The sequence below is a fragment of the Sphingopyxis sp. DBS4 genome, assembly GCF_024628865.1.
Classification (GTDB): Bacteria; Pseudomonadota; Alphaproteobacteria; order Sphingomonadales; family Sphingomonadaceae; genus Sphingopyxis.
This window is the reverse complement of record NZ_CP102384.1, coordinates 2,959,008-3,069,293: the sequence shown is the minus strand read 5'-3', so window position 1 is coordinate 3,069,293 and position 110,286 is coordinate 2,959,008. Positions and strand designations below refer to the sequence as shown.

Below are 110,286 nucleotides of genomic sequence, written 5' to 3'. Positions count from 1 at the left end.
CAGCATCGACGGCGAACCCGTCGAGGGGCAGGTCGCCTTCGATCCCAAATGGCTGCGCGATCTCGGCGCCGATCCGCGCGCGCTCAGCATCATTCGGGTCGAGGGCGATTCGATGGCGCCGACGCTGAACGATGGCGACGATATATTGGTCGACGGCGGCGATGCCGCGGCGCGGCTGCGTGACGGCATCTATGTCCTGCGCATGGACGATGTGCTGATGGTGAAGCGCGTCGCGCGTGCGCCGGGGCCGGGACGGATTTCGGTGATCAGCGACAACCCGCAATATCGGAGCTGGGACGATCTGCCGATGACGGCGGTGCGGCTGGTCGGCCGGGTCGTGTGGACGGGGCGGCGGGTGCGCTGATCAGGGCACACATGAGAGAGTCGTCATTGCTTCGCTTCGCTCGCAATGACGAATGGGCATTAGATCTGTTCGGCCATCACCGCTTCGATCTCATGGTCGAGCACCTCGGCGCGCTGGCATTGATTTTCCTGGCCGCTGCGGCACTTCTCCGCCGCCTTGTCGCGCTGGCGCGTCAGCTTGCCCAGCCTTTCCTCGCGCGCGCGCATCGCGCGGCCGCGGTTGCGGTCGGCTTCGTCCTGGCTCGTCGTCGACCAGTCGGCGACTTGCCCGACGGCCTTGACCGGCGCGGTGACGACCGACTTGACGGTGCTCACGCAACCCGCGAGCGCAGGGGCGGCCAGCGCCGCGATGATCAGGGCCCGCATATTCTTCTCCTCACCGGTACCGTCTTGTCGCATAGGCGCGCCCGGCTGAACAGAATATTGCGATGGAAGGAGGCGGCGGTCGGGACGGCCGATCGCATGGCTGCTATCCGATGAATCCCGCCACGGGACATATGGTTTACAAAGACTTGCCGACCCTTTCGGCTGTGCTAGGGTCCGTGCGCGCCGGCGGCGTCATGCCCGCCGGGCGGCAGGAGGGTCCTATGACGAACATGCAAAAGGGTCTGGCCGAGTTCATCGGCACATTCTGGCTCGTCTTCGGCGGTTGCGGCAGCGCGGTTCTCGCGGCCGGTTTTCCCGACCTTGGTATCGGCTTTCTCGGCGTCGCGCTGGCCTTCGGCTTGACGGTGCTCACCATGGCCTATGCGATCGGCCATATTTCGGGCTGCCACCTCAATCCGGCGGTGACGGTCGGCTTGTGGGCGGGCGGGCGTTTCGCGGCGCGCGACATTCCGCTCTATGTCGTCGCGCAGGTGCTGGGCGCGATCGTCGCGGCCTTTCTGCTTTACTATGTCGCGCAGGGCAGCCCGACCTACGACATCGCGAAGGGGCTGGCGGCGAACGGCTTCGGCGACGGGTCGCCCGGCCATTACGACGTCTGGTCGGCGCTGATCATCGAGATGGTGCTGACCGCCTTCTTCGTGTGGATCATCATGGGATCGACCGACGGGCGCGCGCCCGCGGGCTTCGCGCCGATCGCGATCGGCCTCGCGCTGACCTTGATCCACCTCATCTCGATCCCGGTCACCAACACCTCGGTCAACCCGGCGCGCAGCACTGGTCCGGCGCTCGTCGTCGGCGGGCTCGCGTTCCAGCAGCTCTGGCTCTTCTGGGTGGCGCCGCTGATCGGCGGGGCCGCCGGTGGCTGGCTCTACAAGACGCTGGGCGCCGACAGCTTTCCCAAGCCCAATATCGAGGGCGAATAAGGGGGCGGACCGGCGGAGCGTCGCTCCGCCGGTTCTATTTCAGAAGGTCGATCGCGAAGGCGCGGACCTCGTCCGCCATGTCGGGCCGTTCGAGCGCGACCGCCAGATTGGCCTGAATATAGCCGGCTTTGGATCCGCAGTCGTAGCGCGCGCCGTCGAAGGTCACCGCGTGGAACGGCTGGCGGCCGATCATCGCCGCCATCGCGTCGGTGAGCTGGATCTCGCCGCCCGCACCCTTTTCCTGATGTTCGAGCACGCGCATCACCTCCGGCTGGAGGATGTAACGGCCCGAGATGATCAGGTTCGATGGCGCTTGGTCGACGGGCGGCTTTTCGACGAGGCCGGTGACCTCGGTCAGCGCGCCGTCGGCCTTGCCCGGCGCAATGACGCCATAGCTGGACACCTGCTCGTGCGGCACCTCGAGCACCGAAATCAGATTGCCGCCCACTTCGGCATAGGCATCCACCATCTGTTTCATGCAACCCGGCGAACCGTGCATGAACTCGTCGGGGAGGAAGATGGCGAAGGGCTCGTCGCCGACGATGTCGCGCGCGCACCATATGGCATGGCCGAGCCCCATCGGTTCCTGCTGGCGGACATAGGCGCAATTGCCGGGGCCGAGCCGCGTCGGGGCGAGCACCGACAGATCCTTGCCGCGTTCCGACATCGTCTTTTCGAGCTCGAAGGCGATGTCGAAATGATCCTCGATCGCGCTCTTGCCGCGCCCGGTGACGAAGATCATCTGCTCTATCCCCGCCTCGCGCGCTTCGTCGACGGCATATTGGATCAGCGGCCGGTCGACCACCGGCAGCATCTCCTTCGGGATCGCCTTGGTGGCGGGAAGGAAGCGGGTGCCGAGGCCGGCGACGGGAAAGACGGCTTTGCGGATCGGTTTCATGCGCGCGGGCTTAGCGGGCTTTTATGAACAGGAAAAGAAGCGCCGCCGGTTATTCGGCGGGCGAAACGATCAGCACGACGCGGCGATTGTCCTGCCGGCCCTCGGGCGTGGCGTTGGACGAAAGCGGGATCGTCTCGCCGCGGCCGATGATCTGATCGGCGGTGAAGCGCATGCCGTTCGCCTGCAGCGGCGCCGCGACGCTTTGCGCGCGCGCTTCCGACAGGGCCTGGTTGTAGGCAGCGGCGCCGGTCGAATCGGTGTGGCCTTCGATGCGCGCCGTCGGGATGCCGACCGCGACGAGGTGGCGCGCGAGTTCGCCCAGCCGCTCGACCTGCTCGGACTTCAGGGCGCTCTCGTTGACGCCGAAAAGCAGCCGTTCGTTGATGGTGAGCATCCAGTCGTCGCCGGTTTCGACAAAGCCTTCGGCCTGGAGCGCGGCGACCTGTTCGGGACTGAACCCCCTGGCTGGCGGTGGCACGCTCTGGCACGCCGCGAGCAGCGCCAGAAGCGGGATCAGGAAAAGCTGCCGGAGCGAAAGGGGCAGGGGGTGGGTCACGATATCTCTCCGCTTCAAGTGGGGCGCTTGACGAGCTTGTCGGCGTACATGGCGGCGTCGGCAGCGGTCAGCAGGGTTCGCGCGTCGGTACCGTCGTCGGGATAGACGGCCGCGCCGATGCTGATGCTTAGCCGATAGTGCTGGTCGCCGGGCAGCGCGATCGGCTGCGACGCGCCGGTGCGGATGCGATCGGCGAGTTCGCCGGGATCGATCGCGTCGTCGAGCGGGTCGATGATGACGATGAATTCGTCGCCGCCGATCCGTGCCGCGAAATCCTCCTTGCGCAGCGTGTCCTTGATCCGCTCCGACAATGCGACCAGCACCGCGTCGCCTGCCGCGTGACCGTGATTGTCGTTCGCCGCCTTGAAATTGTCGGCATCGATGAACAGCAGCGCGAAACGCTGGTTCTTTGACTGGGCGGTGTGGATGCGCTGCCGCAACTGTTCGTCGAAGGCCGCGCGATTGGGCATCGCGGTCAGCATGTCGTGCGAGGCGCGGTGCGCGAGCAGCGCCTTCTCGCTTTCCATCGTGCCCTGCCAGCCCTGCAATTCGTCGAGCAGCGCATTGATATCCCCGCCCAGCCGGTCGAGCTCGACGATCCCCAGCGACTGGACGCGTTTGTCGAAGCGACGGTGGAGGCGGACATCGTGGGCCACGGTGGCGATCTCGCCCAGCGGCTTCACCAGTTCATATTCGAAACGGCGCGCGAGGATGATCGTGCCCAATGCGGTGACGAGCAGGCAGCCGAGGCCGGCGAGCGCGCCGATGCGGACATAGTCGATCAGTGTCGAGCTGTCGCCCCAGACCTCGATGTGTCCGATCACCGATCCGTTGCGCTGAACCGTGGCCGCGAAGGGGCGCGGAAAAAAAAGACGGGTCAGGAGCGGCGCCGGGTCGCCGAGCGGCGACGTCCATTGGTAGAGCGGGCGCCCGCGATCGTCGAGAAGCCGGAGCCGCGCGATGCCGGGAAGCCGCATCAGCGGTTCGAGCCCCTCGCGCGCCGCCTGCGGATCGTTGAACACCAGCGCGGGTTCGGCGCCATAGGCGCCGAGTTGGGCTGCGAGTTCGATATTGTGGTCGGCATAGCTGCGCAGCGTCGTGATCCCGGCCAGCAGGATCGTGATTCCCGACAAGGCGACGGCGAAGAGGGTGATGCCGAAATGAAAGCGCGACAGCAGCTTTTGCAGCGTCGTTCGCGCGCCTTCGCGTTCGGGCGGGCGGGCGGTCATCGGGCCGTTCCGTCGTCGCTGCCGATTTTCAGCACGCGCGGATCGATGCGTAGCGGACCGCGGCCGATGGCGTCGAGATTGACCGAAAAGCTGATCTTCGACGTGCGGCCGCTCAGGCAGAACATGGCGCCGAAGCTGCAATCCGGGTCGTCGTCGGTGATCGTCAGCACCGGACGGCCGCGCACCCAGCCGATCAGCCGCTGGCGGTCGGCAATAGGCATATGACCGAGAAAGATGATGTCGCAGCCGCCGCTGGTCGCCCCTGCTGCCGTGGTGCGGCGCACCGTGACCGCCTGCCCGCCCGGAACGATGGGCGCGATGCGGCCTGTGAGGCGCGGCGCACCGACGAGGCACAGGTCACGCGGTGCGGGGGACGCCGCCGCCGGCCAGCGCGCATAGCTGATGATGCCGCCGAGAATGCGGTTGACACCGTTGGTAATGCCTTCGGCGCTGTTTTCGACGATCGTCTGGCTGGCGGCCTGAACCGCCATCTGCGGTGTCGTGAGCGACGATCCGATCAGAAGAAGCGAAACCAGCACCGTGAAGCGACCCCCAAGCGCGCGCAGGCATCCTGCCCCGGCGCGGGGGTGTCCGCTAGTCTAAAGTGCCGCAAAGTCAAGGAAAAGTGACGTCATGCGGCCATATTGCAACAGTCGGTGCGATCCTGCGCACCGCCCGCGCCGTCAGTTCGCGCGCACGCGCTCGGCAAAGCCTTTGCGCAATTTGGCGAGCTTGGGGGGAATCGACGCGATACAATAGGGATTGCGCTGGCCTTCGCCTTCCCAATAGGCCTGATGATAATCCTCGGCAGGATACCATGTCGACGCAGGCTCGATCGTCGTGACGATAGGAGCGGGCCGATCGGCGGCAGCGCGCGCGATACCGTCGCGCGCCGCGGCTTCCTGCGCTTCGTCCAGCGGGAAGATCGCGCTGCGATACTGGGTGCCGATGTCGTTGCCCTGGCGATTGAGCTGCGTCGGGTCGTGCGTCGCGAAGAAGACGTCGAGCAGGTCGCCATAGGAAATCACCGCAGGGTTGTAGCTGATGCGGATCGCCTCGGCATGGCCGGTGTCGCCGCCGCACACCTGCTTGTAGGTCGGGTTGGCGAGGGTGCCGCCGATATAGCCGCTTTCGACGCCCGCGACGCCGTCGAGCGACTGGAACACGGCTTCGGTGCACCAGAAACAGCCGCCGGCCAGAATTGCGGTGTCACTCGTCATGGCATGCTCCTTTGTCGGGGAAGGGGAATGCCGTTTAAATAGGGTGGCGGCGGCCCTATTCCAAGGGCGGTGGGTCGGCGATCAACGGCGGATCGAGCGGCCGTCCGGCAGCACGCGCGGCATCGATCGCTTGCACTTCGGCCTCGATCGACGCGACCCGGTCGCGCCAGCGCGGATGGGTGCCGGCCTGAAACAGGGGGCGTCCGGCGCGCTGGCCGAAGCGGGTCCAGAAACGGATCGCCGCATGCGGATCATAGCCCGCGCCCGCGAGCAGCCACGCCGACAGCCGATCGGCCTCGACCTCGGTCTGCTTGAACAGCCGGGCGCTGCGCCCGAACTGTTTGCCGAGCCCGCGATCGACCCCCGCGGCATCGAGGCGCGCGCGGTGACGGAGGATATTGTGCGCGAGCTCGTGCGCGACCGCGGCGGCGAGTTCATCGTCGTTGGTCGCGAATTGGACCAGGCCGCCGCTGATCACGATCAGTCGGCCATCGGCGGCGCCCTCGGGCCGGTCGCGGGCATCGACCCGGAAATCGCTCGCGCAGCCGGTGACGGGGGCGACTGCGGTCTTCGTGCCCGCCGCGCCCGAAATCTCCACCATGCCGCGCGGCGGCAGCGCTGCAAGCAGCGTCTCGACCGCGGCGATGCGCGCGAAGGGGTCGGCGCTTTCGCCCGCCGGAACGGCGATGCCGTTGATTGTCAGCACCGGCGCGCCAACGTGCAGTCCGGCGCGATCGCCGGGCGATCCCGGCGCGATCGCCGCGATATAGGGCGCGTCGACATCGGCCGCACGATAGGCGGCGAGCGCTTCGGCACGGTGCGCTTCGTCGTAGAGGCGCGGGTCGCCCCAGATCCATCCGAACTGCGGCTGCACCGCGGGGCACCAGGCGGCATTCGCGGTGGTCAGGCGAAAGCCGATGGCCGCGACGCGCGCTTCGAGCGCAGCAAGCTCGGCATAAGGCGACGGTTGGGCGCCCGCCGCGCGCAGCGGCGTCGCCAGCAGGAAGCCGAGCAGGATCGGGACGACGAGAGGCAGCGACCGCATCGCCGCAGCTTACCAAGCGCCGCCTGACGCGGCCATGAATTTCGACGGTATCTTCACCGTCGCCCCTCTTGCCTATCGCCCGGCAAGCGCCGATAGGGCGGCCATGTCGCACCCCCACCCCCGCCCCGCAATACTCGCTCGCTGGCTCTGGATCGTGGCCTTGCTCGTGATCGCGATCGTCGCGGTCGGCGGCATCACCCGCCTCACCGAATCGGGCCTGTCGATCACCGAATGGAAGCCGGTGTCGGGAGTGCTGCCGCCGCTCAGCGATGCCGCATGGCAGGCCGAGTTCGAGAAATACAAGCAGATCCCGGAATATCAGGAGATCAATCTCGGCATGTCGCTCGCGGCGTTCAAGGGCATCTTCTTCTGGGAATGGCTGCACCGCATTCTCGGCCGGCTCGTCGGTTTCGCGCTGCTCGTGCCGCTGGCCTATTATGGCTGGCGGCGCGCTATCCCCGCGGGCTACGGCTGGCGGCTCGCCGGGCTGGTGGCGCTCGTCGGGCTGCAGGGCGCGATCGGCTGGTGGATGGTCGCCTCGGGCCTCGTCGACCGCACCGACGTCAGCCATTTCCGGCTCGCGACCCATCTGCTGACCGCGCTGTTCCTGCTCGTCGCGCTCGTCTGGACGGCGCGCGACTTCGCGCTGATGGCGCGCGATCCGGCGGCGCCCCGAGCGCGGCTGACCGGGACGGCGATCCTGCTGTTCGCGATCCTTTTCTTCCAGTTGCTGCTTGGTGCGTGGGTCGCGGGACTCAACGCCGGCTATGTCGCGAGCACCTGGCCGTCGATGAACGGCCGCTTCGTGCCCGACGGGATCGACTGGTCGCGCGGCGCCTGGTTCGCCTTCACCAACGATCCCTTCCTGATCCATTTCCTCCATCGCTGGTGGTCGTGGGTCGCGGCCGCCACGCTGCTGTGGCTGGCGTGGACGCTCGCGCGGCGCGGGGCGCGGATCGAGCCGAAGCTCCTGCTCCTCGTCGTCGCGGCGCAGATGACGCTCGGTATCCTGACGGTGGTGACCGGCGTGTCGATGGAGATCGCGGCGCTACACCAGGTGACGGGCGCGATCCTCGTCGCGGTGACGGCGGCATCGCTGCACCGGCTGGGCCGTCCGGCGGCATGATCGGCCCGGCGCTGCTGCTGCTGGCGGCGCAGCCTCTGCCTCCCGCGCCGTCGCCGGCGGCGACCCCTGTGGCCGCGCCCGCGTTGTTCGCTCCGCCGATCGATCGGCCGATGGTCTATCGCGTCACCACGCGGCGGCTGGCGCGCGACGGTTCGATGGCAAGCTATACGCTCGTCTATGACCTCCAATGGAGCCGGGTAGGGCGCGGCGTGCAACTGGTGGCGACGCTGCGCGCGATCGAATCCGACGCGGCGCCTGACGTCGCGCGGGCGGTGACCGGGATGCTGCGCCCGCTCGTCGATCAGCCGATCACCTATCTGATCGCGCCCGATGGCAGCCGTATCACCCTCGTTGATCCCGATGCGCTCTGGCCGCGGGTGCTCGGCCGGGTGCAGGACATGGGCGCGGCCGCCACGCGGAGCGAAGCGAATCAGATGGCGGGCCTGCTGGCGGCGTTGCCGCCGGCCGAGCGCGAAAAGCTCGCGACGGCGGATGTTCGTGCCCTCGTCGCAGCGGCGAATCCGGCGATCGAGGATGGCGCGGCCGTCACGCAGCAGGGCAACGTGCGCACGGCGACGAAATTCGAAAAGGCCGTGATCGAGGTAGGAGCGGGCGCGAAGCGGCCGATCGAAACCGACGTGGCGTGGACGATCGACACCGCGACCGGGCTCGTCACGAGCGAACGCCGCCGCACCTGGATCGCCGCCGCGGAGCCCGGCGAACGCAGGCTGGTCGAGGAGCGCATCCGGGCGCTCGATACGGACGATCGGCGATAGGGTATCTTGATACCCGTCAGCAAAGCCGCTGCAGAGTTGACTTTTCGTGCTTTCGGCGGCATTGGCCCGCTCCGAAGCGCCGCTTCGTTCCTTCGGGACAGGCGGCGTCATTATTTCGGGGCGGCTCGCGCTCCGGTCCATATCTGTCAAGGAGCGTGCCATGAAGGCGCTGACCAAGACGACCCAGTCGGCGAACGCCGGGACGGTCGAGAAGAAATGGGTGCTGATCGACGCCGACGGTCTCGTCGTGGGCCGCGTCGCGTCGATCATCGCCAACATCCTGCGCGGCAAGCACAAGCCGAGCTTCACCCCGCACGTCGATTGCGGTGACAATGTCATCGTCATCAATGCGGAGAAGGTGGCGTTCACCGGCAACAAGATGGCCGACAAGCGCTATTACAAGCACACCGGCTATGCCGGCGGCATCAAGGAAACCAGCCCGCAGAAGGTGCTCGAAGGCCGCTTCCCCGAGCGCGTGCTCGAAAAGGCCGTCGAGCGGATGATCCCGCGCGGCCCGCTCGGCCGCCAGCAGATGCGCAACCTGCGCATCTTCGCCGGTGCCGAGCATCCGCATGAAGGGCAGAGCCCCGAAGTGATCGACGTCGCGTCGATGAACCGCAAGAACAAGGTGGGTGCATAATGGCCGACGAACAGACCATGACCGATCTCAAGGATCTCGCCGGCGCGGTTGAAGGCGCCACCGTCGCCCCCGCAACGCCGACCGCGCCGCTGCGTGAGAAGATCGTCGACAAGCAGGGCCGCGCCTATGCGACCGGCCGCCGCAAGGACGCCGTCGCCCGCGTGTGGGTCAAGCCCGGCACGGGCAAGATCACGGTCAACGGCCGCGACCAGGAAGTCTATTTCGCGCGCCCGACGCTGCGCCTCGTCATCAACCAGCCGTTCGGCCTGACCGAGCGCGTCGGTCAGTATGACGTCGTCGCGACCGTCAAGGGTGGCGGCCTGTCGGGTCAGGCGGGGGCCGTGCTGCACGGTATCGCGCAGGCGCTGACCCGCTTCGAACCCGCGCTGCGCAGCCCGGTCAAGGCGGCCGGCTTCCTGACCCGCGACAGCCGCGCGGTCGAGCGCAAGAAGTACGGCAAGGCGAAGGCCCGCCGCAGCTTCCAGTTCTCGAAGCGCTAAAATTTCCTCCGCTTCGGTGGAAAGAAAGGGGCGGTCCGCGTGCGGGCCGCCCTTTTTCGCGGGCGTCGCTCGAAAAACGGTCCGTCGCAAAAGGGTGGGCGGAGCGTCGCCGGACATTGTGTAATTTTTTCGCGCGGTTAAGCTGACCCCCTGTCGCCGACTCCCCGACCCGGACGAGGCGCCGTCACACTACGGGGGTAGTATATGAATAAATTTGATTTCTCGCGGCGCGTGCGCCGCGGAACCCTGCTCGCATCGGTTTGCGCGGCGGGCCTGATGCAAGTCGTGCCGGCGCTGGCCGCCGACGGCTATGGACCGATCGATCCGTCCGCCGTCGAACGCGCCGCGCAGAGTGATGTGCCGATCGCGAACTTCCTGCCCGACGTCGCGCCCGATCCCCAGATCGTCATTTCCAATCCGGGCACGCCGGGCACCGCACTCGATCCCGACGACGTCACCGGCATCGGGCAGATGATCATCGACCAGCAGAACGGCTTTATCGGCCTGTGCACCGGCACGCTGATCAATCCGCGGACCGTGCTGTTCGCCGCGCACTGCGTCAACGATGATCCGGCGAACGCTTATGGTGCGGCGAATGGCGGCAAGCCGATCGCCTTCGGTTTTTCCAGCAACAACAATGCGCCCGGCAACAGCGCGTTCGGCCATTGGCTGAACGGTTATCAGACCAATACCGACGACGCGCTCTATAACGTCAATTATGTCGCCTATAGTCCCCTGTCGACCGAGCCCGATTCCGGCGGATATCTGTATGGCGACGTCGCGACGGCGTCGCTCGATACGCCGGCGGGGGCGATCCCGACCTGGGCGCTGCTGTTTTCACCGCTGCCCGACCCCGGCACGATCGGTGCCGATGGAACGGGCTATCATGTCCAGATTCAGGGCTATGGCAACAACGGGTCGGCGGCGACGGGGTCGACCGGCGGCATCGACTATCGCCGCCGCATCGCCAACAATATCGTCGGCGCGCTCGCGTCGCTCGACGATTTCGAACTCTTTCAATTCTATGGCCTGAAGACGTCGGACGGTTATACCGAAGGCCTGCCGCAAAATCTCTATTGGATCGATTTCGACGATCCGGCGCGCGGCACCCCGGCCGAAGGTCCATTCGATTTCAATGCATGGCGCGACAATGCGGTCGAAAATGAAGGCATAACCGCGAGCGGCGATTCGGGCGGCCCGCTGATCCTCGATCAGGAATTTTCCAATCCGCTGGTGATCGGCGTGCTGTCGGGCGGCTATACCGCCTTCTTCGACGGCCAGCCGCCGAACGGCTATGGCACCGCCAGCTTCTATCAGCCGCTCTATCTCTATTGGGACTGGATCGCGGCGAACAACCCCTATCATTATGTGTCGGCCAAGGCAGGCGATGGCGCGTGGGAAGATTCGACGCACTGGGTCACGAACCTTGATCCCAACTATTATGTCCTGACCGGGGGGCAGCCGACCAACGGCATCCCCACCGAACCCGGCGCGGGCAATAGCGACCAGCCGGGCTTTGGCCAGGCCTGCTTCGAATCGGGCGGCTTCTCCGACTGCTATGACGTGTCGACGGGCGAGGAATATGTCGACCAGCGACCGATCGGCGGCGAGGATAATGATCCGGTGACGCTGACCAATGTCGCGGCATCGCCGGGCGGCGCGACCAACGGCAAGGCGGTCGTGAAATTCTCGCTCGACGGCGTCGATGGCAGCAGCAGCCCGGCGGCGGCCGGTGGCGCGAATGGCGGTTCGGCCGACAATAGTGCTGCCGTGGCGGCAGAGGCTTTGCCGACCCCAACGCTGCTCAGCGGTCTTCCCGGCGCGAGCGATTTCGTGCCGGACAATGATGACGGCGACGCACCCAATTCGGTTGCTCCGCGCTATTTCGACGTGACGCTGTCGGCAACGGGCACGACGACGCTGAGCAGCGACGTGACGATCGACCGTTTCACGCTGCAGAACCAGGATGCGAGCCTGGTGATCAATTCGGGCGCCTCGCTGACCAGCCTGATCAACGTCAGCCAGTTCGGCGGTTTCATGACCGTCAATGGCACCTTGTCGACGCTGGGCGACTATATCATCGTGACGGGTGGCCTGACGGGCAATGGGACGATCAACACGCCCTTCTTCACCAGCGCGGCGGGCGCCATCGCGCCCGGCACCACCACCACGACGGGAACGCTGACCTTCAACGGCAATGTCATCCTGGGTGCGGGCAACGGCTATTTCGTCAACCTCGGCGCCAATGGCGTGTCCGACCGGATCGTCGTCAACGCGACCGAGAGCACCGACGGCATCGCCGCGCTCGATGGCGCGGTGCTGTTCAGCCCGGCGGACGGATATGTGGTCCGCGACGGCGACACATACACGATCCTGACCGCCGAGGGCGGCATCGACGGCACCTTCTCGGCCTCCCAGTCGATTAGCGCGATTCTGTCGCCGGTCTTCACGTACACCGCCAATTCGGTTGAGGTGGAGATCGAGGCCGGGCTTTATGCCGATGTCGTGACCGCGAACTCGCCGGTGCAGGGTGCCTATGCTCAACTGCTTGACCAGTCGCGCGGCAACGCCGTTCTGGCAGGTGTCTATGGCGCGCTCGACCTGCAGGATGCGGCGACGATCCAGGCGACGCTCGACAGCTGGGCGCCGCGCACCGAAACGCTGCGCAGCTCGCTCGCGACGGTGGCGGCCGACAATATGTCGCGCTTCTATCGTGATCGCCTCGCCAGCATCAATGCGGGCGACATGGGCGGCCGGTTGGCGATGATCGGCCGGCCGGTGCAACTCGCGGCGCTCAACATGAACGCGATGGGCGCCGATCAGGTCCGCACCGACGCCGGAGGCGAAGTGACGGTGCAGGAAGGCCGTCTGCCCGAGACGGTCAGCGGCTTTCTGGCCGGCGGCTATCTCGACGGCGACAGCCGTCCGATGGCGACCGCGATGCCCTTGGGTGGCCGCGACCAGTTCGACGGCTTTTATATCGCCGGCGGCCTGGAAACCGCGCTCAACGACAGCAGCGTGATCGGCCTGTCGCTGAGTTACACCGACATCGACGGCAATGCCGCGGTGGCGGGACAGACCGCGAGCGGCACGCTGATTCAGGGCACGCTCTATGGCAAGACCCAGCTTGGCGGCGGGGTCGAGCTCGCGACGCAGCTCAGCGCGGGCGCCTTCGATTCGAAGACGAAGCGGATCGCCGACCTGGTCGGCACGCCCTTCACCCTGACCGGAGCCGACAGCTCGCTTGTCTTCACCGGCGAGGTCACGCTGGGCAAGGATTTCGATCTCGGCGCGGTCGAGTTCGGCCCGCGCGCGGGTCTGCGCGCAAGCCATATCGGCTTCTCCGACATCAAGGAGAATGGCGGCGGTCCGGCGCTGCACATCGACCGCAGTTCGTTCAACAGCGTCCAGGCCCGCGCTGGCCTCGCGCTGTCGGGCAAGCCCGGCGCGAGCTTCAAGCCGCACCTGCGCGCCGACTATGTCCATGAATTCATGGATGCGCCGGCGTCGTTCGGCGCGACCTTCGTAGGCGGCCCCGGGCCGAACGCGATTTTCGGACTGGCCGGCGGCGACAAGGACTGGTTCGAGCTTGGCGGCGGGCTGACGGTCTCGACTGGCAATATCGACCTTTCGGTCGGTGCCGAGACGACCATCGCGCGCAAGGATGTCTCGTACCAGAGCTATCGCGGCACGGTGACCTTCCACTTCTGATCGAAAGGGGAAGGAAGAAGGGGGCGGTCCGGCGACGGGCCGCCCTTTTTCGCGTCAGACGAACGGATCATGAGCCCATTGCAGCAGCGCCTGGCGCTGGCGCGGGCGGCAGAAAATATCACCGGGCTCGCAATTGGCGCGAATCTGCCCGGCATGGCGTGCAAAGCCGCGCCAGCGCCCGATCTGGATCGGGTCGATCTCGGGCAGCCGCCGGCCCAGGAAATAGCGGCAATACCATTGGAACCAGCCGCGCGGGTCGGGCCCATATATCCAGCCCTTTTCGCGCCAGACCGATAGAGGCTGGCGGCTCCTTATCCCGAAATAGTTGAGCTGCTCGTCGGCGATATCGGCGATTTTCGCATTCTCGAACCAGCGCGCGGGCAGTTCGCCGATGCAATCGTTACAATATTTGCCTTCGAAAACCCCCATTTCGAGCATTTCGCGCGGGGTGAACCGGGGTTCGAAAGCGGGATCGAAATCCTCGCCCGCCGGCGCGGTCAGGTGATAGCTGTAGTTCGACTGCATCTTGTCGTCGACATGGACCGTGAGGCCGCAGGTCCGGCTCATATCAGGTCCAGACTCCCCAGCATCAGCGCCTGTCGCGCGGGGCGTTCGGCCATCACCGCGAACATTTCGTCTCCGCGCGTGGTGCGCTCGACGCTCATCGACGCGAAGACCGCCATGAAATAGCCGCTGAGGGCGCCGACGCGATAATCGTCCCACAGCCCCGCCTCGTCGGGGGCGATGCCATGCCGGCGCAGCGCCGCGAGCCACTGGTCGAAGGCGGGGCGGTCGGCGGCGGCGCGCTCGGCGGGGTCGGCGATGCTGGTGCCGATCAGATAGGCGAGATCGCTCGCGCCGCTGCCGCGCCCCAGCGTCTGCCAGTCGACGAGCCAGCAGCGCGCGCCGCCCGGCGCGAACAGGATATTGTCGATCCGGAGGTCGCCGTGGACGATCGTCCGCGCCGCGCTCTGGCGCGCGAGATAGGCATCGATCTGTTCGACGATCCCCGCGCCGAGGTCGAGCACTTCGGGCGCGAGGCGCTCGGCGTAGCGCTCGCGAAACCCGGTATAGAATTGCGGGAAGAGCGCGCGGATCACGTCGCTATTGTCGCGCGCGAGCCACGGCAGCGTATCGAGCCGCGGATCGTTCCAGAGCAGCGCGTGCAGCCCGGCGGCGGCGTCGATGCACGGCGCGAGGCCGTCGAGCCCCAGCCCGGTGAGCTGATCGCCCTGCCGCGCGGGGGCGAGGTCGGCGAGGAGCAGCACGAAATCGACATCGTCGCCCGCAATCTCGGCATGGTAACAGTGCGGCGCCGCGACCCCGCTCCCCGCCGCGAGTTCGCGATACCAGCTTACCTCCTTGACATAGGTGCCGGTGAGCTTGGCGATGTTGCGGCTTGCCTCGTCGTGGCTCGGACATTTGGCGACGACGGTGGCGGGCGCGTCGATGCCGTGCACCCAGTCGAGCGTCAGGCGGAAGCTGTCGCACATCTGGCCGGTGCCGACCTTGGCGACGCTGAAGCCGCGGAGCGCGTCGGCGCTCTGTCCCAGTCTTTCCGCCAGCCAGCCCGGGCTCATCGCCTCCGGCGTCGTCGGAAAGCTCATGCGGCGGGGTCCATCAGGCCGGTGAGGCCGGTGGGCGCGTGCGGTCCGACGAACAATTGTTCGAGTACCCCCGCGCCGCGATGCGTGTTGCCGCCGTCGCTGAGTTCAGCGGCGACGAGCGCCTGGATATGCATCGCGAGCGGATTGCCCCAGCCGCGTTCGGATTCGGAAAGCCTGTCGTGGGCAACGGCAAGCTCGGCGCCATGGTCGAGGCCGTGGCCCCAGACCGGGTGCGTATAGCCGAGCCCGCTCATCGCGAAGACCGGGCCGGTCGGGGTCAGCGTCAGCGATCGGCCGCTGCCGAGGTCGGCGGTCATGCGTGCGATTCGCCGCGATCCCGGTTGCCAGTCGGCGGCGAAGGTCGCGGCGTCGAAATGCTGTTCGGTGCCGCCATCGCCGACGATCACCGCGCGGCGGTTCCATGGAATCCCCGCGCCGTCATCGTTGCTGTGGAAGAAGAGCGAGCGATCGCCGAAATTGCACGGCGTCCAGAGCCAGAAGAACTGGTTGAAATTGCCTTCGGGCGGTGGTTGCGGTTCGCCGGCGCCGACCGGGCGGACGCCCCAGCTCCGGTCGCGGGTGCCGGTCCATGCGCTATCGACCGCGATTCGCGCGCCATCGACCGCCAGCCAGCCCGACCAGCGGCCATTCTGGGTCAGCCGCGTATAGTCCATGAACAGGCGGGTGCCGTTGCGGCGGATGAAGCGCGGCTCCTCGATCGGGAAATGGCGGCCGGTGAAGGTGAGTTCGGCGGTCAGCGGCCCGTCGTTCGGCGCGATGCGCAGCGTCATCATCTCCAGCGGTGCGTCGATGTGGATCGCAATCGGGCCGACCGACAGGTCGAGCCGCTCGCCGCCCGAGCGGCGGCTGGCGCGCAGATTGTGCTGCACGCCATCGACGATGACGCAGAAACTTGCGTCGACGATGCCGAGCTGCGGATAGAATCCCATCGCCGCGGCGAAGAAAATCGCGCCATCCGGGCTATAGCCGTTGAAAAAATAGCGGTCGTAGAAGTTGCGATCGGTGCCCGCGAACGCGATCGGCTCGCTGGTCTGATGCACCGGAAAATCATCGCCTTTTGTCAGCATCGTTCCTCATCCCGTTTTTTCTTGCAACCTAACGGGAAGCAGCGCCGCGTCAATGCACCGGCGGATCGACCGGTGGCACCGCGCCGACGGGGGCGACCGGCTCGCCGGGCTCGCGCGGCGGCAGCGCGTCGGGCGGGACATCGTCGATCTGCATCGCGGGGGTCGGGACATGCGCGAGGTTGCGGACGCGCACGTCGATCCGGTCGTCCGCAATCATGAGCTCGTTGAAGCTTGGCGGGGTCGACCGGATGCGCTTTGACAGAGTGCCCGCGCCGATCATGCGGATCGGGCCGGCCGGGGTCTGCTTCACGAGGTCGAAGGCGTCGTGGACGTGGCCGGTAAGCACCGCGGCGACCCCGCGCGCGGCGAGCGCGGTCAGCGCCGCCTCGCCGCCGCGGGTCAGAGCGCGGCCTTTCGTTCCCGCTTCGACGAGCGGATGATGCGCGGTGACGAGGGCCGCGGTCGCCCTGGGCAAGGCGTCGATCGCGGCGAGCGTCCTCGCCAGCGCCGCACGGGTCACCCAGCCTTTCGACCAGTCGAGCCGTGCCTGCGCGCGCGCGGTGGTCTTGAGCGGCACGACCGCGACCTCGGCCAGGTCGAGCTCGCGCTCGACAAGCCGCTCGATCCGGCGAATCCGCGCATAGGGGCGAAAGAAGCGCGCGAAGGGGTTGAAATAGGGCAGGTCGTGGTTGCCGACCTCGACCGTCACCGGCGCACCCAGCGCGCCGATCCAGTCGCAGGCAGCAGCGAATTCATGCGATCGCGCGCGCATCGTCAGGTCGCCGGTGATCAGCACCGCCGCCGGCGCCTCGCGGCGCACGCAATCGGCGAACCAGCCGAGCGCGGCGGGATCCTCCAGCCCGAAATGCAGGTCGCTGGCGTGGAACAGCCGGATCATGCCGTCGCGACGAAATCGACCGCGCTCATCCCCAGCGCGAAGCGCGCGGGCGACAGCGTCTCGGCGAGTTCGCCGTCATATTCGAGGCTGATCGGCGCGTCGCTTTCGAGGATGATCGTCTCCGCGCGCGCGACCTCCTCGCTCGGCCCGTCGCGGAAATCGCCGCCTAGCCAGGCGAGGCCGTGGCGGAGCACGTCCATGCTGCCTTCGGTCAATATGCCGTCGGCGCGAAGGCCGGTCTCGGTGGGGGTCAGAATGATCGCGGGATAGGTCTTGTCCTGCCCCGCGATGCGGACCCCCGGCGCATTCAGCATCGTCTCCAGCGCGTCGGGCGCGGCGCGGCTGGCCTCGACGATTCCGTCCTGCCGCATCGTTTCGCGCACCTCGGCCCAGCGCGTCGCGGGCCCCGCGACGATGGTGATGAAGGCGGTGCCGCTCTCCGACCGGACGATGGGGACTGGCCGCCGCCGCACCCTGCCGCCGAGCGCGTCGGCTAGGATCTCGGGCGCGGGCCGGTCGCCGTGCAGCGCCTTGGAGAGCAGGTTCAGCGTCCCGCCGGGCAGCGGCAGGATCGCGCCGTCCCAGCCCGCGGCCTTCGTCGCGGCGGCGTTGATCGTGCCGTCGCCGGTCCACACGAGCAGCAGGTCGATGCCCTTTGCGCGGAGAGCCGCGGTGTCGGGAATCTCCTCGTCGGGCAAGGCGAAGGTCGCGGCGATTGGTTTGCCCGCCGCCCGGCAGACCTCTTCGATGGCCTCGCGGATCGCGGGATCGTGGCTGCCGCTCTCGCTGTTGCAGATCAGGGCGGGGCGGGAAAATGCGCTGGTCATGGGCCTTTCTACGCATCAGGCGGGAAAAGGTCCCCAACTCCGTCATCCCGGCGAAGGCCGGGATCTCGCCGTTGCGTTTATCCGACAGGGTGAGATCCCGGCCTTCGCCGGGATGACGGTGCTTATGGCATCTCTCCATCTTGTTCCCCGCCCTCCACCCCTGTAGGGCGCGGGCCTGCGGGGCGCGAAGTCAAGGGACGGCGTTTGATCAAATTCCTCATCGTGGCGGTGCTCCTGCTGCTTTTCTTCGGTGGCGGCGCGAAGGCGGTGGTCGCGGGCGGCGCGAAATCGCTCGACATGGCCGACAAGCTGCTCGGCTCGGGCGGCGGCGCGCGGCTGCTGCTCGCGGGGCAAGTCTATGGCAACGGCCCGCGGCAGACGCTCGACATCTGGGCGCCCGACCATGCGCAGCAGGGCGACCGGCTGCCGGTGATCGTCTTCTTCTATGGCGGCGGCTGGAACAGCGGCGAGCGCGCGAGCTATGGCTTCGTCGGCCGCGCGCTCGCGCAGAAGGGTTTCGTCGTCGTCATTCCCGACTATCGCCTGACGCCCAAGGCGCATTGGCCCGATTTCCTGGAAGACAGCGCCGCGGCGGTCGCCTGGACGCATCGCTATATCGATGGCCTTGCGGGCGATCCCGACCGCATCGCGCTGATGGGCCATTCGGCGGGCGCCTATAACGCGGTGATGCTCGCGCTCGATCCGACCTGGCTGCGCGCGGCGAAGAGCGATCCGGCGATCCTGCGCGGCGTCGCGGGGCTGGCCGGTCCCTATGATTTCCTGCCGATGGAAAAGGGCGGACTTGCCGAAAAGGCGATGGGCAAGGTGAAGCCGGCGGAGAAGACGCAGCCCATCGCCTATGCGCGCGGCGATGCCCCGCCCCTGTGGCTGGCGAGCGGCGACGAAGATGCGACGGTGCGCCCGCGCAACAGCCAGAACCTCGCCGCCGCGATCGAGAAGGCGGGCGGTTCGGCGACGCTGCGCCTCTATCCCGGCATCGGGCACACCGGCATCGTCATGGCGCTGTCGGCGCCCTTCCGTTCGCGCGGGCCGGTGCTCGACGAGGCGAGCGACTTCCTGCGCGGCGTGACCGGCCGCCGCGTCGAGGCGGCGCGATGAGTGCGCTTATCCCGGCGATCGTCATGGCCGGGAGCCGTCCCGGACCAGACCCGCTGCTTTCGGGCACCGGCGTATCGACCAAGGCGCTGCTCCCGATCGCCGGCACGCCGATGCTCGTCCATGTCGTGCGCGCGCTCCGCGCCGCGCCGGGTGTCGGGCCGATCACCGTGCTGGCGCAGAACAGCACCGAACTGGCCGCCGAGCCGGGGCTGGCAGGTCTCGCCGACCTCCATTTCGCGGATTCGGGGCAGGGGATCAGCGCTTCGCTCGCCGCCGCGCTTCCCGAGGGGGACGCGCCGGTGCTGGTGACGACCGCCGACAATGTCCTGCTCACCCCCGCGATGATCGCCGAATTTCTGGCGGGCGCCGAGGACAGCGATGTCGCGGTCGCGATGGTCGAGCGGCGGGTGCTGCTCGCGCGCTATCCCGAATCGAAGCGGACGTGGCTCAAGTTCCGCGGCGGCTGGTGGTCGGGCGCGAACCTGTTCCGCCTGCGCGGGCGCCGGGTGCTGCCTTTGCTCGATTTCTGGGGGCGGATCGAGCGCGACCGCAAGAAGGGGCTGAAGATCATCGCGGCGTTCGGGCCGTGGCTGCTGATGGGGGCGCTGCTGCGGCTGTTCACCATCCACCAGGGCATCGCGCGCGCGGGCTTGCGCTTCGGGCTCAAAGCGAAGGTCGTGCCGATGTCCGAGGGTGAGGCCTGCATCGACGCCGACAAGCCCGCCGACATCGTGCTGATCGAGAAAATCATGGCGGCCCACCGTCAATAACCAAAGCTGCGTGCACCCGCGCAGGCGGGTGCCCATCACCGATCGGCGCTATTTCGAACCGGCGGGATATGGGTCCCCGCCTTCGCGGGGACGCACGGAAAAAAAACTAGGACGTAGCCGCCAGCGCCCTGTCCACTGCCGCGATCGCCAGCGCCAGTTCTTCCTTATAGGGAATCGTCGCGTCGATATCGACGATCGGCGCGCCTTGGAACGCCAGCAGCGGCACCGTCTCGACCTTGCGCGTGATCAGCGCGCGATCATGGTCGGGTTTGCGCGCCATCACCGTGTCGACGTCGACGTGCAGCCGGATGACGAGCGTCGGGACATAGGCCGCCATGTCGGCATAGAGCGCGCGCTCCTCGGCCTGCATCACGGCAAGGCGTGGGTTCGTCGCGCGCCCGGCGAGGATCGGGCCGTCGTGAAGCCCCGGCACCTCGATCTGCGGGTAACGGTCGGTGACGATCGTCACGCCCGCGCGGCGGCGCTCCAGAAGCTGCTCGAACTTCGCGCGGCGTTTCTTCGACTTGTTCAGCGCGTAGCGCGCCGCGAGCCTGCCGGGGATCGGCTCACCCGGCTCGCGCAGCTTGTCGGCGATGCCGTCGAGGAAGCGGTGGAGCGGCGGGCCGACGATCGGCCAGCGCCCGATGCGCCGTCCCTGTTCGCCCGAGCCGAGGCCGAGATAGCCGCTCTCGGCCGTGCGCGTCTTTTGCACATGCGCGAGCAGGTCGGCCGACAGGGTCGACTTGCCCGACCCGTCGCTGCCGACGACTGCGATTAGAGGAGCTAATCGCTCCTCGGGCGCGATCAGGGGAGCGAGATCGCCCCCCATTTGGTCAGCTCAGTTCCTTGAAGAAGCCGATCATCTTCAGCCCGCCGATGAAGAAGCGGACGACGACGAGCGCGCCGAAGGCATAGACCCAGTTCCACTGGGCCGGGGTCAGCGCGTCGAAGTTGAAGTCCATTCGCGCGAACCAGGTCAGGAACACCGTCGTCGCGAGCAGGAACAGCTTGTTCTGCTCGCGCCAGATCATCCGCTTCCACCAAAAGGGATATTTGGGCTTCACCCAGCCGGTGAGGCGGGGAAGCAGCGCGGGGACGTCCTTCGCCCATTCGGCGTGCGCCGCGCCGAATTTTTCGCGGAGGAATTCTTCCTCATAGATCGAGATGCGCTCGTAGATCAGAATGCCAAGCAGAAAGACGATCGCCCCGAACACCCAGCTTCCCGACAGCATCGCGAGGCCGGTGAAATTGAGGATGCGCCCGACATAAAGCGGGTTTCGGACCAGGCTGTATGGGCCGGTGGTGTTGAGCTCGCTCGCTTCGGCGGCGACCTTGGCGCGGCCCGAGGTGCCGAGCGCGGCCCAGCCGCTGGTGAAGACGCGGACGATCGCGCCCGCGCTGGCGACGCCGAGCGACAGCCAGAACCAGGCGCAGTCGCCGGCCGCGCTGTTGAACGGACCCCAATCCTTGCTGCACCAGGCGATCAGCACCGAGATTGCGATGGTGATGTAGATATAGGTGCCGCGAATGAAGAAGAGGCGCTTGCCGCTGCGGGCGAGTTCTTGCTGGTACATCGAGTTCCGCCTGTTGGCCGCGCAAGGTCAAACCCTTCGCGGCGAAAAATCAGTCGCCCCCTCTAGCAAATTTTGCGGCCAAAATAAGACCTCATCCCTATTCCAGCTTTCCAACCCCCGTTTGCCCTGAGCTTGTCGAAGGGCTGTTCTTTCTTTTGGGCGTCGTTGAAGGAGGGACGGTGCTTCGACAGGCTCAGCACGAACGGGTTTGGGGAGGCGAGGCGGTTTTCAGATCAGCCGCAGCTTCCGCGCCGTCTTCCCCAGCGAGGCCCGGTCGGCGTGGGGCAGCGCGAAGCGCAGCGACGACCAGATCGCGCCCGCCGCGATGACGGTGATCAGCGGCAGCGCCGCCGCGTCGGGCAGGCGGCTGACGAGCAGGGCGAGCGCCCCCGCCGCGAGCGTGACCAGCAGGCCGCGAAGCGCGACCTTCGGGAAGCGCTGGTCGAAGGGATGCAGCCGCTCGCCCATCGCCAGTTGCACCATCGGAATGCCCGCCATCACGACCAGCCCGATCGACATCGCCAGCGTGACCCCGGTCAGCGCGTCGAGATGGCCGAGGATCAGCCAGCCCGACGCGAGCGCGACGACGACGCCCAGGATCGCGGCGGTGAGCTGGTGACGGAAGGCCGCGACGACCTGAAGCACCGGCTGCGAGATGCCGAGCACCGCCTCGAGTGCGCGCGCGAAAAGCAGGATGATCACCGCGCCCTGCGCGACATGCGCCTGATGGCCGAACAGCCCGAGCAGCGACGAACTCCCCGCCGCGAGCACCGCCGCAAGGGGGAGGGCGATGGCGGAGATCAGCCGCGTCGCATAGGCGTAGATGTCGGCGACCTGCGCCCGGTCCTCGCGCTCGGCGCTCGCCGCGAGCGGCGCCATCACATAGACGAAGGCGATGCGGACGAGCTGGACGACGCTCGACAGCTTGCGCGCGATCGTGAACAGCCCCGCCGCCGCGGCGCCCGCCGCGCCGGGCAGCAACAGGTTGAGGATCAGCGCCGGCGCGTCGCCGAACAGGCGCGCGATGATGTTCGACGGCAGGATCGACAGGCCCGCCCAGAAAGTGTTGCGCTCGACCTCGCCGCCGCGCCCGCCGCGAAGGAGGTCGGCGAAATTATAATAACGGGCGAGCAGGCGGACGCAGAGGATGGCGGTGATGCCGAGCGAGCAGAGATGCGCGATGAACAGTCCCTTGAGCCCGAGCCCGCCCGCGAAGAACAGCCCCGCGAACACCAGCCGCATGATCTGTTCCCAGACGATCCGCAGGCGGATCTCGGCGCCGAACACCATCCGCGCGCGCATCGCAGAGGTCGAAATCTCGACGAAGGCCCAGAGCGGCAGCGCCCAGACGAACAGGCGGATCGCGGGCACGACGAGCGGCCGGTCGTGATCGGCGACGTTGAGGAAAGGGGCGAGCTCGGCGGCGAAAACCGCGATCAGCGCGGCGACGATCAGGCAGGGGCCGACCCCGAACAGCATCGCGGTGCGCAGCGCGCCGGCGGCCTCGGCGTCGCTCGCCGACTGCGGCACGGTGCGCTGCATCGCGCTCGTCATCCCCATGTCGAAGATATTCTCGAGCAGGTTCACCGTCGCCCACAGCACCGCATAGAGGCCGTAACCCGCGAGCCCGAACATCAGAACATAGAGCGGCTGCGCGACGATCTCGACCACCGCGCCCAGCCGCGCGAGCACGGTCGTGCCGAGTCCCTTCGCGACGCTGCGGCTGGTGACGGCGGGTTGGGCGGTCTCTTCGCTCATCGCTCGCGCCCCTAGCGGCAAGCGCGCCGGCCCGCCAGCGGCTTTCGCGTCTCACCCTCTTGCCGACTCCGCCAATCGGGTCTAGTCGGGCCCCGATTGCATATAGGGGAACCTGCGACATGGCCGAATTCCGCCTGCCCAAGAACAGCCGCATCCAAAAGGGCGGCACGGTCCACAAGGCCGAGGGGGCGACGAACGTCAAGACGTTCAAGGTCTATCGCTATAGCCCCGACAGCGGCCAGAACCCGCATTTCGACACGTTCGAGATCGATCTCGACACATGCGGTCCGATGGTGCTCGACGCGCTGATCAAGATGAAGGGCGAGCAGGACAGCACGCTGACCTTCCGCCGTTCGTGCCGCGAGGGCATCTGCGGCAGCTGTTCGATGAACATGAACGGCAAGAACGGCCTCGCCTGCACCACCGCGATCGAGGATCTGAAGGGTGATATCCAGATCACCCCGCTGCCGCACATGGAAGTCATCAAGGATCTGGTTCCCGACTTCACGCATTTCTACGCCCAATATGCGTCGATCGAGCCGTGGCTGAAGACCAAGACGACGACGCCGAGCGGCAAGGAGCGCCTCCAGTCGCCCGAGGAACGCGAAAAGCTCGACGGCCTCTATGAGTGCATCCTCTGCGCCTGCTGCTCGACGAGCTGCCCCAGCTATTGGTGGAACAGCGACAAGTTCCTCGGCCCGGCGATCCTGCTCCAGGCCTATCGCTGGCTCGCCGACAGCCGCGACGAATATACCGGCGAACGGCTCGACGAACTGGAAGACCCCTTCCGCCTCTATCGCTGCCACACGATCATGAACTGCGCCAATGCCTGCCCCAAGGGCCTCAGCCCGGCGCGCGCGATTGCCGAGATCAAGAAGCTCGAGGCCGAGCGTCAGGTCTGATGCCGCGCTGGCTGCCAGCGCTGGTCGCGCTGGGGCTGGCCGGCTGCGCCGCAAAACCCGCTGTCGAAACCGTTCCGCCGCCGCGCACCTACGCGCATGGCATCGGCGGTGCGACCTTCCTGATCGGCGGAGCTTTCCCGCCCGGCCGCTCGCCTGATGGTAACAGCCTGATCCTCTACGGGCCCGAGGGCGCCTTCGTGATCGACACGGGGCGGCACTCCGAGCATCTGACGGCGATCAGGCAGGGACTGAGCGGGATCGGCATGTCGCCTGTCGCGATCGTCAACACGCACTGGCATCTCGACCATGTCAGCGGCAATCCGGCGCTCAAGGCCGCGTTTCCGGATATCAAGGTCTATGGCACATCGGCGATCGACGGCGCGCTGACCGGCTTCCTCGCCAAAAGCGCCGAATCCTCGCGCAAGGCGCTCGCCGACGGCGCGGTCCCTGCGAGCGCGCTCGCCGATGTCGAGGGCGATCTCGCCACGATCGGGCGCGGCGCCGAACTGCGGCCCGATATCATCGTCGATGAATCCCGCGATATGACCATCGCAGGGCGGCCGCTGTCGCTGCGGGTCGCGCGCAACGCCGTGACCGAACGCGACCTCTGGATCTATGACGCGGCGGAAAAGCGCGCGATCGTCGGCGACCTCGTGACGGTTCCGGTTCCGTTTCTCGATACCGCCTGCCCCGAAGGCTGGCTGAAGGCGCTCGACGGCGTCGCGGCTTCGGGTGCCGAGCAGGTCGTTCCGGGCCACGGTCCGATCATGCCGATCGCCGATTTCGCTATCTGGCATCGCGCCTTTTCCGACTTTATCGCTTGCGCGCGGGGCACGAGCGCGCTTGAGGGCTGTTCGACCGGCTGGCTGACGGGTGCCGCGAAGTGGATCGCGGGCGACACGGCGCGCGCGAAGGCGATGGCCGACTATTATGGCGAGCTGGTACGCTCGGGGAAACTGGACGGATATTGCACGGCATGAATGACGGGATCGAGGAGCCGAAGCGGCGCGAGAATTTCAGCGCCGAGGAACTGACGGACGGCTGGATAAGCTGGAATCTCAAGGACAAGGACCGCTTCAACGCGTTCATCGAGCCGCTGTCGGTGCGCAGCGAAAGCCCGACCGGGGACGGCCGCCCTTGCGCCCGGGTGCGGATGCACCCCGAACGCCGGCACAGCAATCTCGGCGACAATGTCCATGGCGCGGTCAGTCTGGCGCTCGTCGACGTCGCGCTGTTCGCGGCGTCGCATCAGTTCGGATCGCTCGAGGCGGGGCATTCGGTGACGCTCGACCTTTCGACCCAGTTCGTCGGCGCGGGGCGCGTCGGCGAGCCGCTCGACGCTATCGTCGAGCTGGTGCGCGAGACCGGCCGGCTGATCTTCCTGCGCGGACTGGTCGTGCAGGGCGAGGGAGACGAGCATATCGTGCTGACATTCGCCGGGACGATCCGCAAGGCGAGCCGGAAATGACCGATGTTCTCGCGGCCTATGACGCGCTCGTCGCGGGCGGTGAGCTCCGGCCCGACCCCGAGCAACGCGCCGCTGCGGAGCGATTGAACCATTTGCAGGAGGAACTTGAGGCTTCGCCGCCGCGCGGCAGCCTGCTCTGGCGCATCGCGGGCCGCAAGCCGGAGGCGCCGCGCGGCGTCTACCTCTGGGGCGCGGTCGGGCGCGGCAAGTCGATGCTGATGGACCTTTTCTACGACCAGCTCCGCATTCAGCGGAAGCGGCGCGTCCATTTCCACGCCTTCATGCAGGAGGTTCACGCGCGGATGCGCGAGGTGCGCAAGACCGAGAGCGGCGACCCGATCCCGCAGGTCGCCGCGGCGCTGGTCGAGAATATCCGCTGCCTCGCCTTCGACGAGATGGTCGTCAACAACAGCGCCGACGCGATGATCCTCTCGCGCCTGTTCACCGCGCTGATCGACCGCGGCGTCACCGTCGTCGCGACGTCGAACCGGCCGCCATCCGACCTCTACAAGGATGGGCTCAACCGCGAGCATTTCCTGCCCTTCATCGCGCTCGTCGAGGCGAAGCTCGATGTGATGAGCCTCAACGGCCCGACCGATTACCGCCGCCATCGGCTCGGCGACGGCAAGCGCTGGTTCGTCCCCGCCGACGATGCGGCGAGCGCAGCGCTGTCGGCCGCCTTCTTCCGCCTCACCGATTATCCGCCCGAGGACCGCGCGCATGTCCCGACGCTCGATCTCGACGTCGGCGGCGGGCGCCTCCTGCATGTTCCCAAGGCGCTCAAGGGCGTTGCGGTCTTTTCGTTCAAGCGCCTGTGCGGCGAAGCGCGCGGGGCGGCGGATTATCTGGCGGTCGCGCGTCATTTTCACGCCGTGATCCTCGTCGGCATCCCGCGCATGGGGCCTGAGAACCGCAACGAGGCGGCGCGCTTCGTGACGCTGATCGACGCGCTCTACGAATATAAGGTCAAGCTGCTCGCGAGCGCGGCCGCCGAGCCCGACGCGCTTTATGTGGCGGGCGACGGCGCCTTCGAGTTCGAGCGCACCGCGAGCCGCCTCTCTGAAATGCAGTCCGACGATTATCTGGCGCTCGGCCACGGCCAGGACGATGCCGACGCATGATCTTCGCGTCACAATAGACTTGCATATAGAGGGGCGGAGCCCCCCGCTCCCGCTTTATTGTTATTGCGAACCATTTGCAAAAAAAGGCGGAATTTCGTCCTTTTGGCGGTTGTTTCCTTAGGGGAATCGGCGTAGGGGCGTCGCCAGTCTTGGGACCGGAGCGGGGCGTCAGGCCCGTGCCCCCGCGGTCCGTGAACCTTTGCCGGGCTTGCCAGGAAGGGAGTGCCGCGCGCCATGGGACGCAAGAAGATCGCATTGATCGGAGCCGGGAATATCGGCGGAACGCTGGCGCTGCTCGCCGCGCAGAAGGAACTCGGCGATGTCGTCCTGTTCGACGTCGTGGAAGGCGTGCCGCAGGGCAAGGCGCTCGACCTGTCGCAGGTGGGCCCGATCGCGGGCTTCGACGCGAAGATCACCGGCACCAACGATTATAAGGACATCGCGGGCGCCGACGTCATCATCGTCACCGCCGGCGTCGCCCGCAAGCCGGGCATGAGCCGCGACGATCTGCTCGGCATCAACCTCAAGGTCATGAAGGCAGTGGGCGAAGGCATCAAGGCGAACGCTCCCGACGCTTTCGTCATCTGCATCACCAACCCGCTCGATGCGATGGTCTGGGCTCTCCGTGAGTTCTCGGGCCTCCCGCACAACAAGGTCGTCGGCATGGCCGGCGTGCTCGATTCGGCGCGCTTCAGCCACTTCATCGCCGACGAGTTCGCCGTCTCGGTCAAGGATGTGAACACCTTCGTGCTCGGCGGCCACGGCGACACGATGGTCCCCGTCGTCCGCTACTCGACGATCAACGGCATCCCCGTTCCCGACCTCGTCAAGATGGGCCTGTCGACGCAAGAGAAGATCGACGCGATCGTCAAGCGCACCCGCGGCGGCGGCGGCGAGATCGTCGCGCTCCTCGGCACCGGATCGGCCTTCTACGCCCCGGCCGCGAGCGGCATTGCGATGGCCGAAGCCTATCTCGGCGACCAGAAGCGCATCCTGCCCTGCGCCGCCTATGTCGACGGCGAATATGGCGTCGACGGCCTGTACGTCGGCGTGCCGGTGCAGATCGGCGCGGGCGGCGTCGAGAAGATCGTCGAGATCGAACTCGACGGCGCCGACAAGGCGGGCCTGCAGGTCTCGGTCGATGCGGTCAAGGAACTGCTGGAGGCGTGCAAGAATCTGGATTCGTCGCTGGCGTGATGTTGTCGGCGGCCTTTCTCTTTTTGGCGGCGACGCAGCTCGATCAACCGTCAGGTCTTGCCGATTTTTTCTGGCAGGCTTGTACGGAGGGGCAGGTGAGTCTGCCTTCTGATTGGAAGGCCGTTGATCCCCAGGAAATGCCTCGGCAAGTGAAGGATCGATACGACTATTCTTCGGACCTGAAGGCCTATGCCCCGGCGTCCGGCGAGCGATCCTATCTTGTCTTCGCCGAATATGCGCAGCCTGTGGGCGGTGTGGTTCGGCGGTGCGGCGTTTTTTCGCGCCGCTGGAATGCGTCGACCGCGTTTCGCGGTGTTTCTGCGCACGCCAATGGCGGTTCGATATCGCCACCGCCTGGAACTTTCGTCGCGTCGAGTATGCCCTTTTATTCGGACGGCTTTGAAATCAGAATTGAAGACGTGGCTTCGATGGGGATGGCGGAAGTTGTAACGTTCGATGCTTCAACCGCCAAGCAGTTGATGGCGCAGCAGCAGGCCGAATCGCGGAAAGCAGGGAAAAAGCCATGAGTTTGAAGCTGCGCCGCTATCATGCGGCTTCGACTATCCCGTTCATATGGTTTTGATCGAAGATTGAGAGTGCCCGTCCAATTCGTGGGCCGACATGGAGTTTATTGAATATGTCCATCCTGATCGACAAGAATACCAAGGTCATCACCCAGGGGATGACCGGTGCTACCGGCACCTTCCACACCGAGCAGGCGCTTGCCTACGGCACCAAGATGGTCGGCGGCGTGACGCCGGGCAAGGGCGGCACGACGCATATCGGCCTGCCGAACTTCAACACGGTCGAGGAAGCCAAGGCCGCGACCGGCGCGACCGCGAGCTGCATCTATGTCCCGCCGCCGTTCGCCGCCGACTCGATCCTAGAGGCGATCGATGCCGAGATGGAACTGATCGTCTGCATCACCGAAGGCATTCCGGTGCTCGACATGGTCAAGGTGAAGCGCGCCCTGTCGGGTTCGAAGTCGCGCCTGATCGGCCCGAACTGCCCCGGCGTGCTGACCCCCGACGAATGCAAGATCGGCATCATGCCGGGTTCGATCTTTAAGAAGGGCAGCGTCGGCGTCGTCTCGCGCTCCGGCACGCTGACCTATGAGGCGGTGTTCCAGACCTCGAACGTCGGCCTTGGCCAGACGACCGCGGTCGGCATCGGCGGCGACCCCGTGAACGGGACGAACTTCATCGACGTCCTCGAACTCTTCCTCGCCGACGAAGCGACCAAGTCGATCATCATGATCGGCGAAATCGGCGGCGACGCCGAGGAACAGGCGGCGCAGTTCCTGATCGACGAGGCCAAGCGCGGCCGCAAGAAGCCGATGGCCGGCTTCATCGCGGGCCGCACCGCTCCTCCGGGCCGCCGCATGGGCCACGCCGGCGCGATCGTGTCGGGCGGCAAGGGCGACGCCGAAAGCAAGATCGCGGCGATGGAGGCAGCGGGCATCGCGGTGTCGGCAAGCCCGTCGGAGCTGGGCACGACGCTCGCCGAGGTGCTCAAGGAACGCGTCTGATCGAACGGCCCGCCGGCATCCTTCGCCGGCGGGCTTTCGTTCCTATATGAAGAATACCCATTCCTTCCTCCCCGTGGAAAAGCAGATGAACCTCGAACGACAAAGCTTCGACATCGACGAACCGCAGGCCGGCCCGAGCTGGGCGCCGAAGAACTGGCCGCCGATCGACAGCGACGACCTGACCGCCGCGCTCGATCCGCAGCAGATGCAGGTCGCGGTGAAGGCGGCCGCCGCCAAGGCCGGCGTGCCGCTGTCGAATGCCGAGGTCGAGCGCGCGGCCGACGATTCGATCCGCGCGATGATGCTGATCCGCACCTATCGCGTCCGCGGCCACCTCGCCGCCAAGCTCGATCCGCTTGGGCTCAGCACGCGCGAACTTCCCGGTGACCTGACCCCCGAATATCACGGCTTCACCGGCGCGGCGCTCGACCGGCCGATCTGGCTCGGCGGCACGCTCGGCCTCGAAAAGGCGACGGTGCGTGAGATCGTGGCGATCCTTCAGGCCAATTATTGCGGCGCGGTCGGCCTCGAATATATGCACATCGCCGACATCGTCGAGCGCCAGTTCCTGCAGGAGCGGATGGAAGGCGCCGACAAGATCATCGAATTTTCGGTCGAGGGCAAACGCGCTATCCTGAACAAGGTGATCGAGGCCGAGGAGTGGGAGAAATTCCTCGCGCGCAAATATGTCGGCACCAAGCGTTTCGGCCTCGACGGCGGCGAATCGATGATCCCGGCGATGGAATCGATCATCAAATATGGCGGCCAATATGGCGTGAAGGAAATCATCTACGGCATGGCGCATCGCGGGCGCCTCAACATGCTCGCGAACGTCATGGCAAAGCCGTACAAGGTGATCTTCCACGAATTTTCGGGCGGCAGCGCCAACCCCGACGACGTCGGCGGCTCGGGCGACGTCAAATATCACCTCGGCACCTCGACCGACCGCGAGTTCGACGGCATCGCGGTCCATATGTCGCTCGTCCCTAACCCCTCGCACCTCGAGGCGGTCGATCCGGTTGTGCTCGGCAAGGCGCGTGCGCAGCAGGTGGTGCGCGACGACCTCGGCAAGCATGAGCAGGTGCTGCCCGTGCTGATCCACGGCGATGCGGCGTTCGCGGGGCAGGGGATCGTCTGGGAATGTCTCGGCTTCTCGGGGATTCGCGGCTACAATACCGGCGGCTGCATCCATTTCATCGTCAACAACCAGATCGGCTTTACGACCAGCCCGCAATTCGCGCGCTCGTCGCCCTATCCGTCGGACGTCGCGAAGGGCGTGATGGCGCCGATCCTGCACGTCAACGGCGACGACCCTGAAGCGGTGACCTTTGCCTGCAAGCTGGCGATCGATTTCCGCCAGCGCTTCAAGCGCGATGTCGTGATCGACATGTGGTGCTATCGCCGCTTCGGCCACAACGAAGGCGACGAGCCCTCGTTCACCCAGCCGCTGATGTACGCGCGCATCCGCCAGCATCCGCCGGTGTCGCAGCTTTGCGCCACGAAGCTGGAGGGTGAGGGCGTGATCGACGCCGGCTGGGCCGACAAGCACCGCGCCGAGTTCGTCGCTCACCTCGAAGAGGAATTCGAGGGTGCGAAAAGCTACAAGCCGAACAAGGCCGACTGGTTCGCCGGCCGCTGGTCGGGCCTTTATGCGCCGACCGATCCCGAAGGCGCACGCCGCAACATCGCGACGGGCGTTTCGGAAAAGCTGTTCGACGCGATCGGCCGCACGCTGACCACGATCCCCGTCGACCTGGAGGTTCACAAGACGCTGCGCCGCGTCATCGACGCGCGCGCCGCGATGTTCGCCGACAAGAGTGATGGCGAAGTGTTCGACTGGGCGACCGCCGAACAACTCGCTTTCGGGACTTTGCTCAGCGAAGGCTATCAGGTGCGCCTGTCGGGCCAGGATTCGGGCCGCGGTACGTTCAGCCAGCGCCACGCCGTCTGGGTCGACCAGAAGGACGAGCATAAATATGTGCCGCTGACGACCGTCCCGCATGGCCGTTTCGAGGTGCTCGACAGCCCGCTTAGCGAATATGGCGTGCTCGGCTTCGAATATGGCTATGCGATGGCCGATCCGAAGAGCCTCGTGCTGTGGGAAGCGCAGTTTGGCGATTTCGCCAACGGCGCGCAGATCATGATCGACCAGTTCATCGCCGCGGGCGAGGCGAAGTGGCTGCGTGCCAACGGCCTCGTGCTGCTCCTCCCGCACGGCTATGAAGGGCAGGGCCCCGAGCATAGCTCGGCACGCCTCGAACGCTTCCTGCAGCTTTGCGCGGGCGACAATATCCAGGTGTGCAATATTTCGACCCCGTCGAACTATTTCCACGTCCTGCGCCGCCAGATGCTGCGTTCGTTCCGCAAGCCGCTGATCATCATGACGCCCAAGTCGCTGCTCCGCCACAAGCTGGCGGTATCGCAGCGCTCGGACTTCATCGGCGACGCGCATTTCCGCCGTATCATGTCGGATCGCACCCCCCCCGAGGACGCCAAGATCAAGCGCGTCGTCCTCTGTTCGGGCAAGGTCGGCTATGATCTGATGGAAGCGCGCGACGCGGCGGGACTGACCGACACGACCGTGGTCCGCATCGAGCAGATCTATCCCTTCCCCGGCGAGGCGCTGGCCGTCCGCCTGAAGCGGATGAAGAATCTCGAGGAAGTGGTGTGGGCGCAGGAGGAACCGCGCAACAACGGCGCCTGGTTCTTCGTCGAGCCGCTGATCGAGGAGTCGCTGAAGGAGGCGGGGCACAAGGGAATGCGCGCGCGCTATGCTGGCCGCGCCGCCGCCGCGTCGCCCGCGACCGGCCTGATGAGCCGCCACCAGACCGAACAGGCGGCGCTCGTCGCCGACGCGCTCGGCCTGTCGGTCCGCGCCGAAATCCGCCGGACGAAGAATAAGGCTTAGGATTATAAGGGTGTGCCCCTGCGAAGGCAGGGGCCCATCTCCCACCGTTTGATGATGGGCCCCTGCCTTCGCAGGGGCACGGAAAGAGAAAAAGCGATGAGCACCGAAGTCAAAGTCCCCACGCTGGGCGAAAGCGTCACCGAAGCGACGATCGGCGAATGGCTGAAACAGCCGGGCGACCCCGTCGCGGTCGACGAGCCGATCGCCAGCCTCGAAACTGACAAGGTCGCGGTCGAAGTGCCGTCGCCGGTTGCCGGAGTGATGGGCCAGCAGGTCGTCGCGGTCGGCGAAACGGTCAATGTCGGCGCGGTGATCGCGACGATCGAAGCGGGTGACGGAAAAAGCGCGGCGCCCGCGCCCGCCGCCAAGGAAGCCGCCGCTCCGGCCCCCGCCGCCGCGACCGCTCCGGCGCCGGCCGAGGAGAGCGGCGACGGCGTCCCGACGCTGTCGCCTGCGGTGCGCCGCCTCGTGCTCGAGCATGGCGTCGATCCGACCAAGATCAAGGGCAGCGGCAAGGACGGCCGCCTGACCAAGGAAGATGTGCTCGCCGCCGCCAATGCCGCGCCCGAAGTCGCGCCGGCACCCGCGGCGGCGCCCACTCCAGCCCCCGCCGCGAGCGGAACGCCGGGCCGCCGCGAAGAACGCGTCAAGATGACGCGGATGCGCCAGACGATCGCCAAGCGGCTGAAGTCGGCGCAGGACACCGCGGCGATGCTCACCACCTTCAACGACTGCGACATGTCGGCGGTGATCGCGACGCGCGACAAATATCGCGAGAGCTTCGAGAAGAAGCATGGCGTCCGCCTCGGCTTCATGAGCTTCTTCACCAAGGCGGTCGCGCTCGCTGCGCACGACATTCCGGCGGTCAACGCGCGGATCGACGGCGACGAGATTGTCTATCACGACTATCTCGACGTCTCGGTCGCGGTCAGCGCGCCCAACGGGCTCGTCGTGCCGATCGTCCGCAACGCCGACAGCCTGTCCTTCGCCGACATCGAGAAAGCGATCGCGGACCTCGGCAAGCGCGCCAAGGACGGCACGCTGACGATGGACGACATGACCGGCGGCACCTTCACCATCTCGAACGGCGGCGTGTTCGGCGGCCTGATGTCGACCCCGATCATCAACCCGCCGCAGTCGGCGGTGCTCGGCCTCCACCGCATTGAGGACCGCCCGGTCGTGCGGAACGGCGAGATCGTCATCCGTCCGATGATGTATCTTGCGCTCAGCTACGATCACCGGCTGGTCGACGGCCGGGAGGCGGTGACCTTCCTCAAGACGATCAAGGAAGCGATCGAGGATCCGGCGCGGCTGCTGATCGATCTGTGAGATTCTCCCCGACCCCGTGAGGGGCGAAAGGACTGAAAAATGGCTGATTACGACTACGACGTCCTTGTCATCGGTGCCGGCCCCGGCGGTTATGTCGCGGCGATCCGCGCGGCGCAGTTGGGCCTGAAGACCGCGTGCGCCGAGGGGCGCGAGACGCTGGGCGGCACCTGCCTCAACGTCGGCTGCATCCCGTCGAAGGCGATGCTCCATGCGTCCGAATATTATGAGGCCGCGGCCGGCGGCGCGATGGCGGCGATGGGCATCAAGGTGAAGCCCGAACTCGACCTCGGCGCCATGCACGGCCAGCGCAAGGACGCGGTCAAGGGCCTGACCGGCGGCATCGAATTCCTGTTCAAGAAGAACAAGATCGACTGGTTGAAGGGCTATGCCCAGTTCACGTCCAGCGACACCGTTGACGTGGCGGGCAAGAGCGTGCGCGCGAAGAACATCATCATCGCCACCGGATCGTCGGTGACGCCGCTTCCGGGTGTCGAGGTCGATAACGCCAAGGGCGTGATCGTCGATTCGACCGGCGCGCTCGAACTTGCCAAGGTGCCCGGCCATATGGTCGTGATCGGCGGCGGCGTGATCGGGCTCGAACTCGGCAGCGTGTGGCGCCGCCTCGGCGCCAAGGTCACCTGCGTCGAGTTTCTTGACCAGATCCTCCCTGGCATGGATGGCGACGTCCGCAAGGAAGCGAACAAGATCTTCAAGAAGCAGGGTATCGAGTTCAAGCTCAAGACCAAGGTCACGGGGGCCGAAGTGAAAGGCAAGAAGGCGGTGCTGACGCTCGAACCCGCGGCGGGCGGCGAGGCCGAGACGCTGGAGGCCGACGTCGTGCTGGTGTCGATCGGGCGGCGTCCGAACACCGACGGGCTCGCGCTCGACAAAGCGGGGCTTGCGGTCAACAAGCGCGGTCAGATCGAGACCGACCATGATTTCCGCACCAGCGTTCCCGGCATCTGGGCGATCGGCGACGTCATCCCCGGCCCGATGCTCGCGCACAAGGCCGAGGACGAAGGCATCGCCTGCGCCGAGAATATTGCGGGTCAGACCGGCATCGTGAACCACGATGTCATTCCGTCGGTCGTCTACACCTGGCCCGAGATCGCCGGCGTCGGCCTGACCGAGGAAGCCGCGAAGGAGCGCGGTGAGGTCAAGGTCGGCAAATTCCCGATGCTCGCGAACAGCCGCGCCAAGACCAACCACGAGCCCGACGGCTTCGTGAAGGTGATCGCCGATGCCAAGACCGACCGCGTGCTCGGCGTCTGGATCATCGCCAGCGTCGCGGGCACGATGATCGCGCAGGCGGCGCAGGCGATGGAATTCGGCGCGACGTCCGAAGACATCGCCTACACCTGCCACGCCCACCCGACGCATAGCGAAGCGATCAAGGAAGCGGCGATGGCGGTGACGGGCAAACCGATCCACATCTGATCCTCGTCGTCATTGCGAGCGCAGCGAAGCAATCCAGGGTAGCGTAAGCCTCTCTGGATTGCTTCGCTGCGCTCGCAATGACGTGGCTCGTGGCGGCGAGGATGGTATAGGAACGCATGGACACCCAAACCCTCATCCGCCTGCTCGACCTCGCGGGCATCGGCGTCTTCGCGCTGTCGGGCGCGCTGATGGCGGTGCGGCTGCGTCAGACCTTGGTCACCGCCTGCTTTTTCGCGCTGGTGACGGGCGTTGGTGGCGGCAGCGTGCGCGACCTGCTGATCGGTGCGCCGGTCTTCTGGGTGCAGGACGGCGCGATCGCTGCGGTGTGCATCGCGATCGCGCTCACCGTCTGGGCGACGCCCGAACGCTGGTGGCAGGGGCATCTGCTCGAATGGGCCGATGCGGTGGGGCTCGCCGCCTATGCGGTGTTCGGCACCGCGAAAGCGCTTGCCTGGGGCGTGCCGCCGGTGCCGGCGCTGATGATGGGGGTGATCACCGGCTGCGTCGGCGGCACGATCCGCGACATATTGGCGGGGGTGCCGTCGATCATCATGCGGCCCGAAATCTACGTCACCGCGGCGGCGCTCGCGTCGGGGCTCTATCTCGTCCTGCTGTGGCTTGGCCTCGGGACGGCGGTGGCGGCGATCGCGGGCGCCGGCGCCGGATTCATGCTGCGCGGCGCGGCAATTCGCTGGTCATTGGCGCTTCCGGCCTATAAGGGGCCCCGCGAATCGCGGTAAACAGCGGCCTAATCGAGGCGCAACGCCGACTTAACATCGATCCGCTAAGGATGCGGGCGCGCGGAGAGGCGCGCCGTGGGGACCATTTCCATCTTGATGACATTGCTGATCTCGTTCGGCGCCGGGGTCGAGGCGCCCGATTGCGCGAGTGCGTGCGGCGATCCGGCGGCGACTGGCCGCTGGATCGTCGGGCTGTCGCTGATCATCGTCCTGTTGCCGCTGATCGCATGGACCGTGGCGCGCCTTTTGAGGCGCCGCCATAGCGTCGGGCGCGCGCGCCGCTTGCTCCGCCGTCTCGCCTGACTTTCCGTCCCGGCTTGACCCCACCGCGCTTCGCGGCATGGTGGAGGGAAAGGAATGGGAGACGGCATGACCACGGCACAAGCGACGGCGAACGGCATCGACATCACCTATGAGGACAAGGGGCCGAAGGATGCGCCGCCGATCCTGCTGGTGATGGGGCTGGGGGGACAACTCACCCTCTGGCCCGACGAGTTCGTCGACGCGCTCGTCGCGCACGGCTTTCGCGTCATCCGCTACGACAATCGCGACGTCGGCCTGTCGACGCGCTTTGACGCCGCGGGCGTTCCCAACCTCAAATGGATGTTCGTCAAGGCGGCGCTGCGGCTGCCGGTGCGCAGCGCCTATACGCTCGCCGACATGGCGGCTGACGGCATGGCGCTGCTCGACCATCTCGGCATTGCGCGCGCGCATATCGTCGGTGCGTCGATGGGCGGGATGATCGTCCAGCATATGGCGGCGCGCTATCCCGAGCGGGTGCTGTCGCTGACCTCGATTATGTCGACCACGGGCAATCCGCGCCTGCCGCGCGCGCAGAAGGAGGCGATGCGCGTTCTTGCGGGCCGGCCGATGAGCGGCGATGCCGAAGCGATGATCGCCTATTCGGTGAATGCCGCGCGGGTGATCGGCAGCCCCGGCTATCCTGCCGAGGAGGCCCGGCTCCAGCGCCGCGTCCGCGGCGATTACGAGCGCGGCTGGTATCCGCAGGGCGTCGCGCGCCAGATGGCGGCGATCGTCGCCGACGGCGACCGCCGTGCGATGCTGAAGGCCGTTACAGCGCCGACGCTGGTGATTCACGGCGAGGCCGATCCGCTCGTGCCGATCGAGGGCGGGCGCGACACCGCCGCGCATATCGCGGGTGCGCGGTTGCTGACGATCCCCGGCATGGGGCACGACCTGCCGCTCGCGCTCGTCGATACGCTGACGGGGGCGATTGCGGAGCATGCGCGGGGCGTGGCGGTCGCGGCTTAATTCCTCCCCTCCCGGAAGCGGGAGGGGCAGCGAGACTTGCGAGCTTGCTCGCTAGTCGCAGCGGGGTGGGTCATTGCAACGTCGCTGCCCACCCCCAAACCCTCCCGCCTGCGGGAGGGGAGAGACTACTTCAATAGCAGCGCCAGCGCCCCCAGCCACCCTTTCGCCTCCGGCGCGCGCGGCACCGCGGGCAGGAAGGCGCGGCAGTCGAGGCAGCTTGCCTGCACCGACCCCGACCGGGTGAGCATGGTCAAATCCTGCGCCAGCCGCCGCTCGGTGAGCTGGCGGTTCATCGCCGCGATGCCGAACCAGCCGCGGGGCGCCATCGCCTGCTGATCCTGCTCGGCACCGGTCAGGCTGGCGAGCATCTTGGAAAATTCGCTCGGCTCTTCCTCATAATATTTGGCATGATAGGCGCCGTCGATCTTCGCCATCTTCGCCGCCGCGGCGAGCGCGTCGGGGAGGCCGCCGAACTGGTCAACAAGACCGATCTGGCGCGCGGTGCCGCCGGCCCAGACGCGGCCTTCGGCGATCTCCCGGATCTTCTCGATCGGCTGCTTGCGGCTCTTGGCGACGAGGCCGGTGAAGCGCGCGTAGATATCCTCGACGCTTGCCTGCGCGAGCGCGTTGAACTCGTCGTTCACGCCGCCGAACACGTCGGGCTGGCCCGACAGTGGCGTCGTCGCGATGCCATCGGCATTGACCCCGATCTTCGCGAGCGCCTGATCGAAGCTCGGGATGATGCCGAAGACGCCGATCGAGCCGGTGATCGTGTCGGGCTCGGCGAAGATGCGGTCGGCGGGGGTCGACACCCAATAGCCGCCCGATGCCGCGACATTCGCCATCGAGACGATGACCGGCAGCTTCTTCGCCTTGGCCTGGAGCAGCGCCTGGCGGATCTGTTCCGATGCGAGCACCGACCCGCCGGGCGAATCGACGCGCAGCACGATCGCCTTGGTGCCGCTGTCGGCGACGGCGTCGAGAATATGCTCGGCGATCGTGTCGCCGCCGGCCGAGCCGCCGCCCGTTTCGCCATCGACGATCTCGCCGACGACGGGGACGACGGCGATCGCCGCGCCTTTCTCTTCGGGCGGATTGGCCGCGACCCAGTTTTCGAGCGGGATCGCGTTATATTCCCACGGGCGGCTGTCGTCATAGACGCCGCTGATCTCGGCGACGCGCTCGCTGAATGCCATGCGGCTGCCGACCTTGTCGATCAGCCCGGCCTCGACCCCCGCTTTCGACAGGTCGTTGCCCGCCGCCTTCACCGCGCCCGCGGTGTCGGCGATGAAGGCGTCGATCCTGGCCTTCGGCCGCGCTTTCCTGACGTCGGTCAGCCAGTTTTCCCACAGGACGCCGGCATAGGCGCGGTCGGCCTCCTTCGCCTCGGGCGACTGGTCGCTGCGCAGATAGGGTTCGACCGCGCTCTTGAAGGTGCCGACGCGATAGATGTGCGCGGTGATGCCGAGCTTGTCCATCAACCCCTTGTAATAAAGGCGCGATCCGCCCGGTCCGGCGATCGCCACGCCGCCGATCGCATCCGACCAGATTTCGCTCGCATGGGCCGCGACCTGATAGCTGTCGGTGGTATAAGCGGTGGCGAAGGCGAGCACCGGCTTCTTCGCCGCGCGCACCTTGTCGACCGCCGTGCCGATCTCGGCAAGCGACACCTGGCCGCCGCCGAGGAAGCGGTCTAGGTCGAGCACGACCGACGTGACGCGCTTGTCGGTGGCCGCGGTTTCGAGCGCGTGGACGATGTCGCGGGTGCGCAATTCCTTGAGCTGCGCGCCGCCCGACAGCGCCGCGAGCGGATCGACATCCGAAGGCTGTTCGGTGACGACGCCGTCGAAATCGACGACGAGCGCGCCCTTGCTGACCGGCAGCGACGCATTGGGGCGTCCCGCGAGCAGCGCGAAGAGCGCGACGAAGAACAGCAGCAGGAAGACGAGCGCCAGCCCGTCCTTGATCGCCACGAGCAGGTGCCAGACCTTGCGTGGAAAGCTCGTACTCCCGCCGGGCTTGTCGTCGCCGGGCAGCGGCCGGCGGACGGGGATGGCCCAGGGGCCGGCGGGATCGGTGGGAGGCGTGGCGGTGGTGTCGGTCATGCCCGCAAACCTAGGGATGCGCCTCGCCCTTGGCAATGCACGCTTCGACGGGCGGGAGACGGGGAGGGGGCGAACGACTTTGTACCAAGTTCGTCATTGCTTCGCTTCGCTCGCAATGACGAGCTTTATAACCACCCCTCGCTGCGATACCAGCGCACCGTTTCCGCGAGCGCATCCTTGGTATCGAGCGCCGGTTTCCACAGCATCGCAGGCGGTCGCGCGCCCTCGGCCGCCACCCAGTCGGGATGGGCGATATAGCGCGCGCGGTCGGGCGTCAGCTTTGCGGCCTTGCGGCGCATCAGCGTGTCGAGCCGTCCAGCGGTTTTGAGCACCGCGCCCGGAACCGGCAACGCGCGGACATGCGTCCGGCCCACGGCCTCGCCGACCGCGCGGGCGAAATCGCCGTGGGTCCAGCCGCCTGCCCGGCCGTCGTCGGGTTCGTATATCTGCCCGATGCTCGCCGCGCGGTCGGCGGCGAGCGCGACGAGCAGGCGCGCCAGCTCCTCGACATAAATCGCCGACATCCGCCCCGGCGGGACGAGTGCGATGCCGCGCCGCGCCATGCGGAACAGATCGAGCATCTCGCTGTCGCCGGGGCCGAACACCGCAGGCGGGCGCACGATCGTCCAGTCGAGCCCGCTGTCTTCGACGACCTTTTCAGCGCGTTCCTTCGACCAGCCATAGTTGGAGATGTCGGGCTCGCGCGCCGCGAGCGACGAAACATGGACGAAGCGCCGCACCCCCGCACCGCGCGCCGCCGCGACGACATTCGCGGTTGCGGTCGCATTCCCCGTTTCGAAATCGGCACGCGTCGGCACGTTCACGACGCCGGCGATATGCATCACGGCATCGCTGCCCGCCGCCATGTCGGCGAGCGCTTCGGGTCGGTCGAGCGCGCCCGCGATCCAGGTGACGCCGTCCCGCGCCTCCTGCGGGCGGCGGGTAAGGGCGCGGATGTGCCAGCCCGCGGCGACCGCCTGCCGCAGCGTCGCCTTGCCGACGAAGCCGGTCGCCCCGGTCATCGCCAGCACCGGTGCCGTCACAGCAGCACCATATGGTCGCGGTGCACCATCGCGGTGCGCGGGGCATAACCAAGCGCTGCCTCCTGCGCATCGCGGCCGAGGCCGAGGATCGCGGTCGCGTCGGCGACGGGATATTCGGACAGGCCGCGCGCGACGGTGCGTCCGTCGGGCCCCGCGATGTCGAGGATGTCGCCGCGCACGAAAGCGCCGGTGGCGCCGGTGACGCCCGCGGCTAGCAGGCTCGCGCCGCCACGCAGCGCCTTTACGGCTCCGGCGTCGATCGTCAGGCGGCCCTGGGCGGTAAGCCCGCCCGCGAGCCATGCCTTGCGCGCGCTCGCACCCTTTTCGGCGACGAAGATCGTGTGGCGCGCGTCGGTCGAAAGCGGGCGCGGCGTGCGCCCCGATGCGATGGCGAGATGCGCGCCTGCCGCATTGGCGATGCGCGCCGCCGCGATCTTCGACACCATGCCACCCGATCCCATGCCCGATGCCGATCCGGTGTCGGCCATCGCCTCGATCGTGCCGTCGATACGCTCGACACGCGCCACGTGGATCGCACCGGGAAGCGCGGGGTTGCGGTCGTAGAGTCCGTCGATGTCGGACAGCAGCACGACGCCGCCCGCGCCTGCCGCCTGCGCGACGCGCGCGGCGAGCCGGTCGTTGTCGCCGAAGCGGATTTCCTCGGTCGCGACGCTGTCATTCTCGTTGATGATCGGCACCACGCCGAGCCCGAGCAGCCGGTCGAGCGTCGCCGCGGCGTTGAGATAGCGGCGGCGATGTTCGAGGTCGTCGAGCGTCACGAGCATCTGCGCCGCGGTCAGCCCCTCGGCGCCGAGCACCTCGGCCCAGACCTGGCTCAGCGCGATCTGCCCGGTCGCCGCCGCCGCCTGCGCATCCTCGAGGCTGGCGCGCCCGCCCTTGGTCAATCCCAGTCGCCGCGCGCCGAGCGCGATCGCCCCCGACGAGACCACCGCGATCTGCTGTCCAGCGCGCGTCCGTTCGGCGATGTCGGCGGCAATCCCCGCCAGCCAGTCGCGCCGCACCGCGCCGTCCGGGTCGACGAGCAGCGCCGATCCGATCTTGACGATCAGGCGCGGGCAGGAGGCGGGAGGGAACAGGGTCATGGCGCTGCCGATAGCGCGGAGATGGTCCTACGCCAATGCGAATGTCCCACAGGTGCGGCGTTGCTTGCAGATGGAGAGTGGCCAATCCCTCCATCATCGTCATTCCCGCGAAAGCGGGAACCCAGAGTGGGGTGAGCCGACGCACGCTCTGGGTTCCCGCTTTCGCGGGAATGACGATGCTACTTAGGTCTCCAATCGACCAAAGGTCAGCCGGTGACCTGTCGGGTTCAGATCGGCGACCAGTCGCCGCCCGCATCCTCGCTCTCATCCTCGCCCGGTTCGGGATGGCCGATCGCCTCGAGCAATTTGTCGAGCACCGCGCCGACGCCCGCGCCGCTGGCGCCCGACAGCGCCATCACCTTATGACCGCTTTCAGCTTCGAGTTCGGCCGAAATCGCCGCGATCAGCTCGTCGTCGAGCGTGTCGATCTTGTTGAGCGCGACGATCACCGGCTTGTCGATCAGGTCGGCGCCATAGGCCTCCAGCTCGTCGCGGACGATGCGATAGCTGGTCGCGACATCCGCGTCGTTCGCGTCAACCAGATGCAGCAGCACGCGGCAGCGCTCGATATGCCCCAGGAAGCGGTCGCCAACCCCGGCGCCCTCGGCGGCGCCCTCGATCAGGCCGGGAATGTCGGCAATGACGAACTCCTGCCCCTTGTGACTGACGACGCCGAGCTGCGGGCGCAGCGTCGTGAAGGCATAGGCGCCGACCTTGGCCTGCGCGTTGGTCACCGCGTTGATGAAGGTCGACTTGCCGGCGTTGGGCAGGCCGACGAGCCCCGCGTCGGCGAGCAGCTTCAGCCGCAGCCACACCCACATTTCCTCGCCGGGCCAGCCCGGCCCGTGCTGGCGCGGGGCGCGGTTTGTCGAGGTCTTGTAGCTCGCATTGCCGCGCCCGCCGTCGCCGCCGCGCAGGAAATGGAGGCGCTCGCCCTCCTTGGTGAGGTCGGCGAGCAGGCTGCGCTCGTCGTCGTCGGCGAGGATCTGGGTGCCGACCGGCACCTGGATGACAAGGTCGGGGCCGCCCGCGCCGGTGCGGTCGCGCCCGGCGCCGGGGGTTCCGCGCTTCGCCTTGAAATGCTGGGTATAGCGGAAATCGATCAGCGTGTTGAGGCCCGCGACCGCCTCGAACACCACGTCGCCGCCCTTGCCGCCGTTGCCGCCGTCGGGGCCGCCATATTCGATATATTTCTCGCGCCGGAACGACACGGCGCCGGGGCCGCCGTCGCCCGACTTGATGAAGATCTTGGCCTGGTCGAGGAAATGCATCGGGGGCCTTTAGGGAGATGCAGTGCAAAATGCACCTAATTCCTGCCTGATGCGAACGGTTTTGAGGCAGGAAAGCTCGTCATTGCGAGCGAAGCGAAGCAATCCAGAGTGGTTTACGCTACCCTGGATTGCTTCGCTTCGCTCGCAATGACGAGCATTTTCAAACTAATTTCGGCAGATCACCCCCGCCGCCCGATCCCGTGCGACAGCATCGATTCGAGCGCGATCTCTCTCGCGCGGCTGCGCGGGACGCCGAGGGCGCGCGACAGCGGACCGCCGAACAGCGCATCGCCGAGCGCCATCAGCACGAGCTGCATCGTCTCGTCCTCGATCGGCGCTTCCTCCTCGCTATGATCCTCGCGCAGTTCCTCGACCAGGTCATGGATCGCCTTCAGGATCGGGTCGAGCGCATTTTCATTGCCCGACAGGATCATCCAGCTCGCGAGCGCTCCCGCGCCGCCGGTGTCGAAAGCGTCGAAGGCGAGGTCGACGACCTCGCGCGGATTCTGCTCGCTCGCGCGCTGGCGGAACACCGCCTCGCGGATCGTCGTGGTGATGAACGCCGCCATCTTCTCGATCAGCGCCTGCTGCAGCCCCGCGGCGCTGCCGAAATGATGGAGCAGGTTCGCATGGGTGCGGTCGACGCGCGCCGCGACGGCTTTCAGCGTCACCGCCTGCGGACCGCTTTCGATCAGGATTTCGCGGGCCGCTTCCAGCGCGGCCGACCGGCTCTCCTCCGGGCTCAGCCGCTTTCTTGATATTGACACCACTGTAAGTAACCTTTAACACCATACCCCATGGGACGTCCCCACGTCCCGCAACCCCTTTTCGACGGTGAAGACCATATGTCCAGCCTTTCCCGCTCTCCGACCCCCGACGATCTGTCGATTACGCCGCGCGACAAGCGCTTCGGTCGTGACGACCGGCAGGGGCGCTGGTGGCTGAACGGCGATCCGATCGCGTCGGCCTTCCACACCGCGCTGTCGGTTACCTTTCCGCGCGGCGAGGCGATGTTCATCGAGGCGGTGAAGGCGCACCGCGACGGCGTTCCCGACAAGCTCGCGCGCGAGATCCGCGCCTTCACCCAGCAGGAAGTGATCCACAGCCGCGAGCATGTCGTCTTCAATCGGAAAGCGGCGGAGGCGGGCTACGACCTCAGCGAACTTGACGCCGACGTCAGCCACGTCCTCGACCTCATCAAGACGCGCCCGCCGATCGTCAACCTGATGGCGACGATCGCGCTCGAACATTATACCGCGATGATGGCGGCGGTGATGCTGAAAGATCCGAAGATGTACGCGGGCGCCGAGCCCGAATGGGGTGCCTTGTGGAAATGGCACGCGATCGAGGAGATCGAGCATAAGGGCGTCGCCTACGACACCTGGCTCCACGCGACGAAGGACTGGAGCCGCTGGAAGCGGTGGAAAGCGAAATCGCTGATGATGCTGCTCGTCACCAGCCGCTTCTGGCCGCGCCGCGTCAAGGGGATGAAGGCGCTGCTGAAGCAGGACGGGCTGACCGGCTGGCGCGTGACGGCGCGCATCTGGTGGTATCTGCTCGGCTCGCCCGGCATCCTCCGCAAGAGCTTCGTGCCGTGGCTGTCCTATTTCATGCCGGGCTTCCACCCGTGGAACCATGACGACCGGGCGCTGATCAGGAAATATGAAGGCGATTATGCCGACGCGCTGATGCCCGCGCATTCCTCGGCCCCTGAATTGGCGGCCGCCTGACCCGGAGGTTCCGCAAAGGCGGGCGCCCGGACCGGTTTCTCTCTCCCCTCCGAGCCTGCCTTTGCGGGGCGCATCGATCGCCTCAAATTCCCCCGTCATTCCCGCGAACCCGGGCACACCTTTATTATAACTCGACCGGCGTCGGGTTGCGGGTTGTCGTTCACGAAGTCGAGGATGCCCATGAGCGAGCCGTGCAGCGTGGCATGAACCTCGCCGCGCTTCTCACCAGAATGCAGCACGATCTTGCCGACGAGTGAGCGGATGTCGGCTGACGCATCAAGCCGCGTCTCCGGGTCTTTGAGTGTTTCCGTGAGCCGTGCGACCTTGCGCTTGTAGATTTCGGCAATGCCGGGATGGATATCGGGAATACCGGCAGGTGCCTCGGCGAGACGGGCGGCGATTTCGGCTTTCTCGCGTTCTAGCTCGGCCATCCGCGCCTTCATGCTGGGCTGGTAAAGTCCGTCCTCGATCGCGGCCATGATGCCAGCGACGGCCTTGTCGATCCTCGCCAGCGCGCGGGTATCGGCATCAGCCTGAATGCGCCGCTCGCGGTTCTCGCGGTTGATATGCGCCGCATAGGCGGCAACGGCCGCGTCGATCTTGTCGGCCGACACCAGCCGGTCGGCGATACCGGCAAGCGCCCGGCGCTCCAGTTCCTCGCGCCGGATCGTCCGGCTGTTGGTGCAGGTGCGGCTTCGATGATGACCAACGCAGCCATAGCGGTCGCCGACGACGATCGCATAAGTGCCGCCACACTCGCCGCATTCGAGCAGCCCCGACAGAAGATAGGCCGGGCGCCGCAGCCCGTTGACGCTCCGCGCCTGCGCCGCTTCCTTGACGCCCTTGTTGCGCTCAGCAAGGATGTCCTGCTGGCGCTTGGCCGCTTCCCAGAGATCGTTGGTTATGATGCGAAGGTCAGGCACTTCTTTCCTGATCCATTCGGATTCGGGATTGAGCCGAGTGACGTCCTTGCCGGTAGTCGGGTCCTTGATCTTATGCTTGTGGTTCCAGACGCGGACGCCGACATAGAGTTCGTTATTAAGAATACCGAGCCCGCGGCGTGCATTCCCGCGGATGCTAGTATCGCGCCACGGCTTTCCCGATGGCCCGGCGACGCCTTCGGCGTTGAGATCGCAGGCGATGGCGATCGGGCTTTTTCCGGCAGCAAACTCGCGGAAGATGCGTTCGACGATCAGCGCCTGCATGGGATCGATCTCGCGCTCGCCGCGTACAAGTTCGCCTTCGCTGTTGAGGCGGCGCACCATCCGATAGCCGTAGCCGATGGCGCCTGCCGAGAAGCCTTTCTCGACCCGGCCACGCAGGCCGCGATGCGTCTTCTTGGCGAGGTCTTTCAGGAACAGTGCGTTCATCGTGCCCTTGAGGCCGACATGAAGCTCGGAGATTTCGCCTTCGGCGAGGGTGAATAGCGGCACCCGCGCAAACTGGAGATGCTTGTAGAAGGTGGCGACGTCGGCCTGATCGCGCGACACGCGGTCGAGCGCCTCGGCAAGCACGATATCGAACTTCCCCGCCTGCGCGTCGGCCAGCAGCTTTTGAACGGCGGGGCGTAGAATCATGCTCGACCCCGAGATGGCGGCGTCGGCATAGCTGTCCACGATCACCCAGCCTTCACGCTCCGCGTATTCGCGGCAGAGGCGCTGCTGATCGGCGATCGACGCGGCATTCTGCTGGTCGGACGAATAGCGGGCATAGAGCGCAGCACGGATCATGGTTGGTCTCCTTGCGACCATGGATTGAAGAGGCGAATGCCGGTCGCCTCAAAATCAACGACATTGCGGGTGACAAGCGTGAGTTGGTGCCTCTTTGCCGCCGCGGCGATGAAGGCATCCATCGCACCGATGGGACGGCCCACGGCTTGTGCCGCCGCGACGATCCGGCCCCACGCATCAGCAGTTTCGGCATCGACGGGCAACAGACGGTCATCGAACCGCAGGGGCAGTTGCTCGGTCAGCCAATTATCTAGCGCCGTCTTGCGCCGCCCCGCATCGAGACGTTCGACCCCGTGCCGCAGTTCGGCGAGCGACACGATGCTCAGATGGAGTTGCTCTTCGTCGATCGAGGCGAGCCAGTCCATCACGCCGGCATCGGGGCGCGGCTTTGCCCCTTCGGAAATGACATTGGTATCGAGCAGGAAGCTCACAGCGAAGTCTCGCGTATGCCGCCCTCGAGCCGCTCGACCTCAAGGCCCGAACCGCGCAGCGGCGAAGCGAGAATGAAATCGGCGAAGCTGCCCATCATCTCGCGCCGCTGCGTCTTCTCCCAAAGCTCGGCATCGACGACGACCACGGCGCTCTTGCCGTTGCGGGTGATCGCTTGCGGCCCCTTGCGGCGCGCCTTGTCGATAACCTCGCTCAACTTGGCCTTGGCCTGGGCGACGGTCCACGTATCGGAGGGAATTTCAGCGTTCATAACCATAACTCCATCATCTATGGTTATGTTAGTCATTATAGTCATTGCGTCAAGCGTCGCTATCGGTTCGGCCGCCCTTTGTCCGCTTCATTGTCATTTGCGGCGCGCAGCGTTCGAATATGCTCGCTGGCGATATGACGTCCGATCGCTTCGGCAAGGCGTGTCAGTGCGGCATCGACTGCGGCGGTGCGCAGCGCGGGCGCCTTATCATTGGCCGGAACGATGCCGCGTTCTGGCTGCATGTCATCCTCGTGCATCGCCGGTCCCCGCTTCATTGTCGTTATCCGCACGATAGGCGGCGGGATTGGCGACCCAACGGCTGATTGCGGACTCATGCCACCCGGCGCCGTGGACGCCGAGCTTCTGCTGCCGCGGAAAGGTGCCTTCAGCGATCTTGCGGTAGATGGTCGAGCGCGACAGCCCGGTGCGATCTTGGACGGTCTTGATACGGATAATTCGTTCGGGAGCGGACACAGGGACTACCTCCAACATTTGCTGGTTGACGACGCCCCTTGCGAACAGATTTCGACAGGCGAGCCCTTCGATTCAAGTGTTCCTTCAATGCCGTTCGGTGCAATCGAAGCATAGGATGCAAAAACAGGCGATAGCCAACAACAGCGCATAAACGGCGGCTTGCGGCACGGAGAGGCGGGAAACGGAAAGCTCTGCGCACTATAGCGGCGGCTCTTGCCGGGCGCGCGAATGGACAACCTTGTTGTGGCACCTGATCGCATGTCGTTACAGGCCTCCGATTCGGTGGTCTGCCCGCCGCGTATCAGCCTGCATCGGTCGGCGCCGTTCGCGCAACAGGGGAGGCATTGTCGTGCCGCTTCAGGCGCGTATTGACGGCGTGGTGCCGATAGGTCTTGCCAAGGGCCGGAGATTGGCTGAAGATTCCGAGGATGCGCACCGACGTCGATCATCTTCCTGCCGCGAAGCAGCGCGAGCTTGAGCGCATCGTCGAGATCATCTTCGACGAGTTCGGCGGCGCGACCGAAATTGCGACCGGGCGCCGCAAGGGCGCCCGCATCCTCAAGATCATCCTGTTCGGCAGCTATGCGCGAGGCGATTGGGTCGATGCACCAGCCTCGGCCAATCAGTATAAATCCGATTATGATATTCTCGTCATCGTCAGCCAGAAGGAACTGACTGACCGCGCTGCTTATTGGGCGAAGGCCGAGGAACGGCTCATTCGCGCCTACACGATCGAGAAGACGTTACGCACCCCGGTCAATTTCATCGTCCATTCGTTGCACGAGGTGAACGACGGGCTGGCGCACGGTCGTGTCTTCTTCATGGAGGTCGCGAAGGACGGAATCGCGCTCTACGAAGCTGATGCCAGCGAGTTGGCAACGCCACGGCCCAAATCGCCGTCACAGGCGCTGGAAACGGCGAGGGAATATTTTGAAGAACATGTGGCAAGCGCCGCCGAGCAACTCGAGATCTTCAAATTCTGTATGGAGCGCAGGAGCTGGAAAAAGGCCGCGTTCAATCTTCATCAGGCCGTGGAGAGCTTGTATCAGGGTTTGCTGCTCACGTTGACCTATTATACGCCCTATAACCACAACATCGCATTCCTGCGCTCGCTCGCCGAGGGGCTCGACCGGCGCCTCTACGGAATCTGGCCCGACGCGACGCATCGCGAGCGAGCGATGTTCCAGAAATTGAAGGAAGCCTACACCAAGGCCCGCTACTCAAAACATTATCGGATCAGCGAAGAGGAACTGACCTGGCTGGGCGAACGGGTCGAGGAATTGGGCCGCGTTGTCCATCAGGTCTGCACCGATCGGATCGCCGAATTCGAAAAGGTGGCGCGCGAATAGGTCGGGCATTCTATGTTGTCCTCGTTTCCCGGCCGATCAACAATCCCTTTTTATCTGGTCGGACCAAAAGCGGTAGGATCGACTGTCCTTTGCTTCCGCATTCAGATTCCGCAGCCGCTTCATGGAAGCGCACTTTTCCTGCTGCGAAGCGTCGTTCATCACCAAGAACTCGAAGTGTTCGCCTTCCTTCTTGATTCTTTCCCGCGTAGTCTCGGCGCACCCTATCAGCGTGATCGCTGCCAGCGCGGCGGACAGGGACAGCGCCCTCAGTCCCATTTCAAGCCTTCGGTCTTGAAAGTGAACTGCTGATTGCCTTGCTGGAAGAATTCGGCCTCGATGATGACTTTTTTGGATTTCTTCAGATTGTTCAGGAATCCAGTTTCATTGAGGATGAAAATCACGTTTGAGGAGCCATCGCTCGTGTCGGTGCAGCCGTAACGCTTGATCGGCTGGTCATCGAATTTCACCGATACGTGGCCGTTGCTGAACGAGTGGCAAAGAATCTGGCCCTCATCGACCCCAAACATAATCGATAGGCCGTCCTCTTTCCGCTTGCGGAGGGTAAGATGTCCCTGAACTACCCCATAAGGGAAGTCCAGATTCACCTCGTTCTCACTGGTCACACGGGCGAACTGAGCCGTATCGCCGCGCATTTCGTCCTTGTCTTCGCGATATGACCAATTGGAAGCAGAGGGAGTTTCCGGGGTAGCAGCACTCGGCTCCCCGCTACCGACGGCCGCAACGGTGGCTGGCTGGGAATTGCCACCTTCCTTCGGAACGAACGACCCGACCAGGATTAGCGACACGAGCGCGGCAAGCGCGAAATGCCAGCGCTTCCAGCCTCCGATATAGGGCTTGAACACCCCGACTACGGCTGCGAGAAAGACAATCGAAAACAAACCGGACACAGTCACCCCCTGCAATATACCTGCGCCAAGAGCGTAACACCCGATTGTAAAAGGGCTATTAAGCCTTATGCGACCAAGCGAAGAGGTCGATGTCGCTCCGGGAGCGAAACTGTATCGAGTTGTCATGGCAGTAATCGATCAAGTTCGAAAGGGTCGACCTCCGAAAGTCTCCCGCTACTAACCTTGTCGTGCCTCGCCAATTCTGGCATAGTCCCGCCCACGGGATGGAATGACTGGCGGCCATCCCGAGGATTATCCTGCCAGCATCATGCAGGTCCGGCCGAGGGTCGGGCAGTTGCTGTAGACCGCTTTAGCGGCGCACAGCGAACACCGCTTGCACATTCGCGCTTCGATGCGCGGACCGCCGCTGTGCGAGCTGCAAATGACTATCCCCAAAGCGAAGGACTTCTACGCGCGCGAAGTCGTGATGGCGCGCGTCGACCATCTCATCCGTCGCAAGCAGGGCGAGATCGAACGCATTACGCGCATCCTGCGCGCCTTCTTCGATCCCGATCAGGTGCAAGCCCCCGAGCCGGGGCAGATACGGCGCATCATCCTGATCGGCCCCTATGCCCGGCGGTCATGGTACGAAGACGAGAAGACGATCCATTTCTCCGATTACGAGCTTTGGATCGTCGTCAACCATCCCCTCTTCAAGGAAGAGGAGTGCTGGACCCGCGCACGCGAGGTCATCGACAGCGAACTTGGCGACCGCTGCATGGTCGACCTCGAACTCTATTCCAAAGCCGACATCCGCATCGCCAAGGCCGAGCGCGACACCTTCATCCTCGACCGCATCGAAGCGGGCATCACCCTCTATCGCGCTCCGCGCGACGCACCGCTCAACGAGCGCGAACGCCAAGGGGCGCGGTCATGACCGCGCCCGTCTCGACTGCGGCTTCGTTCGAAGCCTTCTATCGCGCCGAGCGTCCTCGAATGCTCAGATATTTTGGCCGGAGGGCCGGGCGCGACGCCGCGCCCGATCTGACGCAGGAGGCCTTCGCGCGGTTGCTGCGCAGCGGGGCGCTTGATCGCGCCGAATGTCCCCAAGCTTATCTGACCCGGATTGCGTGCAACCTGTTGATCGATCGCGCGCGCCGGAAGAAATGCGGTCCAACCGCCTTATATTCGCTCGACGAGGAACGCGATGCAGTTTCGCGGGCCGACCAGACTTGGCGGATCGAAGCAGCCGACCTGTTCCGCCTTTACCGGCAGACCGTGCGCGCCATGCCGCCGAAGACCCGGCGCGTCTTCCTGATGTGCCGGGTGAAGCGAATGCGCTACAGCGACATCGCGGTGGAACTCGGCATCAGTGTCGCGACCGTCGATTATCACATGGTGCAGGCGCTCGCGCGGTGCCGCGCCGCAGTTGCCGCGCAATGGTGAGGCCGTTGCAGGCTTGGCGCCCTTTCAAACGCCTGCTCGGTCGCCGCACCTTGGAGGTCCCCGACGGTGCGCGCACCGAGCGGCTGGAGGCCCTCGTCATGTCGGGCCTCGACCATCAACGCTGCACGGCGATGCGCCGCTTACCGCCGCTTCCGCGCGCGCTGTTCCTGCTCCACAATTTCTACGGCGTCGAGATCGGCGCGATGGCAGAAGAAGTTGGGGCGGATCGTGACATCATCGACGCATGCCTCGCCGATGCGCGAACGATCGTCCGGGCGCATGTCTGCCATACGGAGCCGATTCCCGGTATGGGAGCGGCGGCGATCGAACTGGAGGCGCGGTTGCAGCAGGACTATCGGCGATCGCTCGCGGTCGCCTTCACCGAGAGCGGCTATCCGGGCGAGATGATATGGCCCGATCCTGCTGCCGGCATCGCGACCGATCAGGAAGCCGCGGCCGCGTTTATCGTTTCGCAGCTGACGGCGACGCTGCGCAATGCGGCCCTGCGGTCGCGCCGCGCCGGTGTCGCCACGGTCGATCAATGGCGCTTTGTCGGACCCTGGCGTCGGTGTCGGCGTCGCCGCCTGTTGCGCGTCAACGACGCGCTCCGCTGCGCAGGCTGCCAGCCATTCGATGAATGGCTGGCCGATCGCCTGGTTCCCGATCATCGCTACCCGCACGGCTATGCCGAGTATCGCCGGCGACGACGCCCCTTGCCGGAGGAAAGACCGCTGACTGAGGCCGAGCAGAACGGCGAAGAGATCGCCGACATCGTGCAGATACCGGAGCCGCTGACCCGTCAATCCGAACTGACCCGACACGTCTGGATATTCTTCTATCATTACGGCCGGTCGACCGAAGAGATTGTCCGGCGTCTCGGCATCAGCCGCGCCAGCGTCAAACGCCGCCGCGAGCAGGCCGACTATGCGATCATCGGCATGGACTATCCGTCGCTGGCGTTTCGCATTCGCTTCGCGATCATGGTGCGAAGGCTTGGGTTAGGAATATGGTGGGATCGCATCCGATCCGCCCTTTACGGTTAATGGCTATCGCGCGTCGCCCTTGAAGCAATGACGCGATGCGTGCATGTCGTGGATCGACGAATATTTCGCGAACTGTGAATGATGAATGGAGTTTGAGAATGGACGATCAGGAAACGCTGGTCACGCTGACCGCCGATATTGTTGCCGCGCATGTCAGCAACAACAGCGTCGCCATATCGGATATTCCGCTGGTCATTCGCTCGGTGCATGACGCGCTCGCCGGACTTGGGCAGACTGCCGAGCCCGAAGTCAAGCAGGAGCCGGCGGTGTCGATCCGGTCGTCGGTGAAGCCCGATTACATCGTTTGTCTCGAAGACGGCAAGAAGCTCAAGATGCTCCGGCGTCACCTGATGACACACTACAATATGACGCCCGACGATTACCGCGCGAAGTGGAACCTGCCGAAGGACTATCCGATGACCGCGCCTGCCTATGCGGAGAAGCGCCGCGCTTTAGCCAAGGAAATTGGCCTTGGCACCAAAGGTCGCGGTGGCGGCCGACCCCGCCGGAAGAAATAGAGCTAACGATTGCGGCGCTTTTTGTAGGCCTCAGCCTCCAGCATGGCGATTTCGTTTCGTGCCGCTTCGACGAACGCAGCCTTGGCGGCAAAATGGTCGCCACGATCATCTTCATCCGCAGCGTTGGCGGAAAGTCCAATGTTGCCAACCGCGCGAGCGCATTGGTGCACGGATTCCGATGAAACCAATGAGATTTCCGCCAGCAGCGCAAAAAGTGAAGACACATTGTCGAGCGATTTTTGCCCGCCGACGACAGTCAGCACGTTGCGATCCGCTTCGACGAGAAACTTGGCATAGAGTTGCCGCCGTTCCTGAATCCTATCGCGGATCAAGGCAAGGCGCCATTCATGGGTTTGAATGCTGCGTCCAGCCAGAAAGCTCGGATAGGCAGCGGCAATAGCGCCTGTCAGCGACGCGCCGATAGGGATGATGATGTCAGCGAACGATGCAGGCATGCTCGACCCGTGGGGCAGCTTGCGCGATGATGCAATGACGGAAATTCTCAGTCGGGAGCGGGACTATCCAGATCGCCATTTTCCGCTTGCGCCATGTTGAACGCCCGTTTGCCCCGGCGACGCCATAGCGCGGCGGCATGGTCGCCCTGGTCGCTCCGCAGCTTGTCGGCCATCCATAGGAACGCGCCATAGAGCATCGCGCGATCGTCGTCGGCGAGGTCGACGAGTTCGGCTTTGGCGACGAGCCCTCCCAGCTCGATAAGCTGGCGCGTGCGCTCGCGTCGCTTGACCTGCCATTCACGCATTCCGGTTCGTGCTTTCACCAGCTCAAGCCGATGCCGCATCGCCGTCATGCGCCGGGTCATTCGCCGCACCGCGATCAGATCGCGCCGCAGTTTTGCGTGCGCCGCGCTGAAAGAAGCTCGCGCCCGCCTTGCGCCAACCCTCCTTTGCGCCCGCATCTTTCGTCGCGACTGCGCCGAGCAACGCGCCCGCGAGCAAATCGGCTTCGAGCGTATCGGCACCGGTGGCGATGACGAGTTCGCCAAGTTGGCGAACGCGGCGTTCCTTGAGGGTTTTCGCTTTGGCTTCGAGCGCCTTCAGTTCCGAATCGATATCGCGTGGCTTACGCATGGCTCAGTCTCCATTGAGTGACGATACGGCCATGATAGAAGAAGCGCGGCACCAGCGCAGTAGAGTCGCCGGGACAGCCTGACATCGCCTAGTCCCTGTCGAGAATTTATTCGAGGAGGGCGCGCTTATACGTCGTGCCGACGTAGGCTTGGTGGCGTAGATGGATTGCCGTCATGGCAATCTTTCACTTCTCCGCGAAAGTCATCGGGCGCGCTGCCGGGCGCAGCGCCGTCGCAGCCGCTGCCTATCGCGCGGGCGAGCGGCTGCACGATGAACGGCTCGACCGCGATCATGATTTCCGCGCCAAGGCGGGCGTCGAGCATAGCGAGATCACGCTGCCCGAAGGTGCGCCCGAACAGTGGCGCGACCGCGAACGGCTCTGGAATGATGTCGAGGCGATCGAGAAGCGCAAGGACGCGCAGCTTGCGCGCGAGATCGAGTTCGCGATTCCGCGCGAGATGAGCAAGGCCGATGGCATCGAACTGGCGCGAGATTTCGTGGCTGCCGAATTTGTCGAACGCGGCATGATCGCCGACCTCAATGTCCATTGGGACATCGGCGCGGACGGTCAGCCCAAACCCCATGCCCATGTCATGCTCACAATGCGCGAGATTGGCCCCGATGGGTTCGGCGCGAAGGTCCGTGATTGGAATCGCACCGAACTTGTCGAACAGTGGCGCGAGCGATGGGCCGATCACGTCAATGCGCGGCTTGCCGAACTCGATATAGACGCCCGCATCGATCACCGCAGCCTTGAGGCGCAGGGTATCGGCCTCGAACCGCAAGACAAGATCGGCCCCGCCGCATCGCGCATGGGCGAGCGCGGTCTTGAGTCCGAGCGGATCGAGGATCACCGCGCGGTCGCGCAGCGGAACGGCGAGCGCATCATCGCCGAGCCGCGCGTCGCGCTCGATGCGATCACCCACCATCAGGCGACATTCACGCGCCGCGATATGGCGATGTTCGTGCATCGCCACAGCGACGGCAAGGATCAATATGACCGGGCGATGAGCGCGGTTCGCGGCTCGCCCGACCTGATCGAACTCGGCAAGGACGGGCGCGGCGAAGACCGGTTCACCAGCCGCGAGATGATCGACACCGAACAGCGGTTGCAGCACGCCGCCGAGTTGATGGCCGAACGCGAGCGGCATCGTGTGTCGGAGGACGACCGGGAGGGCGCACTTCGCGCGGCGGCGGCGCGCGGGCTTGACCTGTCGGGCGAGCAGCGCGCGGCGTTCGATCATGTGACCGGCGAGCAGGATTTGAGCCTTGTCGTCGGCTACGCAGGCACCGGCAAGAGCGCGATGCTGGGTGTCGCGCGGGAGGCGTGGGAGTCTGCCGGGTATGAAGTGCGCGGAGCGGCGCTGTCGGGCATCGCCGCTGAAGGTTTGGAGAACGGTTCGGGCATTGCGTCTTGCACGATCGCCAGCATGGAATATGGCTGGGCGCAGGGCCGTGATATGCTCGGCCCCCGCGATGTGTTGGTGATCGACGAGGCGGGCATGGTCGGCACGCGCCAGATGGAGCGCGTATTGTCCCATGCGACCGACGCCGGCGCAAAGGTCGTGCTTGTAGGCGACCCGCAGCAATTGCAAGCGATCGAGGCGGGCGCGGCGTTCCGCGCGATCCACGAACGGCATGGCGGCGTCGAGATCACCGAGGTCCGCCGCCAGCATGTCGAGTGGCAGCAGGACGCCACCCGCCAGCTTGCCACCGGCCGAACCGGCGAGGCGATCCGGGCCTACGCCGATCACCGCATGATCCACGCCGCCGAGACGCGCGAACAGGCGCGCGCCGAGCTTGTCGAGCGTTGGGACCGCGAGCGCATCGCCGCGCCCGATCGGACCCGCATCATCCTCACACATACCAATGCCGAGGTGCGCGAACTCAATGAGGCTGCGCGCGATGCGATGCGCGCCAGCGGCGATCTTGGCGATGATGTTCGCCTCACGGTCGAACGCGGCGACCGGGATTTTGCGGCGGGCGACCGCATCATGTTCCTGCGCAACGAGCGCAGCCTTGAGGTCAAGAACGCCACGCTCGGGACGATCGAGCGCGTCAGCGAGCAAAGCATGACCGTGCGCACCGATGACGGGCGTTCGGTCGCGTTCGACATCAAGGACTATCGCGACCTCGATCATGGCTACGCCGCCACGATCCACAAGGCGCAGGGCATGACGGTCGACCGGGCGCATGTGCTGGCAACGCCGGGTATGGACCGCCACGGCGCTTATGTCGGCATGACCCGCCACCGTGACGGCATGGCGCTTCACTATGGCCGCGACGACTTCAAGGACGACGCGCGTCTCGTCCGCACCCTGTCGCGCGAACGCGCGAAGGACATGGCGAGCGACTACCGTCAAGCCGATCCGGTCAAGGACTATGCCGAGCGGCGCGGGATCGGCTTTGGCGAGCGCATCGCGGATATCGCCCGCGCGGGCGCAGAGAAAGCGCGCGGGATCTTCGACGGCTTGCGCCTCGCATTGCCTGATAAGCAGCGTGAGCCACCGGCCGTCCCCGACCGGCCAAAGAGCATCTTCGCGAACTTTCGTCCGCCCGTGCCCAATGCCGATCAGGCGAGGACTATGCAGGCAGATCGCGAGCAGGTCCGGCGGCTTGCGGTTGAACGCCATGCCCGCGCGATCGCCGACATCTGGAAGATGCAGGACAAGGGCTTGCCGGTCCTGCCGCACCAGCGCGCCGAACTCGACAAGGCGCGTGAAGCGATGGGCCGGGTCGACAGCCATGCCGCGAAAGACATGGAGAGCGCCTATCGCCGCGATCCGGCTTTGGTCCCGGAAACCGCGGGCGGACGATCGCAGCGCGCCATCCAGGCGATGCGGCTCGAGGCCGAAATCCGCACCGATCCCGCAAAGCGCGCCGACCGGTTCGTCGAGGGCTGGCGCCAGCTTGGAAAGCAACGGGAAGGTCTAAAGCGTGATGGCGATGTCCGCGGCGTTCGCAAGGTGTCCGAACAGATGGCGGGGCTGGCGAAGAGCCTCGAACGCGATGCGCAGATGGAGTCGGTCCTGCGTGGCCGCAAGCAGGAACTCGGGATCAGCATCGATACCGGGCGTCAGCTCTCGCACGATCTTGCCAGCAGCGTCGGCATCGAACGCGGCCGCGACATGGGCATGAGCCGATAAGGAGAAACGATCATGGACAGCCAGATATCCGAACTTTCCGATACCGACCCCGCCGCGCAGGCGTTCGCCGAGCTTGGGCGGAAAGTCGGCTTGCTCGAAGCGGCCGTGACGAGGCTTACTGCAAAGCGCGATGCCGCTCCCGACTATAGCGAGACGCTCGGCGAGATGTCGGCCTTGCTCGACCGGATGCGGACCGCGATCAACGGTTTTGCCCGATCACCGGCCATCAAGCTTACACCCGAGGAGATGGCAAGCCAGATCGCCGCTGCGGGCACGAAGGCCCGGGCGTCCGACCACGCCGCCATCGAACAGGCCCGCGCACGGTTCGACAATGGCGCACATCGTATCGAGCGTCTCGCCGGGACCGTCACTGCGGTTCGCGAACAGCACCGCCGGCTCCTGTGGACCGCAGGCGGTGGTTTGCTCGCCGGGATGCTGCTATGGTCGTTTCTGCCCGGCGTCGTCCTGCGCATCATGCCGACAAGCTGGCACATGCCCGAAAGTATGGCGGCGCATATCATCGGCGAGCCGACTTTATGGGAAGCCGGTAGCCGGATGATGCGCGCGGGTGATCCTGAGTCCTGGAAGTCGATTATGATCGCCGTCGAGATGCGTCGCGATAATCTACAGACCCTTGAGGCTTGCGAGAAAGCGGCGCGCCAGACCAAAAAGATCGTGCGATGCTCGATCAAGGTCAAGCTGCCTCAGCCCTGATCGCACACGCTCAGTGCGTATTTTGGTCGTCCAGATCATTCGAGTGCGAAGTAACTTTAGCTTACATTTCCGTGGATTGACGAATTCGCTGGGCCGGTTCAGGCTATCTTAGTTGGGGTGATTCGTTTGAGGGGAAACGGTCCTCGGGGGCTTGGAACTTCAATCGACGACATTGGCTTTGCTACATCTTCGCCGAAGTGGTGGCGATAGCGTTTGCCTTGGGGGAAGCTGAACGTGCGATCGAATGCGGTGCTGCTGTCCTGTTCTGCCCTGGCGCTTGCTGTGAGTTCCTTACAAGCCTCAAGCGCCCAGACGGTCAGCTATGAATATGACGCCCTTGGCAGACTGGTGCAGGCGACCGATAGCGGCGGCCCGAACAATGGAACCGTCAGGCAAGCCTGTTTCGACCCTGCCGGCAATCGGACATCGTACAGGGTCGGCGCAGCTGGGGGAACCTGTTCGAGTTCGACCCCTACGCCTACTCCCACACCAACGCCCACCCCGACTCCTACGCCAACCGGAGATCCGATTGCGAACACGGACAATCTCGGACAGGTGCACCGCTGCGATCAAGTCACGATCAATCCCGTCCTGAACGACACGTCGCCGAACGGAAAATATCCGCTCACCCTCGTCTCCGTCGCTACTGGTCAGGGTGCCAAGCCGCAGATATCCGGGAATAATGTAACCCTTAGTCTTTTTCAGGGTGGCGCTAAAAGCATCGAATATGTGGTAAAAAATTCTGTAGGGGAACAGTCTACCGGATTTATTACATTTACCGGATTTGGTAAATTGACGGACTGTGCATAGTCATTTTTGATTCTATATTATTTATGGATGGGCCATGCGTGATATGTTTTCCGGTTCAAAGAGCTTCTTTCAAGCACTTTTGTCAATCAAGCGCAATGCCGTGGCCTTGGTCTTCACAGGATTCGCCGTTACCACGCCGCAAGTTCTAAGCGCCCAGGACATCCCGAATACGATCTCGCCTATTCAGATAGAGCCCGATCGAAACGGGGTGAACATCATCGACGGCAAGATGACGCCCGATGCGCTCGTCCTTTCGGTGCCGGCGGCGCCGCGTCTGAAGTTCGACCGGGTTCAGAATGCCGCACCCTATATCAAGGGCGAGCAGATCCGGGATTTCGACGGCGGCGAATGGTCCGGTTCGTGGACCGTCCACACAGCGGATGGCGTCTCGGAATCCTTCCGCTGTTCGTTCGAGGTTACGGATCACAAGCAGTGCGAAAGCGTTACCGGCTCAGGATCGTACCTCGCATTCGGGGGCAACTATTATCGAAGGTCGGGTTCAGGCGAACGCTACTCACTAACCCTGACCCATATCTACACGCTGCCGACACCCACGCAGCAGCAACAGCATCTTCGCCTCTTCTACGCCTCGAAGATCGAATATCCGGACGGCGAAGTCATATCTTACGAATATGACACGGCGAAGCTGACCACTGATCCCTACAGCCGCACCTTCTATCGGCCCAGCAAAATATCTACCAATCTCGGCTATTATATCAGCATCAGCTACCAGAATAACGATCTGACCCAGATCGGCTGGGGCACGCCGAGCGTCGTCTCGCTCTACAAGGCGAGTGATCCGTCGACACCGCTGGGCCGACTGACCAACAACGGCAACGGGACGGTCACCGATCTCGCGGGCCGTCTCTATCAGGGCTATAATCTTGGCAATCTCGGGAGCGATGTCGAGGAGACGAGCTTCACAAGGACCTTGCCGACCGAAGCCTCTCCAACGCTGACGGTGACAGCGGCAACCGGTCTCCCCAGTGCGGCGCCGATGATCGGCACGGTCAACCGCGACGGTGTATCGTGGAGCTATAGCTACACGAACCCCACCTATTATACCGGGCTCGGCAATTACGTCTTCGACAGGGTCGATGCCACCGGTCCCGATGGTTATCACAAGACCTATACGATCGCGCGGACAGCGATCAACAGCGCGGCGGGCGGCCGCAATCTGATCACCGGCGTCAAGGACGAGTTGGGCCGGCAGACGAGCTACACCTATGATACCAAGATGCGGGTCACGCAGATCACGCAGCCCGAAGGCAACTCGGTGTCGCTCGGCTGGGACAAGGCCGGCAATATCATATCGAAGACCACGGTCGCGAAGCCGGGTTCCGGCCTCGCGAGCCTGAGCGAGCAGGTCTATGTCAATCTGACGCCCTATCTCTCGCCGACGGGTCTTTTTGTCGAATGTGGTGGCACGGTCATGTGCTGGCGGCCGACCTGGTCGCGCGATGCGCTGAACCGGCAAACCGACTATGCGTACAACGCCAACGGCCAACTCACCGAGCAGACCGATCCCGCCGATGCCGATGGTGTGCGGCGCAAGACCTATGCCGAATATACACCGTTCGACACCGGCGCCGGCATCCTCTCGCGCAAGACGCGGACGCGCGTCTGCGGCGAAGGCACCACCTGCGGCACCAACGGCGAGTTCCGCACCGAAACGGACTATTGGGAAAAGACCTTCCTACCCGCGGTCGAGCGCCTCGTCGATCTTGCGAGCGGACAGACACGCGAGACCAGTTATAGTTATGACGCGGCGGGCCGGGTGCTGTCGATCGATGGCCCGCGCCCCGGCGCGGATGACGCGCAATATTTTCGATACGATGTCATCGGCCGAAAAACGTGGGAGATCGGAGCCCTCGCGCCCAATGGCCTGCGGATCGCGAAGCGCTTCACCTATCGCGATTCCGACGACCAGGTGACGGCTGTCGAGACGGGGACGTTGCCAGACGCGTCGAGCAGCACGCTGACGGTGATCGAGCGAACCGACATGATCTTCGACAGCCGGCGCTACCTGATCCGCGAGGCGGTGTCGGCAGGCGGCCAGACGCTGAAGGTCACCGACCGGTCGTTCCTCAATCGCGGACTTGCGGACTGTACTGCGGTGCGCATGAACATGGCGGCGCTTCCGGCGGCCACCGCGACGGGGGCCTGCTCGCTTGGCACGCAAGGCACCCAAGGCCCCGACCGCATCACCAACAATGATTATGATAGCGCCGGGCAACTGCTCACCGTCCAACGCGCCTTCGGTACCCCGCTCGTTCAGAATTATGTGCGCTACACCTATACGCTGAACGGCAAGCAGCAGTTCGTGACCGACGCAAACGGCAACAAGGCGCAGCTCCAGTATGACGGGCACGACCGTCAATCGCACTGGTATTTTCCGAGCAAGACCGCAGCGGGAACGGTCAGCACGACCGATTACGAGCAATATGGCTATAATGCCGTCGGCAACCGGACTTCGCTGCGTCGCCGCGATGGGCGTACACTGACCTTCGCGTTCGACGGGCTCAATCGGATGATCTCGAAGGTCGTGCCCGATGGCTGCGCGCCGATCCAGGTCGGCGCCTGCGCGCCCGCGACCGCCACCCGCGATGTCTATTATCGCTATGACATGATGGGCAACCAGCTGACCGCTAAGTTCGATGGCGCCACCGGCGGTGACGGTGTGACCAGCAGTTATGACGGGTTCGGACTGCTGCGGACGAGCACGATCAGCATGGGCGGGTTCTCCAAGGCCCTCGCCATGACCTATGATGAGGCAGGCAATCGATCGCAGCTTACTCACCCCGATGGCCAGGCTTTCACCTATGCCTATGACGCGCTTGGTCGGCTTAGCGGAGTTTATGAGGGTGCAGGCACATCGGTTCCGCTCGATCAGTTCAGCTATAATGCGCGGGGTCTGATCGCCGGCCGCTCGGAACGGTTCGGTAGCGGCGTTACCTACGGCTACGACACGCTGGGGCGGCTTAATAGCCAGTCGGATAGCTATGTCGGCGGCGCGGGCAATGTGACCGTCAGCCCGATCACCTATAATCCGGCTTCGCAGATCGTCGGCTTTACCCGGAACAATATCGACTATGCGTGGAAGGATGCGGCGCCGACGACGCTGGCCTATGCGGCCAACGGACTCAATCAATATGCGAGTGTGAGGGGCATTTCCTACACCTATGACGCCAATGGCAATCTGACGGCCGATGGCATCAGCACCTATGCCTATGACGCGGAGAATCGGCTGATCTCGGTGTCGAACGGGACGACGCTCACCTATGACCCGCTAGGGCGGCTCTGGCAGGTTGTGAAGGGCACTGCGAATACCCGCTTCCTTTATGACGGCGATGCGCTCGTCGGCGAATATGACGCCGCGGGAAGCTTGGCCGCGCGCTATGTGCATGGCAGCGACACCGGATTTGACGACCCGCTGGTCTGGTATCAGAGTGGAACTGCACGGTGGCTTCATGCCAACCATCAGGGCTCGATCGTCGCGGCGACGAACGGTGCCGGCGGGGCGCCCTCCATCAACCTATATGACGAATATGGAATGCCCGGCCCGAGCAACAGCGGTCGCTTCCAATACACCGGCCAAGCCTGGCTACCAGAGATCGGGATGTATCACTACAAGGCGCGCATTTACTCGCCTCCGCTGGGGAGATTCCTCCAAACCGATCCCGTCGGCTACGACGATCAGATGAACCTCTATGCCTATGTTGGCAATGATCCGGTAAACGGTGTTGATCCGACCGGCGAGGTTTCCATGGACGGGTGCGGCTCCAGGATCGGCAGCGTGAATAGCTGTTCTGGTGCGTCAGGGGTTGCCTTTGATGCACTGCGAAACCAACAAATTGCCAAATCTCAGGAATTTCAGCCTCGCGGCCGAGGCGGATCGAGGCGAGGTCCGCCAGGCTCGGGAGGTATTCTTAATGTGCGGGAAGAGATTGCTCGCGGGCAGTTGAACATTCTTCAGCCGGGCGCCCCGGAGATTCAGAGCACTGGACCCGTGACGACTACGCGGGTTGAGACACTGGAAGCAAGAGTCTCAGCTCTGCAAAGAACACGATTTCAGACTAATCGAGAGGCAGACGCCGTTGCTCGTGCACTGGGGTACAGAAAAACAAATTTTGAATCGCATGATCGACCCGTGTACGTAAATATGAAAGCGCCCCGAAGCGAAAGATATATCTCGCCAGATAGAGATAGTCACAGTGGAGGCGTGTGGAAAGCTGGGTCATCTCTTGCCTCCCTCTACAGTAAAACAACGCGCTCTGGCACTTACGCTAGGGACATGACATTTCGACTTGGAGACTAAAATTGAAAATGAGATCTTACAAAATTGAAAAGTCCTCAAAAAATTTCCGTAAAACCTACAAGGATTTTGCAAAAAGTATATTTAAGTTGAATAATATTAGAAAAATATCCGCGATCCGTGCAGAGATATTCACATCAGAGAACAACCAGATAGTGGTTAATAAGACGAAAAACTATGAAAATGTACCATTTAGTGTTATGTCTAGATTGATGGATGATGATATATTTTTAACTATAGGCGACAGGAAAAGCATATCTATTATTTATCATAGTGACGATGAAGAAATAATATTGTACTTTAAGGATAATATTAAAATACCGGACATGGAAAATGTAATTTTAAACTATGAAAAGGATGAATTTTCTATGAATGAATTTGAGATAAACGAATCTAATCTATGATATCTTGCAAATATCACTCAATTGATGTTGTATTCCCAAGCAAATTCATGTATTCTTTACTTTGTTAATTCGTTTTTCTAGAATAAACTGTACGATTTTCCCGTGATTTCCCGCTCCTAAGTCTGGCAAGGTGAGATATTAGTCTATAAAATGGAATTCCGAGGGGATTGCGATGACGGTGCGATAAATGAACCGCAGCCTAGAATTGAAGCTACGTCGTTTGTCGAGGTCCGGCTAATCACGCAAAAACAACCCCGAGACGCTCCGTCCGCTAACGTCTCGGCTAAATTGCAACACGATATCCACCGTCGTCCGCACGTAAGCGAGAATATCCTCCCTTTGCAGGGTCGCCCCCCCTTCCAGAACCAGCAATGCCAGCTGCTCGAACGCCCGCTCGACACTATCGGCGTGAATGGTCGTCATCGATCCAGGATGACCGGTATTAATCGCGCGCAGGAACGCGAACGCCTCGGGTCCACGCAGTTCGCCAAGAATGATCCGATCGGGCCGCATCCGGAGCGACGCCGACACAAGATCGTTCGCCGTGACAGCAGCCTCGCCGAGCGCACTCCGCGCTGCAATCAACCCCACCGCATTCTCATGCGCCAGCCTGATCTCGGGCGTATCCTCGATCAGGATCAGCCGCTCTTCGACTGGGATCTCCCGAATAAGCGCATTGAGAAAGGTCGTCTTGCCTGAAGAGGTGCCGCCCGAGATCAGGATATTGAGCCGGCCCCGCACTGCCTCACGCAGCGCCGCCGCGACGTCGCCGGCATCGACCAGCCCTCTTACGCGATCCAGCGCGGCCGACTGCGCATCGCCAGCGGTCCGAACATTACGGAACGCATCGGCCGACACATAATCGTCTAGCGTCAGCGCTGCCGAGACATGCTTGCGGATCGCGATCGCCAGTTCGCCGCGCGTCGCAGGCGGAGCGACAATCTGGATACGCGAGCCATCGGGCAGGCTTGCGGAGAGCAAAGGATGCTCGCGGCTGATCCCCTGGTGACTAAGCGCCGCCACCTGCCGCGCAAGCCGCGGGAGTAGCGCAGCATCGAGCGCCGGCACATCATGCCGCTCGATCTTGCCACCCAGTGTCTCGATCCAGAGCTCGCCGGGACGGTTGATATAGATGTCGGTGACGTCTTCGCGATCAAGCGCGAAGGCTAGCGGCGCAAGATAGCTGCTTAAATAAACCCGATCGGCAAGCCCTGCCGTCATCGCCGCGCCTCGACCGCGGTGAAGTCGAGATCGCGCGCGACGAACACGCTGATGCTCGTCCCCTGGCGAACGCTCAGCGTCGGCGGAATCTGCGTTGCAGGCGTCGCGGTGCCGGCGGTCGGGAAGGAACCAGGCAGCGCGACGACAACCGAGTCTCCAGCCGACCGCGCCGCAAGATTGCCGCCGATCAGCATGGCCGTCTGCAGGATCGAACCCGCGAACCGTTCGAAGAAGTGGCTGTTCACCTTGGCACGAACCCCGCCGACGCCGACGGGGTCGGTCGTGGGCGACCCGATCGCAATCGTCACCCCATCGGGACGGATCAGCCGCGTCCAGGTCACGAAGGCGCGCTTCTGCCCGGGGCTGGTTTCGGACTTATACTCGCCGATCAGCCGGCTGCCGCGCGGGATGAGGACGCGCGTGCCGTCGAACCCATGCACGTCGCGCTGCACGAGCGCGCGCGCGAACCCCGATCCTGTCGAGTTGAACGCGGTTTCGAGGACAGCGGGGATGAGCGTGCCTTGCGGAACGGTCGTCGATCGATCGGCCATGGAGCCAGCCCTGCTACGCGCGGCGATATCGCCGCTTGCCAAGGACGATTGGCTTCCGCCCGGCGCCGATGTCCCTTGCTCGCCTGCCGCTTGCGGCTGCGACGCATCGACGATCAGGATCGCGCCCGAGGCCGTCCGGGGCGGCGCCACGGGAGGCGGCGGGGCATAGGATATCGGCGGTGGAAGATCAGACGATGGTGCTGGCGGCATCGAGGGCGCGAGCCGCACATCCGGAGCCTTCGTTATCGGCACCGCAATCGCCGGGGGCGTCAACGGAATGGCCATAGCCGCCGGCTGCACGGGTGGGATGTAGAGCGGCGGCGGCACATCGGATGCCGCCAGCAGATCGGCGCGCGCGGGGCGCACGGCAGGCGCGGTCAAGGCGGTTCGCCGTGCCTCAAGGACAGAAAACAAGACCGCCCCGGCGACAACCGCCCCAATAGCGATCGCCACCGTCGAAAGACCCGCCGAGGGCTTGGCGACGCGCGGCAGCACCCCGCGCTCGACCGGCTGGTCCTGCGTCTCGGCCGATGTCTCGGGTGCCGTCATGGGGCTGGGTCCTTGGGAACATAGCGTTTCGCGCGCGCGGTCTTCTGATCGATCCGGAACAGCAGCTCTTGGTGGACGCTGTCGATGACATAAAGCCCGCCGCGCATATTGCCGTTCGCGAGGCGCTCGCGGCCATATTCGTCGATGAAGAAGGCGGCAGGCAGCGACGTATCCGCGGGCCAGTCGATAAAGGTCTTTGCGCCATCATCGCTGATAGCATCGGGCCAAAGCGCCTTGGTACCGCTCAACCTGTATTTCGCGACCTGCTCGCCCACCTCGGCTGGAGTGTTGGGTGAACCGCCCGCGGCCTCGGCGGGATAGTTGAACCGCACCTCATAGGGCGGCGATCCATAAGCGACGGGCACGAGATCGAAGGCGTAGAAGCGCGCGCTGGTGATCACCGTCATATTGGTGCTCACCCCGTCCTGCGTCGGCCGGACGAACAACATATTGCCGCTCTGGCTGGCGACAACTTGCCAGGCGCCGCTGTCGCCAAGCGCAACGTTCTGGATCCGTTCGTCGGGGGAGAGTGCTATCATGACCTGATAGCCTGCAGCCCCCTCGATCTGGACGACCTGGTCGCGCCGATAGTCGATCGTCTGCATGCGCGGATCGCCGCCGCTCGGCTGCGGGCGCACCTGTGCTGCAGCCCCAGAGGCTATCAACGCCCACAGCAGCAGAGGCACTCTCTTCATCACGGCCGCGCCGGGGCCATCTGCGATGTCGCCTGAGGCGCCGCTGCTTGTGCGCGCGGATCGGCAGCCGGAACGGCTACCGAGGCCGCAGCAGACTCAGGCACCGTCAAAGCTTCGGGGCTCTTGCGATAGCTTGTGACCTTGAACCCGAGCGGGTTGATCATCCGGTCGGCAGCACTCATCGGCTCGCCGCTATAGCTGTAGCGGGCCACAACGACCCACGGCTGCGACGGATAGACATGACCATTGGCATCGCGCCGCCGCGTATCGAAGCGGATCATCGCCGTGTCCTGCCCAAGCGGCGTGACGCTCTTTACCTCGACATCGACGAGCGAGGATCGCGGCAGGCGGACTAGCGGGCTCTCCGGGTTCGATACCTGAATGGCCGAGAGATAATCTTCTCGCGCTGCACCGGCAGACCAGAGCGCGACCTTGCGATAGTCGTTCTGCAGCGCGTCGATGTCGAATCCTTCGCGCGCGATCACATATTGGACGAGGAAGGACTGGGTGAGCGCTTGGGTTGGCGAGATCGTCTCGGCCTGCAGTGGCTTCAGTTGCTGGACGAACCCGGTCTGCCGGTCGACAAGCAGCGTGTAAGGCTCGACCGTCTTCAGCGGGGTCAGGAACAGGAGCGCCAGCGCCTCGCATATTGCGATCGCACTGGCGCCGCCCGCGACCCACCAAGCGGTTCGGCGCGACGAGCGTAGCGTATCGTTGCGATCCTTGGCCCAGCTATCGGCTTCGGTATAATAAGCGTTGAGCGCTTCGCGGCTGTTCTTCTTCATAGACGTTTGTCCCTGGCGCGGGCGCGTGTCGATACGCGCTGGCGCGTTCGCCGGCTGGCGGAGGCGAGTATCGGAGCCCGCTCGGACCGGTCGCTGCTATCCTGTCTCGCCGTGCTGCGCGCGATATGGACGGCGCGCAAGCCGCCGGCTCCTTCGGCAGCCAATGTCTCGCGGCGCTGGTTCATGGCAACGGCGTCAGCGATCGCAGCGGCGCGCGAGCGGCTTTCAATGGGCGGATGCGCGGCAGCGGCCCGGGTCGCCGCGGGCACGGGGCGTGCGTCGCTTGACCAACCGTTGGGAATAGCCTGCGCCCATGCGGGGATACGGAGGCTCATTGCAATGCGGGCCGTCAGCCACATCACCGCCGCCAGCGCGATTGCGAAGACCGTCGTCGCGGCAAGCAGTTGGGCCGGAACGCCGATGATATCGAGATCGCCCGTGCGCCGGGCAAGGAGTGTCGCGAGCCAGGGCTCGACAAAGGCCAGCTCGACGCCGAGCGTCACCGCGATCGCGAGACTACCGAGCGCGGTTCCGAGCAGCGCTTTCAGCCAGCCTTCGAAAAGCCCGCGGGTTCCGTCGAACAGCAGGAAGGCGGCGAACAGCGGTGCCAAGGCAAGAAGCAGGGCAGCGGCGATCCGGACGAAGGCGAAGGAGGCGATCGTCGAGACGAGAAAGATCACCCGGGCAAAGCCGAGCGCAAAGCTGTCGAACCCCAGAAATGGCGGCGGCGGAACCGAGGGCATCAACGGGCGACCGTCGGGGCCGAGCGGCACTGGACCCACGCCCTCGATCGCTAGCACCTTCAGCGCCTGATCGACAGCATCGATCCGGCCTACGAGCCCCCCGCCGCTACCGGGCAGGTTCGTCGGGCTCCCGATCGCCGACGCGAGTTCGGCCGGGGCCTGCAGGATGATGTTGTAGACCAGCGTCTGATAGGCTGGCCAGCTTGTGGCGAGCACCAACACGAGACCGATCTTAACGAAGGTCAGCACGCCTTCGCGCACCGTCGGTGTATGTCCGAGCAGCATGCGATAGCCGAAAAAGGCAATCAGCAGCGTCACCATGCCGGTCAGCAGGATCGAAGCCGCCGATCCCGGTGCGGCCAGCGCCTTATAGCCTTCGGCGCCGAGCAATTGCGCCTGGCAATCGAGGAAGCGGATCGCGCTCGGCGCGAAGCTTTCCGCGTTCGGGATGCTATCGCAGATGGTCGCCATCAGGCCCGCTCCATCAGAGCGTCATACCAGGCCTCGGGTGCGTCGCCATGTTCGGCGCGTAGCTCGTCAAGCAGGCGCACCGTCCGTTCGCGTCCCGAGAGGATCGTGAGCAGTTCGCGCTCGCCGGTCAGATTCAGGCGGACGACGACGCTTTCATTGCCATGTTTGACGAGGAAGCAATGCGCGCTGTCGGGAAGCGAGCGCACCAGTTCATACTCATGGGGTGTGAGGCCGAAGCCATCGACATAATCCTCGGCGCGCGCCTTCGGGTTTGCCATGAAAATCTGCGTCGCGGCCTGTTCGATGATCGCGCTCGCAATCCGGCTTTCGAGTGCATCCTGCGCGCTCTGGGTCGCAAAGCCGACGATGCCGTTGCGCTTGCGGATGGTCTTTTCCCAATCCTTGATCCGGCGCACGAACACATCATCGTCGAGGGCTTTCCAGCCTTCGTCGACGACGATGATCGCCGGGCTGCCATCGAGCCGCTCTTCGACACGGTGGAAGAGATACATCATCGCCGGCGTCCGGACTGCCGGATCGTCGAGGATTTGGGTCATGTCGAACCCGACCGAGCGAACGGTGAGGTCGGTGGCATCCGTTTCATTGTCGAAGAGCCAGGCATGTTCACCGTCGCCCCACCAGGGACGGAGACGCGACCAGAGATCGTCGGCATGCGGGCGGTGGCCGCCACGAAAAAGTTCGACGATATGGCGGAGTCGGCGATGATGCGGCGGCTGCGCATAGTTGGCGTCGATCGCATCCTTGATCTGCGCCAGCTCTTCGACATCGGCGGTGCCGCCAAGCAGGGCCAGCCAGTCGATCAGGAATTGGCGGTTGGCTGCCGTATCCTCGAGCTGAAGAGGATTGAGCCCCGAAGGCGTACCGGGGCGCAGGACATCGTAGCGCCCGCCGATCGCGCGGACGAACAACTCGCCGCCGCGATCCTTGTCGAAGAAGACGATGCGCGGATCGAACTTGCGCGCCTGCGCGAGCAGGAAGTTGAGCGCGACCGTCTTGCCCGAGCCCGACGGTCCGATGATCGTGAAATTGCCGAGGTCGCCTTGGTGGAAATTGAAGAAATAGGGGCCCGCGGCGGTGGTCTCGAGCAAGGTGACGGCCTCGCCCCAGTGATTACCCTGCGGCTGGCCGAGCGCAAAATTATGGCCGCTCGCAAGTCCTGCGAAATTGCCCGTCGAGACAAGCCCGCGCCGCGCGATATATTTGAAGTTTCCGGGAAACTGCGCCCAGAAGGCGGGCTCAAGCGCGATCTCCTCGCGAACCGCGATGATCCCGAGATCGGCAAGCGATGCCTGAACTTCAGCGACGCCGGCATCGACTTCGTCGGGTGACGCGCCGCGGATCGCGATCGTCATATGATGCTCGCCGAACCCCGAGCGGCCCGCAGCGACTTCGTCTTTCGCGTTCGAAAGCTCGGAGCGCAGGCTCATCGCCTCATCCTCGGCCGAGCGCATCCGGCGGAGCGTCAGGTTCATCCGCCCAAGCGCGGCCTGGCGTTCGATGAAGCCGAAGGACTGGGCGACGGTGAGTTCGAACGGAAGCCGGAGCAGTTCGTCGAACATGCCGGGGCTCGTCTCGCCGGGGTAATCCTTGATCGATACGATGCCGAGATAGGTTCGGTCGGCATGACCGGCAGGCGCCAACTCGATGGCTTCCTGGCCGAAGCTGATTCGGCGGTCGGGGAGATAGGCACCGATATCCTGCGTCGGCAGCAGGACCGGACGGGTCTCGCCATTATAGAGCGTTGATACAAATTCCAGCGGCTCGGAGCAAAGGCCGGCCTCTGCCTCGTACACCGACAGCAGTCTCGGCTCATAGCTGCCGAGCGCAGCTATCAGCGCCTCGCGCGCCGCGTCGAGCTGGCGCAAATCCTGCGCCGCCGTCTCGACGGGCGAGCTTGTCCGGCTGAGCTTTTCCCGCAAGCCATCGAGCAGGCCGACGCGCCCCTGCAAGGGCCGTCTGATCAGCGTGAGATAGAGGTCATTAACGAAGAGCTGGCGGCGGTCGAGCCGGCCTTGCCAGGCGGCATCGAGTTTAGCCGAGAAAGCATCGTCGAATGTCGCACCGAGCCCGACGTCGACGCGGCGGCGGACGATATGATGGTATAACGCGAAGCGCGACGAGCCGATCGCCTGCAGCATCGCATCGCGCAGGCGCTTGCGATAGTTGATTTCTTCGGTGTCGGCGGTCTCGAACAGCAGGCCCCGCATCGCGATGACCTGCATGAGCAGGCCGTCGCGGGTCGCGATCGTATGGCCGTCGACATGATGGCTGTAGGGCAGATGCCGGCCCGCCGGAGCTTCTCTTGCAACGACCTTGGGCGAGGAGGTCAGGGCCGGTAGGAGTTGCATCGCCAGATCGAGAAATTACGCACCCGCGGGCACTTGCCGATCCTTGTCAGCCAGAGATCGAAGAAGCGCGGTTCGCGCAGGCACAGCAGCACGCCCGCGAGATGGACGATGAGCGCGATGACGAGCGCCCAGATCGTCTTGAAGATCAGGAACAATTCGGTTGCCACGATCGCGTTGGCGACGAAATAGCTGTAGGTCACACCGGCAAACATTTGCGGTCGCGTCAGCGCGACGAAGACAGAGTCGCGTTCGACCCCATTCATGGCTCAGCGGCCCAGGCTGGCGGTGGACTGGATGCCCGCGACGATGCTCGCGGCGCCGAACAGGATGAAGCAACCGAGGATGACCGTCGCGCCATAACGCCAGTTGATCCGTCCGGTCAGCATCAGGAAGCCGACCGTCGCGACCGCGATCACCGCGACGACCGTCGCGACCGTGCCGAGCAGCGTGCCTTCGAGCCAGCGCACTGCGGAAACCAGTACGCCCGAGCCGGCGGGATCAGCGAGTTCCTGGGCGTGAGCGGTAGCCGCATGGAAGAGCCCGATCATGGCACCGGTCCAACCTGCGATCTTCCCCTTCATGCGTCCCCCATTTGCGCTCGCGGCTGCCCTGCAGCGAGTCTTCAGCATTGTCTAACCCGCGCCGCACAGCTCTGCCAAGGACAAATCATCACCATTATAGTGCGTTAATGCGGCTTGTTCCCTGGGCTGCGTCATGATTAGATCGGCTCGGCCAAATAGCGCAGCTGCGGGATCGCAATGTATTCTTCCTCCTCGCTTACTGATCCGACCGGCAGCCGCCCGATTGCAGAGGGTGTTGCCTGGGTTCAGGGAGCAGCTTTGGGAAGTGTTGCAACCACGGTCGCAGTGATCGCGGTTGCCGCCATCGGGTTGATGATGCTTGCCGGAAGACTCGAACTGCGGCGCGGCATTACGGTCGTGCTGGGATGCTTCATCCTGTTCGGGGCCGCCAGCATCGCGGCAGCGCTGACGGGACTGGGCAGAGCGGATGGCCAGCAAAGGGCGGTTGCGGCGTCCGATCCAAGCCCCTTGGCAGGCCAGCTACCGGCCTCGGCTCCGTCGCCTGCGGCTTATGATCCTTATGCGGGCGCCTCGGTGCCGCAAGCACGGCAGCGATAGCGCGTACCTCGACATCCGTTTTCCGATGAAACCATATCGGTGACGATTGTGGGGTTTGGAGGCGGAATCTGCCTTTCCTACAATTGCTTGGCACGATAGCCCTTGGGAATAGAGCCGAGTCCCTTTCGAGGTTCGGCGCGAAGAGGGGAGCGGCTTCGCATGAACATGGTTCGCGGATCGATAGCCGGAATGGCATTGTTGGCGGTGGCAACACCAGCCTTCGCATCGGAAACCGTCACCTACAGCTATGATGCCAGGGGCCGGCTGGTGAAGGTGGTTCGCACCGGCACGGTGAACAACAATGTCACCGTCGAATATACGCACGACAAGGCCGACAACCGCACCCGGCTAAAGGTAACCAATTCGCCCAATCCGCCGCCCTGATCGAACGCGACGGGGTTTTTCGGCAAAGGGGGAAGCGGATGCGAAATCGGGGCGACGGCGGGATCGGGAAGCGGGCCGGGGGACGGACCGGCTGCTGGCGGATCGGCGACTGGATCGTGCGCGCGGCGGCCGCGCTGCTGTTGCTGGCCGGAGCCTGCGGGCCGCAGGCGGTGCTGGCGCAGACGTCGCCCGCGTTCCGCAATCTCGACGCGAACGGGGTCGACGTGATTACCGGCGACCTCGTCCTCGACGTGCCCGAGGCGTCGATCGGCTCGGGCGATGCGAAGCTCTCGCTCGTGCGCCAGAACAACCAGTTCGCGCCGACGCAGTGGGACGGCTATTATTTCATCCTGACGCGGAGCGGAACGACGACGACCATCCGCATCGGCCTGGCTGACGGGACCGGCGACACGTTCGTCAACGGCGTTTCGAGCAAGTCCGACGGCGCGACGCTGACCGGCGGCTCCAACAGCTATACCTACCGCCGCCCCGACGGCACATCGGTGACCTTCACCGATCAGAATACGCCCGGCGGCTCCGACGGACTCCTCAACAGCTTCTGCGGCTCGGAAGGCACGGCATTGAGCTGCGAACTGCTGCCGACCACGATCACTGCGCCCGACGGGCGTACAGTCACGCTGTCGTTCCAGCTCTACAGCTATCCGGGTGTGCCGCAGGGGACGCAGCCGGTAAAAATTTACAGCAAGCGGCTGTGGATGATCACTAACGGCTACGGCTATCGGATCAAGTTCACCTATGCGAGCAGCGGCGGCGGGCCTGTCGGTGGGGGAGGCAGCGCGCCGCCGCCCGCGTCGTGGTCCACGCGCACTTCCGCAAGCTTCTACAACACCGCGGTCAGTACGACGGTGCCGCAATCGACGGTGAGCTATGCGACCCCGTCGACCGGCGTCACCGAGGTGACCGACCCGTCGGGCGAGGTGACGACGGTGACCGATGGCAGCGTCCAGCAGCCCGGCGACACCGCCCCGTCGCTCGATACGACGAGCAGCGGCGGCTCGGTCACCTCCGCGACCAAGAACGGGGTGACGCGGACCTATTCGACGTCGGTGACGGGGAGCACGCGGACGATCACGATCACCGATCCCAACGGCAAGACGCGGGTGATCGTCAACACGCTGGGGATCGGCAGGCCCGATTCGATCACCGACGAAAACGGCGACACGACCAGCTTTACCTATGACACGGCGAAGCGGCTGACGCGCAAGACCTTCCCCGAGGGCAATTACATCAAATACACCTATGACGGTCGCGGCAACATCACCGAGACGCGGCTGGTCGCAAAGCCGGGATCGGGCCTCGCCGACATCGTCAGCACCGCCGCTTTCCCCGCGACCTGCTCGAACCCGTTGACCTGCAACAAGCCGACCAGCGTCACCGACCCGCTGGGGAAGGTCACCAGCTATGTCTATGACGCGACGCACGGCGGGGTGACGAGCGTCACCGGGCCTGCGGTCGGCGGGGTGTCGCCGCAGATCCGCTACAGCTACACGCAGGTCGCGGGCGCCTACAAGGTGACCGGCATATCGCAGTGCCGCACGACGGCGAGCTGCGCGGGGACGGCCGACGAGGTCAAGACGGTCATGGCCTATGACACCAACGGCAACATGACCTCGATCACCAATGCGGCGGGCAACGGCAGCGTCAGCGCGACCTCGACGATGAGCTATGACGCGCGCGGCAATCTGCTCACGATCGACGGGCCGCTGGCGGGCAGCGCGGACACGACGAGCTATCGTTATGATGCCAATAGCCGTCTGACGGGAACGATATCGCCCGACCCTGACGGCGCCGGAGCGCGGGTGCGCAGCGCCGTCCGCTATATCTATACCGCCGCCGGCGACCTGATCGAGATCGATTATGGCACGGTGACGGGCACGTCGGATACGAACTGGGCCGCGTTTGCGACGAGCTATAAACAGACAGTCACCTACGACGCCAACCACCGGCCGAGCGTGAGCAAGCTGGTATCGGGCAGCACGACCTATGGGCTGACGCAATATAGCTATGACGCGCTGGGGCGTCTCGGCTGCGCGGCGGTGCGGATGAACCCGGCGGTGTTCGCATCGCTGCCGGCGAGCGCCTGCACCGCGGGGACGACGGGGAGCGCGGGCCCCGACCGGATCACGCGGACGAGCTACGACGATGCGGGGCAGGTGACGAAGGTCGAGACGGCGGTGGGGACGGCGGAGGCGGCGAACGCCGTGACCAGCGCCTATACCGCGAACGGCCAGCTGAGCTATGTCGTCGACGGGGAGAACAACCGCACGACCTATATCTACGACGGTTTCGACCGCCTGTGGCAGACGCGCTATCCGGTGACGACGCAGGGGGTGAACAGCAGCAATGCGAGCGATTACGAGCAACTCACTTATGACGCGCGGAGCAGCGTGACGCAGCGGCGGCTGCGCGACGGGACGAGCATCGGCTACACGTACGACGCGCTGGGGCGGGTGACGGCGAAGGACCTTCCGGGAACCGAGCCCGACACGAGCTACAGCTACGACCTGCTCGGCCGCGCGACAGGGGTGGTGCAGGGGACGCAGACGTTGAGCTTCGTGCAGGACGCGCTGGGGCGTCTGACGAGCCAGACGGGGCCGCTGGGGACGACCGGCTACACATATGACGCGGCGGGTCAGCGGCTGACGATGAGCTACCCGGGCGGGGTGCTGACGCTGACCTATGATTACGACCCAGCGGGGAATGTGACGAAGATCCGCGAGAATGGGGCGGCCTCGGGTGTCGGGGTGCTGGCGACCTATGCCTATGACGACCTCGGGCGGCGCACGAGCGTGACCTATGGCAACGGCAGCGTGCAGAGCTTCGCCTATGACGCGGCGTCGCGGCTGTCGACGCTGACGAACAATCTCGGCGGAGCCGCGACGACGCACGACCTGACGCAGAGCTTCACCTACAATCCGGCGGACCAGATCGCGAGCGTGAGCCGGAGCAACGACGCCTATGCGTGGCAGGCGCATTACAATGTCGACCGCAGCTACACGATCAACGGGCTCAACCGGATCATGAATGTGGGAAGCACCGCGTTCACCTACGACGGGCGCGGCAACCTCACCAATGACGGAACGAACGCCTATACCTACACGAGCGAGAATCTACTCAAGACCGGGCCGAGCACGACGCTGGCCTATGACCCGCTGGGGCGCCTCTACGAGACGGTGAAATCCCCCACCACGACGCGGTTCCTCTACGACGGCGTTGATCTGATCGGGGAGTATAATGGCAGTAACGCCGTGCAGCGGCGCTATGTCCATGGTCCCGGCACCGACGAACCGATCGTGTGGTACGAGGGCAGCACGATCAGCAGCGCGACGCGGCGGTTCCTTATGCGCGACGAGCGGGGCAGCGTGGTGAGCGTCACCGACTCATCGGGTGCCACCATCCACATCAACGCCTATGACGAATATGGCATCCCTGCCCCAGGCAACATCGGGCGGTTCGGCTACACTGGTCAGACGTGGCTCCCCGAACTTGGGATGTGGTATTATAAAGCGCGCATCTACTCGCCGACGCTGGGGCGGTTTATGCAGACCGATCCGATCGGTTACGCCGACGGCATGAACTGGTATAACTATGTTGGGTCCGACCCGGTGAACCTCGGTGATCCGCTGGGGCTCGGCGTAAACTGCAATGCGGATGAATCGCAATGCGTAGATGATGGCCTCAGTGGTCCAGTTGTAACTGGCGGCAGCTCCTGGCTCTCAATTCGCAGAATATTCAGGACGATCGACATCATCATCGATTATGCACCTCGAAATGGCAGCGGAGAGGGAACGCAAAGGGAAAAGGCCAAAGCTTGCGCAGTTCCTTCTGGAGGGCCCGGGAAAGATCAGCTAGATGCAAACATTCGTGAAGCTGAACGCCAGAGAGCAATGAATTATGGTGCGCAATGGAGCATCTTTGCTGCTCCAGCCCTTGAGGGTGGGACAGGGGCTTGGTTTGTTTCAAAGGTTAAAACTGGAGGGGATTGGGATTACAAAAATAAAGGCTACAGCAATGGTCAAAATTTCGGAAATTTTAACTATGGAGCTACTGCTTCTGCTCTAGGATACGATTTACCGACTGTTATAGGTGCAGCTAACGCTTATTCTTTAATTGATAATGGATCGCTAGAGTCTCAATTAGATATGATAAGGGCTGGATTTTCCTATGCCCAGAAGAGGTGCGATGGTGAATAGGTTGATATCAATATCTATTATTATTATTTTTCTTTCATCATGTGGATCTTCCAAGTTATCTAGGGACTATGTCTCCCCGGACGGGGAAATTCGCGCGGTTGTAAGTTATACTGATAAAGGGGCTTGTTGCTCAAACAGTTATAAAGTTGTTCTTTTTATAGATGGGGGTAAGGAAGAAGTATTTTCTGGTAGCGGATCCGGTAAAATTTTTGTTTATTGGCAGGGGAATGACTTATTAAACATTAAAACAGATGACATATATAAATATGAAATAACGGCAAGAATATTTCGTAAAAATCCCGTTCTTCCTGACGGCTCTGAGAATTCTGTCAGGGTGCGATACATTAATTGATATTAAGAATTACGGTGATGGTGTGGACGGCGCTCTGTTGAGGGTTTGATTCGGGAAGCCCGGACCTCCACGGTGTGACTGTCGAAAGTCCACCAAAAGGAGCACCGTCCGATGAGCAAGCTATCAGCCGATCTTTCATCTGTCACGACCGTTGCGGTTGATCTGGCGAAGCATGTTTTTCAAATCCATGCTGTCGATGCGAGCGGCAAGGTGGTTGTTGCCCGGGCTTTGCGCCGGCGGGAGTTGCTGTCCTTCTTCGCGTCGCTGCGGCCGCATGGAGGCGTGCGGCTCGGCGCATCACTGGGGGCGCGAGTTGATGGCGCTGGGGCGGCATGAGGTGAAGTTGACCCCGCCTGTTTATGTAAAGCCCTTTGTCCGGCGGCAGAAGAACGATACGGCGGCGATCTGCTTGACGATGCGGCGATGCGGCGCGGACGCGGATTTTGTTCCCATTGCCTGATGCCCAATGAGGTCCAAGGCGCCCTGACACCGGAGAAAGACCCTTCCGTGCCGAGCGTGAGCGGAAGAATTGAGAAAGCGCTATCAAGACGCTATGTGCCTTGAGGGCGCGCATGACACGGTGAACCTTGCGGCCGTGGCACGCCAGCCGACGGACTGGCGAAGCGCATGCGAGGGAGGCAAGCCTTCGCCGCGTGTCTACGTCTTTAGCTGTCGATCGGACGATCTTCTCATCCAAGATGTCCCGATGGACTCAAGGAGCAGCAGGGAACGCCAGGAACTTCCCGTTCTCTGCTAAGCGGCCGAAGGTGACGATTTTTCTGGATCTTTGTAGCTATCCCGGCTTCCCGCCTCCCTCATATGGAAATCGCCACCAAGTTATAACATAGGTGTGCCCGGGAAAGCGGGAATGACGAAAAGAGGGGGCAGTCCGGACCTAGACGCGCCCGCCGCTCTCCCATATCCCTTGTCCGGTGGGGAAGGGGGCGTCATGCAACCGATGACGGCGGCGGAAATCATGCAGCTCGAACTGCAACTCGCGGGTCGCGCCTCGCTGCTCCAGTTCGGCTGCGGCAACAGCACGCTTGTCGCCGCAAGGCAGGCTCAGACAATCGTCTGCGTCGACGGCGACGCAGACTGGCTGGCCGAGGTCGGCGCCAATCTCGCCCGCGCGGCGATCGATTTCACGCCTGTCCATGCTGACATCGGGCCGATCGGCGACCGGGGCTATCCCGCCGATCGCGGCCGGATGCAGGACTGGCCGCGCTATCATGTGCAGGTGTGGCGCCAGCTTTCGGCCAGCCCCGACGCGGTGCTGATCGACGGACGCTTTCGCGTCGCCTGCCTGTTGCAGGCGATCGTCCACGGCAGGCCCGACTGCCTGCTGTTGTTCCACGGCTTCACCGACCGGCCGGATTATCAGGTCGTGTTGCGGCACGCCGATATGCTGGCGCGGGTCGATACGCTCGCGGTGCTGCGCGCCAAGCGGCAGGTCGACGGCACCGCGGTGCTCCACGACCTGTTCGACCATTTCCTCGTTCCCGATTGACGCCACTCGGCCCGCTGCGGCATGTCGGCGCGATGATCACATCGCCCCCGCTCATCGAGACCGACCGCCTTCGCCTCCGGCCGATGCGTTTTGCCGACAAGGACGTCCATATCGCGATGTGGGCCGACGCGCGCGTCACCCGCTTCATCGGCGGCGAGCCGCGCGCGCCCGACGTGAGCTGGGCCAAATATCTGAGTTCGGCGGGGCTGTGGCCGGTGATGGGCTTCGGCTATTGGGTGTTCGCCGACAAGGCGAGCGACGCGCTGGTCGGTATGGGCGGGCTCAGTTATTTCTGCCGCGGCATCCCCGAGCTCGAGGATTGTCCCGAGGCGGGCTGGGCGTTCGACGCCGACCATTGGGGCGCGGGCTATGCAACCGAGGCGATGACCGCGGCGCTCGGCTGGGCCGACGCGACCCTCGACGCAAAGGAAGTGCGCTGCATCATCGATCCCGGCCATCTCGCATCGGAGCGGGTGGCGGCGAAGCTGGGCTTTCGCCGTATCGGCGAAAGCGACGCACTGGGCCATGCGGTGGCGATCTATTCGCGGCCCAGGGGGGGGATGAACCGTCATTGCGAGGAGCCGAAGGCGACGCGGCAATCTCCCGCTATCGACCTTGCGCAAGGTCGATAGCGGGAGATTGCTTCGCTCCGCTCGCAATGACGGATTTGGCTAAGCCGCTTCCACCACCAGCACGCCGCCGTCGGCGCTGACGACGCGGACCTTGCTGCCCTCGGCGGCGTCGGGGCCGTGGACCGGCCATTCGCCGTCGCCGACCCTGGCGCGGCCGCGGCCGTCCTCGATCGCCCGGGTCACCGTCAGCACCTCGCCGACCAGCCGCACCGCGCGCTGGTTGAGGTTGGGATCGGCGGTGGTGATCGGGTTCGCCTTCAGCCAGCGACGCGCGCTGTAGAGCGCGATGAATGATAGCACCGCGAAGATGCCGAGCTGCGCCGGAACGCTGTCGGCGACGCCGGGGACGATCCATGCGAAGACGCCGGTGACGATCGCCGCGGCGCCGAGCCAGATCAGGAAGAAGCCGGGCGCGACGATCTCGGCCGCGGCGAGCAGCACGCCGAGCGAGAGCCACGCCCAGTGCGGTTCCATGTTCGCCAGCCAGTCCGCCATCTCAGGCCCCCTTGCGTTCGAGCGCGTCCTTGGCGAGCTCGCCGATGCCGCCGAGCGTGCCGATGAGCTGCGTCGCCTCGACCGGGAACAGGATCGTCTTGGCGTTCGGGCTGGTCGCGAACTGGCTCACCGCCTCGACATATTTCTGCGCGATGAAGTAATTGATCGCCTGCGCATTGCCGCCCGCGATCGCGTCGGACACCATCTGCGTCGCCTTGGCTTCGGCCTCGGCCTCGCGCTCGCGCGCCTCGGCGTCGCGGAAGGCGGCTTCGCGGCGGCCCTCGGCCTGCAATATCTGGCCCTGCTTCTCGCCCTCGGCGCGCAGGATCTCGGAAGCGCGCATCCCTTCGGCTTCGAGGATGTTGGCGCGCTTCTCGCGTTCGGCCTTCATCTGCCGCGCCATCGCGTTCGAAATGTCGGCGGGCGGGCGGATGTCCTTGATCTCGACGCGGGTGATCTTGACCCCCCACGGCGTCGTCGCATCGTCGACGACATGCAGCAGGCGGGTGTTGATCTCGTCGCGCTTCGACAGCGTCTCGTCGAGGTCCATCGACCCCATCACCGTGCGCAGGTTGGTGGTCGTCAGGTTCATGATCGCCAGATAGAGGTCGCTGACCTCATAGGCCGCCTTGGCGGCGTCGAGCACCTGAAAGAAGACGACGCCATCGACCGCGACCATGGCATTGTCCTTGGTGATGATCTCCTGCCCCGGAATGTCGAGCACCTGCTCCATCATGTTCACCTTGCGCCCGACGCGGTCGAAGATCGGCATGATGAAGTTGAGCCCCGGCTGCGCGGTGTGGGTGTAGCGGCCGAAGCGTTCGATCGTATAGGCATAGCCCTGCCGGACCGGAGTTAGCGCCCAGACCAGGAAAACCAGGGCCAGCACCACCAGCGCAAGCGCGAATTCCATCGATCGTCCCCTCTCTCACAAAAGCATCATCTCCTTATTGCGGCAATGCGGCGGCTGCGCCACAGAAAAGCGCATGACCGACTTTGCTCCCCGCTCGCTCCTTTATGTTCCCGGCTCGAACGCCCGCGCGCTCGACAAGGCGCGGGGGCTCGCCGCCGACATGCTGATCATCGACCTCGAGGATGCGGTTCCGGCCGACCGCAAGGCGGAGGCGTGCGCCGCGATGCGCGCGGCGGTCGCGGCGGGCTTTCCCGGCAAACGCGTCGCGGTGCGGATCAACGGAACGGGCAGCGAGCATCAGGCCGACGACCTTGCCGCTGTCGCCGGGCTGGCGCTGGATGCCGTGGTGCTGCCGAAGGTCGACGCGCCGTCGGATCTCGACCCGGCGCGCCCGCTCGGCGTGCCGCTGCTGGCGATGATCGAGACCCCGGCCGCCATCTATGCGGCGCGCGCTATCGCCGCCGATCCCGCGACGCACGGGCTGATCGCGGGGCTCAACGACCTTGCGCACGAACTGAAGCTGCCCGATGGCATGGACCGCGGTGCGATGAGCCATGCGATTCAGGCGATCGTGCTCGCGGCGCGCGCGGGCGGCGTCTGGTGCTTCGACGGCGTCTATAATGCGATCGACGATGCGGCGGGCTTCGCAGCGGAAGCGGCCGAGGGGCGACGGCTCGGCTTCGACGGCAAGACACTGATCCACCCGTCGCAGGTCGACCCGTGCAATACTGCCTTCGCACCCTCGCCGCGCGAGATCGCTGCGGCCGAGGCGCTGGTCGCGGCTGCGACCGGCGGCGCGCAGCGGCACGAGGGACGGATGATCGAGGACATGCACGTCGCCGCCGCCCGCGCGTTGCTGAAACGCCGGTAAATCAATTCGCGCGGAAGCGCAGAGAGCGTAAAGATTTTTGTTCACGCGGAGACGCGGAGGCGCGGAGATGATTGGGCCGACAGGCCCCTCCCTTTCTCGAACTTTCGTTTGTAACGCGAGACCGCAGGAAAAGGCCGCTTTGCGGCAATCGCCATTTCTCCGCGCCTCCGCGTCTCCGCGTGAACAAAAAGTTTCGATCCTCTGCGTTCTCTGCGCCTCTGTCCGAATCCAATCCAGCACTGTTGCGCCCGCCGTCCGTCGTTCGACGAACGCGCCTTGCCTGCTCAATCCGGCCATGCCATGCGGCGGGCCCATGAAAATCCTCCCGTTCCGGGCCGCCATCGCGGCCGCCGCCCTGATCGCCATCGCGCCCGCAAGTTACGCGAAGGATGCCGATGCGCCGGTCACCGAGGCCGAACTCGCGGACCATATCCGCATTCTTTCCAGCGATGCCTTCGAGGGGCGCGGGCCCGGCACCGAGGGGGAGGATCGCACCATCGCCTATATCGTCGGCGAATGGGCGAAGGCGGGGCTCGAGCCCGTTCCGGGTAGCGCGACGCCGTGGCTCCAGGGGGTGCCGCTGGTCGAGACGCAGGCAACGGGGGGAAGCGCAACGTTCAAGGCCGGCGGCGGCGATCTGGCGTTCGACGACGACGGCATCGTCCTGACCGGCCGCGACGCGTCGGTGTCGCTCGCGGACGTGCCGGTCGTCTTCGTGGGATACGGCATCGACGGCGCGGGCAGGGTGAACGCGGACGTCAAAGGCAAGCTCGCGATCATGCTTTTCGACGCCGCGCCGTTCGGCAAGGATTTGCCGCGCTATCGCGAACGGCGGCAGATGCTCGCCGATGCGGGCGCGGCGGGAGTGCTCGTCATCGCGACCGACGCGGTGCCGTGGTGGCAGCTTCGCGAGGCGGCGAGCCGCACGACGACGCGGCTGGCATCCGCAAAGGCGGGCGCGTCGGTCACCGGCTTCCTGTCGCCCGAAGCCGCCGACGCCCTGTTCAAGCGGGCGGGGCGGGACGGCGCCGCGCTCGGCGCGGCGGCTAAGGCGGCGGGTTACAAGGGCGCCTTGCTGCCCGTGACCGCCGACATCACGGCGACGGCAACCGTGCGCGCCTACCAGAGCAACAACATCATCGCCAAGCTGCCCGGTGCAAAGCCCGACGGCAAGGCGGTGCTGTTCCTCGGTCACTGGGACCATCTCGGCATCTGCGCCCCCGACGATCCGAAAGATCGCATCTGCAACGGCGCGGTCGATAATGCGAGCGGGATCGCGGTGCTGATCGCGGTCGCAAAGCGGCTCGCCGGCGGCGCGCGGCCCGATCGCGACATCTATTTCATGGCGACGACCTCGGAGGAGAAGGGGCTGCTCGGCGCACACTGGTTCGCCGACTATCCGGTCGTGCCGCTTTCGGATATCACCGTCGCGCTCAACATCGACACCATAGCCATCTCTCCGCGCGGCACCCCGGTCGCGACGATCGGCCGCGGCAAGCCCGCCTATGACGCGATGGTGCGCGCGGTCGCGGGCGAACTCGGCCGCAAGATCGACGACGACGGCGAGGCCGATCCCTTCATTCAGCGGCAGGACGGCTGGGCGCTCGGCGCCAAGGGCGTGACCTCGCTGATGGTCGGCGGCAGCTTTTCGGACATGGCGCTGCTCGAAAAATTCCTCGGCAGCGACTATCACGAGCCCGCCGACGAATTCTCCGACAAGGTGCCGCTCGGCGGCGCGGCCGAGGATGCCGACCTGCACGTCGCGCTGGGCCGCGCCTTCGCTGATACGCAGCGCTGGCCGGGGAAAGCCAAATAAGGGGAAATAAAGCAGCGTGTCCCCGCGAAGGCGGGGACCCATCATCTGCCGCTTAATTTCGGCACAACAGGAGATGGGCCCCCGCCTTCGCGGGGGCACACCAAAATGGTTGGGCTCAGGCCGCCTGCTTCGCCCGGTCCGACATTTCCTGATTGAGCATTTCCGCCAGCAGGAACGCCAGTTCCAGCGACTGCCCCGCATTGAGCCGCGGGTCGCAGTGCGTGTGATAGCGGTCGGCGAGGTCCATCTGGGTCACGTCCATCGCGCCGCCGGTGCATTCGGTGACGTTCTGGCCGGTCATCTCGATATGGATGCCGCCGCCATGCGTGCCCTCGGCGCGGTGCACGGCGAAGAAGCCGCGCACCTCGGCGAGGATGCGCTCGAAGGGCCGCGTCTTGTAGCCGGTCGAGGTCTTGATGACGTTGCCGTGCATCGGGTCGCACGACCAGACGACCGGATGCCCCGATTCCTTCACCGCGCGCACCAGCTTCGGCAGATGCGCCTCGATCTTGTCGTGGCCGTAGCGGGTGATCAGCGTCATCCGCCCCGGCACATGATTGGGGTTCAGCGTGTCGAGCAGGCGCAGCAGCACGTCGGGCTCGAGGCTTGGCCCGCATTTCATGCCGACCGGATTGCCGATGCCGCGCAGATATTCAATATGCGCCGACCCCTCGAAGCGGGTGCGGTCGCCGACCCACAGGAAATGGCCCGAGGTGTCGTACCAGCCGCCGGTCAGGCTGTCCTGCCGTGTCAGCGCCTGCTCATAGGGGAGCAGCAGCGCCTCGTGGCTGGTGTAGAAGCTGGTGCCCTTGATCTGCGGCACCGTCTCGGGCGTGACCCCACACGCTTCCATGAAGGCGAGGGCTTCGGAAATCCGCCCCGCGGTTTCCTGATATTTCTTCGCCCACGGGCTGCGGTCCATGAAGTCATGCGTCCAAGCGTTGACCTGATGCAGATTCGCGTAGCCGCCGTTCGCGAAGGCGCGCAGCAGATTGAGCGTCGCCGCTGACTGGTTATACGCCTTGATCATCCGCGCCGGGTCGGGCTCGCGGCCCGCCGCCTCGAAACCGATGTCGTTGATGATGTCGCCGCGATAGCTGGGCAGTTCGACGCCATCCACATCTTCCATGTCGGCCGAGCGCGGCTTGGCGAACTGGCCCGCCATGCGGCCGAGCTTCACCACCGGCATTTTCGATGCGAAGGTCAGCACGACGGCCATCTGGAGCAGGACGCGGAAGGTGTCGCGAATGTTGTTCGGATGGAATTCGGCAAAGCTTTCGGCGCAGTCGCCGCCCTGGAGCAGGAAGGCCTTGCCTTCCGCCACGCGGCCGAGTTCGGCGGTCAGGTCACGCGCCTCGCCGGCAAAGACCAGCGGCGGATAGCTCGACAGCTCCTTTTCGGCAGCCGCCAGCGCGGCGGCGTCCTGATAGGTGGGAAGCTGCCGCGCTTCGTGCGTGCGCCAGCTCTGCGGTTGCCATGATTGCGTCATATCTCTTGTCTTCATTCTGCGTCGAATCGCGGGCCGCCATGGCGTGAATGCGCCGCCGACGCAATGCGCGCATACCCTTGGGAAGAGAAAATTAGCATTTTGGTGGCTTTTACGCACCTATGCTTTTCTCGATCGATAAAAACTGATAAATTATTGCAACAACCGGGCTGCGTGGGTCGTCGCGGTCAAGGTGTTGGGTAATCGGTAACGTTATGGGGTTGGCGATAACGCCATGCTGCTGGTGGCCCGGTTAGGGCCTCGATGCGAAAAGGCTGCCTATGACCGGTTTCGATCCGGCCTGGTTTGGATATGGGGCGCTTGTCGTGCTGCTGGCGGCAAGCCTCGTCGCGCGGGTCGATCATGTCCGGCTCGGGCTGGCGATCGCGGCGCTGCTCGCGCTGCCCGTCGCCATCCTTGGCTGGCACGGAACGGGCTATACCTTGCTCATCCTTGCCATATTGCTCGTCAATCTCGGCCTGATCGCGCGGCTGTGGCTGCGCGCGAGCAAGGTCCGCTTCTCGGCCGAGGAGCAATTGTTGCGCGAGCGCCATTTCGACGGACTGGGCCCCGCGGCGGCGCGCGCGCTGATCGACCATGGTCACTGGATTTCGGCGCGGCGCGGTGAGGTGCTGATCCGCGAAAATGAGGCGGCGCCCTGCCTCTTCTATCTCGCTGAGGGTGCGGCGGCGGTCCGCCGCGACGGTCAGGACGTCGGCGCGGTCGCCGACGGCGCGCTGATCGGCGAGGCGACGGTGCTCGACGGCGCCCACGCGACCGGCACGGTCGTGCTGACCTGCAATTCGCGGCTGTGGTTCATCCCGGCGGCGGGATTGCGCGCCTATCTCGCCGCCCAGCCCGACGTCGCCGCCGCGCTCCATGAAGGCTTCGCGCGCGCGCTGCGCGGAAAATTGGCAAGCGCCAACGCCCGCATTGCCGACCGGCCGCCCCTGCCCTAGGGTCGCCGCCTTTCCTCCCAATCGGCAGAGCGACCAAGATTCATGACCCTGACCCTCTACGGCATTCCCAACTGCGAGTTATATGGAAGGCACGTAGAAACGTGGGCCGCTTCGGAGCGCCAAGCGTGACGCGTCAGACGATCCACATGGGATCAGCAGTTTCACTTGCTGCCTTCGTTTGCGTGTTGTTAGCTGGCTCCAACTTGCACGCGCTCATTTCTGAGAGCTCCTTCGCGACGAATTGCGTATTGGTGATAGCCGGTGCCAGCATGTTGGGCTGCGCCTATTTCCTGCCGCGCTCAGTTAGGCTGTGGTTTCGAAGGAAAAGAAAATGACGTTGACCATATTCGGAATCAGTAACTGCGACACGGTGAAAAAGGCGCGGCGCTGGCTCGACGAGCATGGCGTCGCCCATCGCTTTCACGACTATCGCAAGGACGGCCTCGATGCCGCGCAGCTTCAGGGCTGGATCGATACGCTCGGCTGGGAAAAGCTGCTCAACAAAAGCGGCACGACCTTTCGCAAATTGCCCGATGCGGAGAAAGAGGGACTCGACGCCGTGAAGGCCAAGGCGCTGATGCTCGAGCAGCCGGCGATGATCCGGCGCCCGCTGGTCGATGCCGACGGCGCGTTCAGCATAGGGTTTTCGGCCGATGACTGGCAGCAGCGCTTTGCGGCATGAAGGGGTGGCGCGCCGCGCTGATGCTGCTGGCGCTCTCGGGCTGCGGCGCTGAGCCGATGGCCGCCCAGCCCACCCTCGACGGCAAGCCGCCGATTGTCATCGCCCATCGCGGCGCCTCGGGCGAGCGGCCCGAGCATACGCTGGCAAGCTACCGCCTCGCGATCGAGCAGGGCGCCGATTTCATCGAACCCGACCTGGTGCTGACCAAGGACGGCGTGCTCGTCGCGCGGCACGAGAACGAGATTTCGGAAACGACCGACGTCGCCGATCATCCCGAGTTTGCGGGCCGCAAGGCGGTGAAGACGATCGACGGCAAGGCGGTGACGGGCTGGTTCACCGAGGATTTCACGCTCGCCGAATTGAAGACGCTGCGCGCGAAGGAACGCATTCCGCAGTTGCGCGGAACCGCGCATGACGGGCAATATGAGATCCCGACCTTTGCCGAAATCCTCGACTTGCTGGCGGCGGTGAACAAGGGGCGCGACCATCCGGTCGGCGTCTACCCCGAGACCAAGCACCCGAGCTATTTCGCCGCGATCGGCCTGCCGCACGAGGCGCCTTTGCTCGCGATCCTCGAAAAATACGGCTATCGCGGCCGCACCGCGCCGGTGTTCATCCAGAGCTTCGAGGTCGGCAACCTCAAGGCGATCCGGGCGAAGAGCGACCTGCCGCTGATCCAGCTCATGGACGGTGAGGGCGGCCCCGCCGACGATCCGAAAGCGACCTATGCGATGATGGCGACCCCGGCGGGGCTGAAAGCGGTCGCGGCCTATGCCGACGGCATCGGGCCGAACAAGGACATGGTCATCCCGCGCGGGGCGATTGGAACGCTCGGCGATCCGACCGTGCTGGTACGCGACGCCCATGCCGCGGGGCTCAAGGTCCATCCCTGGACCTTTCGCCGCGAGAATTATTTCCTGCCGCTCGCCGACAAGGGCGGGCTCAATCCGGCGGGGCATGGCGATCTCGCGGCCGAGATCAAGACCTATCTGAGGACCGGTATCGACGGGCTGTTCAGCGACAACCCGCGCGAAGCGGTGCCGGCAGTGAAGGAAGGAGTTCCCCAATGACCGAACGCGCGCTCGGCAAAAGCGGCCTGTCGATCCGGCCTTTCGTGCTCGGCGGCAATGTTTTCGGCATGACCGCCGACCGCGCCGCGAGTTTCGCGATCCTCGACCGCTTCGTCGAACGCGGCGGCGGGATGATCGACACCGCAGACGTCTATTCGGCGTGGGTGCCCGGGCACAAGGGCGGCGAGTCCGAAACCATGATGGGCCAGTGGCTGAAGGCGAGCGGCGCGCGCGACACGGTGCTGGTCGCGACCAAGGTCGGGATGATGCCCGGCGGCCTGAAGCCCGACCGCGTCCGCGAGGCGGTGCAAGGGTCGCTCGACCGGCTCGGTGTCGACACGATCGACCTTTATTTCGCGCACAAGGATGATCCCGACGTGCCGCTGGGCGAGGTGCTCGGCGCGTTCGGTGAGTTGGTCGACGCGGGGACGGTGCGTGCGATCGGCGCCTCCAATTACAGCGCCGAACGGCTCGGCGAAGCGCTGCGCACCGCCGACGAACTGGGCCTGCCGCGTTTCACCGTCATGCAGCCCGAGCTCAACCTGCTCGATCGCGCGCAATATGAAGGCTCGCTCCAGACCCTGTGCATCGACGAAGAATTGGGCGTCATCACCTATTTCAGCCTCGCCTCGGGCTATCTGTCGGGAAAATATCGCGGCGCCGACGACCTCGGTAAAAGCCCGCGCGGCGCGCGCGCCAAGGCCTATCTGGAGGGCAAGGGGCCGGCGATGCTGGCGGCGATGGACCGCATCGCGGGCGAGACCGGCGCGACACTGTCGCAGATCGCGCTCGCCTGGGTCGCGGCGCAGCCCGGCGTCACCGCGCCGATCGCGAGCGCGACAAGTGTCGGCCAGCTCGACGAGATATTGGAAAGCGAGACGTTGGTGCTGACCAGCGAGCAGATTGCGGCGTTGAACGACGCCGGACTGGGGTGAGCCTCGTCAGGGTGGGTTTCGACCGTTTCCCGTCATCCCGCGAAGGCGGGGATCCAGCTTTTCTTTCACTGTCGACAAGCTGGATCCCCGCCTTCGCGGGGATGACGGATGAAGGAAATGAACGGCAGCCAACCATCCCAAAGCGGACTCCCATGTTCAATCCCCCTCCCACCGAAACACGGCCTCGAGCGGCTTGTCGAAGACGTGCGCGATGCGGAAGGCGACTTCGAGCGACGGCGAATATTTGCCCTGTTCGATCGCCGCGATCGTCTGCCGCGTCACCCCCACGCGCTCGCCAAGTTCGCCCTGGGTCATCTCGCCCGCCAGGAAGCGCAGGGTGCGGATGTCGTTGCTGAAGGGAGGCTTAGCCATGCCAGCCCCTCCGATAGCTCGTCACCACCACCAGCAATCCGACCGTTTCGGCGACCACGATCGCGAACAGCGCGCTGTTGACGATGTGCATCGGCGGATCGGTGAAGGGCATGACGACCCCGACGATGATCGTGCCGGTCAAAAGGACGTAATAGCCGACCCGCGTGCCGCGCGCGGCAATCGCGCGGTCGCGCTCGTCGACGCGTGCGCGGGGCAGCTTGCGCGCCGCGATCGCCAGCCAGACATGGCCGATGATCACGGCCACGGCCTGCGTCGCGGCGATCGCCCCGAACAGCCACAGCATCGCGAAGCGCTCGCGTCCCGCGGGATGGCCGGCAAGGATCAGTCCGAAATAGAGGCCATAGGCCAGCAGCATCGCGACCAACGTCAGCCAGGCCTTCTTCTCGGTATAGGTCATCGTCGGTTCCTGAGTCTCGCGTTGTCGGGATTCGGTCGGGGGTGGGACGACGCGGGCGGACATCATCCACCCCTCCGATAGGCACCGACCTGGCTTGCCAGGCGGACCAGTTCGGCCGCGACGATCGCGGCGAGCAGGCCGTTGAGGACGGCCGCCAGATCGGCGGTCCAATATCCGAGGGCAAAGCAGCAGGCGGCGCCGACGATCAGCACATAATAGGCGCGCGTGGCGGCGCGGCGGGTGATGTCCCTGTCGCGCTCGTCGGCAGGCGCATTGGCGTCGCGCGGGCGGTGGATCGCGAGCACCACGGCGGCGGCGGTCAGCGCGAGCGTCATCGCCGCCGCGACAAGGATCAGCAGGCCGCCCTGTGCCGCCAGCGCGGGAACGCCGCTGAGGCCCCAGGGAAAGACGATGGCATAGCCCCCGAAGGCGAGGACGATCGCGCCGATCGTCAGCCAGTCGATTTTCTCGCGAAATGTCATCGAACGACTCTCCATATGTTCGCTATTGATGACGTAAAGTTAAAAATATCGAACATTGAGTCAAGGAAATTTTACAATCAGGCGATGCAGGCCGAGTTCGATCTTTCGCTCGGGATCGGGACGGGCTAGACCCCCGCGCCATGTCCACGCTCCCCAAAACCCTCACCCTCGACACTTCCACCAGCCGCGCCAACCCGACGCCGCAGCCGATGAAACGCCTGACGGTGCCGCGCATCCGCCAGCGCAAGGGCGGCGAGCCGATCGTGATGCTGACGGCCTACACCGTCCGCATGGCCCAGCTTCTCGATCCGCACTGCGACATGCTGCTCGTCGGCGATTCGCTCGCGCAGGTGATCTATGGCTTGCCCCACACCGTCGGGGTGACGATGGACATGATGGCGCTCCACGGTGCCGCGGTGGTGCGCGGCAGCTATCATGCTGCGGTCATCGTCGACATGCCCTTCGGCAGTTATGAGGGCAGCCCCGAACAGGCGTTCAACAACGCCGCGCGCCTGCTCAAGGAAACCGGCGCCGCAGCGGTGAAGGTCGAGGGTGGCAAGGTGCTCGCCCCGACGATCGAATTTCTCACCCAGCGCGGCATTCCGGTGATGGGCCACGTCGGGCTGACGCCGCAGGCGGTGAACATCCTCGGCGGTTACGGCGTGCGCGGCAAGAGCGACGCGGAAGCGCGCTCGATCGTCGAGGATGCGGTCGCGGTCGCGCAGGCGGGCGCCTTTTCCATCGTGATCGAAGGCGTGCTCGAATCGATCGCGATCGAGATCACCAACAAGGTCGATTGCCCGACGATCGGCATCGGTGCGTCGGCGCAGTGCGACGGCCAGGTGCTGGTGACCGACGACATGCTCGGCATGTTCGAACGCGTGCCCAAATTCGTCAAGCGCTACCAGGACATGGCGGGCGTCGTCAGCGGTGCGGTTCAGGATTATGCCGAAGAAGTCAGGGCGCGTTCATTTCCGACAGCCGATCAGATCTACGCAGGGTGAAGGCCGGCAACGCGCGCAAGTGAATCGCTTGGCCTTTTCCGGCGCCGTCGCTAAGGAAGCGGCCGGCCGGCTGATATGGTCCGGGGCCAATGAGATGTGATGGAGGTTTGATTGGCGCTGAGCCCGACGAACAGCAACGACGCGTTTTTGCAGGAAGTCGATGAGGCCGTCCGCAAGGATCAGTTCGACACTATCATGCAGCGCTATGGACGCTGGATTCTCGGCGGGGCGGTCGCCGCGCTGCTCGCGTTCGGCGGCTATCTCTATTGGGGGCACCGGCAGGAAATCGCGCGCGGCGAAAAGGCCGAGGCGCTGATCGCCGCGTTCGACAAGGTCAATGCAGGGCAGCCGACCGCTGCGACCGCCGAACTCAAGGCGCTCGAAGGCGAAGGCAATCCCGCCTATCGCGCCGCGGCGCTGATCGAGCAGTCGAACCTGAAGGCGAAGAGCGGCGACCTCAAGGCGGCGGCCGCGCTGATCGCCAAGGTCGCGGCCGACACCAAGCTCGACCAGTCGCTGCGCGACATGGCGCTGATTCGCCAGACCGCGCTCGAATATGACACGCTGAAGCCCGAGGCGATCATCGCGCGGCTGAAACCGATCGTCGATGCCAAGGATCCGGCGTCGAGCTGGTTCGCGAGCGCTGCCGAGCTCAGCGCCGCGGCTTATTATCAACAGGGAAAATATGATCAGGCCGGCCAGCTATATGGCCGGATTGCGAAGCTGCCCGATGTCGCCAAGACGCTGCAATCGCGCAGCGTCCAGATGGCGGGAATGCTGGGCGTCGATGCCGTCGCCGACCGTGCAGCGGAAAGCCTGAAGGCGGAAGTGGAGGGCGCGCGCGCCGCCGCAAGCGCAGCCAATGCGGCTCCGGCCGCCGGGGACCAGAAAGGCACGCCGGGCGCAGCGGCGGCCGCGAAAAATGAGGAAGCCAAGTAACATGCGGAAACGCTATTTTGTGATGGGCGCGGCGCTGCTCGCCTTGCCGCTTGCCGGCTGCGGTGCATTCAAGGGCAACGGCGGACCAAAGACGCCGACGGTCGGCCAGCGCGTGTCGATTCTGTCGAACGACAACAGCATCAAGGTCGATCCGGCGATCGAGGCGGTCGCGGTCGTGCTGCCCGAACCGGCGGTCAACGCGAATTGGGCGCAGTCGGGCGGCAATGCGTCGAAATCGATGGGCCACCCCGCGCTCGCCGCCGCGCGCACCAAATTGTGGGAAGCGCATATCGCGGGCAGCACCAAGAAGCAGCGGCTCGCTTCCTCGCCGGTAATTGCCGACAACCGTTTGTTCGTCGTCGATACCGACGCGGTCGTCACCGCCTATGCGGCCGATACGGGCGCCAAGCTGTGGAGCGCGTCGATCGGCAGCACGGCGAAGGATTATCGCGATTCGCTGTTCGGCGGCGGTGCGGGGGTCGACGGCGATGTCGTCTATGCGACCAGTGGATCGGGCGATGTCGCGGCGCTCAACGTCGCCGACGGCAACGTGCTCTGGAAAGCGAAGCCCGCGGGGCCGCTGCGCGGCGCACCGACGATCGCCTTCGGCGGCGTCTATGTGATCAGCCAGGACAATCAGATTTTCGCGCTGAATCAGGCCAATGGCGCGGTTCAGTGGCAGGCGACCGCGTCGCTCGAACCGGGCAGCGTCTTCGGCGCCGCTTCGCCGGCGGCGGGACAGGGCACGATCGTCGCGGGCTTTTCGTCCGGGGAGGTTCAGGCCTATCGTTACGAGAATGGCCGTGACCTCTGGGAAGATGCGCTTGCGCGCACCTCGATGGCGCTGTCGGTCTCGACGCTGTCCGATGTCGACGCCGATCCGGTGATCGACCGCGGCCGCGTCTTCGCGCTCGGCCAGGGCGGCCGCATGGCGAGCTACGAGCTCCTCACCGGCCAGCGCACTTGGGAAATCTCGATCGCGGGCATCTCGACGCCCTATGTGGTCGGCGAGTGGGTCTATGCGATGACCGACGACGCCAAGCTGCTCTGCGTCGCGCGCGGCAGCGGAAAGGTGCGCTGGCTCCAGCAACTCGCGCGCTTCCGGGTCGAGACCGAAAAGAAGAAGAAGGATCCGATCCGCTGGACCGGGCCGATCCTGGCGGGCGGGCGGTTGATCGCGGTGAACAGCGAAGGCCAGCTCGTCGAATTTTCGCCGACCGACGGCTCGACCCTCGCGACGACGGAGTTCAAGACGTCGCTGTCGCAGGCGCCGGTGGTCGCGAACAATGTCTTGTATATTCTGGCAGACGACGGAACCATCACGGCCTGGCGCTGAGGCGTCCGGGCCGGGGTGGCCCGGATGAGATAGGAACCAAGCCATGGCGCGATCCGCGACGATCGCCATTGTCGGCCGGCCCAATGTCGGCAAATCGACGCTGTTCAACCGGCTCGTCGGCAAGCGCCTCGCGCTGGTCGACGACCAGCCGGGGGTGACGCGCGACCGGCGCGAGGGCGATGCGAAACTGCTCGGGCTCGAATTCCTGATCGTCGATACCGCGGGGTTCGAGGATCAGGACGCCGCGACGCTGCCCGGCCGGATGCGCGTCCAGACCGAGAAAGCGGTGCGCGAGGCCGACGCCGCGCTGTTCATGATCGACGCCCGCGCCGGGGTCACGCCGCTCGACGAGGAAATCGCGCGCTGGCTGCGCAGCGAAGACACGCCGATCATCCTCGTCGTCAACAAGGCCGAGGGGAAGCAGGGCGAAACCGGCCTGATGGAATCCTATGCGCTCGGCTTCGACAGTCCGATCGCGCTCAGCGCCGAGCATGGCGAGGGCGTGGTCGACCTGTTCGACGCGCTGCGCCCGATCGTCGAACCCTTCATGGAGGCTGCCGAGGATGCGGCCGACGCCGAAGCGGGCGACGAGGAACCGCTCGGCCCGCTCAAGCTCGCGATCGTCGGGCGGCCGAACGCCGGCAAGTCGACCCTTATCAACCGCATGATCGGTGAGGATCGGCTGATCACCGGGCCCGAGGCGGGGATCACCCGCGATTCGATCCGCGTCGACTGGCAATGGGAAAAGGACGGCGAGGTCCAGCCGATCCAGCTTTTCGACACCGCCGGGATGCGCAAGCGCGCGAAGGTGCAGGACAAGCTCGAGAAATTGTCGGTCGCCGACGCGATGCACGCGGTCGACTTTGCCGAAGTCGTCGTGCTGCTGCTCGACGCCACCAAGGGGCTCGAGGCGCAGGATCTGCGCATCGCCGACCGGGTGCTCGACGAAGGCCGCGCGCTGATCGTCGCGCTCAATAAATGGGACGTCGCCGAAGATCCCTCGTCGCTGTTCAACGGCGTGCGCGCGGCGCTCGACGATGGGCTGTCGCAGATCAAGGGCGTGCCCTTGCTCAGCATCTCGGGCGCGACGGGCAAGGGGATCGACACGCTGGTGCGCGTCGCTTTCGAGCAGCGCGAAATCTGGACCAATCGCGTTTCGACGGCGAAGCTCAATCGCTGGTTCGAGCGCGCGGTCGAGGCCAATCCGCCTCCGGCGCCCGGCGGCAAGCGGATCAAGCTGCGCTACATGACGCAGGCGCGGACGCGGCCGCCGACCTTCGTCGTCTTCGGCAGCCGCACCGATGCGCTTCCGGCGAGCTATCAGCGCTATCTGATGAACGGCATGCGCAAGGAACTGGGCTTTCAGGGCGTGCCGATCCGCCTCAATTTCCGCAACACGCGCAACCCCTATGACGAATAAGGCGCGCGCGGCGTCGGCGGCGCTCGTCGTCGATGCGCGCGGTATGCGCTGCCCGTGGCCGGCGCTACGGCTCGCGCGCGCGATGCGCGAGGCGGCGGACGTGCTATTGCTCGCCGACGATCCGCAGGCGTGGCGCGAAGTCGCCGCACTGGCGGGCGAGCGGGGCTGGACGCTGGCGGATGGAGCCGAAGGGGGCTGGCGCGTCCGCCGCGACTGACCCGATATGGGGCGGCTTTCGTCGCACCTCCGAGCCATCGTAACGGCTTTTTTACCGACTTCGGGCATGGCGGCAATCGGGACCAAGGACCGATTTGAACACCGAGGGACAGGGCATTGGACGAGATCCTGGTCGATTGGGATGAATTCCGCGCGACCCGCACCCAGTTGGGCGCGGCCTTCGTGCGCATTCTGGGCTATTTTCGCGAGGACGGCACCAAGTCGGTCGCCGCGATCGAAGAGGCGATGCGTGCCCGCGACGCGCGCGGGCTCGTGATGCCCGCGCACACGCTGAAGAGCGAGGCGCGTCAGTTCGGCGCCGAGCGGCTCGGCGCGCTGACCGAGGATATCGAGATGTTCGCGCGCCACTGCGTCGAAGCGCAGGTGAGCCCCGAGGAATATCTGCCACGCGTCGTCAATTTGCGCGCGCTGTTTGAGGAAACGCTTGCCGCCCTCGAACGCGAGGCGAACCCCCTCGTCCAGCGCAAGCCGGTGGGTTTCGGCCGCGCGGTCGGCTACTGAAGCGTCGGTCCTTTCCGCATCGGCTGCCTCGCGCCGCGCGCAAGGCTGCGCCATAGCCATTCGAGCGGGCCGTAGCGAAAGCGGTCGAGCCACGGTTTCGACCACAGCAGCATGACCGCCCACGCCGCGATCACGAACAGATAGAGCGGCGCACGCTCGACCCATCCGAACAGCCCCAGCCCATAGCCGTAGAAGATCGTCGTCATCACGATGCTGGTGCCGATGTAGTTGGAAAAGGCGGCCTGTCCCGCCGCCGCGACGCGCCCGATCCAGGGGGCGTCGGCGTGACGCCGGATCAGCAGGACGAGCAGCGCCGCATAACCGATCGTCATCATCAGGCGCCCCGGCTGCGCCCAGGTCAGGAATGTGGTGAGCGAAAAGAGATAATCGAATTCCGCCCGTTCCATCAGCCAGCAGACAAGCATGGTCAGCATCAATCCCGGTGGCAGCCATCGCCACGCGACGCGGCGATAAGCGTGCGCTTCCCACGCTCCGGTGAGGAAGCCGTTTCGGAACAGCGCCATGCCGATCATCATCAACGGCAGCGTTTCGAGCAGGTTGATCAGTACCATCGAAAACGGATCGGCGGCATCGTCCAGCCGGTGTCCGAGAATCGGGAAATAGCCGCTGCGATACAATATCAGTTCGCGCTGCACTTCGTCGTTGATCTTCGCATATTCGTCGCGGACGCTCTGCCCCGCCTCGATCAACGACGGCGGCGCGGCGGGATCGTCGATCGACGATGCGACGAAGAGCTGGCCGCCTAACAGCAAGGTCATCAGCAGCACGCCCAGCGTGAACAGCCCCACCGCCCATCGTATCAGACGTCGCGGTTCCCAGCCCCGGAACAGGAAGGCGATGCTGCCGACCGCGGCATAGAGGAACAATATGTCGCCCCACCAGATGAAGAAGAAATGGCAGAGACCGAAGATCGCGAGCCAGATCATGCGGCGATAATGCACCGATGCGGCGTTTTGCCCGGACTTTTCGGCGCGGTCGACGACGAGGAGCAGGCTCGCGCCGAACAGGATCGAAAAGAGCCCGCGCATCTTGCCGTCGATGAACAGGAAGGACAGCCCCCACGCCGCAACGTCCGCTGCCGTGTCGCCGCCATAGGCGCGCGGCGAGACATAGGCCATTTCAGGCATAGCGAAGGCGACGATATTCATCGCCAATATGCCCATCACCGCAAAGCCGCGCACGGCGTCGAGCGTGACCAGCCGTGCGCTTTCCGTTCTGCCGTCTTCGTTCATGAGGGGGTCTCGCTGTGCTGTATTATGCGCCTGTTACGGTGCGAGGGCAGGGGCGTCCAGCCCGTTAAGCTACTATTGACATATGTGTCAGTAATGCTATCTGCGTCCTATCAGATGATTCGCGAGAGAGCCCCATGACCCCGACCATCTTCTCCCATCCCGACCGTGTCCCCGCGAAGTTTCGCCCGCTGAAGGCGCTGTCGCACTTCCGCAAGCTGATCAAGGACAAGGAAGATACCGAACAGGTCTTTCACATCTTCGAGAATCTGCCGCGCAAGGGCTTCGTCGACGACGCGCGCGCCTTCGTCGAAAGCGACCTCGGTCAGCGCCTGATGGCTAGCGAACCCTATCTCCCCGACCTGCTCGACGATCATGGCTGGATCGACGAACTGCCCGAGGGCAGCGTCGGCCACGCCTATGTCACCTTCATGCGCCGCGAAGGCCTGTCGGCCGCGGGGCTCGTCGCCGAGAGCGAGAAGATGGGCCGGCCGCAGTTCGACGACCAGCTCCAATGGTATGCCAACCGCCTGCGCGACACGCATGACCTGTTCCACATCCTGACCGGCTATGGCCGCGACGCCCTCGGCGAACAATGCGTGCTCGGCTTCACTTATGGTCAGACGGGCAATTACGGCAATTTCTTCATCGCCTATGCTGGCGGCTATGAGCTCAAGCGCAGCGTCAAGGGCGACGCCCCGGTGATGGGCGCGATCCGCCAGGGGCAGCGCAACGGCAAGGTCGCCAAGGCGATCATCGAGCAGGACATCCGCTCGCTGCTCGCCGAACCGCTAGACGCCGCGCGTGCGCGATTGGGGATCGGCGAGCCGACGCTCTATCACGAAGCGCACCGCGCCTATCGCAACCGCGGCATCGACCCGTACAACTTCCTCGCGGCCAAGGCGGCGATGGCCTGAACCCCAAGATCCTCCCCTTGGCGAAGCCATGGGGAGGGGGACCGCTCGCGTAGCGAGTGGTGGAGGGGTTTTACCTCTCGGTGCAAATGCGAAGGATGCTGTCCGTGACTGCGGCTGGATCGGCGAGGACATCTTTCGCGGCGATGCGCAGCATCCTTATTCCTTGCGATTCGAGCCATCGGTCGCGCAGATCATCGCGTTCCAGGCGATTGCCCATGTCGTGAGCTTTGCCATCGACCTCGATCCCGAGCTTCAAGTCCAGCACGTAGAAATCGAGCACATATCGGCCGATCGGGTGCTGGCGCCTGAATTTGATGTAGCCGGGTTGCTTTCTCAGTATTTGCCACAACAGCACTTCGGGCAGCGACATTTTGCGGCGCAGCTTTCGGGCGTTCTTATAGGCGTGATTGTTTGCCGGCACGCTTGACCCCTCCACCACGCCCTTCGGGCGCGGTCCCCCTCCCCAACGCTTCGCGAAGGGGAGGATCTATCATAGTCGCGCGATCAGCGCCTGCGCGGCAGCCGGATTACGCACCTTCGCTCCCGCGATGAAGAAGATATAGACGTCGCGGTCTCCCTTCGCCCAGTCGCGGGCACGGCTCGCCCAATGGTCGAGCGCGGTGCTGTCATAGCCGGTGTCGACATCCTCGTGCGACCGCTGCAGCCGCGCATAGCTGAAGTTCGCCGTCTGCTCGTCGATGCACGGAAATTCGTCGCTGTCGGCATAGACCAGCGCCATGTTCCGGTCGCGCAGCAGGTCGATGAAGGCCTGATCGCGGAAACTTTCGTGCCGCACCTCGATCGCGTGGCGGAGCGGCAGGCCGTCCTGCGTGTCGGGGAGCAGGTCGAGGAAACCCGCGAAATCGTCGCGCTCGAATTTTTTCGTCGCCATGAACTGCCAGTGGATCGGCCCGAGCCGGTCGCCGAGCCGCGTCAGCCCCTGCGTGAGGAATTTCTCTATCGAGGGGGCGCCGTCAGCGAGCACCCGCCGGTTCGTCGTGAAGCGCGACGCCTTGACGCTGAATTTGAACCCGTCAGGCACTGCCGCCGCCCAACTCGCGAAACTCTCGGGCTTCTGGCTGCCATAATAAGTGCCGTTGATCTCGATGCCTGTCAGATGCTGGCCGGCATATTCGAGCTCGCGCTTCTGTGGATGCTTCGGCGGGTAGAAGGTTCCGCGCCACGGCTCGTAGTTCCAACCGCCGACTCCGACATGGATGCTCATGGGCTTGTCACCTCCGTGCCGAATAACGCTTCGTCATTGCGAGCGTAGCGAAGCAATCCAGAGAGACGTACACCGCTCTGGATTGCTTCGCTACGCTCGCAATGACAATTTACGCCAAAGCCGCGTCCGCCCCCATGAGCGCCGGGAAAAACCCCTCATGCGCCGCGCGCAGCTCGGCCAGCGTCACCTGATGGTCGCTGTCGGGCAGCTCGAAGACAATACGGTCCTTGATCGTGCGGCCGAGCGGGTCGACCGGCACGTCGGCGCGGTTCGCGGCGTCGAGGAAATCGGCCAGGCAGGTGTCGCACACGGTCACCAGATACAGCCCCTGATCCTCGCCGAAGAAGCTCTCGGCGATGCCGAACGGCTGTTCCTCGCTGACCAGCACGCCGATGTCCGACTTCAGCGCCATTTCGGCCAGCGTCACCGCGACGCCGCCGTCGGATACGTCGTGACAGGCGGTGATCCAGCCCGCATTGATCGCGTGGCGGATGAAGTCGCCGGTGCGCTTCTCGGCCTTCAGGTCGACGGGCGGCGGCGGGCCTTCCTCGCGGCCGAGGATCTCGCGCAGCCACACCGACTGGCCGAGATGGCCCATGCGCTCGCCGACCGCGAGCACGATGTCGCCGGTGCGCTTGAAGCCGATGCCGACCGCTTTCGACAGGTCGTCAATCACGCCGACGCCGCCGATCGCGGGGGTGGGCAGGATCGCGCTGCCACCGCCCGTCGCCTTGGACTCATTGTAGAGGCTGACGTTGCCCGACACGATCGGATAGTCGAGCGCGCGGCACGCCTGACCCATGCCGTCGAGGCAGCCGGTGATCTGGCCCATGATCTCGGGCCGCTGCGGGTTGGCGAAATTGAGGCAGTTGGTGATCGCGAGCGGGGTCGCGCCGACCGCGGTGATGTTGCGCCATGTTTCGGCGACCGCCTGCTTGCCGCCCTCAACCGGGTCGGCGTAGCAATAGCGCGGGGTGCAATCGGTGCTCATCGCGAGCGCGCGGTTGGTGCCGTGGATGCGGACGAGCGCCGCGTCGCCGCCGGTCTGCACCGTGTCGGCGCCGACCTGGCTGTCATACTGCTCCCAGATCCAGCGGCGGCTGGCGATGTCGGGGGTGCCCATCAGCGTCTTGAGGTCGGCGGCGACGTCCTTGGTTTCGGGCACGTTCGCCAGCGGCGCGGCCTTCGGTGTCGGGACGTGTGGGCGGTCGTAGAGCGGTGCATCATCGGCGAGCGGGGCGAGCGGGATGTCGCAGACGATCTCGCCCTTATGCTCCAGCACCATGCGGCCGGTGTCGGTGACGGTGCCGATGACCGCGAAGTCGAGTTCCCATTTGTGGAAGATCGCGGCGGCGAAATCCTCGCGGCCGGGCTTCAGGACCATCAGCATGCGTTCCTGCGATTCGGACAGCATCATCTCGTACGCCGTCATGCCGGTCTCGCGCTGCGGTACATCGTCCATCTTCAGGTGCAGCCCGACGCCGCCCTTCGATGCCATCTCGACCGACGAGGAGGTCAGGCCCGCGGCGCCCATGTCCTGGATCGCGACGATCGCGTCCGACGCCATCAGTTCGAGGCACGCCTCGATCAGCAATTTTTCGGTGAAGGGATCGCCGACCTGCACCGTCGGGCGCTTTTCCTCGGCATCCTCGCCGAAGTCGGCTGACGCCATCGTCGCGCCGTGGATGCCGTCGCGGCCGGTTTTCGATCCGACATAGACGATCGGATTGCCGACGCCGCTCGCGGCCGAATAGAAAATCCTGTCCTGCTCGGCGACGCCGACGGTCATCGCGTTGACGAGGATATTGCCGTCATAGGCCTTGTGGAAATTGACCTCGCCGCCGACCGTCGGCACGCCGACGCAATTGCCGTAGCCGCCGATGCCGTGGACGACGCCTGAGATGAGGTGCTTCATCTTCGGATGGTCGGGACGCCCGAAGCGCAGCGCGTTGAGGTTCGCGACCGGACGCGCGCCCATCGTGAACACGTCGCGAAGGATGCCGCCGACCCCGGTCGCCGCGCCCTGATAGGGTTCGATGTACGACGGGTGATTGTGGCTCTCCATCTTGAAGATGGCAGCGAGCTTCTTGCCGTCCGCACCTTCGCCGATGTCGATGACGCCGGCATTCTCGCCGGGGCCGCAGATCACCCAGGGGGCCTCGGTCGGCAGTTTCTTCAGATGGAGGCGCGAGCTTTTATAGCTGCAATGCTCGGACCACATGACCGAGAAGATGCCGAGCTCGACGAGGTTCGGCTCGCGCCCGAGCGCGGCGAGAACGCGCTCATATTCCTCGGGCGAGAGGCCGTGGTCGGCGACGATCTCGGGGGTGATGACGGAGGCGGGCGCGGCTGCTGTCTGAGTCATGGCGCGCCTTTAGCCGCGCGCGCGCGATAGGAACAGACCCTTGATGGCTTTTATGCCCGGGATGGGGCGATGATAGGCCGCCGGTTCGCGCCCGCCCACCATGCCATGCCCGCCAGCACGGCATAGGCGGCGAGCATCGTGGCCGGGATCGAGATCGAATAGACGGGCTCCTTCGATCCGAACCAGTCGATCGCCTGCACCAGCGCGAGCAGTCCGGCGAGCACCCAGAGCCGGATAGAACCCGAGGGCGCCGCAGTGCGCCGCGCATAATAAAGCAGCGCGCCGAAGGTCAGCAGGATTTCCAGCGGCATTTCGGCCAGCGGATGGTTCCAGAGGCCGAACCCGAGCTTCGGCGGCGCGCCGAACAGGGTGAGGTCGGGGATATGGACGATCAGGTCGAGAAACCAGTGCGAGAGAACGACGATCGCCGCGCCGATCGCGGCCTCGCGCCGCCTGGTGCCGAACCAGACGAGCAGGCCGAACGCCGCGGCCCAGAGTGCGGCACCGAGCAGGCTGTGCGTATAGGGCATGTGGTGAAGGTCCATCGGGTTCATCGCGGTGATGCCGGGGACGATCCGCATCGCCTCGACCCCCGGGATCAGCAGCGCGGCGAAACCGATATCGACGAGCTGCGCGGCGACGAACAGGGTGCCGAGCCCGGCCGCCCTCGGCCGCGTGGCCGCGATCAGGGCAGGGGCGAAATGGCCGATGAACATGCAGGCGATGCTATCGTAGCGGACGGCGGCGTCAAGCGTCACCGCACTTGACCGCGGGGGGCCGAAGGGGCCAAAGCAGACGCATGACGGACACCCCCGCACCGCAGATTACCGCCCCGATCGCTCCAATGTCGTTCGAGGCCGCGATGGGCGAGCTCGAAACCATCGTCCGCCGGCTCGAAAGCGGCGACGTCAGCCTCGAGGAATCGGTCGCGCTCTACGAACGCGGCCATGCGCTGCGCCAGCATTGCGAGGCGCGGCTCGCCGCGGCGCAGGCGCGGATCGAACAGGTCAGCCTGGGCGCCGACGGCCAGCCGGCGGGAACCACGCCCTTCGGCGAAAGCTGAGCCGGGTGGCTCTCGCCGACGGCGATACGACCCAGGCGGCGCATCTGCTGCCCGCCGCGCAGGAGGAGGTCGCTGCCGGGATCGACGCGCTGTTCGACCGGCTGCTCGCCATCCCCGCCGATCCGCGCGCGCGCCTTTACGAGGCGATGCGCCACGCCGCGATCGCGGGCGGCAAGCGGCTCCGCCCTTTGCTCGTCCGCGCGGCGGGTGATCTGTTCCACGTCGATCGCGCGTCCAGCCTGCGCGTCGGCGCGGCGGTCGAGGCGATGCACGTCTATTCGCTGATCCACGACGATCTGCCGTGCATGGACGATGACGACATGCGCCGCGGCAAGCCGACGGTTCACCGCGCCTATGACGAGGCGACCGCGGTGCTCGCGGGCGACTCGCTCCACGCGCTCGCCTTTGAATGGCTGTGCGACCCCGCGACGCACGGCGATCCGTTCGTGCGCGCCGAGCTCTGCTGCGAACTCGCGCGCGCTGCGGGACCGTCGGGGATGGCGGGCGGGCAGATGATGGACCTGGTCGCCGAGACCGCCGATTTCGACCTGCCGACCGTCACCCGGCTCCAGCAGCTCAAGACCGGCGCGCTGATCGGCTTTTCGGTCGAGGCGGGGGCGATCCTTGCGCGCGTTCCCGCCGAGGGCCGCCGCCCCCTGCGCGGCTATGCCCGCGACATCGGGCTCGCCTTCCAGATTGCCGACGACATATTGGACGTCGAGGGCGACGAGGCGCTGGCGGGCAAGGCGCTGCACAAGGATGACGCGGCGGGCAAGGCGACCTTCGTCACGCTGATGGGGCTCGACCGCGCGCGCGAACAGGCGCGGCTGCTCGTCGATCAGGCGATTGCGCATCTCGCCGGTTTCGGCGAAGAGGCGGCGCTGCTGCGCGCGATCGCGCGCTATGTGGTGGAAAGGGATCATTGATGCGGGTGGGGGTTTATCCGGGGACGTTCGATCCGATCACGCTCGGCCATATGGACATCATCCGGCGCGGGGCGAAGCTCGTCGACCGGCTGGTGATCGGGGTAACGACCAACATCACCAAATCGCCTTTGTTCGATGACGACGAGCGCATCGCCATGGTGCGGCGTGAAGTGGAAAGCATCGACGGCGACATCCGCGTCGTCGGTTTCAACTCGCTGCTGATGGATTTCGCCGAGCGCGAGGGCGCCACCGTCATCGTCCGCGGGCTACGCGCGGTCGCCGATTTCGAATATGAATATCAGATGGCGGGGATGAACCAGCAATTGAACGACCGGATCGAGACGGTGTTCCTGATGGCCGACGTCGGCTTGCAGCCGATCGCCTCACGCCTCGTCAAGGAAATCGCGATCTTCGGCGGCGACATCCGCAAGTTCGTGACCCCCGCGGTGCGCGATGCGGTGGTGTCGCGAATCGACGAACGCGGCCTTCGTCAGGGCGAAGCCTGATCCGGCGCGTCATCCCAATCATTGAGCGTTCAGCTTTTTCCCGCTAGGTCGCGGCCTGCGGGGCGCATATTCAGATTCGACAAGAGGCCGATCCAGCATGAAACTTTCCTTCCGCCCCCTGATCCTGACGGCGATGGCGATGGGCCTCGCGGCGTCGGCCGCCGCACAGGAGGTGCCTCCGGCCCCCGCGCCGCAGGGCAGCGAAGCCCCGCCGCCCGCGCCCGCGCCGGCCGAGCCCGCGCCGCCGGTCGAGACTCCGGCGCCTGCGCCCGCGGCGGACGAAGCGGCGCCTGCGGCCGAGGCCGCGCCCGCAGTCCCGGCGATGACCCCCGACCAATATATCGGCAATCCCGAATATATGCTCGACCTCGACCTTTCGACGGGCGGGCGCGTCGTCGTCCAGCTCTATCCCAATGTCGCGCCGAACCATGTCGAGCGGTTGAAGCAACTGACGCGCGCCGGTTTCTACAACGGGATCAAGTTCCACCGCGTGATCGACGGCTTCATGGCGCAGACGGGCGACCCGACCGCGACCGGGCAGGGCGGCTCGCAGCTTCCCGACCTCAAGGCCGAGTTCAACGATACGCCGCACCTGCGCGGAACGCTGTCGATGGCGCGCGCCGAAAATCCCGACAGCGCGAACAGCCAGTTCTTCATCATGCTCCAGCCGCGCTTCAGCCTCGACCATCGCTACACCGCCTTCGGTCGCGTCGTGTCGGGAATGCAATATGTCGACGCGGTGCATAAGGGCGAGCCGCCCGCGGTGATGTCGCGCATCGTCCAGATGTCGGTCGCCGCCGACAACAAGCCGATGCCGCCCGCCTCGGCGCTGGTCGAGGATCAGCCGGTGGCGCCGCCCGCGGTCTCGGTCGACGAGCTCAACGCCCCGATCAAGCAGTAAACGCCAAGGGACGCGCGAACAGCCATGCGCGTCGACGCCTTTGATTTCGATCTGCCGCCCGAGTGCATCGCGCTCCGCCCCGCGCGCCCGCGCGACGCGGCACGGATGCTCGTCGTCCAAGGGGACTCGATAAGCGACAGGGGCGTTCGCGACCTGCCTTCCCTTCTGCGCGCGGGCGACTGCCTCGTGTTCAACGATACTCGCGTCATCCCCGCGCAACTCGAAGGGAGACGCGGCGACGCCAGGATCGGCGCGACGCTCCACAAGCGCATCGACCTGCGGCGGTGGCAGGCCTTCATCCGCAACGCGAAGCGGCTGCGCCCCGGCGAGACGGTCGATTTCGGTTCGGGGGTCGCGGCGGTCGCCGAGCAGCGCCTCGCCGACGGCAGCTTCGTCCTCGCTTTCGCCGGCGACGAGCCGGTCGAACTGCTGCTCGAACGCGCGGGCACGATGCCGCTGCCGCCCTATATCGCGGGCAAGCGCGCGACCGACGACGCCGACCGCAGCGATTATCAGACGATGTTCGCCGAGAAGGACGGCGCCGTTGCGGCCCCCACGGCGGCGCTGCATTTCACCCCCGAACTTCTGGCCGCACTGGATGCGGCGGGGATCGCGACCGAGACGCTGACCCTGCACGTCGGCGCCGGCACCTTCCTGCCGGTGAAGGCCGACGATACCGACGATCATGTCATGCACGCCGAATGGGGCCGCATCGACGCTGCGACCGCCGACCGACTGAACGCGGTGCGCGCGAAGGGCGGGCGGGTAATCGCGGTTGGGACGACCAGCCTCCGCCTGCTGGAAAGCGCGGCGCAGGACGACGGCCGCATCGCCACGTTCGAGGGCGATACGTCGATCTTCATCACCCCCGGCTATCGCTTCAAGGCGATCGACGGGTTGATGACCAATTTCCACCTGCCGCGCTCCACCCTTTTCATGCTGGTCAGCGCGCTGATGGGGCTGGAGACGATGCAGGCCGCCTATGCCCACGCGATCGCGAGCGGCTATCGCTTCTACAGCTATGGCGATGCGAGCTTGCTGCTGCCGAAGGCGTAAGCGTCCATAGCGAGCACGGCATAGGTCACGCTGTCGTGGAGCCGCTCCGCCGCGAGGCCGTCCGCGTCCATGCCCGCGCCCATCGCGACGAACAGCGGCAGGATATGGTCGGGCGTCGGGTGATTGTCATGGCCGTGCGGTGCGCGTTCGACAGCGTGCAGAACGTCGTCGATCGCATCCGCGGCCAGGCGATCCGCGATCCAGTCGGCGAAGTCGCTCACCCATGCGGGTGCCGGGGCGTCGATCGGCGGGCGGGTGGTGAAATAGGCGCGGAGGTTATGCGTGATGCTCCCCGAACCGACGATCAGCACGCCCTCGTCGCGCAAGGGCGCGAGCGCCTGTCCGAGCGCATAATGCCATTCGGGCGAGGCGTTCGAGGCGATCGAAAGCTGGACGACCGGAATGTCGGCGGCGGGATAGATCAGCGACAGCGGCACCCAGGCGCCATGGTCGAGCCCGCGCTTGGGATCGGCGGTGACGGTCAGGCCTTGGCTGGCGACGAGCGCGATGACGCGTTCGGCCAGCGCCGGATCGCCCGGCGCGGGATAGCGCATCGCGAACAGCTCGTCGGGAAAGCCCCTGAAATCGTGGATGGTCGGCGGCGCGGGCGAGGCGGTGACGCTTGCGCGGACGCCTGCGAATGCCGCGTCGTGATGCGCCGACACGACGAGGATCGCGCGCGGCCGCGGCAGGTCGGCACCCAGCCCGGCGAGGAAGGTCCGCGCCGGGCTGGGCTCGAGCGCCATCATCGGCGAGCCGTGCGAAACGAAAAGGCTCGGGAGACGGCGCATCGGATCAGGCGATCAGCTTCGCCGCGGTCCGCGCGACGCGTTCGCCCAGATAGCGCGCGCCGCCGAGGTCGGCCTCGCTCGGCTGGCGCGATCCGTCGCCGCCCGCGATCGTCGTTGCGCCATAGGGCGCGCCGCCCTTCACTTCGTCGACGCCCATCTGGTCGGCATAGCCATAGTCGAGCCCCACGATCGTCAGCCCGAAGTGGAGGAGGTTGGTGAGGATCGAGAAGAGCGTCGTTTCCTGCCCGCCATGCTGCGATCCGGTCGAGGTGAAGGCGGCGCCAACCTTGCCGTTCAGCTTGCCCTGCGCCCAGACGCCGCCGGCGGTGTCCCAGAAGCTCGCCATCTGGCTCGCCATGCGACCGAAGCGCGTCGGGGTGCCGACGACGATCGCGTCGTAATTCGCAAGCTCGTTGGGGTCGCTCAGCAACGGGTGCGCGGTGTCGGTCTTGAAACCCGCCGCCTGCACCACGGCCGCCGGTGCGGTTTCGGCGACGCGGCGGATGTCGACTTCGGCGCCCGCGGCGCGCGCGCCCTCGGCGACCGCGTCGGCCATCTGCTCGATATGACCATAGCTCGAATAATAGAGCACCAGAACCTTTGCCATCATGTCGTCCTTTCGTTGATGAATGGAGAAGAAGGGGGTGGGCCGCCGCCGGGGGAGGGGGAAGGGCGGCGGCCCGGGGGAGAGCGATCAGGCCGCCTGCTGCAATCCGTCGATCGCCTGGGCGGCGCGGGCGATCGCCTCGCCGTCGCGCTGGTGGCCGTCGGCGGCGACGATCGTCACGTCGGTGATGCCGATGAAGCCGAGGATATGCTTCAGATAGCCGCTCGCGAAATCGACCTGGCTGCCGAGCGGAACGCCGCCCGAAGCGAAGACGATATAGGCGCGCTTGCCGGTGAGCAGCCCTTCGGGACCGGCATCGGTATAGCGGAAGGTGCGGCGCGCCCGCGTCACCTGATCGATCCAGGCCTTGAGCGCGGCGGGAATGGAGAAATTATAGATCGGCGCGGTGATGACGATCGTGTCGGCGGCCTCGATCTCGGCGATCAGCTCTTCCGAGGCGGCGAGCAGCGCCTTTTGTTCGTCGCTGCGCTCGGCCTCGTCGGTGAAATTGGCGCCGACCCAAGTCTCGTTCAGGAAGGCGGGCGGCGCGACATTGAGGTCGCGGCGGGTGACGGTGGCGCCATAGCTTTGTTCGACCAGACGGCGTTCGAGCTGATCGGCAAGCGCGCGAGTGGTCGACCCGGCGTTGCGGGCGCTGGCGTCGATGCGAAGAATGTGGCTCATGTCGGGTTCCTTGGATGCGGAGGAAGAAGGGGTGGGCCGCCGCCGGGGAGGGAGGGGGACGGCGGCGGCCCGGGGGAGAGGCTCAGAGGCTGTCGACCAGCACCAGTTCGGCGTCGTCGAGCGCCTCGACCTCGATCTTTCCGACATCGCGAAGCGCGATGCCGTCGCGGGGATCGGCGTCAGTACCATTGACGCAGATGCGGCCCTTGGCGGCGACCAGATAGGCGTGACGCCCGTCTTCGAGGTCGTAGGACACGCGCTCGCCGGCATTGACCGTTGCCGCCGCCACGCGGGCATTGGCACGGATCGGCAGCGCTTCATCGCCCTCGATTCCGCTCGCCAGCGTCACGAACTGTCCCGAACGGTCGGCCTTCGGAAACTGGCGCGCGCCCCAGCCGGGATTGCCGCCGTTCCGGTCGGGCATGATCCAGATCTGGAACAGCGTCGTTTCCTCATCCTCGAGGTTGAACTCGCTGTGCGTCACGCCGGTGCCGGCGCTCATCACCTGGACGTCGCCCGCCGCGGTGCGGCCGGTGTTGCCCATGGAGTCGCGATGGGTGATCGCGCCGCTGCGAACATAGGTGATGATTTCCATGTCGCGGTGCGGATGCGGAGGAAAACCCGCCTGCGCCGCGATGGCGTCGTCGTTCCAGACGCGCAGCGCGCCCCAGCCCATACGGCTCTCGTCATAATAGTTGGCGAACGAAAAATGATGACGGGCGTCGAGCCAGCCATGGTCGGCGTGCCCCAGCGTGTCGAATTTGCGAATGTCGATCATCGGGCTTGTCCTTTCTCTTGGCGTCCCGGAGCTGCGTGCCCGGCGGCGCTCATCTGTTGAGGACAAGATAGGCGCTTGGATCGTTTCTAAAATAGCGTAGATGGAAAACCATTGTTTCCATAATGACGATGTTGGATAGGGGAAATATATGGCGCTTCCCGATTATGAAGGCTGGGCCTGTTTCGTCGCGGTCGCCGACGGCGGCAGCTTCACCGCCGCCGCAGCCGCGCTCGGCCTGTCGAAAGCAAGCGTGTCGAAAGCGGTGACGCGGCTCGAGGCGTCACTGGGCATCACCTTGCTCCACCGCAGTTCGCGCGTCGTGACGCTGTCGACCGCGGGAACGGGACTGATCGACGAGGCGCGCGCGATGGTCGCGGCGGCGACGGCGGCGACCGAAGCGGCGCGCGGCGACCGGCTCGACCTCGCGGGGCCGATCCGCCTCGCGGCGCCGATGAGTTTCGGTATCAAAGTGCTCGGCCCGCCGCTCGCCGCTTTCCTCGACCGGCATCCGGCGGTCGAGATCGAGGTGTTGCTCAGCGACGCGCGCAACGATCCGGTCGCCGAGGGGATCGACCTGACCTTGCGGATTTCGCCGCTTGCGGACTCAAGCCTGCTCGCGCGCACGATCGCACCGGTCGCGGCCTCGGTGATCGCGAGCCCCGCCTATCTCGAAAAACATGGGGTGCCGAAGCACCCGCTCGACCTCGCTGGGCACCGGCTGATCGGTTACGGCCACCGCCAGCGCGCGACGCCGCTCCATTTTCACCGCAAGGGCGAGGAGGCGACGGTGCTGCCGACCGGGCCGTTGTTCGCGAACAACGGCGACATCGCGGTGCCGCTGGTCGTCGCGGGCGGCGGGATCGCGGTGCTGCCCGACTTCATCGCGGCCGAGGAACTGGCGTCGGGGGCCGTGGTGCCGATCCTCACCGACTGGTCGCTGCCGCAGGCGCATCTCCATCTGCTGTCGCCGCCGTCGCGCTTGCGGCCGGCGCGCGTGCGCGCGCTTTCGGACTATCTCGTCGAGACGCTGAAGCCGTCCTGCACCGGCGCGCACGAGCGATTTCTGGCGCAGCGCGAGGGATGAAGGAGCCGGAGCGGCGGTATGGCACCCATCGCGACTCGTGGATTTCCGCGGGTTAAATCAAAATTAACCTTTTCCCTTCATTGGTTTCATGGTTAATGTTCCGGCAGTCCTGCAACAGGGGCGCGTCGGCGACATCCAGCGAGGGTTGCGCGGACGGGTCGCGGGATCATCGTGGGAACAGAATCAAGGGGTGCCCAATGCGCGTACTGCTGATCGAGGACGAGCCGACGACCGCCAAGGCGATCGACACGATGCTCACCACCGAAGGCTTCAACGTCTATACGACCGATCTGGGCGAGGAAGGCCTCGATCTGGGCAAGCTCTATGATTACGACATCATTCTGCTCGACCTGAACCTGCCCGACATGCACGGTTATGACGTGCTCAAGAAGCTCCGCACCGCCAAGGTGCAGACGCCGGTGCTGATCCTGTCGGGCATTTCGGAAATGGATTCGAAGGTGCGCTCGTTCGGCTTCGGCGCCGACGATTATGTCACCAAGCCCTTTCACCGCGACGAGCTGGTCGCCCGCATCCACGCGGTCGTCCGCCGCTCGAAGGGCCACAGCCAGAGCGTCATCAAGACCGGCAAGCTGGCGGTCAACCTCGATACCAAGACAGTCGAGGTCGACAGCGTCCGCGTCCATCTGACCGGCAAGGAATATCAGATGCTGGAGCTGCTTTCGCTCCGCAAGGGCACGACGCTGACCAAGGAAATGTTCCTGAATCACCTTTATGGCGGCATGGACGAGCCCGAACTCAAGATCATCGACGTCTTCATCTGCAAGCTGCGCAAGAAGCTCGCGCTCGCCTGCGGCGGCGAAAATTATATCGAGACGGTCTGGGGCCGCGGCTATGTGCTGCGCGACATCGACGACGACGGCAACGAAGTGCGCCGGGTCGCCTGACGCACCAGTCATAGCTCCGACGCGAGTTATACCCGAGAGCCGGCGCGGAGCGATCCGCGCCGGTTTTTCGTTTGGCGGGATGACGGGGAGAGTTAGCCAACGTCCGCTCGCCACTCCACGGCGGTCGTCGACGTCCTATCGCTTCCGCCCATAATGTCCGGGCAGCCGGCTCACCTGCGTCAGTCCTGGCCGCCAGGTATCGAGCTTGGGCGCGGGGACGATCTGGAAATCGGCGGTGCTGTCGGAGGTGCGCAGTTCGTCGCCGTGCGCCGCGCGCAGGCTGGCGGTTTCGATCGGCCGGTCGGTTTCGATGCCGAAGCGCTTGCCGGCAACCCAGCGGACCGTGCCCGCCATCGCTTCATGGCCCGACAGCAGCACCGTCATGCGCTCGCCGATCTGCAGGACATGCGGACCCTGGCCGCCGAGCCCGGTTTCGGAGACGTTGCGGATCGTGACGTCGAAGGCGCCGAGCCGCTTGCAGCTGAGCGTCGCCTTTACCAGCCGCGATTGGCGCGGCTGGCGCTTTTCGGTCGGAGTGGGTGAGGCGGTGGCCTCGGGACTCGGCATGGTGCGACCCATCATCTCCGGCTACCCCCACGCGAGCCGGTTCTTTTGGTCCCTGCCGCGTCCTAGCGCAGGAAGGTAAATTTTCGTATAGCGTGTTTGATCATTATGGGACGAGCGGAAGCCCGCCGAAGGTCACGATGCTTTCGCTGCCGTCCTCCGAAAGCGCGGAAACCCCAAAGAAATTATCGTCGACGACGACTCCGGGCAGATTGAGCTCGGTTCCCGACGTCGCCGGAACGAGCCGGGAATCGGACCAGTCGCGGCGATCGGCGCGGCGCCAGTAGACGCGATAGGCGGCGGCGCCGTCGACCGGCGTCCAGCGCACCATCGTGTTCGCGCTGAGCGCACCGTCGATCCCG

The 110,286-nt window shown here is 65.1% G+C and carries 113 protein-coding genes and 1 pseudogene (2 of these 114 running past the window's edge); 60 read left to right on the top strand and 54 right to left on the bottom strand.

Annotation, left to right across the window (positions count from 1 at the left end):
- Nucleotides 1-364, top strand: partial view of a S24 family peptidase gene (locus tag NP825_RS14660; protein ID WP_257544820.1) — the 3' portion only. 305 nt of this gene lie to the left of the window's left edge; the window shows 364 of its 669 coding nt (coding positions 306-669); the start codon falls outside the window, past its left edge; it ends in the stop codon at nt 362-364.
- Between the two features lie 59 nt (nt 365-423).
- Here the strand turns inward: NP825_RS14660 and NP825_RS14655 are convergent, their stop codons facing one another.
- Nucleotides 424-729 carry a hypothetical protein gene (locus NP825_RS14655; RefSeq protein ID WP_257544818.1) on the bottom strand — a complete coding sequence of 102 codons (306 nt, stop codon included), beginning with the start codon at nt 727-729 and terminating at the stop codon, nt 424-426.
- 221 nt (nt 730-950) lie between these two features.
- Here NP825_RS14655 and aqpZ point away from each other — a divergent pair, with 221 nt between their 5' ends.
- Nucleotides 951-1,673 (top strand): aquaporin Z, encoded by a 723-nt coding sequence (gene aqpZ, locus NP825_RS14650; protein ID WP_257544816.1) that lies wholly within the window; start codon nt 951-953, stop codon nt 1,671-1,673.
- 34 nt (nt 1,674-1,707) lie between these two features.
- Here aqpZ and galU read toward each other — a convergent pair whose 3' ends face one another.
- From galU to NP825_RS14620, 6 genes are all read right to left on the bottom strand, one after another.
- Entirely contained in the window at nt 1,708-2,571 is an 864-nt protein-coding gene (gene galU, locus NP825_RS14645; RefSeq protein WP_257544814.1) for a UTP--glucose-1-phosphate uridylyltransferase GalU, read from the bottom strand.
- Nucleotides 2,572-2,620: 49 nt separating this feature from the next.
- Nucleotides 2,621-3,127 (bottom strand): OmpA family protein, encoded by a 507-nt coding sequence (locus NP825_RS14640; RefSeq protein WP_257544812.1) that lies wholly within the window; start codon nt 3,125-3,127, stop codon nt 2,621-2,623.
- A gap of 14 nt (nt 3,128-3,141) precedes the next feature.
- Nucleotides 3,142-4,356 carry a diguanylate cyclase domain-containing protein gene (locus NP825_RS14635; RefSeq protein ID WP_257544810.1) on the bottom strand — a complete coding sequence of 405 codons (1,215 nt, stop codon included), beginning with the start codon at nt 4,354-4,356 and terminating at the stop codon, nt 3,142-3,144.
- Nucleotides 4,353-4,895 carry a YfiR family protein gene (locus NP825_RS14630; protein WP_257544808.1) on the bottom strand — a complete coding sequence of 181 codons (543 nt, stop codon included), beginning with the start codon at nt 4,893-4,895 and terminating at the stop codon, nt 4,353-4,355. Before NP825_RS14630 ends, NP825_RS14635 begins: the two co-directional genes overlap by 4 nt.
- A 144-nt stretch (nt 4,896-5,039) precedes the next feature.
- Nucleotides 5,040-5,576 (bottom strand): peptide-methionine (S)-S-oxide reductase MsrA, encoded by a 537-nt coding sequence (msrA, locus tag NP825_RS14625; RefSeq protein ID WP_257544805.1) that lies wholly within the window; start codon nt 5,574-5,576, stop codon nt 5,040-5,042.
- A gap of 55 nt (nt 5,577-5,631) precedes the next feature.
- Nucleotides 5,632-6,621, bottom strand: coding sequence for a M48 family metallopeptidase (locus NP825_RS14620; protein ID WP_257544803.1), 990 nt, complete (start codon nt 6,619-6,621; stop codon nt 5,632-5,634).
- Between the two features lie 103 nt (nt 6,622-6,724).
- On the opposite strand from NP825_RS14620, the gene NP825_RS14615 reads away from it, so the two are divergent.
- The 5 genes from NP825_RS14615 (at nt 6,725) to NP825_RS14595 (ending at nt 13,374) form a co-directional block, all read left to right on the top strand.
- Complete coding sequence (locus NP825_RS14615; RefSeq protein WP_257551479.1) at nt 6,725-7,747, top strand: COX15/CtaA family protein; 1,023 nt, start codon at nt 6,725-6,727, stop codon at nt 7,745-7,747.
- Nucleotides 7,744-8,523, top strand: coding sequence for a hypothetical protein (locus tag NP825_RS14610; RefSeq protein WP_257544801.1), 780 nt, complete (start codon nt 7,744-7,746; stop codon nt 8,521-8,523). Before NP825_RS14615 ends, NP825_RS14610 begins: the two co-directional genes overlap by 4 nt.
- 160 nt (nt 8,524-8,683) lie before the next feature.
- The gene (rplM, locus tag NP825_RS14605) at nt 8,684-9,163 is read left to right on the top strand and encodes a 50S ribosomal protein L13 (protein WP_257544798.1); all 480 of its coding nucleotides are present in this window, start codon (nt 8,684-8,686) and stop codon (nt 9,161-9,163) included.
- A complete protein-coding gene (gene rpsI / locus NP825_RS14600) occupies nt 9,163-9,663 on the top strand; it encodes a 30S ribosomal protein S9 (RefSeq protein WP_257544796.1) in 501 nt (166 codons plus the stop codon). The genes rplM and rpsI overlap by 1 nt, the downstream gene beginning before the upstream one ends.
- Nucleotides 9,664-9,867: 204 nt before the next feature.
- Nucleotides 9,868-13,374, top strand: a complete 3,507-nt coding sequence (locus tag NP825_RS14595; protein ID WP_257544794.1) for an autotransporter domain-containing protein — start codon at nt 9,868-9,870, stop codon at nt 13,372-13,374.
- Between the two features lie 54 nt (nt 13,375-13,428).
- Here NP825_RS14595 and NP825_RS14590 read toward each other — a convergent pair whose 3' ends face one another.
- The 5 genes from NP825_RS14590 to NP825_RS14570 are packed head-to-tail and all read right to left on the bottom strand — an operon-like array spanning nt 13,429 to nt 17,794.
- Complete coding sequence (locus NP825_RS14590) at nt 13,429-13,941, bottom strand: hypothetical protein (protein WP_257544792.1); 513 nt, start codon at nt 13,939-13,941, stop codon at nt 13,429-13,431.
- Nucleotides 13,938-14,981: a phosphotransferase family protein gene (locus tag NP825_RS14585; RefSeq protein WP_257544790.1), complete on the bottom strand. Its 1,044-nt coding sequence runs from the start codon at nt 14,979-14,981 to the stop codon at nt 13,938-13,940. The genes NP825_RS14590 and NP825_RS14585 overlap by 4 nt, the downstream gene beginning before the upstream one ends.
- Nucleotides 14,978-16,069, bottom strand: coding sequence for a hypothetical protein (locus NP825_RS14580; protein WP_257544788.1), 1,092 nt, complete (start codon nt 16,067-16,069; stop codon nt 14,978-14,980). The genes NP825_RS14585 and NP825_RS14580 overlap by 4 nt, the downstream gene beginning before the upstream one ends.
- 49 nt (nt 16,070-16,118) lie before the next feature.
- The gene (locus tag NP825_RS14575; RefSeq protein ID WP_257544786.1) at nt 16,119-16,967 is read right to left on the bottom strand and encodes a metallophosphoesterase; all 849 of its coding nucleotides are present in this window, start codon (nt 16,965-16,967) and stop codon (nt 16,119-16,121) included.
- A complete protein-coding gene (locus tag NP825_RS14570; RefSeq protein ID WP_257544784.1) occupies nt 16,964-17,794 on the bottom strand; it encodes a diacylglycerol kinase family protein in 831 nt (276 codons plus the stop codon). Before NP825_RS14570 ends, NP825_RS14575 begins: the two co-directional genes overlap by 4 nt.
- Nucleotides 17,795-17,998: 204 nt before the next feature.
- Here NP825_RS14570 and NP825_RS14565 point away from each other — a divergent pair, with 204 nt between their 5' ends.
- Both NP825_RS14565 and NP825_RS14560 read left to right on the top strand, forming a co-directional pair.
- On the top strand, nt 17,999-18,913 hold the full coding sequence (locus NP825_RS14565; RefSeq protein WP_257544782.1) for an alpha/beta hydrolase: 915 nt from the start codon (nt 17,999-18,001) through the stop codon (nt 18,911-18,913).
- A complete protein-coding gene (locus tag NP825_RS14560) occupies nt 18,910-19,683 on the top strand; it encodes a nucleotidyltransferase family protein (RefSeq protein ID WP_257544780.1) in 774 nt (257 codons plus the stop codon). Before NP825_RS14565 ends, NP825_RS14560 begins: the two co-directional genes overlap by 4 nt.
- A gap of 106 nt (nt 19,684-19,789) precedes the next feature.
- Here NP825_RS14560 and NP825_RS14555 read toward each other — a convergent pair whose 3' ends face one another.
- The 3 genes from NP825_RS14555 to NP825_RS14545 form a co-directional block, all read right to left on the bottom strand.
- Complete coding sequence (locus NP825_RS14555; RefSeq protein WP_257544778.1) at nt 19,790-20,512, bottom strand: hypothetical protein; 723 nt, start codon at nt 20,510-20,512, stop codon at nt 19,790-19,792.
- Between the two features lie 4 nt (nt 20,513-20,516).
- The gene (locus tag NP825_RS14550) at nt 20,517-21,257 is read right to left on the bottom strand and encodes an isoprenylcysteine carboxylmethyltransferase family protein (protein ID WP_257544776.1); all 741 of its coding nucleotides are present in this window, start codon (nt 21,255-21,257) and stop codon (nt 20,517-20,519) included.
- Nucleotides 21,258-21,485: 228 nt separating this feature from the next.
- The gene (locus tag NP825_RS14545) at nt 21,486-23,015 is read right to left on the bottom strand and encodes a lipopolysaccharide biosynthesis protein (RefSeq protein ID WP_257544774.1); all 1,530 of its coding nucleotides are present in this window, start codon (nt 23,013-23,015) and stop codon (nt 21,486-21,488) included.
- Between the two features lie 119 nt (nt 23,016-23,134).
- Between NP825_RS14545 and NP825_RS14540 the strand changes: the two genes are divergently transcribed.
- The 13 genes from NP825_RS14540 to NP825_RS14480 all read left to right on the top strand — a co-directional run bounded on the left by NP825_RS14540 (nt 23,135) and on the right by NP825_RS14480 (nt 36,917).
- The gene (locus NP825_RS14540) at nt 23,135-23,917 is read left to right on the top strand and encodes a succinate dehydrogenase iron-sulfur subunit (RefSeq protein ID WP_257544772.1); all 783 of its coding nucleotides are present in this window, start codon (nt 23,135-23,137) and stop codon (nt 23,915-23,917) included.
- The gene (locus NP825_RS14535) at nt 23,917-24,897 is read left to right on the top strand and encodes an MBL fold metallo-hydrolase (RefSeq protein WP_257544770.1); all 981 of its coding nucleotides are present in this window, start codon (nt 23,917-23,919) and stop codon (nt 24,895-24,897) included. The genes NP825_RS14540 and NP825_RS14535 overlap by 1 nt, the downstream gene beginning before the upstream one ends.
- Nucleotides 24,894-25,385, top strand: a complete 492-nt coding sequence (locus NP825_RS14530; RefSeq protein WP_257544768.1) for a PaaI family thioesterase — start codon at nt 24,894-24,896, stop codon at nt 25,383-25,385. The genes NP825_RS14535 and NP825_RS14530 overlap by 4 nt, the downstream gene beginning before the upstream one ends.
- Nucleotides 25,382-26,506 carry a cell division protein ZapE gene (gene zapE, locus NP825_RS14525; RefSeq protein WP_257544766.1) on the top strand — a complete coding sequence of 375 codons (1,125 nt, stop codon included), beginning with the start codon at nt 25,382-25,384 and terminating at the stop codon, nt 26,504-26,506. The genes NP825_RS14530 and zapE overlap by 4 nt, the downstream gene beginning before the upstream one ends.
- Before the next feature lie 234 nt (nt 26,507-26,740).
- On the top strand, nt 26,741-27,703 hold the full coding sequence (mdh, locus tag NP825_RS14520; RefSeq protein ID WP_257544764.1) for a malate dehydrogenase: 963 nt from the start codon (nt 26,741-26,743) through the stop codon (nt 27,701-27,703).
- Nucleotides 27,673-28,230 carry a hypothetical protein gene (locus NP825_RS14515; RefSeq protein ID WP_257544762.1) on the top strand — a complete coding sequence of 186 codons (558 nt, stop codon included), beginning with the start codon at nt 27,673-27,675 and terminating at the stop codon, nt 28,228-28,230. The genes mdh and NP825_RS14515 overlap by 31 nt, the downstream gene beginning before the upstream one ends.
- Nucleotides 28,231-28,340: 110 nt before the next feature.
- Complete coding sequence (sucD, locus tag NP825_RS14510; RefSeq protein ID WP_257544760.1) at nt 28,341-29,231, top strand: succinate--CoA ligase subunit alpha; 891 nt, start codon at nt 28,341-28,343, stop codon at nt 29,229-29,231.
- Between the two features lie 85 nt (nt 29,232-29,316).
- A complete protein-coding gene (locus tag NP825_RS14505) occupies nt 29,317-32,139 on the top strand; it encodes a 2-oxoglutarate dehydrogenase E1 component (protein WP_257551477.1) in 2,823 nt (940 codons plus the stop codon).
- Between the two features lie 96 nt (nt 32,140-32,235).
- Complete coding sequence (gene odhB / locus NP825_RS14500; RefSeq protein ID WP_257544758.1) at nt 32,236-33,468, top strand: 2-oxoglutarate dehydrogenase complex dihydrolipoyllysine-residue succinyltransferase; 1,233 nt, start codon at nt 32,236-32,238, stop codon at nt 33,466-33,468.
- 39 nt (nt 33,469-33,507) lie between these two features.
- Complete coding sequence (lpdA, locus tag NP825_RS14495) at nt 33,508-34,905, top strand: dihydrolipoyl dehydrogenase (protein ID WP_257544756.1); 1,398 nt, start codon at nt 33,508-33,510, stop codon at nt 34,903-34,905.
- A gap of 116 nt (nt 34,906-35,021) precedes the next feature.
- Nucleotides 35,022-35,645 carry a trimeric intracellular cation channel family protein gene (locus NP825_RS14490; protein ID WP_257544753.1) on the top strand — a complete coding sequence of 208 codons (624 nt, stop codon included), beginning with the start codon at nt 35,022-35,024 and terminating at the stop codon, nt 35,643-35,645.
- Nucleotides 35,646-35,741: 96 nt separating this feature from the next.
- The gene (locus NP825_RS14485) at nt 35,742-35,948 is read left to right on the top strand and encodes a hypothetical protein (RefSeq protein WP_257544751.1); all 207 of its coding nucleotides are present in this window, start codon (nt 35,742-35,744) and stop codon (nt 35,946-35,948) included.
- Nucleotides 35,949-36,014: 66 nt separating this feature from the next.
- Nucleotides 36,015-36,917: an alpha/beta fold hydrolase gene (locus tag NP825_RS14480; protein ID WP_257544749.1), complete on the top strand. Its 903-nt coding sequence runs from the start codon at nt 36,015-36,017 to the stop codon at nt 36,915-36,917.
- A gap of 125 nt (nt 36,918-37,042) precedes the next feature.
- On the opposite strand, the gene sppA is transcribed toward NP825_RS14480, so the two are convergent.
- From sppA to NP825_RS14455, 5 genes are all read right to left on the bottom strand, one after another.
- The gene (gene sppA, locus NP825_RS14475) at nt 37,043-39,022 is read right to left on the bottom strand and encodes a signal peptide peptidase SppA (protein WP_257544747.1); all 1,980 of its coding nucleotides are present in this window, start codon (nt 39,020-39,022) and stop codon (nt 37,043-37,045) included.
- A 125-nt stretch (nt 39,023-39,147) separates the two neighbouring features.
- Nucleotides 39,148-40,044 carry an NAD(P)H-binding protein gene (locus NP825_RS14470; RefSeq protein WP_257551475.1) on the bottom strand — a complete coding sequence of 299 codons (897 nt, stop codon included), beginning with the start codon at nt 40,042-40,044 and terminating at the stop codon, nt 39,148-39,150.
- Between the two features lie 17 nt (nt 40,045-40,061).
- Entirely contained in the window at nt 40,062-41,168 is a 1,107-nt protein-coding gene (proB, locus tag NP825_RS14465; protein ID WP_257544745.1) for a glutamate 5-kinase, read from the bottom strand.
- Between the two features lie 227 nt (nt 41,169-41,395).
- Nucleotides 41,396-42,439, bottom strand: coding sequence for a GTPase ObgE (gene obgE, locus NP825_RS14460; RefSeq protein WP_257544743.1), 1,044 nt, complete (start codon nt 42,437-42,439; stop codon nt 41,396-41,398).
- Nucleotides 42,440-42,618: 179 nt separating this feature from the next.
- Nucleotides 42,619-43,206, bottom strand: a complete 588-nt coding sequence (locus NP825_RS14455) for a TetR/AcrR family transcriptional regulator (protein WP_257544741.1) — start codon at nt 43,204-43,206, stop codon at nt 42,619-42,621.
- A 78-nt stretch (nt 43,207-43,284) separates the two neighbouring features.
- Between NP825_RS14455 and NP825_RS14450 the strand changes: the two genes are divergently transcribed.
- Complete coding sequence (locus NP825_RS14450) at nt 43,285-44,169, top strand: metal-dependent hydrolase (protein ID WP_257544739.1); 885 nt, start codon at nt 43,285-43,287, stop codon at nt 44,167-44,169.
- Between the two features lie 95 nt (nt 44,170-44,264).
- Here NP825_RS14450 and NP825_RS14445 read toward each other — a convergent pair whose 3' ends face one another.
- Genes NP825_RS14445 through NP825_RS14425 form a run of 5 tightly spaced genes read right to left on the bottom strand, consistent with a single transcriptional unit; the run spans nt 44,265 to nt 47,073 of the window.
- The gene (locus NP825_RS14445) at nt 44,265-45,899 is read right to left on the bottom strand and encodes a recombinase family protein (protein ID WP_257544737.1); all 1,635 of its coding nucleotides are present in this window, start codon (nt 45,897-45,899) and stop codon (nt 44,265-44,267) included.
- The gene (locus tag NP825_RS14440) at nt 45,896-46,330 is read right to left on the bottom strand and encodes a type II toxin-antitoxin system VapC family toxin (protein WP_257544735.1); all 435 of its coding nucleotides are present in this window, start codon (nt 46,328-46,330) and stop codon (nt 45,896-45,898) included. The genes NP825_RS14445 and NP825_RS14440 overlap by 4 nt, the downstream gene beginning before the upstream one ends.
- Entirely contained in the window at nt 46,327-46,599 is a 273-nt protein-coding gene (locus tag NP825_RS14435; RefSeq protein WP_257544733.1) for a type II toxin-antitoxin system Phd/YefM family antitoxin, read from the bottom strand. The genes NP825_RS14440 and NP825_RS14435 overlap by 4 nt, the downstream gene beginning before the upstream one ends.
- Before the next feature lie 59 nt (nt 46,600-46,658).
- Complete coding sequence (locus NP825_RS14430; RefSeq protein ID WP_257544731.1) at nt 46,659-46,841, bottom strand: hypothetical protein; 183 nt, start codon at nt 46,839-46,841, stop codon at nt 46,659-46,661.
- A gap of 1 nt (nt 46,842) precedes the next feature.
- Complete coding sequence (locus NP825_RS14425) at nt 46,843-47,073, bottom strand: AlpA family transcriptional regulator (RefSeq protein ID WP_257544729.1); 231 nt, start codon at nt 47,071-47,073, stop codon at nt 46,843-46,845.
- Between the two features lie 428 nt (nt 47,074-47,501).
- On the opposite strand from NP825_RS14425, the gene NP825_RS14420 reads away from it, so the two are divergent.
- Entirely contained in the window at nt 47,502-48,422 is a 921-nt protein-coding gene (locus NP825_RS14420; RefSeq protein WP_257544727.1) for a HEPN domain-containing protein, read from the top strand.
- Between the two features lie 266 nt (nt 48,423-48,688).
- On the opposite strand, the gene NP825_RS14415 is transcribed toward NP825_RS14420, so the two are convergent.
- On the bottom strand, nt 48,689-49,330 hold the full coding sequence (locus tag NP825_RS14415; protein WP_257544725.1) for a hypothetical protein: 642 nt from the start codon (nt 49,328-49,330) through the stop codon (nt 48,689-48,691).
- Between the two features lie 382 nt (nt 49,331-49,712).
- On the opposite strand from NP825_RS14415, the gene NP825_RS14410 reads away from it, so the two are divergent.
- From NP825_RS14410 to NP825_RS14395, 4 genes are all read left to right on the top strand, one after another.
- Nucleotides 49,713-50,207, top strand: coding sequence for a hypothetical protein (locus NP825_RS14410; RefSeq protein ID WP_257544723.1), 495 nt, complete (start codon nt 49,713-49,715; stop codon nt 50,205-50,207).
- Nucleotides 50,204-50,716, top strand: coding sequence for a sigma-70 family RNA polymerase sigma factor (locus NP825_RS14405; RefSeq protein WP_257544721.1), 513 nt, complete (start codon nt 50,204-50,206; stop codon nt 50,714-50,716). The genes NP825_RS14410 and NP825_RS14405 overlap by 4 nt, the downstream gene beginning before the upstream one ends.
- 5 nt (nt 50,717-50,721) lie before the next feature.
- Nucleotides 50,722-51,759, top strand: coding sequence for a hypothetical protein (locus tag NP825_RS14400; protein WP_257544719.1), 1,038 nt, complete (start codon nt 50,722-50,724; stop codon nt 51,757-51,759).
- A gap of 98 nt (nt 51,760-51,857) precedes the next feature.
- Complete coding sequence (locus NP825_RS14395; protein WP_257544717.1) at nt 51,858-52,277, top strand: MucR family transcriptional regulator; 420 nt, start codon at nt 51,858-51,860, stop codon at nt 52,275-52,277.
- Nucleotides 52,278-52,279: 2 nt separating this feature from the next.
- On the opposite strand, the gene NP825_RS14390 is transcribed toward NP825_RS14395, so the two are convergent.
- From NP825_RS14390 to NP825_RS14380, 3 genes are read right to left on the bottom strand one after another with little or no spacing between them, the layout of a single operon-like run.
- Nucleotides 52,280-52,732 carry a hypothetical protein gene (locus NP825_RS14390; protein ID WP_257544715.1) on the bottom strand — a complete coding sequence of 151 codons (453 nt, stop codon included), beginning with the start codon at nt 52,730-52,732 and terminating at the stop codon, nt 52,280-52,282.
- 47 nt (nt 52,733-52,779) lie between these two features.
- Nucleotides 52,780-53,037, bottom strand: coding sequence for a conjugal transfer protein TraD (locus tag NP825_RS14385; RefSeq protein ID WP_257544713.1), 258 nt, complete (start codon nt 53,035-53,037; stop codon nt 52,780-52,782).
- Nucleotides 53,038-53,059: 22 nt separating this feature from the next.
- A complete protein-coding gene (locus NP825_RS14380; RefSeq protein WP_257544711.1) occupies nt 53,060-53,365 on the bottom strand; it encodes a conjugal transfer protein TraD in 306 nt (101 codons plus the stop codon).
- 173 nt (nt 53,366-53,538) lie between these two features.
- Between NP825_RS14380 and traA the strand changes: the two genes are divergently transcribed.
- From traA to NP825_RS14355, 5 genes are all read left to right on the top strand, one after another.
- Complete coding sequence (traA, locus tag NP825_RS14375) at nt 53,539-56,511, top strand: Ti-type conjugative transfer relaxase TraA (RefSeq protein ID WP_257544709.1); 2,973 nt, start codon at nt 53,539-53,541, stop codon at nt 56,509-56,511.
- 12 nt (nt 56,512-56,523) lie between these two features.
- The gene (locus tag NP825_RS14370) at nt 56,524-57,225 is read left to right on the top strand and encodes a DUF6118 family protein (protein ID WP_257544706.1); all 702 of its coding nucleotides are present in this window, start codon (nt 56,524-56,526) and stop codon (nt 57,223-57,225) included.
- Nucleotides 57,226-57,459: 234 nt separating this feature from the next.
- A complete protein-coding gene (locus NP825_RS14365; RefSeq protein WP_257544704.1) occupies nt 57,460-58,035 on the top strand; it encodes an RHS repeat domain-containing protein in 576 nt (191 codons plus the stop codon).
- Nucleotides 58,036-58,243: 208 nt separating this feature from the next.
- Nucleotides 58,244-62,353 carry a toxin C-terminal domain-containing protein gene (locus tag NP825_RS14360; protein WP_257544702.1) on the top strand — a complete coding sequence of 1,370 codons (4,110 nt, stop codon included), beginning with the start codon at nt 58,244-58,246 and terminating at the stop codon, nt 62,351-62,353.
- Between the two features lie 209 nt (nt 62,354-62,562).
- Nucleotides 62,563-62,754 (top strand): hypothetical protein, encoded by a 192-nt coding sequence (locus NP825_RS14355; protein ID WP_257544700.1) that lies wholly within the window; start codon nt 62,563-62,565, stop codon nt 62,752-62,754.
- Between the two features lie 234 nt (nt 62,755-62,988).
- Here NP825_RS14355 and virB11 read toward each other — a convergent pair whose 3' ends face one another.
- The 8 genes from virB11 to NP825_RS14315 are packed head-to-tail and all read right to left on the bottom strand — an operon-like array spanning nt 62,989 to nt 70,719.
- The gene (virB11, locus tag NP825_RS14350) at nt 62,989-63,975 is read right to left on the bottom strand and encodes a P-type DNA transfer ATPase VirB11 (protein ID WP_257544698.1); all 987 of its coding nucleotides are present in this window, start codon (nt 63,973-63,975) and stop codon (nt 62,989-62,991) included.
- Entirely contained in the window at nt 63,972-65,075 is a 1,104-nt protein-coding gene (locus tag NP825_RS14345) for a TrbI/VirB10 family protein (protein WP_257544696.1), read from the bottom strand. The genes virB11 and NP825_RS14345 overlap by 4 nt, the downstream gene beginning before the upstream one ends.
- Nucleotides 65,072-65,761: a TrbG/VirB9 family P-type conjugative transfer protein gene (locus NP825_RS14340; RefSeq protein WP_257544694.1), complete on the bottom strand. Its 690-nt coding sequence runs from the start codon at nt 65,759-65,761 to the stop codon at nt 65,072-65,074. Before NP825_RS14340 ends, NP825_RS14345 begins: the two co-directional genes overlap by 4 nt.
- A gap of 8 nt (nt 65,762-65,769) precedes the next feature.
- The gene (locus NP825_RS14335; protein WP_257544692.1) at nt 65,770-66,555 is read right to left on the bottom strand and encodes a virB8 family protein; all 786 of its coding nucleotides are present in this window, start codon (nt 66,553-66,555) and stop codon (nt 65,770-65,772) included.
- Nucleotides 66,552-67,769, bottom strand: coding sequence for a type IV secretion system protein (locus tag NP825_RS14330; protein ID WP_257544690.1), 1,218 nt, complete (start codon nt 67,767-67,769; stop codon nt 66,552-66,554). The genes NP825_RS14335 and NP825_RS14330 overlap by 4 nt, the downstream gene beginning before the upstream one ends.
- Nucleotides 67,769-70,138 (bottom strand): VirB4 family type IV secretion/conjugal transfer ATPase, encoded by a 2,370-nt coding sequence (locus NP825_RS14325; protein WP_257544688.1) that lies wholly within the window; start codon nt 70,136-70,138, stop codon nt 67,769-67,771. Before NP825_RS14325 ends, NP825_RS14330 begins: the two co-directional genes overlap by 1 nt.
- Nucleotides 70,117-70,401 carry a type IV secretion system protein VirB3 gene (locus NP825_RS14320; protein ID WP_257544686.1) on the bottom strand — a complete coding sequence of 95 codons (285 nt, stop codon included), beginning with the start codon at nt 70,399-70,401 and terminating at the stop codon, nt 70,117-70,119. Before NP825_RS14320 ends, NP825_RS14325 begins: the two co-directional genes overlap by 22 nt.
- Nucleotides 70,402-70,404: 3 nt before the next feature.
- On the bottom strand, nt 70,405-70,719 hold the full coding sequence (locus tag NP825_RS14315) for a TrbC/VirB2 family protein (protein ID WP_257544684.1): 315 nt from the start codon (nt 70,717-70,719) through the stop codon (nt 70,405-70,407).
- 177 nt (nt 70,720-70,896) lie between these two features.
- Between NP825_RS14315 and NP825_RS23570 the strand changes: the two genes are divergently transcribed.
- The 7 genes and pseudogenes from NP825_RS23570 to NP825_RS14280 all read left to right on the top strand — a co-directional run bounded on the left by NP825_RS23570 (nt 70,897) and on the right by NP825_RS14280 (nt 78,366).
- Complete coding sequence (locus NP825_RS23570) at nt 70,897-71,277, top strand: TrbC/VirB2 family protein (protein WP_306997034.1); 381 nt, start codon at nt 70,897-70,899, stop codon at nt 71,275-71,277.
- Between the two features lie 159 nt (nt 71,278-71,436).
- Complete coding sequence (locus NP825_RS14305; RefSeq protein WP_257544682.1) at nt 71,437-71,661, top strand: hypothetical protein; 225 nt, start codon at nt 71,437-71,439, stop codon at nt 71,659-71,661.
- Nucleotides 71,662-71,699: 38 nt separating this feature from the next.
- Complete coding sequence (locus NP825_RS14300) at nt 71,700-75,875, top strand: RHS repeat-associated core domain-containing protein (protein ID WP_257544680.1); 4,176 nt, start codon at nt 71,700-71,702, stop codon at nt 75,873-75,875.
- Nucleotides 75,865-76,227 (top strand): hypothetical protein, encoded by a 363-nt coding sequence (locus NP825_RS14295; protein ID WP_257544678.1) that lies wholly within the window; start codon nt 75,865-75,867, stop codon nt 76,225-76,227. Before NP825_RS14300 ends, NP825_RS14295 begins: the two co-directional genes overlap by 11 nt.
- 111 nt (nt 76,228-76,338) lie before the next feature.
- A pseudogene (locus tag NP825_RS14290) lies at nt 76,339-76,681 on the top strand (IS110 family transposase); the annotation flags it as partial.
- A 495-nt stretch (nt 76,682-77,176) separates the two neighbouring features.
- A complete protein-coding gene (locus tag NP825_RS14285; protein WP_257544676.1) occupies nt 77,177-77,734 on the top strand; it encodes a hypothetical protein in 558 nt (185 codons plus the stop codon).
- A gap of 32 nt (nt 77,735-77,766) precedes the next feature.
- Nucleotides 77,767-78,366, top strand: a complete 600-nt coding sequence (locus NP825_RS14280) for a GNAT family N-acetyltransferase (protein ID WP_257544674.1) — start codon at nt 77,767-77,769, stop codon at nt 78,364-78,366.
- A 39-nt stretch (nt 78,367-78,405) separates the two neighbouring features.
- Here NP825_RS14280 and NP825_RS14275 read toward each other — a convergent pair whose 3' ends face one another.
- Both NP825_RS14275 and NP825_RS14270 read right to left on the bottom strand, forming a co-directional pair.
- Complete coding sequence (locus NP825_RS14275) at nt 78,406-78,861, bottom strand: NfeD family protein (RefSeq protein ID WP_257544671.1); 456 nt, start codon at nt 78,859-78,861, stop codon at nt 78,406-78,408.
- A 1-nt stretch (nt 78,862) separates the two neighbouring features.
- Nucleotides 78,863-79,774, bottom strand: coding sequence for an SPFH domain-containing protein (locus tag NP825_RS14270; protein WP_257544669.1), 912 nt, complete (start codon nt 79,772-79,774; stop codon nt 78,863-78,865).
- 73 nt (nt 79,775-79,847) lie between these two features.
- Between NP825_RS14270 and NP825_RS14265 the strand changes: the two genes are divergently transcribed.
- Nucleotides 79,848-80,645 (top strand): CoA ester lyase, encoded by a 798-nt coding sequence (locus NP825_RS14265; RefSeq protein ID WP_257544667.1) that lies wholly within the window; start codon nt 79,848-79,850, stop codon nt 80,643-80,645.
- Between the two features lie 313 nt (nt 80,646-80,958).
- Nucleotides 80,959-82,461: a M28 family peptidase gene (locus NP825_RS14260; protein ID WP_257544665.1), complete on the top strand. Its 1,503-nt coding sequence runs from the start codon at nt 80,959-80,961 to the stop codon at nt 82,459-82,461.
- A 115-nt stretch (nt 82,462-82,576) separates the two neighbouring features.
- On the opposite strand, the gene NP825_RS14255 is transcribed toward NP825_RS14260, so the two are convergent.
- Entirely contained in the window at nt 82,577-83,950 is a 1,374-nt protein-coding gene (locus NP825_RS14255) for a class II 3-deoxy-7-phosphoheptulonate synthase (RefSeq protein WP_257544663.1), read from the bottom strand.
- A 278-nt stretch (nt 83,951-84,228) separates the two neighbouring features.
- On the opposite strand from NP825_RS14255, the gene NP825_RS14250 reads away from it, so the two are divergent.
- The 4 genes from NP825_RS14250 (at nt 84,229) to NP825_RS14235 (ending at nt 87,593) form a co-directional block, all read left to right on the top strand.
- Nucleotides 84,229-84,906 (top strand): cyclic nucleotide-binding domain-containing protein, encoded by a 678-nt coding sequence (locus NP825_RS14250; RefSeq protein WP_257544661.1) that lies wholly within the window; start codon nt 84,229-84,231, stop codon nt 84,904-84,906.
- A 331-nt stretch (nt 84,907-85,237) separates the two neighbouring features.
- The gene (locus NP825_RS14245) at nt 85,238-85,588 is read left to right on the top strand and encodes an ArsC family reductase (protein WP_257544659.1); all 351 of its coding nucleotides are present in this window, start codon (nt 85,238-85,240) and stop codon (nt 85,586-85,588) included.
- Nucleotides 85,585-86,658 (top strand): glycerophosphodiester phosphodiesterase, encoded by a 1,074-nt coding sequence (locus NP825_RS14240; protein ID WP_374046496.1) that lies wholly within the window; start codon nt 85,585-85,587, stop codon nt 86,656-86,658. The genes NP825_RS14245 and NP825_RS14240 overlap by 4 nt, the downstream gene beginning before the upstream one ends.
- Nucleotides 86,655-87,593 carry an aldo/keto reductase gene (locus NP825_RS14235; RefSeq protein ID WP_257544656.1) on the top strand — a complete coding sequence of 313 codons (939 nt, stop codon included), beginning with the start codon at nt 86,655-86,657 and terminating at the stop codon, nt 87,591-87,593. The genes NP825_RS14240 and NP825_RS14235 overlap by 4 nt, the downstream gene beginning before the upstream one ends.
- A 156-nt stretch (nt 87,594-87,749) precedes the next feature.
- Here NP825_RS14235 and NP825_RS14230 read toward each other — a convergent pair whose 3' ends face one another.
- From NP825_RS14230 to NP825_RS14220, 3 genes are all read right to left on the bottom strand, one after another.
- Nucleotides 87,750-87,965 (bottom strand): helix-turn-helix transcriptional regulator, encoded by a 216-nt coding sequence (locus NP825_RS14230; RefSeq protein ID WP_257544654.1) that lies wholly within the window; start codon nt 87,963-87,965, stop codon nt 87,750-87,752.
- Entirely contained in the window at nt 87,958-88,383 is a 426-nt protein-coding gene (locus NP825_RS14225; RefSeq protein WP_257544652.1) for a DUF2178 domain-containing protein, read from the bottom strand. The genes NP825_RS14230 and NP825_RS14225 overlap by 8 nt, the downstream gene beginning before the upstream one ends.
- A gap of 62 nt (nt 88,384-88,445) precedes the next feature.
- Nucleotides 88,446-88,865, bottom strand: coding sequence for a hypothetical protein (locus NP825_RS14220; protein ID WP_257544650.1), 420 nt, complete (start codon nt 88,863-88,865; stop codon nt 88,446-88,448).
- Nucleotides 88,866-89,005: 140 nt separating this feature from the next.
- Here NP825_RS14220 and panB point away from each other — a divergent pair, with 140 nt between their 5' ends.
- The 6 genes from panB to NP825_RS14190 all read left to right on the top strand — a co-directional run bounded on the left by panB (nt 89,006) and on the right by NP825_RS14190 (nt 94,302).
- Complete coding sequence (panB, locus tag NP825_RS14215; RefSeq protein WP_257544648.1) at nt 89,006-89,869, top strand: 3-methyl-2-oxobutanoate hydroxymethyltransferase; 864 nt, start codon at nt 89,006-89,008, stop codon at nt 89,867-89,869.
- 111 nt (nt 89,870-89,980) lie between these two features.
- Nucleotides 89,981-90,808, top strand: coding sequence for a tetratricopeptide repeat protein (locus tag NP825_RS14210; protein ID WP_257544646.1), 828 nt, complete (start codon nt 89,981-89,983; stop codon nt 90,806-90,808).
- Nucleotide 90,809: 1 nt separating this feature from the next.
- Nucleotides 90,810-92,144, top strand: coding sequence for a PQQ-binding-like beta-propeller repeat protein (locus NP825_RS14205; protein WP_257544643.1), 1,335 nt, complete (start codon nt 90,810-90,812; stop codon nt 92,142-92,144).
- Nucleotides 92,145-92,187: 43 nt separating this feature from the next.
- A complete protein-coding gene (der, locus tag NP825_RS14200; RefSeq protein WP_257544641.1) occupies nt 92,188-93,564 on the top strand; it encodes a ribosome biogenesis GTPase Der in 1,377 nt (458 codons plus the stop codon).
- Complete coding sequence (locus tag NP825_RS14195; RefSeq protein ID WP_257544639.1) at nt 93,554-93,781, top strand: sulfurtransferase TusA family protein; 228 nt, start codon at nt 93,554-93,556, stop codon at nt 93,779-93,781. The genes der and NP825_RS14195 overlap by 11 nt, the downstream gene beginning before the upstream one ends.
- A 116-nt stretch (nt 93,782-93,897) precedes the next feature.
- Complete coding sequence (locus NP825_RS14190) at nt 93,898-94,302, top strand: Hpt domain-containing protein (protein ID WP_257544637.1); 405 nt, start codon at nt 93,898-93,900, stop codon at nt 94,300-94,302.
- Here the strand turns inward: NP825_RS14190 and NP825_RS14185 are convergent.
- Nucleotides 94,296-95,555, bottom strand: coding sequence for a DUF418 domain-containing protein (locus NP825_RS14185; RefSeq protein ID WP_257544635.1), 1,260 nt, complete (start codon nt 95,553-95,555; stop codon nt 94,296-94,298). The genes NP825_RS14190 and NP825_RS14185 overlap by 7 nt on opposite strands.
- 134 nt (nt 95,556-95,689) lie before the next feature.
- Here NP825_RS14185 and NP825_RS14180 point away from each other — a divergent pair, with 134 nt between their 5' ends.
- Nucleotides 95,690-96,469 (top strand): ubiquinone biosynthesis protein COQ4, encoded by a 780-nt coding sequence (locus NP825_RS14180; protein ID WP_257544633.1) that lies wholly within the window; start codon nt 95,690-95,692, stop codon nt 96,467-96,469.
- 70 nt (nt 96,470-96,539) lie between these two features.
- Here the strand turns inward: NP825_RS14180 and NP825_RS14175 are convergent, their stop codons facing one another.
- The 4 genes from NP825_RS14175 to NP825_RS14160 all read right to left on the bottom strand — a co-directional run bounded on the left by NP825_RS14175 (nt 96,540) and on the right by NP825_RS14160 (nt 100,775).
- Nucleotides 96,540-96,890, bottom strand: coding sequence for an endonuclease domain-containing protein (locus NP825_RS14175; protein WP_257544631.1), 351 nt, complete (start codon nt 96,888-96,890; stop codon nt 96,540-96,542).
- Nucleotides 96,891-96,959: 69 nt separating this feature from the next.
- On the bottom strand, nt 96,960-97,694 hold the full coding sequence (locus NP825_RS14170; RefSeq protein WP_257544629.1) for a DUF72 domain-containing protein: 735 nt from the start codon (nt 97,692-97,694) through the stop codon (nt 96,960-96,962).
- A 109-nt stretch (nt 97,695-97,803) separates the two neighbouring features.
- On the bottom strand, nt 97,804-100,059 hold the full coding sequence (gene purL / locus NP825_RS14165; RefSeq protein WP_257544627.1) for a phosphoribosylformylglycinamidine synthase subunit PurL: 2,256 nt from the start codon (nt 100,057-100,059) through the stop codon (nt 97,804-97,806).
- Nucleotides 100,060-100,109: 50 nt separating this feature from the next.
- Nucleotides 100,110-100,775 carry a hypothetical protein gene (locus tag NP825_RS14160; protein ID WP_257544625.1) on the bottom strand — a complete coding sequence of 222 codons (666 nt, stop codon included), beginning with the start codon at nt 100,773-100,775 and terminating at the stop codon, nt 100,110-100,112.
- Nucleotides 100,776-100,858: 83 nt separating this feature from the next.
- On the opposite strand from NP825_RS14160, the gene NP825_RS14155 reads away from it, so the two are divergent.
- The 5 genes from NP825_RS14155 (at nt 100,859) to queA (ending at nt 104,511) form a co-directional block, all read left to right on the top strand.
- Complete coding sequence (locus NP825_RS14155) at nt 100,859-101,122, top strand: exodeoxyribonuclease VII small subunit (protein ID WP_257544623.1); 264 nt, start codon at nt 100,859-100,861, stop codon at nt 101,120-101,122.
- Between the two features lie 5 nt (nt 101,123-101,127).
- Complete coding sequence (locus tag NP825_RS14150; RefSeq protein WP_374046495.1) at nt 101,128-102,048, top strand: polyprenyl synthetase family protein; 921 nt, start codon at nt 101,128-101,130, stop codon at nt 102,046-102,048.
- Entirely contained in the window at nt 102,048-102,554 is a 507-nt protein-coding gene (coaD, locus tag NP825_RS14145; RefSeq protein WP_257544621.1) for a pantetheine-phosphate adenylyltransferase, read from the top strand. Before NP825_RS14150 ends, coaD begins: the two co-directional genes overlap by 1 nt.
- Before the next feature lie 97 nt (nt 102,555-102,651).
- Nucleotides 102,652-103,455, top strand: a complete 804-nt coding sequence (locus tag NP825_RS14140; protein WP_257544618.1) for a peptidylprolyl isomerase — start codon at nt 102,652-102,654, stop codon at nt 103,453-103,455.
- Between the two features lie 24 nt (nt 103,456-103,479).
- On the top strand, nt 103,480-104,511 hold the full coding sequence (gene queA / locus NP825_RS14135) for a tRNA preQ1(34) S-adenosylmethionine ribosyltransferase-isomerase QueA (RefSeq protein ID WP_257544616.1): 1,032 nt from the start codon (nt 103,480-103,482) through the stop codon (nt 104,509-104,511).
- Here queA and NP825_RS14130 read toward each other — a convergent pair.
- From NP825_RS14130 to NP825_RS14115, 4 genes are all read right to left on the bottom strand, one after another.
- On the bottom strand, nt 104,475-105,302 hold the full coding sequence (locus tag NP825_RS14130; protein WP_257544614.1) for a class III extradiol ring-cleavage dioxygenase: 828 nt from the start codon (nt 105,300-105,302) through the stop codon (nt 104,475-104,477). The genes queA and NP825_RS14130 overlap by 37 nt on opposite strands.
- A 4-nt stretch (nt 105,303-105,306) precedes the next feature.
- A complete protein-coding gene (gene wrbA, locus NP825_RS14125) occupies nt 105,307-105,909 on the bottom strand; it encodes an NAD(P)H:quinone oxidoreductase (RefSeq protein ID WP_257544612.1) in 603 nt (200 codons plus the stop codon).
- 87 nt (nt 105,910-105,996) lie between these two features.
- Nucleotides 105,997-106,593 (bottom strand): FMN-dependent NADH-azoreductase, encoded by a 597-nt coding sequence (locus NP825_RS14120; protein ID WP_257544609.1) that lies wholly within the window; start codon nt 106,591-106,593, stop codon nt 105,997-105,999.
- An 82-nt stretch (nt 106,594-106,675) separates the two neighbouring features.
- A complete protein-coding gene (locus NP825_RS14115) occupies nt 106,676-107,371 on the bottom strand; it encodes a pirin family protein (RefSeq protein ID WP_257544607.1) in 696 nt (231 codons plus the stop codon).
- Nucleotides 107,372-107,519: 148 nt separating this feature from the next.
- On the opposite strand from NP825_RS14115, the gene NP825_RS14110 reads away from it, so the two are divergent.
- Entirely contained in the window at nt 107,520-108,455 is a 936-nt protein-coding gene (locus NP825_RS14110) for a LysR family transcriptional regulator (protein WP_257544605.1), read from the top strand.
- 197 nt (nt 108,456-108,652) lie between these two features.
- Complete coding sequence (ctrA, locus tag NP825_RS14105) at nt 108,653-109,360, top strand: response regulator transcription factor CtrA (protein WP_257544603.1); 708 nt, start codon at nt 108,653-108,655, stop codon at nt 109,358-109,360.
- A gap of 135 nt (nt 109,361-109,495) precedes the next feature.
- Here ctrA and NP825_RS14100 read toward each other — a convergent pair whose 3' ends face one another.
- Both NP825_RS14100 and NP825_RS14095 read right to left on the bottom strand, forming a co-directional pair.
- A complete protein-coding gene (locus tag NP825_RS14100; protein WP_257544600.1) occupies nt 109,496-109,927 on the bottom strand; it encodes a PilZ domain-containing protein in 432 nt (143 codons plus the stop codon).
- A 103-nt stretch (nt 109,928-110,030) separates the two neighbouring features.
- Nucleotides 110,031-110,286 carry the 3' portion of a M28 family peptidase gene (locus tag NP825_RS14095; protein WP_257544598.1) on the bottom strand. The gene runs 1,064 nt beyond the window's last position, so the window shows 256 of its 1,320 coding nt (coding positions 1,065-1,320); its start codon lies beyond the right edge, outside the window; the stop codon is at nt 110,031-110,033.

What these genes read in the sequence shown, in the direction of transcription:
- NP825_RS14395 (WP_257544717.1), top strand. Translation starts at nt 51,858, where the DNA reads ATGGACGATCAGGAAACGCTGGTCACGCTGACCGCCGATATTGTTGCC.
- NP825_RS14180 (WP_257544633.1), top strand. Translation starts at nt 95,690, where the DNA reads ATGACCCCGACCATCTTCTCCCATCCCGACCGTGTCCCCGCGAAGTTT.
- NP825_RS14535 (WP_257544770.1), top strand. Translation starts at nt 23,917, where the DNA reads ATGCCGCGCTGGCTGCCAGCGCTGGTCGCGCTGGGGCTGGCCGGCTGC.
- NP825_RS14570 (WP_257544784.1), bottom strand. Translation starts at nt 17,794, where the DNA reads ATGACCAGCGCATTTTCCCGCCCCGCCCTGATCTGCAACAGCGAGAGC.
- NP825_RS14575 (WP_257544786.1), bottom strand. Translation starts at nt 16,967, where the DNA reads ATGATCCGGCTGTTCCACGCCAGCGACCTGCATTTCGGGCTGGAGGAT.
- galU (WP_257544814.1), bottom strand. Translation starts at nt 2,571, where the DNA reads ATGAAACCGATCCGCAAAGCCGTCTTTCCCGTCGCCGGCCTCGGCACC.
- NP825_RS14320 (WP_257544686.1), bottom strand. Translation starts at nt 70,401, where the DNA reads ATGAATGGGGTCGAACGCGACTCTGTCTTCGTCGCGCTGACGCGACCG.
- NP825_RS14120 (WP_257544609.1), bottom strand. Translation starts at nt 106,593, where the DNA reads ATGAGCCACATTCTTCGCATCGACGCCAGCGCCCGCAACGCCGGGTCG.
- queA (WP_257544616.1), top strand. Translation starts at nt 103,480, where the DNA reads ATGCGCGTCGACGCCTTTGATTTCGATCTGCCGCCCGAGTGCATCGCG.
- NP825_RS14490 (WP_257544753.1), top strand. Translation starts at nt 35,022, where the DNA reads ATGGACACCCAAACCCTCATCCGCCTGCTCGACCTCGCGGGCATCGGC.
- NP825_RS14435 (WP_257544733.1), bottom strand. Translation starts at nt 46,599, where the DNA reads ATGAACGCTGAAATTCCCTCCGATACGTGGACCGTCGCCCAGGCCAAG.
- NP825_RS14610 (WP_257544801.1), top strand. Translation starts at nt 7,744, where the DNA reads ATGATCGGCCCGGCGCTGCTGCTGCTGGCGGCGCAGCCTCTGCCTCCC.
- NP825_RS14160 (WP_257544625.1), bottom strand. Translation starts at nt 100,775, where the DNA reads ATGTTCATCGGCCATTTCGCCCCTGCCCTGATCGCGGCCACGCGGCCG.
- NP825_RS14620 (WP_257544803.1), bottom strand. Translation starts at nt 6,621, where the DNA reads ATGCGGTCGCTGCCTCTCGTCGTCCCGATCCTGCTCGGCTTCCTGCTG.
- mdh (WP_257544764.1), top strand. Translation starts at nt 26,741, where the DNA reads ATGGGACGCAAGAAGATCGCATTGATCGGAGCCGGGAATATCGGCGGA.
- NP825_RS14380 (WP_257544711.1), bottom strand. Translation starts at nt 53,365, where the DNA reads ATGCGTAAGCCACGCGATATCGATTCGGAACTGAAGGCGCTCGAAGCC.
- NP825_RS14315 (WP_257544684.1), bottom strand. Translation starts at nt 70,719, where the DNA reads ATGAAGGGGAAGATCGCAGGTTGGACCGGTGCCATGATCGGGCTCTTC.
- NP825_RS14560 (WP_257544780.1), top strand. Translation starts at nt 18,910, where the DNA reads ATGAGTGCGCTTATCCCGGCGATCGTCATGGCCGGGAGCCGTCCCGGA.
- NP825_RS14420 (WP_257544727.1), top strand. Translation starts at nt 47,502, where the DNA reads ATGCGCACCGACGTCGATCATCTTCCTGCCGCGAAGCAGCGCGAGCTT.
- wrbA (WP_257544612.1), bottom strand. Translation starts at nt 105,909, where the DNA reads ATGGCAAAGGTTCTGGTGCTCTATTATTCGAGCTATGGTCATATCGAG.
- NP825_RS14540 (WP_257544772.1), top strand. Translation starts at nt 23,135, where the DNA reads ATGGCCGAATTCCGCCTGCCCAAGAACAGCCGCATCCAAAAGGGCGGC.
- NP825_RS14100 (WP_257544600.1), bottom strand. Translation starts at nt 109,927, where the DNA reads ATGCCGAGTCCCGAGGCCACCGCCTCACCCACTCCGACCGAAAAGCGC.
- NP825_RS14585 (WP_257544790.1), bottom strand. Translation starts at nt 14,981, where the DNA reads ATGAGCTTTCCGACGACGCCGGAGGCGATGAGCCCGGGCTGGCTGGCG.
- zapE (WP_257544766.1), top strand. Translation starts at nt 25,382, where the DNA reads ATGACCGATGTTCTCGCGGCCTATGACGCGCTCGTCGCGGGCGGTGAG.
- NP825_RS14195 (WP_257544639.1), top strand. Translation starts at nt 93,554, where the DNA reads ATGACGAATAAGGCGCGCGCGGCGTCGGCGGCGCTCGTCGTCGATGCG.
- NP825_RS14580 (WP_257544788.1), bottom strand. Translation starts at nt 16,069, where the DNA reads ATGCTGACAAAAGGCGATGATTTTCCGGTGCATCAGACCAGCGAGCCG.
- NP825_RS14250 (WP_257544661.1), top strand. Translation starts at nt 84,229, where the DNA reads ATGACCGGTTTCGATCCGGCCTGGTTTGGATATGGGGCGCTTGTCGTG.
- NP825_RS14555 (WP_257544778.1), bottom strand. Translation starts at nt 20,512, where the DNA reads ATGGGGGGCGATCTCGCTCCCCTGATCGCGCCCGAGGAGCGATTAGCT.
- rpsI (WP_257544796.1), top strand. Translation starts at nt 9,163, where the DNA reads ATGGCCGACGAACAGACCATGACCGATCTCAAGGATCTCGCCGGCGCG.
- aqpZ (WP_257544816.1), top strand. Translation starts at nt 951, where the DNA reads ATGACGAACATGCAAAAGGGTCTGGCCGAGTTCATCGGCACATTCTGG.
- NP825_RS14170 (WP_257544629.1), bottom strand. Translation starts at nt 97,694, where the DNA reads ATGAGCATCCATGTCGGAGTCGGCGGTTGGAACTACGAGCCGTGGCGC.
- NP825_RS14155 (WP_257544623.1), top strand. Translation starts at nt 100,859, where the DNA reads ATGACGGACACCCCCGCACCGCAGATTACCGCCCCGATCGCTCCAATG.
- NP825_RS14240 (WP_374046496.1), top strand. Translation starts at nt 85,585, where the DNA reads ATGAAGGGGTGGCGCGCCGCGCTGATGCTGCTGGCGCTCTCGGGCTGC.
- NP825_RS14595 (WP_257544794.1), top strand. Translation starts at nt 9,868, where the DNA reads ATGAATAAATTTGATTTCTCGCGGCGCGTGCGCCGCGGAACCCTGCTC.
- purL (WP_257544627.1), bottom strand. Translation starts at nt 100,059, where the DNA reads ATGACTCAGACAGCAGCCGCGCCCGCCTCCGTCATCACCCCCGAGATC.
- NP825_RS14325 (WP_257544688.1), bottom strand. Translation starts at nt 70,138, where the DNA reads ATGCAACTCCTACCGGCCCTGACCTCCTCGCCCAAGGTCGTTGCAAGA.
- NP825_RS14530 (WP_257544768.1), top strand. Translation starts at nt 24,894, where the DNA reads ATGAATGACGGGATCGAGGAGCCGAAGCGGCGCGAGAATTTCAGCGCC.
- traA (WP_257544709.1), top strand. Translation starts at nt 53,539, where the DNA reads ATGGCAATCTTTCACTTCTCCGCGAAAGTCATCGGGCGCGCTGCCGGG.
- coaD (WP_257544621.1), top strand. Translation starts at nt 102,048, where the DNA reads ATGCGGGTGGGGGTTTATCCGGGGACGTTCGATCCGATCACGCTCGGC.
- NP825_RS14305 (WP_257544682.1), top strand. Translation starts at nt 71,437, where the DNA reads ATGAACATGGTTCGCGGATCGATAGCCGGAATGGCATTGTTGGCGGTG.
- NP825_RS14245 (WP_257544659.1), top strand. Translation starts at nt 85,238, where the DNA reads ATGACGTTGACCATATTCGGAATCAGTAACTGCGACACGGTGAAAAAG.
- NP825_RS14295 (WP_257544678.1), top strand. Translation starts at nt 75,865, where the DNA reads ATGGTGAATAGGTTGATATCAATATCTATTATTATTATTTTTCTTTCA.
- NP825_RS14130 (WP_257544614.1), bottom strand. Translation starts at nt 105,302, where the DNA reads ATGCGCCGTCTCCCGAGCCTTTTCGTTTCGCACGGCTCGCCGATGATG.
- msrA (WP_257544805.1), bottom strand. Translation starts at nt 5,576, where the DNA reads ATGACGAGTGACACCGCAATTCTGGCCGGCGGCTGTTTCTGGTGCACC.
- NP825_RS14345 (WP_257544696.1), bottom strand. Translation starts at nt 65,075, where the DNA reads ATGACGGCACCCGAGACATCGGCCGAGACGCAGGACCAGCCGGTCGAG.
- NP825_RS14385 (WP_257544713.1), bottom strand. Translation starts at nt 53,037, where the DNA reads ATGCGTGAATGGCAGGTCAAGCGACGCGAGCGCACGCGCCAGCTTATC.
- obgE (WP_257544743.1), bottom strand. Translation starts at nt 42,439, where the DNA reads ATGCATTTCCTCGACCAGGCCAAGATCTTCATCAAGTCGGGCGACGGC.
- NP825_RS14260 (WP_257544665.1), top strand. Translation starts at nt 80,959, where the DNA reads ATGAAAATCCTCCCGTTCCGGGCCGCCATCGCGGCCGCCGCCCTGATC.
- NP825_RS14230 (WP_257544654.1), bottom strand. Translation starts at nt 87,965, where the DNA reads ATGGCTAAGCCTCCCTTCAGCAACGACATCCGCACCCTGCGCTTCCTG.
- NP825_RS14550 (WP_257544776.1), bottom strand. Translation starts at nt 21,257, where the DNA reads ATGTACCAGCAAGAACTCGCCCGCAGCGGCAAGCGCCTCTTCTTCATT.
- NP825_RS14470 (WP_257551475.1), bottom strand. Translation starts at nt 40,044, where the DNA reads ATGACCGGGGCGACCGGCTTCGTCGGCAAGGCGACGCTGCGGCAGGCG.
- ctrA (WP_257544603.1), top strand. Translation starts at nt 108,653, where the DNA reads ATGCGCGTACTGCTGATCGAGGACGAGCCGACGACCGCCAAGGCGATC.
- NP825_RS14390 (WP_257544715.1), bottom strand. Translation starts at nt 52,732, where the DNA reads ATGCCTGCATCGTTCGCTGACATCATCATCCCTATCGGCGCGTCGCTG.
- NP825_RS14265 (WP_257544667.1), top strand. Translation starts at nt 79,848, where the DNA reads ATGACCGACTTTGCTCCCCGCTCGCTCCTTTATGTTCCCGGCTCGAAC.
- NP825_RS14110 (WP_257544605.1), top strand. Translation starts at nt 107,520, where the DNA reads ATGGCGCTTCCCGATTATGAAGGCTGGGCCTGTTTCGTCGCGGTCGCC.
- NP825_RS14545 (WP_257544774.1), bottom strand. Translation starts at nt 23,015, where the DNA reads ATGAGCGAAGAGACCGCCCAACCCGCCGTCACCAGCCGCAGCGTCGCG.
- proB (WP_257544745.1), bottom strand. Translation starts at nt 41,168, where the DNA reads ATGACCCTGTTCCCTCCCGCCTCCTGCCCGCGCCTGATCGTCAAGATC.
- NP825_RS14330 (WP_257544690.1), bottom strand. Translation starts at nt 67,769, where the DNA reads ATGGCGACCATCTGCGATAGCATCCCGAACGCGGAAAGCTTCGCGCCG.
- NP825_RS14300 (WP_257544680.1), top strand. Translation starts at nt 71,700, where the DNA reads ATGCGAAATCGGGGCGACGGCGGGATCGGGAAGCGGGCCGGGGGACGG.
- NP825_RS14410 (WP_257544723.1), top strand. Translation starts at nt 49,713, where the DNA reads ATGACTATCCCCAAAGCGAAGGACTTCTACGCGCGCGAAGTCGTGATG.
- NP825_RS14115 (WP_257544607.1), bottom strand. Translation starts at nt 107,371, where the DNA reads ATGATCGACATTCGCAAATTCGACACGCTGGGGCACGCCGACCATGGC.
- NP825_RS14255 (WP_257544663.1), bottom strand. Translation starts at nt 83,950, where the DNA reads ATGACGCAATCATGGCAACCGCAGAGCTGGCGCACGCACGAAGCGCGG.
- NP825_RS14480 (WP_257544749.1), top strand. Translation starts at nt 36,015, where the DNA reads ATGACCACGGCACAAGCGACGGCGAACGGCATCGACATCACCTATGAG.
- NP825_RS14270 (WP_257544669.1), bottom strand. Translation starts at nt 79,774, where the DNA reads ATGGAATTCGCGCTTGCGCTGGTGGTGCTGGCCCTGGTTTTCCTGGTC.
- NP825_RS14485 (WP_257544751.1), top strand. Translation starts at nt 35,742, where the DNA reads ATGACATTGCTGATCTCGTTCGGCGCCGGGGTCGAGGCGCCCGATTGC.
- NP825_RS14355 (WP_257544700.1), top strand. Translation starts at nt 62,563, where the DNA reads ATGGATGATGATATATTTTTAACTATAGGCGACAGGAAAAGCATATCT.
- NP825_RS23570 (WP_306997034.1), top strand. Translation starts at nt 70,897, where the DNA reads ATGTATTCTTCCTCCTCGCTTACTGATCCGACCGGCAGCCGCCCGATT.
- NP825_RS14185 (WP_257544635.1), bottom strand. Translation starts at nt 95,555, where the DNA reads ATGAACGAAGACGGCAGAACGGAAAGCGCACGGCTGGTCACGCTCGAC.
- rplM (WP_257544798.1), top strand. Translation starts at nt 8,684, where the DNA reads ATGAAGGCGCTGACCAAGACGACCCAGTCGGCGAACGCCGGGACGGTC.
- NP825_RS14635 (WP_257544810.1), bottom strand. Translation starts at nt 4,356, where the DNA reads ATGACCGCCCGCCCGCCCGAACGCGAAGGCGCGCGAACGACGCTGCAA.
- NP825_RS14370 (WP_257544706.1), top strand. Translation starts at nt 56,524, where the DNA reads ATGGACAGCCAGATATCCGAACTTTCCGATACCGACCCCGCCGCGCAG.
- NP825_RS14335 (WP_257544692.1), bottom strand. Translation starts at nt 66,555, where the DNA reads ATGAAGAAGAACAGCCGCGAAGCGCTCAACGCTTATTATACCGAAGCC.
- NP825_RS14405 (WP_257544721.1), top strand. Translation starts at nt 50,204, where the DNA reads ATGACCGCGCCCGTCTCGACTGCGGCTTCGTTCGAAGCCTTCTATCGC.
- sucD (WP_257544760.1), top strand. Translation starts at nt 28,341, where the DNA reads ATGTCCATCCTGATCGACAAGAATACCAAGGTCATCACCCAGGGGATG.
- NP825_RS14615 (WP_257551479.1), top strand. Translation starts at nt 6,725, where the DNA reads ATGTCGCACCCCCACCCCCGCCCCGCAATACTCGCTCGCTGGCTCTGG.
- NP825_RS14590 (WP_257544792.1), bottom strand. Translation starts at nt 13,941, where the DNA reads ATGAGCCGGACCTGCGGCCTCACGGTCCATGTCGACGACAAGATGCAG.
- sppA (WP_257544747.1), bottom strand. Translation starts at nt 39,022, where the DNA reads ATGACCGACACCACCGCCACGCCTCCCACCGATCCCGCCGGCCCCTGG.
- NP825_RS14205 (WP_257544643.1), top strand. Translation starts at nt 90,810, where the DNA reads ATGCGGAAACGCTATTTTGTGATGGGCGCGGCGCTGCTCGCCTTGCCG.
- panB (WP_257544648.1), top strand. Translation starts at nt 89,006, where the DNA reads ATGTCCACGCTCCCCAAAACCCTCACCCTCGACACTTCCACCAGCCGC.
- NP825_RS14275 (WP_257544671.1), bottom strand. Translation starts at nt 78,861, where the DNA reads ATGGCGGACTGGCTGGCGAACATGGAACCGCACTGGGCGTGGCTCTCG.
- NP825_RS14430 (WP_257544731.1), bottom strand. Translation starts at nt 46,841, where the DNA reads ATGCAGCCAGAACGCGGCATCGTTCCGGCCAATGATAAGGCGCCCGCG.
- NP825_RS14505 (WP_257551477.1), top strand. Translation starts at nt 29,317, where the DNA reads ATGAACCTCGAACGACAAAGCTTCGACATCGACGAACCGCAGGCCGGC.
- NP825_RS14235 (WP_257544656.1), top strand. Translation starts at nt 86,655, where the DNA reads ATGACCGAACGCGCGCTCGGCAAAAGCGGCCTGTCGATCCGGCCTTTC.
- der (WP_257544641.1), top strand. Translation starts at nt 92,188, where the DNA reads ATGGCGCGATCCGCGACGATCGCCATTGTCGGCCGGCCCAATGTCGGC.
- lpdA (WP_257544756.1), top strand. Translation starts at nt 33,508, where the DNA reads ATGGCTGATTACGACTACGACGTCCTTGTCATCGGTGCCGGCCCCGGC.
- NP825_RS14655 (WP_257544818.1), bottom strand. Translation starts at nt 729, where the DNA reads ATGCGGGCCCTGATCATCGCGGCGCTGGCCGCCCCTGCGCTCGCGGGT.
- NP825_RS14225 (WP_257544652.1), bottom strand. Translation starts at nt 88,383, where the DNA reads ATGACCTATACCGAGAAGAAGGCCTGGCTGACGTTGGTCGCGATGCTG.
- virB11 (WP_257544698.1), bottom strand. Translation starts at nt 63,975, where the DNA reads ATGACGGCAGGGCTTGCCGATCGGGTTTATTTAAGCAGCTATCTTGCG.
- NP825_RS14450 (WP_257544739.1), top strand. Translation starts at nt 43,285, where the DNA reads ATGTCCAGCCTTTCCCGCTCTCCGACCCCCGACGATCTGTCGATTACG.
- NP825_RS14220 (WP_257544650.1), bottom strand. Translation starts at nt 88,865, where the DNA reads ATGACATTTCGCGAGAAAATCGACTGGCTGACGATCGGCGCGATCGTC.
- odhB (WP_257544758.1), top strand. Translation starts at nt 32,236, where the DNA reads ATGAGCACCGAAGTCAAAGTCCCCACGCTGGGCGAAAGCGTCACCGAA.
- NP825_RS14445 (WP_257544737.1), bottom strand. Translation starts at nt 45,899, where the DNA reads ATGATCCGTGCTGCGCTCTATGCCCGCTATTCGTCCGACCAGCAGAAT.
- NP825_RS14140 (WP_257544618.1), top strand. Translation starts at nt 102,652, where the DNA reads ATGAAACTTTCCTTCCGCCCCCTGATCCTGACGGCGATGGCGATGGGC.
- NP825_RS14285 (WP_257544676.1), top strand. Translation starts at nt 77,177, where the DNA reads ATGCAACCGATGACGGCGGCGGAAATCATGCAGCTCGAACTGCAACTC.
- NP825_RS14280 (WP_257544674.1), top strand. Translation starts at nt 77,767, where the DNA reads ATGATCACATCGCCCCCGCTCATCGAGACCGACCGCCTTCGCCTCCGG.